The sequence below is a fragment of the Streptococcus sp. 1171_SSPC genome (genome assembly GCF_001069335.1).
In the GTDB taxonomy this organism is placed as follows: domain Bacteria; phylum Bacillota; class Bacilli; order Lactobacillales; family Streptococcaceae; genus Streptococcus; species Streptococcus xiaochunlingii.
In genome coordinates this window covers 60,852-148,538 of record NZ_JWAK01000032.1, presented here as the reverse complement: position 1 = coordinate 148,538, position 87,687 = coordinate 60,852, and the positions used below count along the sequence as shown (strand labels likewise).

The window sequence follows — 87,687 nt, the reverse complement described above, 5'->3', positions numbered from 1 at the left end:
GGTTTAGCTATTTTTGATACGCGTTTAATCAAGCAATCTCTAGAGGTTTTATTGACTCAAGTGTTGGTCAGTTTGCTTGTCTCGACTCTGTATTTCTGGATTTCTCCCTTGTCTTATGCAAGTAGCGAGTTGATTGCACGAACCTCTCCAACCATTTGGGATGTCCTCATTGCTATTGCTGGTGGGATTGCTGGTGTGATCGGTTCAAGGAAAAAAGAAGCAAACAATATCGTGCCAGGAGTAGCCATTGCTACAGCTCTGATGCCGCCTATCTGTACTGCTGGCTATGGTTTAGCTAATGGGAATGTACGATTTTTATTGGGGGCTCTCTATCTTTTCTTGATCAACTGTGTCTTTATCATGCTAGCCAACATTGTTGGAACAAGAATTTTGATGAGAAAATCTCCTTTAACTTCATTTAAAGAGCTGAGCATTAAAATGAGAATTGGCTTGATATCTTTGATTGTATTGTTGATTCTTCCAGCTAGCTATTCGGCAGTTACTCTGACAATAGAACAAGCGCGCAAAGAAGGGATCAAACAGTTTGTAGGAAAAGAGTTCGCCAATTATACGGTTATTAATCAAGTCTACAAGTCAAGTAACAATGAATTGGTCTTGACGGTTGTTGGAGATCCGATTTCAGAAGAAGAATTAGAAACACTCCACCAAAAACAAGCCTCTTACGGTATTCAATCTGTTCAATTGAAAGTGAATCAAGTTCAGAACTCGCCAACATTAGATAGTGAAGCGACCAAGGAATTTTATGAAAACATTGACAAGTATATTGATCAAAAACTCTCTGAAAAAGATTCACAAAACGATCTCGTAAAAGAAAATGAAGCAGACAAGGATTGAGGATAATCAACTCATCTAACTCATGGAAGCAAATCTTGGGAGGATATCCTATATCCAAAAGTTAATGGATAGAAAGGATTATTGATGAGGATACTATTTGTGGTGGTTTGACCAATCACTACTAGCTCAGGTTAAACAAAATATAAAAATGCGGTGGGACAGAAATCGATAGACAAAGTCTCGATTTCGTAGTCCCAGCCCCGCGAGGATGATTAGGAGCTTTTTGGAGTCTAAAAGACGAACAAAAAGTTCAATCAGCTACCTCGTCAAACTTTGATTGCTAATAAAAAGTGAGGTCGGGATCTTTTGTCCCAACCTCTTTTTTAGGTAGCTGGAATTTTTATCCCAGGTTTTATCGTTTTATTTCTCAACACGAGATTTGTTGGCGATATCAGCTAGGATAGTTGCTACAAACTCATCTACTGACACAGTGTTTGTTTCTTTTTGTCCATAGCGACGAACGTTGACAGTTCCATCTTCCATTTCCTTGTCACCAACGATCAATTGGTAAGGAATCTTGCTAGTTTGTGATGCACGGATCTTGAATTGCATTTTTTCATTACGTTCATCCACATCAGCACGGACACCACGGTCACGGAGTTTCTTAGCTACTTCCCAAGCGTAGTCCACGTGTTTTTCGTTAGATACTGGGATGAGGGTTACTTGATGTGGTGCAAGCCATGTTGGGAAGGCACCCTTGTAGTTTTCAATCAAGATAGCTGTGAAGCGTTCCATTGTTGAGATAACCCCACGGTGGATCATAACTGGGCGATGTTCTTCACCATCAGCTCCGATGTATTTAAGGTCGAAGCGTTCTGGAAGCAAGAAGTCAAGCTGGATAGTGGAGAGGGTTTCTTCTTTTCCAAGGGCAGTCTTCACCTGGATATCCAATTTTGGTCCGTAGAAGGCAGCTTCACCTTCAGCTTCAAAGTAGTCAACGCCCATTTCATCAAGGGCAGCACGAAGCATGGTTTGGGCATTTTCCCACATTTCATCGTTATCAAAGTACTTGTGAGTATCTTGAGGGTCACGAAGAGAGAGGCGGAAACGGTATTCATTCAAGTTGAAGTCTTCATAAACATCGATAATCAACTGAAGAGCACGTTGGAATTCTTCTTGAATTTGTTCTGGAGTCACAAAGAGGTGACCGTCGTTGAGAGACATTTCACGCACCCGTTGAAGACCAGTCAAAGCACCTGATTTCTCATAGCGGTGCATCATTCCGATTTCAGCGATACGGATTGGCAATTCACGGTATGAGTGAACATGGTGTTTGAAGACTTGAATGTGGTGTGGGCAGTTCATTGGACGAAGGACAAATTCTTCACCGTCTCCCATATCCATAGTTGGGAACATATCTTCTTGGTAATGATCCCAGTGACCAGAAGTCTTGTAAAGTTCTACAGAAGCAAGTGGTGGAGTGTAAACGTGTTGGTAGCCAGAAGCCAACTCCTTGTCGACGATGTAGCGTTCCAATTCACGACGGATAGTAGCACCGTTTGGCAACCAGAATGGCAAACCTTGTCCAACCTCTTGAGAAATCATGAAGAGGTCAAGCTCTTTACCAAGTTTACGGTGGTCACGTTCTTTAGCTTCTTCACGCATTTGAAGGTAGTTCTTCAAGTCTTTCTTGTCAAACCAAGCTGTACCGTAGATCCGTTGCATCATAGCATTGTCGCTATTTCCACGCCAGTAAGCACCTGCTACATTGAGAAGGTGGAAGATTTGGATACGGCCTGTTGATGGGACGTGAGGGCCACGACAGAGGTCTACATACTCACCTTGACGGTAGATGGTTAAGCCACCCTCGTCTTCTGAGTGCTCTTCGATCAATTCCAATTTATATGGGTCGTTCTTAAAGATTTCACGCGCCTCGTCTTTTGTCACTTCCTCACGAATAGATGGGAAGTTTTCTTTAACGATTTTTTGCATTTCTTCTTCGATACGAGGAAGGTCTTCGTTAGAGATTTGACCGGCTTGGTTGTCTGTATCGTAGTAGAAACCATCTTCGATAGCTGGACCGACACCCAAGTGAATATCTGGGAAGAGACGACGAGCGGCTTGGGCAAACAAGTGTGCTGCTGAGTGGCGCAAGATTGGAAGAGCATCTTCGTGATCAGGTGTCACGATTTCGATGCTTCCATCTTCAGTGATAGCACGAGTGGTGTCAATCAATTTGCCGTTAAATTTACCAGCAAGGGCTTTCTTAGCCAAAGAGTTGCTGATAGATTGGGCAATTTCAAAAGTTGTAACGCCAGATTCGAATTCACGAACAGCGCCATCTGGGAAAGTAATCTTAATCATGATCTTCTCCTTATAAATATTTAAAAATCTTAGTTATGGTAAAACTCTTTTTGATTTCTTCATCAAAAAAACAAAAAAGCGACCTCCTCGAAAGGACGTCGCAACGTGGTTCCACCTTCATTTATGTTCCTCAAAAAAGAGGAACACCTCTGATTGGCTCTAACGTGGCCACCGTTTTATGTTTGCATAAAAAGTTCACCGAGTAGTCCCAAACCTATCCTCTACGCGATTTCCAGCTCCACGCGCTCTCTATCAGATTTCCTAGATTTGATATGTCTCTGACTAGTATTATAGCACGATTGAAATATTTTGCAAGAGGAAAAAGCTTCCTATCCCCTATGCCAGGAGCATTTCTTTAGGACCCCTAGCTTTTGAGATGAACTCTAATCCAATAGCTTGGTAATGTTGCGTATCTTTTTCACCTGTTTAAAGGAGCCCTTCATGATTCTCACAGACCCATTCACAGGCATAGCGATAACCTTTTGCGGAATTTTCACAATAGACTTGGTCACCCGTTTGGTACGGCTTTCCTCAGGATGACGTTCATTGTAAAAATCTTTCGATATAATAGCGTCTAGATAGAACTCATAGACCCTGCGACCAAAATTTGTCGAAGAAATTTCATAAAGCTTCTCCTCCCACTTAGCCTCATCCTTCTCTGGTGTGGCTAAGGTCGCTTCTAAAATAGCTGCTGCCAAATCTTCTTCCTGGTCATACAAGATTCCGAACATCCGATCATTGATCACATTATCTAAGTAAGGATTACTCTGAGCAATTAGGGGTGTCCCACTAGCGATACTCTCTAAATAGGTCAAGCCTTGCGTCTCACTAGTCGAAGCTGAAATGAAGAAATCTGCTGCTTTATAGTACAGAGCTGTTTCGTTTGGTGGAATCATCCCTGTGAAGACAACCGTATCTGATACACCAAGCTTGGCCGCTTGTTTTTTTAAATCATCCAGATAAGGCCCATCTCCAGCCACAATCAATTTAATATGCGTATTTTCTTCTAGCACTTTAGGCAAAGCCGCAATAACGGCTTGGATATTTTTCTCGTAAGAAACCCGTGACAAGCTCAAGAGCATAATTTCACCCTCTTGAATCCCTAATTTTTCACGAAGGGCTTGCGTCTCCACTTGTGTGATTTCAGGTCGTTCAAACTTCGCCAGCTCGATTCCTGTTGGAATAATCCGTTTTTCAGCCTTGACCTTGTATTTCAGCAAGAGATCATAGACAATCTCACTCGGACAGATGACCCCATCCAAGTCATTCATATAACCACGAACAATGTATTTGACCATACTTGGTCGGATAACCATCCCCTTGGCAATATAACGCACATAATCTTCATACTGGGTATGATAGGTATGAATTACTGGAATCCGAAGCTCCTTAGCAATCCAAACCCCGAGTAGTCCTAAAGAAAACTCCGTCTGTGTATGGATCATATCCAGTTTGTATTGTTTGGCAATGGCCAAAGCCTTGGTAAAGCCGCGATAAGCAATCCGCCGATCCTTAAAAGCAAAGAAAGGGATACTTGGAATGCGGATAATTTGCCAGTCTTCATAGCGGTTGACATCCTTATCCGTCGTCGTAAAGATAAAAACAGTATGTCCCAATTTCTCCAATTCTGTTTTAAGGGTTCGAATACTGGTCGCAACCCCCGATACCTGTGGAAAATAAGTATCTGTAAATAATCCAATACGCATATTACATCTCCAATACTTGCTGATAGGCTTTCACTAGTTGATCCGCTACCAAATCAATTGAGCGGCTTTGAGCGACTCGATCCCCTGCATCGCGCTTGTCCACTTGACCAGACAAGACTTTTTCAAGAGAGTCCACAAACTCATCCACTGAATGACACAATTCTGCCGACTCTTGGTCCACCCAACCATGATAAACTGGAATATCCCGGAGGACGACATGCTGGTGACCCGCTAAGGCCTCTAGGACAACAATCCCTTCCGTTTCCTCGTAAGACGGGAAGAAGAAGGCATCCGCACCTGTCATGGCCCCTTGGAATACAGCTCCCTTAAAATAGCCAGGGAATTCAACATTGCTCGGATGATCTTTCTCGACCAGACGACGAATAGCCCGAGGAATCAACCATTTATTAATCGACCCCAACCAAATAAAGCGGACATCTGGCATCCGCCGAGCCACTTCTACAAAGTCTTCAATCCCTTTTCGTCTAAAGTAGAGACCCGCACATAAAACGACCTTCTCTCCTTCTTGGATATTAAAGTGCTTCCGAAAAACCTCTTCTTTTTTGGGATCTTTTTTATATTTTGACAAATCAATCCCATTGGAAACAGCGACTATTGGAGTCTTGACCCCATAGGACTGAATCAGCTGCTTAGAATATTCTGAAGGGGTGATAATAAAATCGGCTTTTTTATACATATGAGCCAAATATTTGCCAAATAAGGGAGCAAATAAATTGGACCCGATAAATGAATTTTGGAAATCTTCCCGTGTGGAATGCCCATGCATGATGACCTTTTTCCCCCGACGTTTGGCAGCATGTAAAAGCAACAAACTCCGAGGACCATAGGTATTAATATGGACCACATCGTAATCTCCTAAAATATCCGTAGTATAGGGGATTCCAGCCAAATCCAAGGCATGCATCTGGTGTTGGAGGGCACGACCAATCCCTGATTTTTGTAAAACGGATTTTCCTTCAAGATACAGTAAAACTTTCATACCCTCTATTATACCTGATTTAGCAGACCCCTTCAAGTTTTACCGGAGATTCATACAGAGATAAGAAAAAAGGAAGCCTTGGCTTCCTTTTGTTTTTACTTCTTCGTAGTCCCACGATGATTGATGGTATGGGCAAGAAGAACTTCTCTTTCTTCCAATTCTTCCTTATGCATAATTTTTGTCAACATCCGCATACTGATAGCCCCCAAATCATAAAGTGGTTGGCCTACAGTTGAAAGATTTGGACGAGTGTAGCGTGTAATTTGTGAATCATCACTGGTAATCAACTCAAAATCTTCCGGTACGTTCACACCTTGATCAGCTAGACCATTAAGCAAACCTGCTGCCAATTCATCCCCAGTTACAAAGGCTGCTGTCGCTTTAGATGCAATGATGCGTTCAGCCAAGTTATAGCCTTCTTCATAGCGGTACTTAGACTCAAAGACCAAGCCTTCACTGTAAGACAATTTTTTTGCTTTCAAAGCATCTTTGTAGCCAGCCAAGCGAATCTTACCGTTGATATCATCTACTAATGGTCCACTTACAAAAGCAATCTTTTTATTTCGTTTAGCCAATAGTGTAACCGCGTCTACTGTCGCTTGCTTGTAATCAATATTGACACTTGGCAATTGATGTTCGACATCAACTGTCCCAGCAAGGACCACCGGTGTCCGAGAACGAGAGAATTCTGAACGAATCTTTTCTGTCAAGTGATAACCCATGAAGATAATCCCATCGACCTGTTTTGAGAAAAGAGTATTGACAACAGAAACTTCTTTATCATCGTCTTCATCGCTGTTGGCAAGGACGATGTTGTACTTATACATTTCAGCAATGTCATCGATCCCCTTTGCCAGAGTAGAGAAATAACTATTGGTAATATTTGGAATCACAACACCTACGGTTGTGGTTTTCTTACTCGCAAGTCCACGAGCTACTGCATTCGGAAGATAGTCCAAACGTTCAATGACTTCCAATACTTTTTTACGAGTATTTTCCTTAACGTTCTTATTTCCGTTCACGACACGGCTAACAGTCGCCATTGAGACACCCGCCTCTCGGGCAACGTCGTAAATGGTTACAGTATCGTCTGTATTCATAATACTTCCTTTCTTTATTGAAAATTTCGTTTTCAGTCTTCTATAACAACTATTCTATCACTTATTGTAAACACTTTCAAGCATTTTAACATCTTTTTGCAAACTCTTGATTTTTTAGGGAAAATCTGACAAAATATTATCAATAGAAAGAAGGTAGCTTATGTCTAAATTAGATCAAATTGTAGCATTTCTTGAAACTGAAAAAACAGAGGTTGCTGTTGTATCCGATCCTGTCACTATCAATTACCTAACTGGATTTTACAGTGATCCCCACGAACGTCAGCTCTTCTTGTTCGTTTATCCAGACCATGAACCGCTTCTTTTTGTCCCTGCTCTTGAGGTAGAACGGGCGACTGAAGTTGTGGATTTCCAAGTGGTAGGGTATGTGGATTCTGAAAACCCTTGGGAAAAAATCAAAAGGGCTAGCGCTAATCCAGAAGCCAAAAAGGTCGCTTTGGAATTTGATAATTTGATTTTGACCAAGTACCATGGGCTTCGTTCAGTCTTTGAACAAGCAACATTTACCAATCTCAGCCCTCGAATTAACCGCATGCGCTTGATCAAATCTGCTGATGAAATTCAAAAAATGTTGGTTGCAGGTCAATATGCGGATAAGGCTGTCAATATGGGATTTGACGCTATCTCACTGGGTAAAACAGAAACTGACATCGTCGCAGAAATCGACTTTGGCATCAAACGCTTGGGCTATGAAATGAGCTTTGAAACTATGGTCTTGACTGGTAACAATGCAGCCAACCCTCACGGCATTCCTGGTAGCAACAAAATTGAAAAGGATGCTCTTCTTCTCTTCGACTTGGGCTGTATGGTGAATGGCTATGCTTCAGATATGACGCGAACAGTCGCTGTTGGAAAACCAGATGATTTCAAAAAAGAAATCTACCACTTGACTTTAGAAGCTCAACAGGCTGCCCTAGATATGATCAAACCAGGTGTAACAGCACATGACGTAGACCGTGCTGCCCGGAGCGTCATTGAAAAAGCAGGATACGGCGAATACTTCAACCACCGCCTCGGACACGGTATCGGAATGGATGTGCATGAATTCCCTTCTATCATGGAAGGAAATGACATGGTCATCGAAGAAGGAATGTGCTTCTCTGTCGAACCAGGCATCTACATCCCTGGAAAAGTCGGAGTTCGGATTGAAGACTGTGGCTATGTCACAAAAGATGGCTTTGGCCTCTTTACCGAAACCAGCAAAGACTTGCTTTATTTTGATTAAGATAGGAAATAAGGAAATTATTTAATTATTGTTTGGCGTGGTAAAGGCTTGCTCGTTCCCCATGCTCTTATGATTGGAGGAGTTTTGGCGAATATGATTTATTCCTTCCTGCATCTTAATGTAAATAAGAGTACAGATAGTATCATCTTAGGATGTATGTTGGGAATTCTTACTGCAGCAGTCAATTATTTGCTAACAAAAAAAAAATTGTTTCCGATCAGGTTCGGTATATGATTGATGAGGAAACAGGGCGACGCATTGCTTTGCGCGATCGTTCTTCCTTTATGTTCATTCCTAATCGTTACTGGACATGGATTTATGTAATTGGATTTATTCTAGTTAGTGTCTTATTTATTAAAAAATAAAAATTAGATAAACTTTAAATCATTTCATTCAACAAAAAAAAGCCTTTCAGTATATACTGAAAGGCTTTTTTACATCAAGTTTCTTACAGACTCAAATCAAGAAACGGTTGCTAGTTCCATTTGTTTCTTGGTTTGCTCCACCACTTCTTTGAGGCTGGTCTGAGACATTTCCTTTTCCATAGCTAACTGAATCTCTTCCAGCTTCCCATCTAGGACACCATGGATGCTATTTCCAATCGGACAAGCTGGATTTGGGTGCTCGTGGAAACCAAATAATTGACCAGTCTTCCCAAGGCACTCAACCGCCTGGTAGATATCTAACAAACTAATGGCTTCCAATTCTTTGGCCATCTCGGCCCCACCTGTTCCACGCGCTACATGGATCAAGCCTGCCTTTTTTAATTGAGACAAGGTTTTCCGAATAATGACCGGGTTCACCCCAACACTGCCAGCAATCATATCACTGGTCACCTTGGTGCAATCTCCTTTTAAAGCAATCATGACTAATACATGGGTTCCAATGGTGAAACGACTTGAAATTTGCATGGATACTCCTCTCTTCCATCTAGATAGGGATGTCTTAAACTGGATCTAAGGCCATCAGTAACTAGATACATTTACTCTTCCGACGTTAAAGTTCTTTCTTTTAGTCTATTATACCCTTATTTGTTGTAATGTCAACTGTTACACTAGTTGAAAAAATCTCTCAACCATGCGTCTACTTCTACATTGTGTCCCTCTCGCTGGGCTATTTCATGTAGAAGCTCATGATTATGGGTATGGTGGATCCCATTGACTAAACTTTCATAGTAAACTTGGAAGTAAGGGAGTTTCAGATCCTTAGCGAGTTGGAGTTCTTTCTCAATGTCATAGGACACCCGCCGAAAGGCAACATCTTTCAAACCCGATTCATCAAACTCTAGAATAGCATACATGGCCCGGAGATCCTTTCGAAGATTGGCTTGCAAAAAGAAGGGTTGACCGATGGAACCCGGGTTCAAGATGAGCTCTCCACCACTTCCATATCGGAAAAATTGTTGGTGGATATGACCATAGACTGCTAGATCACAAGGGGGATTGGTTACGAGGCGATCAAAATCTTTCTGGTCTCCTATATGGATCAATTCGCGTCCCCAGTTTTTGTCTGGCAGATGATGGGTGATGCCCACTCTTAAGCCGGAAATTTCCCGATGCACTTGCATGGGCAGACTTTGCATGGCCTCTATTTCTTCTGGACGAATTTCTTCTAAGATATACTGACAATGGCGCATCAAATAACGGTGACTAGCCCTTGATGGATCCAGCATCCCCTTCATCGCTCGCCACAAGCTATCTTCCCAATTTCCTAAAATCTGTACGGTGATAGGCAATTCTTCAAGTAGGTTCAAAAGATGTCGTCTACCAGTCCCCGGCATAAGGACATCCCCTAATAACCAGTATTCTTCTACACCTGCCCGCTTGGCATCTTCAAGCACAGCCTCTAAAGCAGTTGTATTCCCATGTATATCCGAAAGCAAAGCAATTTTTGTCATGTCTCTTCTCCTTCTCTCATTATACCAAAGCTCTAAAAAACTTCCACCCTAGGGTAGAAGTTTCTTTTTTTATTCAACAGATTTCAAAGCCTCCAGCATGTCTACCTTACGAAGATGATGATTAACCAAGATTCCTAAGCTAGCTAGGATCAGAATGACGCCAGCGATAGGATAAAGATAGACACCAAGGGCTACCCGCGGATAGAAGAGAATGGCATCTGGGGCGATCATGGCAATCAAGAAGCGATGGAGATAAAAACCTCCTAGCAAACCCAATCCTATCCCTACAAGAGACAAGAGGATGGTTTCTCGATAAATATAAAGGGTGACTTCTTGATGATGAAAACCTAATACCTTAATGGTGGATAACTCACGGATTCGTTCTGCCACATTGATATTGGTCAAATTATACAAAATAACCATCGCTAGCAAAATAGATACCAGAACTAAAATCATCATGGTCTTATTCAATGATTGTGCCACAGAACTGAAGAGAGAAATCAAGGAAGTATTTTGCGTAACAGCAAGCACCGCCCCTTCTTCCATCATGTCCCGACTGACCTTCTGGACGAACTGCTGAGAAGAAGACTGTAATCGGACCAAATAGGCATTCATATTAGCGCTTTTTCCATAGGTTTTCTGATAGGTCGCTTGATTCATATAGACAAAATGGCCTACATAATTTTCGGTAATCGCAGCCACTCTAATCTTATGGCCATCTATCCACAAATCATCCCCAACTCCCACCTTGGCCAGCTGCGCTAATTTACTGGTAATCACCGCCCCATTGGATAGGTAGATTCTTCCCTCTTCTGAGCGAAGACTGATAAAGGGTTCCAAGCTGTCTTTAGAGGACACCATCAAGGTCATGCTTTGTTTTCCACGTCCTGATGGATAAGAAGCCTCCACTTGTTTTGTAAAAATGGCTTCTGTCTCTTTAATATCTGCTTGCTTCAAGCGCTTCTTCAAGGATTCTTCCTCTTCGTCTGTCAGACTGGATTTGGTCGAGAGAATCATATCATACTTGAGGATTTCCCCAAACTGACGTTGGGGCACACCACCGACTGAGGATTGAATACCAAGACCCGCAAAGAGAAGAGCAACCGAACCAGCAACACCAAATATGGTCATCACCATCCGCTGTTTGTAGCGAAAAATATTTCTAGCAGTCACCTTTTGGGTGAAACTCAAACGTTTCCACAAAAACGGAAGGCGTTCGAGCAAAATACTGGATCCGGAAACTGGCGGTTTTGGAAGAAGGAGGTGACTGGCTTCTTCCTTCAACTCTCTCTTAGCGACTAGATAAGCTGGAAAGACGCTAGAAAGAAGGGAGAGCCCCAAGGCTAATAAGCTATAGGACCCATAAAAATACTGTTGACTAGTACCCACGACCATCCCCTGAGTGATAATTTGTGAAATGGTTCCTGATAAAACATAATGACCGAGAAGAGTTCCGATGCCTGTCCCAACAGTTCCAGCAACCAAGCCATACAAGAGAAACTTTGCTAAGATATCTTTCGTTCGATAGCCCAAGGCTTTGAACAAGCCCGCATGGCTCCGTTCTTCATCAACAAAACGAGTCATGGTCGTGAACGTGACCATGGCAGCGACTGCGTAGAGTACCACAGGAAATAGATTGCCTACGGCGGAGATACTGGCACTGGCATTACTATACATGAGGTAACCCTGGCCACCTGGAATGGTTTTTCGATCATAGACATGATAGTTTGGTTGCTCTAGATTTTTCAGATCTTCCTTGGCCTTTTCCAGGTCCTTCTGTTTAGTTGCTAGTTCCGATTCACCTGTCTGAATGTTGACCAATTGATAATCTAGTTGCTTTTGAGCTTCTGCCAACTCGAGTCGTCTTGCTTCTAATTCTTCCTTGGGCAAGAGTGTAGATAGTTGATTCAGATTATTGGATTGCTCCGTCAATTGTGTCTGTGCTTGACCTGCCTTTTCGCGTGCGTCTGCTAACTGTTTATTTGCAGCATCAAGTTCTTCTCGCCCTTTTTGGATCTTTTGTTTCCCATCAGCCTGTAGCTTTCGATAGCGCTCCTGACCATTTCCAGCTAAGAGTTTTTTCAGGTCCTTTTGATGGGAGGCCAGACGATCTTGATAGCTGGTTGAGAATGGATTGAACCCCCTCAAATCATCAAACCGAATCCGAGCAAGGCTATAAACAGGACTAGTAAAGGCTTCTTTTGAGAGGACGCCATAGGCATCCAAGGAACCACTCCCACTCCTAGCTTGTCCCAAGTCTTTTTCGGACCACATCTCAGCAGACTTTACAAAGCCAACAATTCGATAGTTTTTTGTCTTTAAAACAGATGGACTTCCAGCTTTTTCATGTATCCTTAGCTGATCCCCAATCTGGTAACGATCTTTCCAAAACGCTGCTAGAGCGACCTCATCTTCCTTCTGCGGAAGCCGTCCTGAAGCCAGCTGAAAGCGTGAGATGGTTTCTGGAATGGAAAACAGTCGAACAGCTTCGTCCTTTCCGTCAAGCGTCACATCTGTCAGGTAGGAAAACTCCAAGCTGGCCCCCGTCAATCCTTGTAGCTCTTCTTGGTCAGTCTTATCCAAACCAAGATCTCCCATGACAGCTAGGTCCAACATTTCTTGTTTGTCTATAAAGCGCTGGGCAGTCCGATGCATATTTGGAGTCGTTACTTTTAAACCGACCAGGGCTAAGCTACCCAGCATCATCAGCGTTAAAATGGACAAAAAGCGCCCTTTGGAACTGGTAAAGGAATGACATAGATCTTTCCAATATACTTTTCGCTTCATGAACAACCTCCCTAATACTCTAGGCTATCAATATCTAGTGGAGTGTTATGGATGGTCACCGATTTTACTTGGGCATCATGCATCTGAATGACACGATCGGCTATTGGCGCTAAAGAAGCATTATGGGTGACGATAATCACTGTTGCCCCTTTTTTACGAGACATGTCCTGAAGAATCTTTAAAACCTGTTTACCGGTTTGGTAGTCTAAAGCCCCTGTTGGTTCATCACAAAGGAGAATCTTAGGGTTCTTCGCCACTGCGCGCGCAATGGCTACCCGTTGTTGTTCCCCACCAGATAGCTGGGCTGGGAAGTTGTTCAAACGCTCACCCAATCCAACCTCTCTCAAGACTTGTTCAGGGTCTAAGGCATCAGAAACAATTTCAGAAGCCAGCTCAACATTTTCCTTGGCTGTCAAATTAGGGATGAGATTATAAAACTGGAAGACAAAGCCAACATCATTTCTGCGATAATCCGTTCGTTGGTGCGAGGAGAAGCTTGAGATGGCTTTCCCATCCACTAGTACCTCCCCTTCATCATTGCTATCCATACCTCCCAAAATATTGAGGACTGTTGATTTTCCTGCGCCTGATGCCCCCAAAATGATGACCAATTCGCCTTTCTCAATTTCAAAAGTAACATCTTTATTGGCAATGATGTCAGTTTCTCCTGACGGATAGCGCTTGTAACTATGTTTCATCTCAATATAAGCCATATCTTATCTCCCACTTAAACACAAGTTCCTATCTTTATTATAGTCCTTTTTTACCGGAAGACCAAGTACAATCAATCCCTTAAAACGACTAAAAAACAAGAAATTTGTGAGGGATGCATTTCCTCTATTTTATGAATAAAGCCATCCAACAAACTAATACTTTTCTATGCAAAAATAGACAAGGAAAAAGCTTGATCTTATCTAGTTCCTGATATAGAAATCTCCAAGCATCATCTGCCCTCCTCTCCTTAGTTTGTGATATAATAACAAATAAGTATGAATTGTAATGATCGTTTAAATAACTGATATTTCAAGTTTTTCTTTCATTTTTATATAATAGCCCCTTTGAAAGTAGATCTGGGAAAAAATTTTATAATCCTTCCAAAATGGCTTTTATAGTATAAGAATAAGACCTGATTTCAAGCCATTTAGACTTATAGAATGATACTAAAATTTTATTCTGTTGATGAATAAATTTGATTTCTGTATAATATGATGATTAGTGAACAATCATTTATACCAAATACATGATAAAGGAGGAACTATGACCCGAAAAAAGAGAAAAACGAATTCTAAAAATGCTATCCGAAGCGCCCTATCACGCCTGCTTCTTGAACAATCACTTGAAAGCCTTACAATTAGCCAACTAACAAAGGAAGCCGGCATTAATCGAGGTACCTTTTACCTTCATTATGTAGACAAACAAGATATGTTCAACCAGCTTAAATCTGAACTCTTAGGCGAGTTGGGAGAACTTTTCGCTACAAGCACCGTCAATCGAGCAAATTTTCTTGCCTCACTTCAATATATTCAAGATAATTATGACTTTATCTATGCCTTGATGCAGATGGATTACCAAGAATTTCATTTTCTAATGAAAAATTTCACCCTGCAACTTCTTGACGATACTCCACACGCCAAAGACCACTTGGTTAATAAATTCCAAGTTCCTTATAAGTATGCTGTTGAGATTTTTGCAGCTACGATTGAAGCCGTAATCACAAAATGGTTGTCAACTGGTGCAAAAGAAGAGCCGATCGAAATCGCGACAGTCGTGTTAAGTGTGACTGACTTTACCACTTGGAACCAACCCATAACAGAATAAGAAAATGAGAAAACGAAAGTTTTCTTTTTTTATGGATAAGAGCAACTAGCTGGAACCTCAACGCACTCACAAGATTATTTGCCCAACTATCAGAAAACGTTTTCCTTTTCTTTCCTTTTTAGCTATAATATTTAGTATGCAATAAAATAGAAATGAGGACCGTTTATGAAAAAGAAGAAACTTCTTTTGCCGATCTTATTGCTTGCTCCTGCCTTCCTAGCTTCTCAGGTAGTTGCAGATGAGCAAACAGCTCCAGAAACTAACCTTGAAGTAGCTGCTGCTTCCACAAATGCTACAGATGCTGCTACTCCTGCTTCAACAGAAGCTAATACAGCTACTTCAGAAGGCGCTACAGAGAGCTCAGCTGACTTGCCTGAAGCAAATATCCTTCATACCAACGATGTCCATGGTCGGATCGTCGAAGAAAAGGGTGTGATTGGTGATGCTAAATTAGCCGCAGTCATCGATGAAGAACGTGCGAAAAATCCATCTACTTTGGTCGTAGATGCTGGAGATGCCTTCCAAGGACTACCGATTTCAAATAGTTCAAAAGGGGAAGAACGAGCTAAAATTTTGAACGAAATTGGCTACGATGCTATGGCAGTCGGAAACCATGAGTTCGATTTTGGTTTGGATGAGGCTAAGAAATACAAAGAAATCTTGAACTTCCCACTTCTCAGCTCCAACACCTACATCAACGGTGCTCGCTTATTTGAGGCTTCCACCATCGTCGATAAAGATAAGAATGTCGTTGGGGATGAGTTTGTCGTCATCGGGGTGACAACGCCTGAAACAGCCACTAAAACTCACCCTAAGAATGTCCAAGGTGTAACCTTTACAGATCCTATTTCAGAAGTAAACAAGGTCATCGATGAAATTGAGGCACGCGCGACTGCTGAAGGCAAGACTTATAAAAACTATGTTGTCCTTGCTCACTTGGGAGTAGATACTACTACACCAATCGAATGGCGAGGATCTACCTTAGCTGAAGAACTTTCTAAAAACTCAAAACTGAAAGGAAAACGCGTCACCGTTATTGATGGGCATTCCCATACTGTTCAATCAACCACTTACGGAGACAATGTCACCTATAACCAAACCGGTAGCTACCTGAACAATATCGGTAAAATCACCTACCAAGCCAACCAATTGCTTGGTAACCCTCAACAAATTTCAGCTGCTTCAACAAAAAATGTCGTGCCAAATGCCAAAGTAGCTGCCATGGTCCAAAAAATCAAGGAACAGTACGATGCTGAGAATGCAAAAATCGTTCGTGACAATAGTCCGGTAGAACTAAACGGTCAACGGGAAAATGTCCGTGTCCGTGAAACTAACCTAGGAAATGTCGTGGCAGATGCCCTCTATGAATATGGACAAACTGGTTTTAGCCATAAGACAGACCTTGCTGTAACCAACGGTGGCGGCTTACGCGAAACCATCGCCAAAGACAAGCCAATCACCAAAGGAAGCGTCATTGCTGTTCTTCCATTTGGGAATACCATCTCTCAAATTAAAGTAACTGGTCAGAATATTGCTGATATGTTTGCTAAATCTCTTGGATCCATTTTACAAGAAAAAGATGGCAAAACGGTTCTTGACGAAAACGGTCAACCCCTTCTTGAACCAAGCGGTGGCTTCCTCCAAGTCTCTGGAGCAAAAGTTTATTACGATACAACCCTACCAGCTGAAAAACGCGTCCTCTATATCGAAATTAAAAACCCAGAAACTGGTCAATATGAACCGCTCAACCTTGCTAAAGATTATTACTTGACTACTAATGACTTCTTAGCAGCAGGTGGGGATGGCTACACCATGTTAGGTGGAGCTCGTGAGGAAGGTCCTTCCATGGACGTTGCCTTTGCAGATTACCTTGCTAAGTCAGATCTCACAGCCTATGCAACCATCAATCCAAATTCTCGTACCATTTCTATTTCTGCTAGCAAAGATACAGATGGAGATGGTGTGGCAGATATTGAGGAAATCAAACAAGGAACAGATCCTGCTAATCCAAAGTCCTACCCAGGAAGCAATAACCAACCAGTTATCCCATCTACCGGTAAAATGGATCAAACATATATTCCAGCTCTAGTTGGTACGAATTCTCCTAATCAACTAGCTAGCCAAACAAAGAATACTTTTACATCTGCTAAGGACGATACACAGATCAAAGCCAACAACCATCACCTGTCCTTCACCTCAGCAAAAACATTTAAACCAGCAGCTACAAGCCTACCAGAAACAGGAACAGCCGACTCTCCTGCTATCTATATGCTCGCTCTGTTGACATCCATCCTAGCCTTCTTTGGTCTTAAGAAAAAAGAAGAAAACGAATAGTCACTGTAAAAAATAGTCTGGAACAACATTGTTCTCAGCCACAAAAAAGCTAGAGATTTCCAATTATGGACCTCTAGCTTTTTAATTTTGAGTAGTTTTCTTATTGTATTTGAGGAGATTATTGGCCATGAGTACTAATCCCATGTCATTTTTTACCTGACGCTTGGATTTCTTTTACTTTTAAGAGCTGATACCTCTCATTCACATAGAGCCCCTTTTATAGAGCCAAGTCAGCTTGTTCTGCCTTATAAACCATATTTTCCTGTCTAAAACCTGTTGTGCTATGCCTATGTTTGAGGTGATCAAACTGGTATACCCAACTCTCTGGATGGGTGTAGGTATCAGTTGTTTCATCGTAAGTCCAATTATCCAAATTCCTATCAGATTCTTTGTATTTTTCTTCTGTTCCTTGTCAAAAAGACTATATTTAATCAAATGCTCAATACCCATCCTATCCAAGGTAAGAAGAATCTCCACGCTACCGTATCCCGCATCGGCGACAGCTCTTTTTAACTCATGTGGATAGGTTTCTAAAAAAGGCAACAGCGTTCTGGTATCTGTTGGATTTTGATAGATGTCATCGTGAAGGACGAACTGATTTTCAGTAGCGATTTGTAGGTTGTAAGCAGGTTTGAGTCCTACGCTTAAATAAGCTTCAATTTCCCTCGTTCAGCTTCAGATAAGTGCTTGTAGGATTGATTTGTAGTAGGATAATTAGCAGACATGTTCATCTTCCTTTATACTGTTTTTCGCAACTCTAGTATATCAGATGAACATGTCTTTTGTGTTGCACTTCATTTTACAACAGGGCATGTGGTCTGTTTTCAGAAAAGGTAATTTTCTAGACAAGTAGTTGTTGAATAAATAAGACAGGTTCTATTCATTAACCTATCAACCAACTCTTTAGTTTGTAAGTTGGCATCTTGTATACTGAAAAAGAAACAATACTAATCAATTCAACTTACTTGACAAAAGCGTTGCTTAGTGGTTTAATATACCCCGTAAGGGTATATCGGAGGTGCCTATGTTTCACTTATTTACAAAAATTGATAGTATTTCTACCAGCGAATTAGAAGCTAAACTCAAGGAACCAATTCAGCTACTGGATGTGCGGACGCCTACGGAATTCCGTAGAGGCCATATCAAAAACGCCAAGAATGTTCCTCTAACCGAAATCGGAGCTTACACACCTGCGACAAATGAAACACTTTATGTCATTTGTCATTCCGGTGTTCGAAGCAAGATCGCTGCTAAAAAGCTCAAGAAAAAAGGCTATGATGTTATCAACGTCCGAGGTGGTATGAGCGCTTGGCCTGGTGATGTTGAATAAATAAAAATCAAAAAGAGCAATTGGTCTTATTTCAAGAAAACCAACTGCTCTTTTAATCATTTGTTCACTATTTAAGAGAAACGTATGTTTTTTATTACTTGCGTTTAATCAAGTATTTAACCGCCTTTTCCAATCTTTCCTTCTGTGCTTGAGGATCCTCTAAAGGGTCGTTAATACAAGTTGTTAAATTCTCCGTTATCATCAGTTCAATAATACGATCAACACTGGACCGCACTGCTGTTAATTGAGTAATGATATCAATACAATCACGCTCTTCCTCCATCATTTTTTGAATACCTCGCAATTGACCTTCTGAGCGTTTGAGGCGTGTAATGTACTTTGATCTTGTCATATCTTTATCCTAAAACGATTTTTCTACATTATATCTCTAATACAGTCCTTTGTCAAAAGGAGCACTTATCTTAAAGACAAAGACTTCTAGTTCTCCACTCTGACTCTCGTAACAATACCGTCTTTATCTGTAACGGAGAATTCAGAAGAGGAAATCCATTGAAGTTGCCCTTGCCTATCCTGAGCTTGCGTAAGCAAATTGACCAAAAACTCTTTATTCTCAACTTCAACCAAATAGTAGGCAAGACCTACCATTCCATTCTCACGAGGAGCTAAGTTTTTACCACCCCATTCATTTACTGCTAGATGATGGTGATAATTCCCTGATGCTATCCAACTGACATGTGGAATCGTGAATTTATCCTCAAGACCTAGAGACTCTTGATAAAATGCACATGCCTCTCTGCTATTTTTAACAGATAGGTAAACATGGCCCATGCGAGTGCCTTCTGCGATCACAAAAGGATCAAGTTCTTTGCCTAATTCATAGATATCTTGCGCAGACAGCTCTTCTGTGATCCCAGTAATTCGACCATCCTCACGAATATCCCACTCGTTCACAGGCTTGTCTCTGTTGAGTTCAATGCCATTGCCCTCTAAATCTTCTAGATAGACAGCTTCACTATAGCCATGATCAGCTCCGCCAACTAGTGGAACCTTTAGGTCTAACAAGCATTTAAAAATATTTGCCAGATCTTATCAACTTGGATAGGATGGGTATTGAGCATTTGATTAAATATAATCTTTTTGACAAGGAACAGAAGAAAAAATACAAAGAATCTGATAGGAATTTGAATAATTAGACTTACGATGAAACAACAGATACCTACACCCATCCAGAGAGTTGGGTATAGCAGTTTGATCCCCTCAAACACTACCATACCTCAACAGATTTTAGACAGGAAATTAGGGTTTATAAGGCAGAACAAGCTGACTTGGCTTCACAAAAGGGGCTCTATGTGAATGAGAGGTATCAGCTCCTAAAAGTAAAAGAAAGCCAAGCGCTTTTATCTGTCGAAGGCAGTCACATCTTTGCCCAACGCAAGGTTGATGTGGAACCTGTCTTTGGGCAGACAAAGGCTTGTTTGGGTTACAAGAGATGTAATCTAAGAGGCAAATGACAGGTTAAAATTGACATGGGATTGGTTCTCATGGCCAATAACCTCCTCAAATACAATAAGAGAATGGCTCAAAATTAAAAAGCTAGAGTTCCACAATTGGAAATCTCTAGCTTTTTTGTGACTGAGAACAATGTTGTCCCAGACTATTTTTTATTTCCTGACTACCAAATCCATCTCTTACTGTTTCTTTAAAAGGTTTAGATTCGGATTTTTATGAGCAAAGAGCACGACCTCAATAAAGGTTCCCACTTGGAAGGCAAAGAGCAAGCCTACCAAAATATTGACCCGATGGTCTGTTTCATAGAATGGGGAATTCCATAAGAAGTGATTGGTCACCGTGGAAACTACACACCAGAGACCAAAGAGCTTTTCTTTTTGCTTGGTGCACTGAGACAGGATGAGAAAGGCTCCAACAGATACAACAGCTGTGTAGACTGCATGAGATGCTAAACCACCAGAAATGCGGTTCACTGCCTCTGTTACTGCTGAGAGGTCTCCAGTTCGCGTTTGACGCGCCACATAACCTAGATCTTCAATGATTTGGAAACCAAGACCAGATCCAAAGCCGGCAATTAAAATCGATTTCAAATCCTTACGACCCAAAATCAAGAGGATCCAGAAGGCCACCAGAGCTTTGAAAAATTCTTCAGAAAAAGGTGCTGTCAAAGCATCTGTCCATTTATTAAAGGTACTAACATCCTGAATGAGATGACTATTGAAATGGTCAATGAGGCTGTTCCCTGAAAAACTGAGCCAGCCAGCAACAAAAGCACCTCCAAACATGGTTGCCCACAAAACAAGAAGAGGAACCTCAAATCTTCTTGCAAGTCGCTTAATAAAGAGATAAAGAGGGACGACAATCACCGCTAAAACGAGCAGATTTAATACCAAATCTCTTCCTGCTACTTGGCTAAACTCTTGTTGGGAGAGAGAGCCTAGCTCAAACTCCATCCCAATCCCTGCTAAGACCAGAAATAGGAAGAGCAATATTCGTTGAAACTTATTCATCCTTCTTACCTCCCTTTGCTTTCTTTGATTTGATGAAGAAAATTCCTACTCCTATCACTGTCACAAGGGCTAAGCCAATCGTAATGACGAAGTCATAATCAAATGGTACCAAATTGATTTCTTCTTCTTGGTTTGCATCTTCTTCATCTGTTAAATCGTCAATAGCACCTTGTCCATATTGAGCAATCACCTTTTCTTCTGCTTCTTGACGAATTTCTTGCAGACGATCGAAGGTCTTTTGAGCTCGAGTCATGCTCGTTTCTGTCGCTTTTAGGCTCGCCTGCTCTGGCTGTGAAGCGAGGGCGATTTGTTCTTGATCACTGATTTCTTGCTCAGCCATCCATTGAGATTCTAGGCGTTCCATTTCAGTACGGATGGCCCCATCTCCGAACAAATCAGGATATTTGGCAACTAAGTCATTAATGCGAGACATGGTCCAATACCAAGATTGGGGATTATAGGCTGTTCCTAATTCTTGATAGGCTTGGTAGGTATTGGTGATATTGCCATAATAAGGCAGGTAAGGAGCATTTCGTGGGCTTCCCATCGCTAACCACATGGTTCCCCCACCTGCACTATCAGGAACATTATCCTTTAATTGGAAAATATGGGCTTCCATAACATTCGGGTTCGAAATCGGGTATTTATAGACTTCATCAAACTTCCCTTTTTCTGGAATCCCTTTTCCATCTAACTCCATTTGATCTTGTGGTTTGAAGTCTGTTCCTTCCAACCGATTGCGTTGGAGATTCATCGCATCTCGTAGCGTCAATTTCCGATCCGTTGTATGCATCAAGTCAAAATACTCGTCATCGTAGTTCACATCTGCATCTGGATCCAGTGACTTAATACCAGACCAAACACGAGAACGATCTGCCTCATGCAAAGGAGGATTATAGGATTGGGAAACATGGAATTGGCCATCGATTTCTTTATAGGTTCCTGCATCACGGGCGACTTTTTCAACATCCTTAGAGGCAATAGTCCGTTCCTTATCTGAAAAATCGACATGTCCTAAGAAGAAGGTATTTGGAAAGACTGCATAACGATCTTCTGGGAAGAGAATGGCTACATATTGGTGACCAGAAAGGATCTCCATGTACCAGATACCTTCCTTGTCCGCGATCGTCACAATATTTCCTTCTGCTGCCCCTTTTTCTTCCACAATTTTAGCAATGAGCTCAACTCCTTCACGAGCCGTTTTGACACTTGGAAGAACGACAGTGGTGAGGGCAGATTCAGCCAAGCCGTCCTCTACATAAGGATCGACCTTTTTAATATTGTCATTTGCTGAAGCTGAGACGGTCGCCGAGATGGACACACCATGCTCATTAAAACCAGCTTCATCAAATACACCCTGTTCTGGTGTAACATCTGGGACAGCTGTATATTTATAACTTACTTCTGGGAGCTCATACTTAAAGCCATTGGTGGCATCTTCAAAGACCTCCCCTTTCTTGTTATAAGTTCGTTCTCTGACCACAAAGTTCTTATTGTGGTTTGGTTCTAAGTCCTCCGTACGTCCGTACAAAGCATTCCCATCTGCTGTTAACTTTTTACCGATGATAAAACCTGTACAGGCCTCTACCGGTTGGGCAAAGAGGAAGAGAGCAGTGATCAAACCCAAGGCTGATCGAGCATAACGTTTCTTCATATTGAACTCCTTTAACTAGATATTAACCGTATAACCTCTTTTAGTATACCTTTTGAACCAAACTTTAGCAAGCGCTTACAACGACTGTAATCAAATAGTAATCTATCTGAAAATTATTTGATCTTCAAATTATCAAACAACCTTCTCTATCTAAGTGTACACTAAAAAGCTCGGAACTTCTTCCAAGCTTTTTCTGAATACTATCTACCTTTTTAGGAAAGAATCAGGCTCGCGACAAGGGGACTTATAAAGACGTAGAAAACGCCAGTTATCCCAATTGCTAAGCCTCCCATAGCTCCGGCTACTTGACCATACTGAAAGGCTGTACCAGTCCCTACCGCATGACCTGTACCCCCAAGAGCCAAACCAATGGCAACAGGATCCTCTACTTTTAGGCATTTAAGAATCGTTGGTCCTAGCACACTGGTTAGGATACCTGTCGCTACAACGACAACTAGGGTAATGGTAGTAATTCCCTGCATTTTTTCAGCAATCCCCACTGCCATGGCTGTTGTCACAGACTTAGGAAAGAGGGAAATAGCTAGAAAGTACTTCATCCCAAAAAGCTTAGCCAAGACAGCTGTAAAAAGCGTGTTGACTACTACTGCTAGAAAACTACTAAGAAGAATACTCTTGGCATGGTGTTTCATCAGATGGAAACTCTTATACAAGGGGATTCCCAGGACAACCGTTGAAGGCACAATCAAATTACTGAGGTAGGTCCCGCCAATATTATAGGCCTTATAGGAAATCCCTGTCAGCTTTAGAAATCCAATGATTAAGACCGTAGCAACTAAGAGGGGGGTCGTGATCGGATGGGGAAAGCGACGAAAAATCATCATCCCAATCAGATAGGCAAAGACTGATAAAGAAATCCCAAAGAGAGGATTTGACCACAAACTTTCCATTATTTCTTCCCTCCTTCATAATCCCCCTCATACCTTGTCTTGATTAAGCCAACAACAAGCGCAATGAGGGTTACATTGATGATGATAGCCCCTAAAATAATCAATACGATGGGCAATAAATAGGGCTGGATGACATCAAACTTATCCATAATCCCAACCGCTGGAGGTAAAAATAAAATCGTCATATTGGCTAAGAGAAAAGATCCGACCAGATTCACATGGCGGATACGAAGCCATTTCAACTGCAAGCAAAGAAATAGAATCAGTAGACCAATAATACTACCTGGAATTGGCAAATGAAAGAGGGTCGATATCCCTTCCCCAATCAAAGAGATGGTAAAGATAATCATCAGTTGAACATAGAGTTTCACGCGCTTCTCCTCAAAATTCTTGAAAGATACACTAACAGTCTACTCCTTTTCTGTAAAAAATCAAGTATTTTCAGAATGTTTTCAGATATAAAAGACAAGGACGACTGCAAGGGTGTCCTTGTCTAGAGAGCTATTTATATTTTCTTGGCTAGCATGGTCGCAAAGCGTAAGGCAATTCGATTGCCATTTTCATCACGTCGGTGCAGATGCCCTGGATTTTCATTGTATTTAACGAGTTCCCAATCCTTGTAGTAGTCTGCTAGCTCGCCTTCCTTAAAGGTAAAGGAAAAAGGAACCTGGCAAGGATAGTCCTCTGTATCCATGGCACAAACGATCAAGTTATAGCCTCCCGGATTGGTCTGGTCTTGCATATTTCGAATAATCGCTGGAATGCGATCCGCTTGCAAGAACATGAGGACAACCGTTGAGACAATCAAATCATAACTTTGTTTTAGGTTCGCTGAGTTGATATCATAGAGTCCCACAGTCATTTCCAAATCTTCTTGTTCTACAATACTTTGGAGGATCTCTAGGGCTAATTCATTTTGATCGACTGCTGTCACTTCAAAGCCATGCTGGGCCAAAAAGAGAGCATTTCGTCCTTGTCCACACCCCAAATCCAAGGCCTTGCCTGGAGAAAGGGACTCCATGGCTTCTAGCACTTCCGAATGGACGGGATTGCTATTATATTTTTTGGGGAAATAATCTTTGGGCTCACAGTAGAATTCCAAAAACCATTCCACATCATCTGTAAGGGCCTCTACACGATGCCAAGCTTGCGGCTGTGCCATCGGGTTATCCGCACCTGCCTCAAAAACATGGCTAGCTACTTCTTCCCCATCTTCCGTCAGCTCAACAAACTTGAGTTTTCCTTTTAGGACTGTAATCTTTCCCCAAGTACCTACTTTGGTATTGTGTTTTCTTTGGACTGCTTCAGGCATGGTATCCTTGGTCCACAAAGGCATCCGTTTATAGGCAATTAATTTTTCAGGCATCCGTTTCTTCTCCTTCTTTCTATCTATCCCTATCATACAAAAATTGCATGCAAATAACAATAAAAAGAGTGGAATTACAAGCTCCTTTTCTGAAGACTTCTATTCCACTCTCTTAGAATCCAGTTGAGGCAGGATGCTGATTTAACAGTCTCTGTCTACTTATTCTTCATTTTCATTCTTTTTTGATTTTTTAAAGTAGAAACCTGCCAAGCCAAATCCTGCAATAGCCAAAACTCCTAAGACGGTAGATAAACTGCTGTTTGAATCACTTGCCTTGCTAGATGATTGACTAGAAGCTGTTTCTTCCTTCTTATCAGTTTCTTTCGATGCATCTTTTTCAGCTTGAGCTGCTGCTACCAGATTGGCCTTGTTATAGCCGTCATATACAAAGTCTGCTTCCAAACCTTTTTCTGTACGAATCTTATCTTCCATCTCGCTTTCAACTTGCTTGATTTGTTTGAAGATGGTTTCCGCACGTTTAAGTGAGTCACTTGTTACTTCGTCTGCAGTAGCTTTCGCTTGGTCATCAGTAAGTCCACTGTATTTTTGATCCAAAGCTGCTTGTTCTTTGATCCATCCTTTTTCCAATTCTTTCCACTTCTCTTGGATGCTGTTGCCAAAGAGGTCTGGGTATTTCATGACCATTTGGTCAATATGCCAAACAGCCCAATACCAAGAAGTTGGATCGTATTTGGCAGAACGAACTTTGAATGGTGCATAGGTATCGTTGACAATACCATAGAATGGCACATAAGGCGTGTTCCGGCTTTGAGCGAGACCTAACCAAACGACACCACCAAATGGAGTTGGCAAGTCCTTCTTAATTTGGTATACGTGGGCGTTAATGACGTTTTCATTTCCCAAAGCATATTTGTATTTATTGGTATCGACTTCTTTACCTGGTTCCACCAAGTCATCTGGTGTGTATTGTTTGAGGTGTTCGAACCGGTTCCGTTGTTCAGCGAAAACATCTTCTAGACTATACTTTTTAGAAGGATCCGTTGGTTTGCGCAAAAGGTCAAAGTGCTTATCATCATATTTGATGTCCGCTTTAGGATCCATCAAGGTAATCCCTGCATAGGTCCGTGAGCGGTTGCGTTCGGTATATTCATCTGGACCATAAGAGTCTGCAATATGGAAGTTACCATCTTTATCAGTCTTGTAGTGGTCTGCCTTTTTAGCAACTGCTTCCACATCTTTCGAAGCAATGACATTGTCCTTGTCCTTGAAATCCACATGTCCTAGATAGTAGGTATTGGCAAAGATGGCATAGCGGTCTTGAGGGAATTTAATGGCTACATATTGGTGACCAGAGAGGATTTCCATGTACCAGAGTTCATTCTTATCTGCTACGACAATGATGTTTCCTTCGGCAGATCCTTTTTCATCAAGTACCTTGGCAACCAACTCAATTCCTTCACGAGCTGTTTTGACACGTGGAAGAACCAAGTCCACCATAGCAGCTTCAGCCAAGCCATTTTTCACCAGTGGGTCTGCTTTCAAAATCTTATCGTGTGGGGTTGCAGATACGGTAGAAGTCATGGAAACGCCTGCTTCGTTAAAGCCGTGTGCTCCGAAGTTCCCGTTGGAACCATCTCCATGGGCTGCATCATAAGTTGCGGTATATTTCATTTCATGACTCAAGTGGGGATAAGCAAAGCCGTTGGATTCGTCCTCCAACATATCTCCATCCTTATAGTCTTTGGCAGGTACCACCTCGTAAGTTTTATTGTGGCGACCACCATCGGGAGCATAAGGATAGTCTTCAGTCCGCCCAAAGAGCATGGAACCATCTGTCGTGAGTTCCTTCCCAACAATGAAGGCTGAGCAGGCCTGCGCAACTTGAACTGGAATCAAGGCAAAGGCCATCAAAGCAATCATCAGTTTGACCAGTAGTTTTCTCATAGTCGATCTCCTTTATGACTACAAAAGAGGCTAGAAAATCATTTTCAAGCCGACGAAAAACAACTATACCAACGCTACCTTCAGTATACTCTTATCCAGAAAATAATGCAAGCGGTTTCAAGAAAGGGAATTTAAAAATAGGAACAGTTTTCAGCCCTTGCTTCAGCTGTTCCTATTTCTTACTTTAACGCGTATTGTATTGCTTCATGACACGAGCAATGTCACGATTTTGCTCCCGCCGTTTGATGGATTCACGTTTGTCATAATCGTGCTTCCCTTTGGCTAAGCCCAGCAAGAGCTTGGCGTAGCCATCCTTAAGGTAAACCTTAAGGGGAACTAGAGTCATCCCTGTTCCTTTAGTCTCCTGCTCCAACTTTTGAATTTGCTTCTTATGCAGCAAGAGTTTGCGACGACGCTCTGGGTCTTGGTTCCAGATATTGCCTTCCTCATAGGGAGCAATATGAACATTGCTGAGCCAGACTTCCCCATTTTTGACTTGGGCAAATCCATCCTTGAGGTTGATACGAGCTGCTCGAACACTCTTGATTTCTGTACCAGTCAGGACCATTCCTGCTTCAATGGTTTCAACAATTGTATAATCGTGGCTTGCTTTCTTATTTTGTGCGACGACCTTTCCCTCGCCCTTTGCCATGCTTAGCTCCTTTCTTAGCTACTTCCTTGTAAAAAGGTTTCTTACTCTTTTTCTTCTTGTCTTTTGAAGAATGCTTGCACTTGTTCTCTCTAAAGCCCCCTTGCTTTCGTTCTTCTTTCTTAGAAGAAGGGCGCTTAGAGTGTCCATTTCGATCTTTACGATCCGATGCTGTAGTGACTTTTTCAATCAAATCCAGCTCACTTGGGATATAAGAAAAATCAATCTCGCCAGTCATCTTATCCGCTCTTTCGACCCTGATTCGGATCTCCTGACCGACACGGAAGGTCACGCCTGATTTTTCCCCACGCAAGGTCAAATCGCGCTCGTTAAAATGATAAAAACCAGGTAAGGTGGTGATGTGGATCAAACCTTCTACGGTATTTGGCAATTCAACAAAGAGACCAAACTTGACGACACTGGACACCAAAGCATCGTACTCTTCGCCAACATAGTCCTCCATGTACTCTGCCTTCTTCATGGCTTCTACTTCCCGTTCAGCATCAATGGCGCGACGTTCCCGACTAGAGGATTGGCTAGCAATATCTGGAATGACCTGTTCAAAATGACTAGCTACTTCAGAATCTTTTCCATACTCTCGCACCATGCGGTGGACTAATAAGTCTGGATACCGGCGAATCGGACTGGTGAAGTGAGTATAGAACTCAGCTGCTAGCCCATAGTGGCCGTGGTTGTGCTCGGAATAACGCGCTTGCTGCATGGAACGAAGCAACATCATAGACAAGACATCAGCATAGGGTTCCCCTTCTACCTTCTTCATGATGTCCTGCAAGGTTTCCTGACTCATGGAACTAGCTGTCCCATAAATTGGAAGGCCAAAACTAGAGGCATAATCGATAAACTTTTGCACCTTCTCTGCTTTGGGTTCTTCGTGAATCCGGTAAATAAAGGGAAGTTTTCGTTTGGCAAAATGCTCTGCTACTGTCTCATTGGCGATCAGCATGAAGGATTCAATCATCCGTTCTGCAACCCCACGTTGGCGCAAGACGATGTCTACTGGTTTTCCTTGAGGATTGACCAGGATTTTAGCTTCGCTGGTATCAAAGTTCAGGGCTCCTCGTTTTTCCCGCATTCCTTCTAAGATTTGATGAAGACCAACCATGGCTTCGATACTTGGCACAATGGCTTGGTATTCCTCACGCTTCTCCTGGTCTCCAGCAATGATCTCATTGACATCGCTATAGGTCATCCGGAAAGTCGTTTTAATGACCGTTTGGGTGATCTGGTAGCGAAGTACCCGACCACGCTGGTCGATCTCCATAATGGCTGACTGGGTCAAGCGATCCACTTGAGGGTTTAAGGAACAAATCCCGTTTGATAGACGCTCAGGTAACATGGGCACGACCCGGTCTGTCACATAGACAGAGGTCGCGCGGTTGAGGGCTTCCTTGTCCAAGGCAGAACCTTCGGTTACATAATAAGAGACATCGGCTATGTGAACGCCAAGCTCAAAATTCCCACCTTCCAAGCGCTTGATGTGAACCGCATCATCCAAGTCCTTGGCATCGGCACCATCAATGGTAAAGATGATTTCATCTCGAAGGTCCAAACGTCCCTCCATATCCTTCTCACCAGGCTGGTCTGGGATACTTTCTGCTTCTTTGAGGACTGCTTCTGGAAATTCTGAGACGATATCCATAGATTCTAAAACTTCCAAGACATCAATCCCAGGATCTGTCACATGCCCAACCACATCTTGTACTGAGGCTACAAAGTAGTTGTGTTTTCGACTCGGATACTGTTCAATAGCTACCTTGAGAACTTCCGTTCCCTCTAATTGTAGGGCAGGTTTTTTCACGTAGATGTGTTGGCTAATCTTTTGATTCTTTGAAAGGATGTAGCCTGCATATTTGGGTTTTTCCTCATCCAAAACGATTTGGCCGACGACTGTTTGGAGGCTATGCTCCAAGACATCAATGATTTTCCCCTCTGCCGCTGTCCCCTTTTGCCGATCGGCGACCTTGGTGATTACAACCTCAACTGTATCCCCATCAATGGCATGGTTGACATCATTTCGTCCAATAAAAAGGTCCTCTTCTTCCCCCTCTAAGCTGACAAATCCAAAGCCACTCTTATGAGCATGGAAAATCCCTTTCACAGTAATGACGCCTTTTGGCTTGGCATCAAGGAGACTTAAAAAACCATTTTCTTCAAAGGTTAGTTGACGACGTCGCTCCATCAGCGAAATGGTCTTAATCAGTTCACGAAAACCTTTGGCGTCAGTACTCCCAATGGCTTGAGCCAATTGATCAACCTGAGCTTTTCCCTCCTGTTTTAAATAATCAATAATTTTACTTTTCATATCTTGTGCTGGTCACCCAGCCTCCTTTATTTTCTTTCTTTCAGAGAGATTTCTTTACAAGTGACAAACTCCCTATCAAACGACCCATAGATGAAAAAATAGGCAAAGACAATGTCTAAGCCTATCTTATTTACTGGATAATACCATTAGAATCATCGCAATCAGTAACCAAAGGAAAATCATGACTCCTGTTAAACGTTGCATGACTGCTTCGAATCCACGAGCTTTTGAACGTTCGAATAAGTCATTTGAGCTTGCATCGAATACGTTGCTAGATTGATTTTTAGTTGGTTGCATGAAGATAGCAATAACAATTAATACAGATAGTACCAATAAAATAGTAATCAACGGTTTAGTCATAATTAAAAAACTCCTTAAAATCTTATCTATTTTACCATAAAAATCATTTTGTTTCAAGATGTAATGTCACTTTTCTCTCTTTGGGACAATACTTCAAAACTTCAATTTTTTCAGGGTGTGTCTTCATATTTTTACTTGTCAAATAATTCTGACTACCACAGCTCGTGCAGGTTAGTTGTACTTTAATGCGCACTGATTTCTCTCACTTTCAAATACTTTCTAAAGATGAATAAAAGGAAGGCCAAATCTATAAAGGCTAGGATAGCAGTCCCATAGAATACCCAATGGTAATTGACATGCATGGCAATACTAGAGCCCATCATGGGACCAAGAACTCCCCCAACATAAAAGAAGAGCTGATTGTAACTAAAAATCCGAGAAATTCCTTCCTTGGGAGTCATGCGGTTTAAGAGAGCCGTCACTCCGGGCATTAAGGCTCCTGTCCCAATTCCAAATAGGAAGCGAAGAAGGCCTAATTGAAAAGGGGTCTGAGCAAGGGCACAGAAGATATAGAGGATGCCACTATAGAGAAGAGCTAAAAGTAAGAGGCGATGGTTGCCAATTTTATCTCCGAGCTTTCCCATCCATCCCGATGTCAGGATACTGGAAATCCCCATCGCTGATACGATCAGTCCAGATACAAAAATAACATTGTCGCTCTGGCCAAGTTCTCTCACATAGAGTGGAAGAATGGGAGAAATGGACTGCCCTATCATCTGAATGGTCATACTGGTCAAAAAGAGGCCCAGTAAAATGTCCTTATGCTGGATAGAAGTCAATAAATCCCAGCTTGAAAGGTGCTCCTCCTTCGATATTTGTTGGTAGTCTTCCTCAATGCCCCACCAAGTCAGGACAGAGACGAGAAAGAGGAAAAAACCAACGAGGAGAAAGACATTCCGCATACCAAATTGCTCTGCAATCAATCCTCCCAACAAGGGGCCCATCAAGGTACCGGCAACAGTTCCCGTCGATAAGGTTCCTAGAGCGTATCCAGATTGATTCTTTGGCACCTGACTAGCAATGAGAGCCGTGCTGTTAGGGACAAAGCCTGAGAAGACACCATTTAATAAGCGTAGGAGCAACAACCAAAAGACGGAGGGGACAAAAGCAATTCCTCCCATGGTCAAGGTCATGGCAATCGAGGCTCTCAACATCATGGGTTTCCGACCATAACGGTCTGCCAGACTCCCCCAGATTGGGGCCATTAGAGCAGAAGTCAAAGAGGAGGAGGCGACTGCAATCCCAGCATAAAAAGGAACTGCCGGACCTTTTACCCCCAACTCCTCCACAAAAAGAGCCATAAAAGGGACCACCAATGAAAGACTGGCACCTACGAAAAAGCAGCCAATCCAGGCAATAAAAAGATTTTTACGCCAATTGATTTCCAGTGAAATAGGATCATCTTCTTTCTATTTGTTCTATAGCCCGATAGATTTCCTGATAGAGGTGATCACGCTGGCTATTGTTATCGATCACGAGATCGACAAGAGCTTTTTTCTCATCTAGAGGCATCTGGGCTACCAAACGATCGCGCGCCTGGACCTCTGTTAAGGCATTGCGCTCCATCAAACGTTCTAACTGAGTATCTTCCGTCACATATACCAGCCAGACTTGGTCAAACCAGTCCAGATATCCCTGCTCGATTAACAAGGGGATATCCATGAAAAAGATGTCTTCTGTTGCAGCTAGTCGGTCCCTTTCTCGCGCCAGAGCTTTGCGGATGATCTCCCCTTGTACTTGGTTGGACCAGGCAATCTCTTTCTGGCTTGAAAAGATTCGTTGAGCCAGAGCAGGACGATTCAAGTCCCCAGTATCTAGGAGGATGTCCCTTCCAAAATGATCTACCAAAGCTTGATAGAGTTCTCCACCTGGTGCCTGCAAGTCATGGACCACTCGATCAGCATCAATGACAGGATAGCCTTTTTCTTTCAAATAAGAGGTAACAGTGGACTTTCCTGAAGCAATCCCTCCTGTTAATCCGATGATTCTTGCCATCTAGTTCTCCTTTTGGCAGTGAGGGCAAAAATGGGTTCCACGTCCCCCCAGCTGAATTTTTTCAATCGGTGTTCCGCAGCGCAAACAAGGTTGACCTGTTTTCCCATAGACCTGGTGTTCTTCCTGCATGGTGCCATCCTCGCCAAAAGCATTGCTGTAGGAGCGAATGGTGGAGCCCCCCTTTTCAACAGCCTGAGCAAGTACAGCAATCGTTTCTTTGCGGATGGCTTTGGCTTCTGTAGCAGTCAAGCTTTGCCCCAAGCGGGCTGGATGAACCTTGGCTCGATAAAGGACCTCATCTACATAAATATTGCCCAGACCAGCCACTAATTTTTGGTCCAAAAGGGCTGACTTAATGGGTTTCTTTGATTTTTTAAGAGCTGCTTGGAAGGCTGGGGCTTTAAAATCCGCTTCTGTCGGCTCAGGACCAATTTTTTTCGCCAAAAAATAGCTATCGACAAGCTCAGGCACTAGGACTTCCATGGTCCCAAACTTGCGAACATCTTCATAGACCAGGGTGCTGCCATCCGTAAAACAAAAGAAGACATGGGCGTGCTTGCGAGGAGGGACCTCGTCTGGATAAAAGAAATACTTACCTTCCATCCGCAAATGCGAGATGAGAACCAGATCCGTCAGATAAAACAAGAGGTATTTCCCACGACGCCCCAGGGCCCGAATTTCTTGACCTGGGAGATCTTGACGAAAAGCATCCAGATCCGTCTGAATCATCTTTGGATACTTTACTTCCACTGACTGGATGGTCTTCCCAAGAATTAATTTCTCAAGACCTCGTCGAACGGTCTCTACTTCTGGTAATTCAGGCATAGTACTCCTTTCAAAAACAAGAAGCAGGCCATCTGCCCACCTCTTCTTAATATTCTTTTTCGTTGTATCCGAAATCAGCAAGATCCAATTTCTTATCCCGCCAATTTTTCTTGACTTTAACCCAGGTTTCTAGGAAGACCTTGTCCCCTAGCATGAGCTCAATATCCTTACGCGCAAGGGTTCCGATCTTCTTGAGCATGGCACCGCCTTTTCCGATGACAATGCCTTTTTGGCTATCGCGCTCGACCATGATGGTTGCTCGGATATGGACCTTATCTGTCTCTTCATCCCGCTTCATAGAATCCACCACTACGGCAACAGAGTGGGGAATTTCTTCTCGCGTCAAGTGCAAGACCTTCTCGCGGATCATTTCAGAGACCAAGAAGCGCTCTGGGTGATCCGTAATTTGATCAGCAGGGAAATATTGGAAACCTTCTTCTAAGTTTTCGCTCAAAATATCAATCAAACGCGAAACATTGTTTCCTTGAAGGGCTGAAATCGGCACGATTTCCTTGAACTCCATCTGACTACGGAAGTCATCGATTTGCGCCAAGAGTTGATCTGGGTGAACCTTGTCAATTTTATTCACCACCAAAATCACAGGCACCTTAGCAGCCTTGAGGCGTTCGATGATCATGTCATCACCTTTCCCACGTGGCTCGTCTGCTGGCACCATAAAGAGAACGGTATCCACTTCTCGAAGGGTGCTATAGGCCGACTCTACCATGAAGTCTCCAAGCGCTGTCTTGGGTTTGTGAATCCCTGGGGTATCGATAAAGACGATCTGTTCCTTATCGGTCGTGTAGATTCCCATAATCTTGTTGCGCGTTGTCTGCGCTTTATCACTCATGATGGCAATTTTTTGCCCCATGACGTGGTTCAAAAAAGTTGACTTCCCGACATTGGGACGTCCTAAAATGGCTACAAAGCCTGATTTAAATGTCATAGTTTCCTTTCATGAGGGAAGTCTCCCTCTTATCCAAATACTAGAGCCCACAACTTGGGCACAAATATAATAAGACCTGTCACCAAGGCAAAGCCCGAAATAACGAGAACCGCTCCTGCCGCCATATCTTTGGCATTCTTTGCCAGCATGGAGAAATGGTAATCGCTCGCCAAATCCACTACATTTTCAAGAGCAGAATTCATGATTTCAAAGGCAATGACCAAAGAAACACTTAAGAGTAGAAAGAGCCACTCTGTTGCTGAAATGCCAAAAAGGAAGCCTGCAACAATCGCTAAGATAGCTGAAAGTGCATGCTTACGCATATTTCGTTCCTCTTTAAAGGCTGTGAAAATCCCTGTTAAAGCAAATTCAAGACTGGCAATCAGTTCTCGATTTTTCCATTTTCGTTTATTGTCTTGTGAGTCCATAGGCTGTCAAAATCTCTTCCTGTAAGCCAAACATTTCCTTCTCTTCTTCCGGAGTATAGTGATCATAACCGTTGATATGAAGGAAGCCATGCACTGCTAAAAAGCCCATCTCGCGCTCAAAGCTATGACCATACTCAGCCGCTTGCTCACGCGCCTTGTCTACAGAAATAAAGAGCTCTCCAATATAGGTATCAAACTCTGCCATCATTTCTGCCAATTCTGGATGGTCTTCTAAATCTTCTTCTGAAAAAGCAATATCCATCTCTGGTTTGTATTCCAGACTGATCACATCCGTTGGGCGATCCGTATCCCGGTATTCCAAGTTCAATTCATGGCTACGTTCGTTGGTTACAAAGGTCACTGCCATTTCCTTGTCTTCTTTGCCCAATTTTTTTGCAGCAAATTCTAAAATTTCCTGGGTTTGTTTGATCATTTCTTCAGAGACTTGACCGGTCTCATCAACCATTTCAATATACATCTTGGATCACCTCACTATCATTTCAATTATAGCATAAAAATAGCGTATATACTAGAATACACGCTACTTTTACTATTTGAAGAATGCCCTTTTATTCAACCGTCTGTTGGATAGCTTGCATCTGGGCATAAATGCCACCATGGGCAATCAAGTCTGCATGTTGGCCCCGTTCGACAATGCGTCCTTCTGATAGAACCAAGATCTGATCCGCATCTTGAATGGTCGATAAGCGGTGGGCAATGATAAAGGTCGTCCGGCCCTTTTGCAGGACTGCCATAGCCTTCTGAATAATCTCCTCTGTCTCCGTATCAATGTGAGAGGTCGCTTCATCCAGAATCAAAATTTTCGGATTCATGTAAAGGGTCCGCGCAAAGGAAATCAATTGACGCTCCCCACTTGAGAAGGCAGATCCCTTTTCAACCACTGGATGGTCAATTCCCTTTTCTAATCTCTGGATCATAGGCAGGGCACCGACCTGTTTTAGAGCATCCAAGACGCGATCAAGGTCGATATCTGTTTGACTCATGGCCACATTGCTAGCAATGGTCCCTGAGAACAGATAGGGATCCTGTAAGACAATTCCCATATGGGAGCGAAGACTCTCTCTAGAGAAATGGCGAATATTCTGGCCGTCGATCCGGATTTCCCCCTCCTGCGGATCATAGAAACGATAGAGCAAGTTCATAATGGAGGATTTACCCGAACCGGTATGGCCAACCAAGGCAAGGGTTTGACCCGGATGAGCTTGGATGGAAATGTCCTTCAGAACTGGCTTGCCTTCTTCATAGGCAAAAGTGACCTGATCAAACTCCACAGCCGCCCGATCTATTTGGATCTCTTCGGTTGCATCTGCCTCTTCCTTTTCATCTAGGAAAGTCAAGACCCGCTCCCCTGTTTCCAGAGAGCGCCGGATATCTGGAAGACGGCGGATCAAATTGGCCATGAGATCAAAAAGCTGAATAACATAATTGAGATTGATAAATAAGAAACCTGCAGTCATCCCCAAATCTCCCCCAAGATAGGATAGGCCTGCAATAGTTAAAATTCCTGCAATGACGATGTATTTCAAGAATTCTGTCAGGCTCCAAGAGGCAATGGAGTCTGCTAGAACCAAACGATCATAGGCCACAGTCATCTTGTCTGTCGTCTGATCAAACTCATCAATCACGCGCTGTTCTTGTCCGTAAAGTTGGATCATACTCGCTCCATGAAGCAGTTCATTAACCTGGGTATTGATCTCACTTCTGGAATCAAAGAAGTCCTTCATGGGCTTGTCCGTCATACGCTTATACAAGGCCTGAATCCCGTAAAAGATAGGGAACATCAAACATAAGAGGAGACCCATCATGGGATTGATAGTAAAGAGAACTCCCATGATAAAGAAGAAACGCATCAAATGAATCACCAAATACATGCAGGAATTGTAAAATTGAGTCCGTAAGGTCTCTGTATCATTAACAATTCGTGTAGCAATTTTCCCTGCTGGCTTGTCATCAAAGTAGGAAATCGGTAGTTGTTGCATCACAAGGAAGGCTTGATCGCGTAGCTGTGCAGTTACCTTATTGCCTCCATGGATCAAAACCCGATTGCCTATATAACTGACAATCTGACCCACAGCCAAAACAATCAGATAGAGGACACCCATAGGATAGAGTGCTCCTAACTCTCCTCCCTGACTCAAGGCTGTCAAGGGACCATCAATCATTTTTTGCAGAATAAACGGCGATAGATCTGACAAAATCGTTGCCAGCAAAAGACAGATGAAACCTAGCCCAAAAATACCAGGAAAAAGGGATAGTTTTTGTAAGAGTCGTTTTAAAATACCCATCTTATTCTCCTTCCTGTCTTTGTTGCCGTTGGTATTGTTCGTAATACCAACCCTCTTGAGCTAGTAAATCACTAGCTGTTCCTTCTTCTACAATCCGTCCTTGATCTAACACAAGGATCCAATCTGCCTGATGGACAGCTGAGAGACGGTGAGAGACTATCAAGGTTGTCTTTCCTTGTCGCTCTCTTTGAATGGTCTCAATAATGGCCTGTTCCGTCTTGGCATCCACTGCGGATAAAGAATCATCCAAGAGGAGCAACTGGGCATCACGTAAAAAGGCGCGTGCCAAGGAAATCCGCTGCTTCTGTCCTCCCGATACAGATACTCCCTTTTCTCCGATCAAAGTGTCCAGACCATCCGACATCCGTTCCAAATCATCTGCGAAGGCTGCCTGAGCGATAGCATCCATGATTTCCTCTTGACTAGCTCCCTTCTTACCAAGGGAAATATTTTCTAAAATAGACTTCGAAAATAAGATGTGTTCCTGAGAGACGTAACCGATTTTTTCCTCAATAGAGCGTCTCACATAGTGTGTAACGGACTCCCCATTAATGGTAAACGTCCCTTGCCCAAGTGGGTATTGACGTAAAAATTGACGGACCAAACTTGTCTTTCCTGCTCCTGTTCGACCCACAATCCCAATGGTTTGCCCTTTATTGAACTGCAAAGAAATCTGCGAAAGACTCTCCTTCTCCGCCATCGGATAGGTAAAAGAATAGTTTTCGAAAACTACCTCATTCAGTTCCTCTAGCCAATCATCTCCATCTCTTTCCAAGTCATCATCCTCTTCGACCAATTCTGACAACTTTTTGTGGGATGTCTTGGCTGTTTGATAGACAAGGATGAAGTCTGCTAGCATCCACATCGGCTCAATCAAGGCCACTAGATACAATTCTAGACCTAGCAGTTGACCCAAGCTAATCTGTCCAGTCTTCAAGAAGTGACCCCCACAGACCAAAAGCAGGACGGTTGAAACCCCGATAAAGCAGAGGGCAAAAGGACCAAAGGCATTTTGAATAGAGGCAATCTTATCCCCCGTCTTGGCCAAACTTTCTGTCCGCTCTTGAAATTGTCGCACCTGACGCTCCTTGCGGCTATAGGCCCGCATGACCCGAATCCCTTCGATGGATTCTAGGACCTCATCATTCAAGTTAGCCACGGCATCACGGTTTTCATCCACATAGATCTCTTCCTTTTTCCCCAGGAGATAGGTTGATAAAACCAGAAAACTCATAGGAATAAAGGAAATTAAACTCAACTGCCAGGAAATCAAGAACATGGCTGGAATGATAAAAAGGAACAAGCCTCCCCCGTAAAGGACAATCAGCATCCCATAGCCGACCATCCCCATCATCCCGTCTACATCCGTGGTAAAACGAGTCAGGAGATCCCCTGAGCGAAACTTTTCATAAAATGGCCGTCTCATAACTACGAGCTTACGAAAAGCTTGCCCCTGTAGCCTAGCCTTGTAATGGACCGAAGCTTGAAACAACTTCAGATGCCAGTAGTAAGCAGAAATGTAATTTAAAAAAGTAGCTCCCAACAAGAGAGCAATATCTCTCGTAAAACTTGCCTGAGTCAAGGTCTGCTTGCTCAGCTGGTCGACTAGTCGTTGAATGACCTGTGTCGGTATTAAAATTGTATAATCATAAATTACTAGGACCACAGCAATGCTGAGATACAGCCACTTATGCTCCCAGATGTACTTCCATAAAGCTCCTATCATCTTCTCCCCTTTCAATTTGGCACAGAAAAAACCCAAGTAGGAGCTGAGTACGTGCTCAGTCCACACTTGGGCCTTCTGATGCCTGTCACCAATTCAGTTAAGGCAGGCAAAAATGCATACAAAAAACCCAAGACAGACTCCTCCATCTTGGGTTTCATTCAATTTTTTACATAGAACTCAACTGAGATTGGAGAAGTTGTGTATTCAATTGTGTCATCAAGAATGTTACTTTGTTCATGATGGTTTTCTCCTTTCTCTTTGTTGTTCTAACTTTACCACGGATTTCTGTGCTTGTCAACGTTTTTTTGAAAATTGTTGAAAAAAGATCCATAAATAGGCACTCAATTAGAAATTAAAGCACAAAAAAGAAGCCTAGATCCTCTCTAAGCTTCTCTCTTCTTATATGCTAGTTGCCGGGATTGAACCGGCGACCTCATCCTTACCATGGATGCGCTCTACCGACTGAGCTAAACCAGCAGTACCTATCTACTATATCATGGAGATAGGCCTTTTGTCAATATCCTGACTCATTTTTCTGCCAAATATTCTTCCTTCGTGAGGACATAATGAACTCGCGTCACCATTCGCCCTTCTTCATGCAGGTCTAGCATCGCGTAGGGCTCCTCGTGAGAATATTTCATACCTGATTTGGCCATCACCCGTCCAGAAGCTGGGTTGTTCTGATCATGAACAGCAATGAGCTTGTTCATCCCTAACTGTTCAAAAGCCAAGGCAATGACTGCCTTGGTAGCCTCTGTCGCAAGACCTTGGTTCCAATAGTCTTTATTCAGAACATAGCCGATACTCCCCTTCTTCAGAGAAAGATCCAAATCCAGTAAATCAATCGTCCCGATAAATTTTCCATTTTCTTTGAGATCGATCCCCCATCTGCCAAGTGGGCTCGCTAGGTAAAAGAGGGCAATATTATTACGCGTCTCTTCTAGACTATGATTGGTTGGAAAGGTATAGCGCGTAACTGTTTCATCAGAAGCATACTCAAACATAGCCGGTGCGTCTTCAAGAGTGACCGGACGCAAGTGCAAACGCTCTGTCTCCACTTCACGATAAGCCGCTAACTTCACATATAAATTTTCCATTTGACACTCCTTCTTTAGGGATTAGTTTAGCAAATAACATAAAGGAAGGCAAGCTCAATTTTTTCTTGCTTTTTAACCCACTTTTCTATAAAATAAAAACAATCAATTAAAAGAGTTGGATAAGGAGTGAAAAGGTCATTGAGTTAGGAGAGGAATCTCACACCAATGGCCTTTTTACACCCATATCTAAGTAAGGAGAAATAATCATGTTAATCGGTATCCCAAAAGAAATTAAAAACAATGAAAATCGTGTTGGTTTGACACCTGCAGGTGTACAAAGCTTGGTGAAGAAAGGCCATCAAGTTTTGGTAGAAACAAATGCTGGACTTGGTTCTGGCTTTGGCGATGAAGATTACGCCAAACAAGGAGCGACTATCGTTGCAACTGCTGCAGAAGCTTGGGCAGCTGAATTGGTGGTCAAGGTCAAAGAACCCCTCGCTGAAGAATACGACTTCCTTCGCGAAGACCTCTTGCTCTTCACCTACTTGCACATGGCTGCCGCTCCTGAATTAGCTGATGCCATGGTGACTGCCAAGACAACTGGGGTAGCTTACGAGACTGTACGAGACCTTGAAGGACAATTGCCTCTCTTGGTGCCAATGAGTGAGGTTGCTGGACGAATGGCGGTGCAAATCGGGGCTCACTTCCTCACTAAACAAGAAGGTGGATCTGGCGTCCTCCTAGGTGGGGTACCTGGTGTTCCTAAAGGGAAAGTTACCATCATCGGTGGTGGGGTCGTTGGAACCCACGCAGCTCGGATCGCACTTGGACTCGGCGCCCAAGTGACTATCTTGGATATCAGTGCCAAACGTTTGGCTGTTCTGGAAGATGTCTTTGGTCACCAAATCCAAACCCTTATGTCCAATCCATTTAACATTGAAGCCAGTGTCCGTGATGCCGATGTTGTTATCGGGGCTGTCTTGATCCCTGGAGCTAAAGCTCCTAAATTAGTGACAGACGATATGGTCAAACAAATGCGTCCCGGTTCTGTCATCGTGGACGTAGCTGTGGACCAAGGTGGGGTTATTGAAACAGCAGACCGTGTGACAACACATACGGAGCCTGTTTACGAAAAACACGGCGTGCTCCACTATGCCGTTGCCAATATTCCAGGTGCTGTCGCTCGTACTTCTACCATCGCCCTTACCAATGTAACCCTTCCTTATGTAGAAGCTTTAGCTGACAATGGCTTCCATAAGGCCATCGCCCTCGACGAAGGCTTGCGCCAAGGTGTTACTACTTACCAAGGCCATATCACAAGCCAACCAGTTGCAGAAGGTCTAGAACGCAACTTCACACCAATTGATGAATTGGTTTAATTTCTAATATTTAAAAGGCTGGGCAAAAAGTGTCCAGCCTTCGTTGTATGATAGTAATAACTACATGACGCAGTGGTTGATTGGCATCTTTGTTCGCTTTTAAAGCTCCAAAGACGACCTAATCAACTGTGCGGGGGTGGGAAAACGAACTCTTTTTAATTAGTCTGAGTTCTTTCCCACTCCCTTTTTTATTCTGCTTCTTCTTCCACATCCAGTTTTTCTTTGAGGACTGGATTCTGAATGGGCTCATAGGCCCGGATAATTTCGGCAACTACCGGATGGCGAACGACATCCTTGGCAGAGAAATGCACAAAGTCAATTTGAGAAATATTTTTTAATTTCTCCTGAGCATCAATCAAACCGGATTTGACATTTCGAGGGAGGTCAATCTGGCTGGTATCTCCATTGACAATCATCTTAGAGTTAAAACCAAGACGGGTCAAAAACATCTTCATCTGCATGATAGTTGTATTTTGCGCTTCATCGAGAATGACGAAAGCATCGTCCAAGGTCCGCCCCCGCATATAAGCCAAGGGAGCAATCTCAATAATTTCTCGCTCCATCATCCTAGTGGTTTGGTCTTTCCCTAAAATCTGGTAAAGAGCATCGTAGACTGGTCGTAGATAAGGGTCTACTTTTTCCTTGAGATCTCCTGGAAGGAAACCAAGGCTCTCTCCTGCTTCTACAGCTGGACGGGTCAAAATGATTCGCTTGACTTGACCACGCTTGAGGGCAGTCACAGCCAAGGTCACCGCTAAGAAGGTTTTCCCTGTCCCGGCTGGTCCAATCCCGAAGGTCACATCATGGTGCTTGACACTATCGACATAAATCTTTTGCCCCAGCGTTTTGACCCGAATGGGCTTGCCGTAGCTATCCTTGATGATTTCTTCTTCATACAAGGCGACGAACTTATCCAACTCATCATTACGAACCATTTGAATAGCTGTTACGACATCCGGCGTCCCGATGGTCATACCACGATTCACCAAGATCAGCAAAGCCTCAATGACTTGTCTAGCTTTCTCACAATCTTCTTCTTGCCCAATGACCTGGACAATTTCTGTTCGTGCATGGATGATCACATCCAACTCTTGCTCCATCAAACGCAAATGACGCTCATTGGATCCAAACAGATGGAAGAGATCATCTGGATGACTTAATTGAATATCAATTGAATGTTCTTTCAAATAAAGAACCTCTCTATTTCTGTAAGTTTTCTCTATTATAACAAAGTGACCGAGAATTGACCATCCCCGGCTCACCACTATCTCCTGTTACTAATGACTGAGGTATTCTTCCCAGATTGCATCAAAATCTCCTAGATTAAAGGAGAAACTGGCATGTTCTTCCAGAAAGCGGCTAACCTCATCAAAATCATCTGTATGTTTTGGAAAGGCAGACTCATGAAAAGCTAGATCAGCTAGCAAGGCTTTCGGAGCATTGCTTTTGGGATTGCGCTCTGTCATCAGCCAAGTGTAAAATGATTTTCGCATAAGGCTCCTCTTAGATTAGTTCCGTTCCAAACTGGTCTTGCTTGATTTTTTTCGCTTTCATCAAGCCACCCAGAGCCTTTTTGAACTGCCCCTTGGAAATTCCAAAGGTTGCCTTAATCTCTTCTGGGGAGGACTTGTCATTCAAGGTCATAAAGCCACCATTCCCCTCCAAGTAGGCCAAAATCATCTGCGCATCGTTTTCAAGCATTTCAAACGAGCGTGGTTTCAAGGACAAATTCAAGGTCCGATCCACCTCTCGGAAACCGATGACCCGAGCATCTAAGACTTGTCCCAAACGGGGTTCGGCATAGCGCTCACTTGGATGGATAAAGCCCAGCATATTATTCTCAGGCAGGTAAACAAAGGTCCCTGAAAGTTTTAAGCGATAGACGATGGCCGGCCAGTTCTGGTTTTGCATATTGTTGTAGGCTGGACGAGCAATTCGTTGGAAGTCTTCTTGGTAGGCCAAGACACCCCAGATCCGATCTTTTTTATCAACTTCTAGGCGAACAAAGAGTTTATCGCCTTTTTTCGGCCACAGATCCTTGATTTCTGGCAAAATATCCAGAGAGACGACAATCTCCTTATCGGGTAGACCCGTATCGACAAATACACCCAGGTCCTTGCGAACTTCAGTCACTGTCCCCCAGCCAAATTGGTCCTGACGGGCTGTGACTTCTAGGGTGGTCAGACGCAAACGTTGCTTCATATCCGTATAGGCAAAGCCCTTGACGGATTCTCCAAGTGCATGCTCTCCTTCAGACTTGTCCAAAGCATAAGTCTGCCCATCCTTCTGGACAAAGTAAAAACGATCATTCTCATCCGTTACAAGGCCCACGATATCATGTGCGAGGTTGGTATTCATTTTTTCCTTCTTTCTGGCTAAAGCTCATCAATAGCCCCTTAATGGAAATAAAACTCAGCCAGCAGTGCCAACTGAGTTCATTTCCTCTGTAAACTGCTGGAAATGATTAAACTTCAAGCAATTCTTTTTCTTTGTGTGCTGTCATTTCATCAACATGTTTCACAGCATCATCGGTTACTTTTTGGATCTCTTTCTCAAGATTCTTCAATTCATCTTCAGTGATTTCTTTAGCTTTTTCTTGCTTCTTGGCTTCATCCATCGCATCACGGCGGATGTTACGGATCGCTACTTTAGCATTTTCACCGACTTTTTTCACTTCTTTGGCCAAGTCACGACGAGTTTCTTCTGTCAAAGCTGGGATAACCAAGCGGATAACCGAACCATCGTTGGCTGGAGTAATGCCAAGATCAGAAGCATTAAAAGCGTGCTCGATATCTTTCAATGAAGACTTGTCAAAAGGTGTGATCAACATCACACGAGCTTCTGGAATGGTGATCGATGCGATTTGATTCAATGGAGTATCAACTCCGTAATATTGAACATAGATCCGATCCAAGAGACTTGCATTCGCACGGCCTGCACGGATACTTCCAAATTCACGTCCCAAACTTTGGTGAGACTGAGTCATTCTTTCTTTAGCTTTTTCTACGATTGGATTTGCCATTTTATTCCTCTAACTTCCTTATTTTTCTACATTATTAGAAACGGTAGTACCGATATTTTCTCCAAAGACAACGCGTTTGATGTTCCCTGGCTCATTCATGTTGAAAACGACTAAGTCAATATCATTGTCCATTGAGATGGTCGATGCTGTCGAATCCATGATACGAAGGCCTTTATTGATGACATCACGGTGAGTTAATTCTTCAAACTTCACAGCTGTCTTGTCTTTCTTTGGATCAGCATTATAAACGCCGTCAACACCATTCTTAGCCATCAAGATTGCGTCTGCTTCAATTTCGGCGGCACGAAGAGCAGCCGTTGTATCCGTTGAGAAGTATGGAGAACCAATGCCTGCACCAAAGATAACAATACGCTCTTTTTCCAAGTGACGAAGGGCACGGCCACGGATATAAGGCTCAGCGACTTGTTGCATGGCAATCGCTGTTTGGACACGAGTATCTACTCCAACCTGTTGAAGAGAATCCGCCATCACCAAGGCATTCATAACTGTTCCAAGCATTCCAGTGTAGTCTGCTTGAACGCGATCCATACCTGCTTCCGCCGCAGGTTCTCCACGCCAGAGATTTCCTCCACCGATAACGAGAGCAATTTCAATTCCAAGGTCATGAACTTCTTTAATTTCAAGGGCCATCTTTTGAACCGTTTTGATATCAATTCCGACACCCCGTTCACCGGCTAACGCTTCACCTGATAACTTAATTAAAATACGTTTATACTTAGGTTCTACCATTTTGTCACTCCTTTTATGATCTGTATTATTTTACCACAAAAAGCGTTATTTATATAGTGATATCTATCAAAAAAATTTTAAACCTTCCAACTTCAATTCCCTGCCAGAAGTTAGATATATTTTTAGAATTAAGTGAAAGAATTGTCAAAAAAGCTACCCGAAGGTAGCTTTGATTTCTAATTAAAGTGAGTTAACATCCACTTTGATACCAGGACCTTGAGTTGTAGTCAAAGTCAAGCTAGTTACGTAAGTACCTTTAGCTGTAGCTGGTTTTGCTTTTTGGATAACATCGTTGAAAGCTTTGAAGTTTTCAACCAATTTGTCAGAGTCAAATGACACTTTACCGATGATCGCTTGTACGATACCTGCACGGTCTGCACGGTAAGTGATTTTACCACCTTTAGACTCTTCAACTGCTTTAGCAACATCCATTGTTACAGTACCAGTTTTAGGGTTTGGCATCAAGTTACGTGGTCCAAGGACACGTCCAAGACGTCCAACAAGAGCCATCATGTCAGGTGTAGCGATAACAACGTCGAAGTCCAACCAACCATCGTTGATTTTCGCAACAAGGTCATCTTCACCAACGAAGTCTGCACCAGCAGCTTTTGCTTCTTCAGCTTTTGCACCACGTGCAAATACAAGAACGCGAGCAGTTTTACCAGTTCCGTTTGGCAATACCATTGCACCACGGATTTGTTGGTCAGCTTTTTTCACGTCGATGTTCAAGTTGTAAGCAACTTCTACAGTTGCGTCAAATTTTGCAAAGTTAGTTTCTTTTGCAAGAGCTACAGCTTCTTCTACGCTGTATGCTTTTGTGCTGTCGATTTTTTCAAGTGCAGCACGAAGTTGTTTGCTTTTTTTAGCCATTTTATCTTTCTCCTTGTAATGTGGTCATATCGATTTTCATCTCCCACGTCACTCGTCTCATGATCAAGTGTATTGCGGGCAAATAGGATTGCTACAATTAGTCAGTAACAGTGAATCCCATAGAACGAGCAGTACCTTCGATCATACGCATTGCAGACTCAATGTTTGCAGCGTTCAAATCTGGCATCTTAGTTTCAGCAATTTCTTGTACTTGCGCACGAGTAACTGTTGCAACTTTCGTTTTGTTAGGTGTACCTGATCCTTTTTCAACACCTGCAGCTTTTTTCAAAAGAACAGCAGCTGGTGGTGTTTTTGTAACGAAATCAAATGATTTATCTTCATAAACAGTGATCACAACTGGGATAATCATTCCAGCTTGGTCAGCTGTACGAGCGTTAAACTCTTTAGTGAATCCCATGATGTTGATACCTGCTTGACCAAGTGCTGGTCCAACCGGTGGAGCTGGAGTAGCTTTACCAGCAGGGATTTGCAATTTTACAAGTTTTTCGACTTTTTTAGCCATTTCTTAAATCCTCCTTTGTGGTTTTGGCGGTAATTACAGATTTTTACCTCCCACAAGTATGCTCTGCGCATACCTTTCTATTATACACTATTTTCTTCCGAATGCAAGAAAAAATTTCATTTCCATCACACTTTTTTTACTTTTGTGATAAAATGGAGGTATGTTAATAAAAGTTGCTTCCCTTGTATTTATTTTTTTGACCCTGATTCTCAGTGGGATTATTATTCGAGTCTTTAAACTGCGTCGATATGGTTGGAATTTTGCCGATCTGGCTTTTCCTCTGTTCGCGCTTGAATACTATTTAATTTCAGATGCGGCTTACTATCATAATTTGTTGCCGCAACTGTTATTGGCCTTGTCCCTCTTAGCTATCGGCTTGACTATCTATTTCTTGAAAAAGAAACGTAGCTTTTACTATCCGAAATTTTTCAAGTACTTTTGGCGCGCAGGCTTTCTCATTACCTTCTTCCTTTACCTCATTATGACGATTAGCCTCTTTATCTGATTTTAATAATAAAATAACGGTATTAACTAGATCCAAGATGATTTAGCTAATACCGTTTTTTTTATTTGTTTCTGGACTTATGCAGATGGGTCACCAAGGTATAGACAAGACGATTCATCACCCATAAGACTCCTTCCATGACTAGTCCTAGGACAAGGGTCAAGATCCAGCCAGTCAGATGAAGGTGGCTGAGATTAAAAATGGAAGAAAATACAAAGACCGACAGACAAAATCCTGTTACATTAAGAAGGATGATGCTCAATTTTACATGATTGAAGGGAAGGCTGAGTTGGTATACTTTTGTAAAGCCAATCAAAGCCAGCAGGTAAATCGAGATGGTCGAAATATCTCCCTGACTTAATCCAAGGAAAGGACCCAGAACCACAAGAAAAAGTACCGATATGAGATTGGTCAAGGCGGCTGGAAGAGCTTGCTCTATCACGGTTTCAATAAAGTCTCCTTCTATCCGGGCACGATTCTTCTCCAAGGCCAGTAAGAAACCGGGGATTCCGATGGTAAATCCACTGATCAAGGACATCTGAGAAGCCTGGATAGGATAAGTGAAAGCAAAGAGAATGGCCAAAATAGCCAATAATATTGAAAAGATATTCTTGACCAAAAAGAGACTCGCCGAACGCTGAATATTGTTGACCACTCGGCGGCCTTCATCTACAATCGAAGGCATGTGAGAGAAGTCCGAATCTAAAAGCACAACCTGGGCCACCTTTTTGGTCGCATCATGGCCCGTATTCATGGCAATACTACAATCTGCCTTTTTCATAGCAAGAATGTCATTGACCCCATCCCCTGTCATCCCAACCTTATGACCATCCGCCTGCAAGCTCTCTACGAGGATTTGTTTTTGTTCTGGACTAACCCGTCCAAAGACTGTGTAGGTCCGGGCTGCATCTACTACCTCCTCATATGTCTTAAGCTGACTCGCATCGACCACTTGATCCGCATCAGGAATACCTGCTTTCTGAGCAACGGCAGCAACTGTCACAGGATGATCCCCTGAGATAACCTTGATGGTCACCCCTTGTTTTTGGAAATAGGCGAAAGTTTCAGGGGCAGTCGACCGTACGGGATTCTCCAAGACCAAAGCTAGGAGGGGAAGGACTGGAGCTTCTAATACTTCCGTCAATTGCTCCCCCTGGTAATGCCCCAAAATAAGGACACGAGCCCCTCGTTCAATCTCTCGCTGCCAGACTTCTTGGTAAGCATCAAGATCATCTCGAAGCAAAACATCCGGTGCCCCTAATAGGTAAATACCTTGTTGGAATTGAAGGCCCCCAAATTTCTTCTTGGATGAAAAAGGAAGCCGGTCTTGAACGGTCCAAACTTCACTTATTTGGACTGAGTGATACTGCCGAATGGCCGTGATGGTATCATTCCGATCTTCACTTGCTTGGAGATAGTGACTTAATATTTCTTTGCCTTCTTTTTCATCTAGTGCCAAGGGGAGCAGTTCACTCACCTGCATCCTGTGTTCGGTAATGGTTCCCGTCTTGTCTAGACAAAGGACGTCGATACGAGATAGGGTTTCAATCCCCTTCATACTGTTGAGTAGGACCTTTTGAAGGGCTAAACGGGTTGCTCCAAGCACCAAGGCCAGGGTCATTAAGAGGTAGAGCCCTTCTGGAATCATCCCAATGATGGCACCGACCATGGAGGTAATGCTAACTTTGAGGGAGTCTTGATTTCCTAGATAGCTCTGCAAGAACAGAAGCAAGCCAATCGGGATGAGAATCATTCCAATCATTCGGACAAGACCATCCACAGCATGAACCATTTCGGATTCTTCGTGTCCCTTGACTTTCTTAGCAGATAGACTCAGCTGATTAATATAAGACGCATCTCCTACTTGTTCCAAGACGGCAACTGCTTGACCTGAGATAACAAAACTTCCTGACATGAGTTTCTGATTCTCACCTTTAGGGATTTCATCTGCTTCACCTGTTAATTGAGACTCATCGACCATGATCGAGCCATCCAGAACCTTGGCATCCGCATAGATCTGATCCCCTGCTTGGAACAAGACGACATCCCCCTCTACCACCTGGTCGACAGGAAGATCCAGCCGTTCTCCTTCACGAATCACTCGAGCTTTCTCCACTTGAAGGAGGCGCATCTTATTCAAAATCCGCCGAGACCGCAATTCTTGAACAATCCCAATCAAGGAGTTAACGACCACAATGGGAACAAATAACATATTGTTCCAAGACCGTACTAGTATCAATAAGATAGCTAGAATACCAAAAACCAGGTTAAAATAGGTAAAGACATTTGAATAAATAATCTCTCTGGTCGACTTTTCAGCCGTGATGGTTACTCGATTTTGTTTGCCTTCTCTAATTCTGCTTTGGACTTGCTCATTCGTTAGCCCGCTATATCGCTTCTCTTCCATATTTTCTTCTTTCTTTTTTCTGTATCTAGTTTAGCAAAAAGAATGTCTTCTGGCTTGAGACTAGAGACCGAAGATTGTGTAGACCTATTCGTGAAGTTCAAGAGGCAAGCCATCGGGATCAAAGAAGAAGGCCATTTTGCGCCCATCAAAATCATCCACCCGTAGCTCTGTATGAGGGATTCCTAATTGGTCAAACTCTGCTAGACAGGCTTGAACATCTTCCACTTTAAAAGCCAGATGACGGAGTCCGGTATGTTCTGGATGAGGGAGAAAGGGTCTCTTGGGGGCATCTGGTTTGATAAATATTTCCAAGGTCAGGTTTCCCTTTCGAATATTAAAGAGAATATCCTGCTTTTCTGGTCGATGGTGTTCGTCTAAAGGTTCAAAGCCTAACTTGTCTACATAGAATTCTCTGGTTTTATCATAATCGTGGCCAATAATGGCAATGTGGTGAATGGTATCGAGATGCATCTGCTGTCCTTTTCTTTTTTATCGTAAACAAAACCTGCCCCTTGTACAGGCAGGTTTTTGCTATTGTCAAATATCTCATTCCTTCTTCATTTAAAGAAAGATTAATTGGTCTGTAAGACCTTTCTTGGCTTGGTTCCTTCAGCTGGCCCAATGACACCTGCCGCTTCCAAGTCTTCCATGAGGCGAGTGGCTCGGTTAAAACCAACTGATAAGCGACGCTGGATCATCGAAGCACTGGCTTTTTGAGTTTCAATCACGAGCGCCTTTGCCTCTTCAAAGAGAGGATCGCCTTCGTCTGAGCTACCCATACCTCCATCAAAATCTGACTCAGATACTTCACCTGGATCGAAGGCATCATCATAATCCGCTTCAGCTTGTTCTTTGACAAAGTTGACAATCCGCTCCACATCGTCATCTGAGATAAAGGAGCCTTGCAGACGGATTGGATGATTTTCATCGATCGGTTTAAAGAGCATGTCTCCACGACCAAGCAGTTTCTCCGCTCCATTTTCATCCAAGATGGTCCGTGAGTCGGTCCCGGATGATACCGCAAAAGCGACACGAGAAGGCACATTGGCCTTGATCAAACCTGAGATAACGTCAACCGATGGCCGTTGGGTTGCCAAGATCATGTGGATCCCTGCTGCACGCGCCTTCTGTCCCAGACGAATAATGGCATCTTCCACTTCTTTACTTGCGACCATCATCAAGTCTGCCAACTCATCGACAATGACCACGATCAAAGGAAGGGGCACTTGCTTCATCTCAGACTGAGCATTGTACTCAGCCACCTTGGCATTAAAGCCAGCAATATTTCGAGCGCCTACTTTCGAGAAGAGCTCGTAGCGATTTTCCATCTCATCAACGACCTTCTGCAGGGCCCGACTGGCCTTGCGTGGGTTGGTCACCACTGGAATCAACAGGTGAGGAATATCATTGTAGACAGAAAGCTCCACCATCTTTGGATCGACCATCATAAACTTGACTTCGTCCGGACGAGCCTTCATCAAGATACTCGAAATGATCCCATTGACCGCTACTGACTTACCAGATCCGGTAGACCCCGCTACCAAGAGATGGGGCATTCGAGCCAAATCAAAAGTCCGAGCTGAACCATCTACAGCCTTCCCAAGAGGAATCTCAAGGAGTTTAGCTGGGTCTGTTTTGGACTGCTCCCACAATTCACGGAAGGAGACCGTCGCAATCTCTGAGTTGGGCACCTCAATCCCGACCAGAGACTTCCCTGGAATCGGCGCTTCAATCCGCACATCCTTGGCTGCTAGGGCCAAGGCCAAATCATCTGCTAGGTTGGAGATGCGGTTGACCCGCACACCGACAGCCGGCTTGACTTCATATTTGGTGACAGAGGGGCCGATTTCCGCCCGTTCCACTGTCGCCTTGATGTTAAAGCTTGCAAAGGTCTCTTCCAAAATGCGGATATTCTGACGAACGATGTTTTTCTCTTTGGATTGATTTTTGGGCTTGTCAGGTGCGAAGAGATCAATGGTTGGAAGTTTGTATTGAAGGAGTTCCTTAGGCGTGAAGTCTACAGTGACTTCTTCATCCATATCCTCCTCTTCTGCGACTTCCTCCATCTCCTCTGGGGAGTCGTCCGACCATTCTTCCGAATAGCTTTCCTCTTCATTTGGTAGATAAATTTGAGGGTAGGCCTCCTCTGCAGGTGCTTCTACTTCGATTACAGGTTCTATGACCTCACCTGTCTCAAGATCTACAGGATAGCCTTCTGTACTCATGGGACTAGCTTCTGCAAGTTGCTCGATGCGGGCAGCCTCCTCTGCTTCTGCTTGAAGGGTCTTCTTCTCTTCACGCTCGACAAAGCGCTCTTGGCGACGAATTTCTCGTTTTTCCATAAAGGAGTGAAAAGATGCGACAGCCTGCTCATACAAGTCATAAACCGAATAAGAACTCATCAAGAGAAGTCCTAACACAATTAAGAGTCCTCCAATGAAATAAGTCCCGATGTTTGAGAGCAAGAAGGCAATTGGCGTGTACAAGATAGCACCCAGTAAACCACCTCCTGCAAAAGAAGAGACGCGAAGGTGCACGAGGTCCCCTAAGATACGTGAGAAGGTTGGCCCGAAAGAAGAGCCTTCAAGTTTCAAGAGGGAGACAAAGTAAGCTTGATAGATAAGTAACAAGCCTGCAAAAAGACTTAAAAAGCCAGACAAGGTTCCCTCATGCTTCTCAATCCATTTGAAAAAGAAGAGGTAGACAATAACAGCCGTCATCGCTACGTAAGCCAGACTACCTACCAAGAGACGGATAAGGTTGTAGGTCACTAAGCCTAAGGCCCCTAATCGTAAAAAGGCGAAAATGAAGACGAGAGTTAAGACAATCGTCATGATCATTCGGCGAATTGCTTTTTTTCTTTCTATTTCTGCTTTAGACAGTCGTCTTGTCGACCGTGTTTTTTTTGATTGATTATTGTTTGCCATAACCTTTATTATACCACATTTCTAGACTAGTTCTCTAGTAAAATCCTTTTCTCTCATCTGCGACATAAACAACAAAAAACAGTACCTCACAGGTACTGTTACTTATAGATTTTTCTTTGGGTGGCGGTCGATGATGGCTTGATGCTCTTTCAACGCTTGTTTTCCTTTTTCCGTCAACTGATAGCCCCGAACTGTGAACTCTTGTGCCAACTCTTCTTCGGTAAAGTGATTCGCTAAAGCTTGGTTCAAATCGGCTGCTTTCATTTTGGACAAGCCCGCGACTCCCTTCTTTTTAAGAATGGCTTTTTTCATGGTCGCATTGATATGGTCCAGCGAATCAAAAGCGGATTCGATAACAGCATACCCCTTATCTACCAAAACCTTCAAATGTTCCGGCGCATGAATCCCATAAGTGTATTCGAAGTACTTAGGAAACCAAGTCTCCGTCGTAAATGTTCCAAAATGGATCCGCCACAAGAGAATGATATCCCCCGCAAGCAAGCCATCTTGGAGCAACTCCATGTTTCGTTTAGAAACAGGCTTTGGATCCAACAACCAAGCTTCCAAGTCTCTCTCAAGCGAAATATAAGGTTTCACCTCGTGATCTGCATAAAATTTTTCTAGTATATCTGAAATAGTTGTCATCTGTTTCTCCATTTTAATCCTATCTCTCTTTACCTATTTATACCTTCATTTGGAAAAATTCTGTTTTGATTGGAGGATTTATAGATAATTCCCCTCATCCTTCAAGTATTGTTGCGCCTTTCGAACGATATAGAGCGACTCATCTTCTGAAACCAACTTGCGAAAGAGCTCTTCCGCTCTAGACTTATCGCCTTTAAAAGTAGCATTCAAGGCTTGGTAGTAGATCATTTCCAACTGCTGGTACTTGAAGTCATTGCTTAAACCTTCAAAATAATCATTGCTTTGGTGGGCAATGGTTAAATCATAAAGGGCAAGACAGACCTTTTTAGTTTTCTCAGCTAGTGTAGGGTCTGTAATGGTCAATTCATTTAATCGAGCCTCCAGCTCTTCCCTGGATAAATCAGGATCTGTCAGGACGATCGAACGAATAAGATAACTCTCAAAAAAGTTCTTATATTTCTGTGGTAGTTCCTTCTGGCTGAGTGCTTCTCTAGCTTCCTTTATGACAATATCAAAATCTCCCATCATAAAAGAATAGGCAACCGATGTCAGCTTCATATCGATCTGTAAAATGGGCTTTTTCACATTCTTGTTCAACTGAAGGTATTGCTGCCAAAAAGCTAAATCTAAGTCTACATGAAGCAAGGTGTTGCACTTGTTGGTGTAGCTTTTCTTGAGCAAGTGGAGAAATAAAAACAAGCCTGCAAGGACCAATAAGAGGCCAGCAGTCTGAAGAAGAGTATCTCTGACCACGAACCCAATGCAAATAATCAGAAGCATTGCCAACAAGCCAGCAGATCTAATATAGAGTCTATAGTTTTTACGTAGAGTTTTATAATCCATCTTGTAGCCTCCTATCCATGATTTGTTTTATTTTAGGAATTCGTTCATTTTCCAACAAAACGACTTACCTCTCATCATACCTTATTTTTCATAGGCCCGCAAGCTGAATATCGCCTCATCCAAAGGATAGATTTGAATCAAATGGAAAATTAAGGTACAATAGAGGATAGACTAATGTGTTGAAAGGATTAATATGAAAAAATTAATTGCCCTACTTGTATTTTCCGGTTTAGCTTTGACAGGATGTGCCTCTAATCAATCAGATACAAAGACATCCTCTAGCTCGGCTTCAGAAACTAAGCAATCAACTACTTCTAGCGTAGATGCTAGTGAACAAAAGAAATTAGATCAGCTTCGTAAGGATATCCAAGATGCGATGACCAATGAAAATGCAGTCTTTCCTCAGCTCTCAAACGAAGTTGCTGAAGATGAAGCTGTCGTGAAAATCACGACCAACAAAGGGGACATTACCGTTAAGCTCTTTCCGAAATACGCACCTTTAGCCGTTGAGAATTTCTTAACCCACGCTAAGGAAGGTTATTATGACGGCCTCCTCTTCCACCGCGTGATTAATAACTTTATGATCCAAACAGGAGATCCTAAAGGAGATGGTACAGGTGGTGAGTCCATTTGGAAAGGAAAAGATACCTCTAAAGATTCGGGAGCAGGCTTTGAAAACGAATACTCCCCTTACCTCTACAATCTTCGTGGTGCTCTAGCCATGGCCAATTCCGGTCCAAATACAAATGGTAGCCAATTCTATATTAACCAAAATAAAGAAGACTGGTCTAGCAAGCTTCCAACTGAGCGCTTCCCTGCTAAAATCATCGAAGCCTATAAGAATGGTGGAAACCCTACCCTTGATGGTGGGAACTACACTGTCTTTGGACAAGTCATCGACGGCATGGATGTTGTCGACAAAATCGCCGAAGTTGAAACGGACGACAAAGACAAACCAAAAGAAGATGTCAAAATTGAAAAAATGGAAATCGTAAAAGACTACGATTTCAAGAAGTAAGCAAAAGAGAACCGCACGGTTCTCTTTTTGTGTTTACGTCAATTCATTAAAGTCCCAGATTTTGTCCATCCAGCCTTCATAGAAATCTGGCTCGTGGCAAACCATGAGGATCGATCCCTTGTACTCTTTCAGGGCTCGCTTCAACTCTTCTTTGGCATCCACATCCAAGTGGTTGGTCGGCTCGTCTAGTACCAAGACATTGTTTTCACGGTTCATCAAGAGACAGAAGCGTACCTTGGCTTGCTCCCCACCGGATAGCACCTGAATTTGGCTCTCGATATGCTTGGTCGTCAAGCCACAGCGAGCAAGGGCAGCACGAACCTCTGCTTGATTGAGAGCTGGAAAGGCATTCCAGACTGCTTCAAGCGGGGTCTGACGATTGCCTCCTTCGACCTCTTGCTCAAAATAGCCTAGTTCTAGGTAATCTCCACGTTCTACTTCTCCAGCAATAGGTGGGATGATTCCTAGCAAGCTCTTCAAGAGAGTGGTCTTCCCGATCCCGTTAGCTCCGATAATGGCTACCTTTTGATTTCGTTCAAAGGTTAGGTTCAAAGGCTTGGTTAAAGGACGATCATACCCGATTTGAAGGTCCTTGGCTTGGAAAATGAAGCGTCCAGGAGTTCGGGCATTTTTAAATTCAAAGGATGGTTTTGGTTTCTCACTTTGCAACTCAATGAGTTCCATCTTGTCAAGCTTCTTCTGACGAGACATAGCCATATTCCGTGTAGCCACACGCGCCTTATTACGGGCCACGAAATCTTTGAGGTCAGCAATCTCTTTTTGTTGGCGCTCATAAGCCGCTTCCAATTGCGATTTCTTCATTTCATAGACTTCGAGGAATTGGTAATAGTCCCCAGAATAGCGGGTCAACTGTTGATTTTCCACATGGTAGACGATGTTGATCACATCGTTCAAGAAAGGAATATCGTGGGAAATAAGGACAAAGGCATTTTCATAGTTCTGCAAATAGCGTTTGAGCCAATCGATGTGCTCTGCATCCAAGTAGTTGGTTGGCTCGTCCAAGAGAAGGATATCTGGTTTTTCAAGGAGCAATTTAGCCAAAAGGACCTTGGTCCGCTGCCCACCTGACAGGGCCGTCACATCCGTCTCCATACCAAAGTCCATGACCCCAAGAGCACGCGCCACTTCATCTATCTTGGCATCCAAGGTATAGAAATCCCGGCTCTCTAACCGATCCTGGAGCTCTCCGACTTCTTCCATGAGAGCATCCATATCCGCTCCATCTTCAGCCATTTCCATATAGAGGTCATTGATGCGAGCCTCTGCTTTAAAGAGCTCGTCGAAAGCTGTCCGCAAGACATCGCGCACCGTTTGCCCTTCTTTTAGGACAGCATGCTGGTCAAGATAGCCAGCGGTCACATACTTAGACCACTCGACCTTCCCTTCGTCGGGTTGCATCTTGCCCGTCACGATGCTCATGAAGGTGGATTTTCCTTCACCATTGGCCCCTACCAATCCGATATGCTCTCCCTTTAACAAGCGGAAGGACACATCCTCAAAAATAGCCCGGTCTCCAAAGCCGTGGCTTAAATTTTTCACCTCTAAAATACTCATGATTGACTCTCTTTCATTGATTTCACTCGTATGATTATATCATCTTCAAGACAGAATTAAAAGGGAGTCCAACTCCCTTTTTTCTTACAAACCTAAGTCCGCATATGGTTTCCGGTAGCCCACTTGAACAACTTTTCCGTCCTTCACTAAGAGAGGGCGTTTGATCAGCATGCCATCGCTAGCTAAAAGGTCTGCCGCTTCTTCTATCGAAAGCTGATCCACCTTGTCTTTCAAGCCTAACTCCCGATACTTCATCCCACTGGTATTAAAGAAGGATTTGATTGGTAGGGAAGACTCCTTGATCCAAGTTTGTAGTTGCTCACTGGTCGGGGTGTCTACCACGATATCTTGACTATCAAACTCACAGCCTAAGCTCGTTAACTCCGATTTCGCCTTGCGGCAGGTCGAACATTTTGGGTATTCAATAAATGATAACATCTTTTCTCCTTATTCTTTCCAAGATATGGCCTCATGTTGCAACAGCCAACGCTTGCGATCTAGTCCAGCAGCATAGCCTGTCAACTTTTTCTCCGTACCCAGCACCCGGTGACATGGGATAAGGAGGAGCAAGGGATTCCGACCTACTGCTTGACCGATGGCTTGGGCAGATTTGCAAGACAAGGCCCGGGCAATCTCTCCATAAGTCCGACTTTCCCCATAGGGAATCTGAGCTAGACAGGCCCAAACTCTTTGTTGAAAGTCTGTCCCTTGAGGAGATAGGGGAAAGGGCATGGAAGGATTTTCCCCTATAAAGTATCGATCCAGCCATTCAAAGACAGCTTCATGAAGTGGCTGACAAGCTTCTTCGATATGCTCAAGCCCCTGCTCACAATTGGCTTGGTCACAAAACCAGATCCCAACTAGGCTTTCCTCATCCACCACAACAGATAGAGGCCCCAAGGGACTCTGATAGAGTTGGCGATAAAACCTAGTCATTTTGAGACTGTTCTGCACGGTAGTCCCAACGATCATCTTCGCTAATCACTTGGAAGAGGCTGGTTTCTGCCTTTCGTTTGATCTTCTGATAAGCGAGACGCACCCCATCAATTGGTACCTTCCCACAGTAATGGAAACCTAACTTCTCTAAAAGGTGTTGCATGACCTTGTTGTCAGGATGGGTATCACAGCGAAAATCCGGGCCTTTCTCTCCTTCGATCAAGCCTTGAAGGAAGGTTTGGGCTACGCCTCGTCCAGCAGCTTCTTTGGCAACAGCGATCCGGTGAAAACTGATATAGAGATAGTTATCATGTTCCCATTTTCCATCATAAATGTCATTATAAGCTGCTTCATTTCCCTTGTAGAGAGCGGCATAAGCTACGACTTCTTGATTCTCTACAGCTACATAACCACGGCTTTCTAGGATATCCTCAAAAATGATTTCTTGATCCGGATAACCATCCTGCCATTGGTCCACGCCAGCTGCAGCTAAGCTATCCTTGCCATCTTGGATGATTTCCATAATCCGATTGATTTCATTGGGATAGGCCATTCTAATTTCCATCAGACTCTCCTTTTTCTTCCTCTTGGTGGTAACGGGCATAAAGTTCACTCTTTTGTAGCCCGAATTGTTTGGCAACCTGTTTAATCGCTTGGTTCTTTTTCATACCAGACTGGACCAGTAGATCAATCTCTTGGATCAGATCCACTTCTTCTAGATCTGGCTCCTGCTCACTGGCTCCCTCTACAATCAGAAGGCACTCCCCTTTGAGGGTATTTTCCTCTAGGTAAGCCACTAACTCTGTGATGGTCCCTCTCGTGTACTCTTCATAGATCTTGGTCAGTTCTCGGACCAGGACAACTGGACGATTCCCATAAACTGCCAGCATATTTTGAAGCGTCGCACGAACTCGGTGCGGAGACTCATAAAAGATCTGGGTCTCAGGATAGGCCAATTTCTCTTGGAAAAAGGCCTTTTGCTGCCCTTCCTTGCGTGGAAGAAAACCATAAAAAATATGGGGCTGGGGTGCCAGACCACTGGCAATTAGGGCAGTAATGCCGGCACTCGGACCAGGAACTGCCACAACAGGGATTTCTCGCTCAATCGCTGCCTTGACCAGGTCGTGACCTGGATCCGAAATACTAGGCAGTCCTGCATCCGAAACCTGGGCCAGGTCCTTTCCAGACTCTAAATGAGCAATCAAATCAGGGATTTTCTCCATAGCATTGTGCTCGTGAAAGCTGGTTTGTGGTGTCGCAATCTCAAAATGCTTGAGCAAGAGTCCTGTATTGCGTGTATCTTCCGCCGCTATCAGATCCACCTCTTTTAGAGTTTGGATCATGCGGTAGCTCATGTCATCCCGATTGCCAATTGGGGTTGGCACTAAAAAGAGAGTCCCTGTCGCTCTATCCCCTTTAAAACTTCGTTGAATCTGCATGTTTACTCCCTAAATAACAATTCATCACAGAAAATACACTCTTCATCATTTTCACGACGTTGACCATAGGAGTCTGTACAAACATGAAATCCATCATTGTAAATTCTTTGTAAATTTTCACGACCATTGCGATGGAATTTAGGGGAGCTGGTTTTCTCCACTTCTCCTAAGCGCTCTCTCAATTTATCATTTTCAAGACGCAGAGCTGTATTTTCCTCGACAATGAGTTTGAGATTTTTCTTAATAGCTTCAACCTCTGCTAATGTAACCAGCAATTCCTGGGAGAAGCCATCCAAAGCATCAAATAATTCTTTTTTATTCATCTCTTTACCTTCTATTTTTCAACTGTAGGACCATATACTCGAGAGCATTTTGAAAACTCACATTCCGTTCCCACATCAGTTTGGCCAAGACCAATTTTTCTAGATAGTCTCTTCCTAAGGACTGACTGATGGAGCGTGCAAAGAGCAATTCCAACAAGCGAAAAGCTTGGGCCTGCTTTTCTTTATCATCCGTCTCTTGAACCAAGCGAGAGACCAGTAAGTAGATATGCGGATCTGCTTTTAGACAAGCTGCAACGAAACGCTCACACTCCCTCGCCAGATCGAAAAAGGAGGTATTCTGAGCGAGAATTTGAGCCTCTTGGAAACCTTGACTAAAGTTGGCTAACAGATCTGCTTGTTGAAGCAAGAGACCTTCCTGAAGGAGATACTCTTTTAGGAAATCTTGGTTTTTTGGAAAATGGACCTGCTGCGCCCGACTTTTTATGGTCGGGAGAACCAGTTGCTCATCTGCTGTCAGCAGAAAAATATGAACTTCACTCTGAGGTTCTTCAATCACCTTGAGGAGGGAATTGGCCGCATTGACATGCATCCGGTCTGCATCGCAGATGATAAAGACTTGCTTGGATCCTTCGTAGCCTGACTGAGAAAAATGCTGGATCAAATCCCGGATCCGATCCGTTTTGATGATTTGATTGACCGGTCGGACAACCGTTACATCTGAGAATTCATCCTCTTCAATCAAGCGACAAGCCCGACAAGTCCCACAGGGCCAAACACCCTTCTTGTCCGTACAAAAGAGACTTTGGGACAAGAGCTGGGCCATCTCAAAACTGCCAAAATCTCCTGTAAAGAGATAGGCGTGGCTCAAGCGGTCCTGTTCTAAAATAGCTTGGAAGCGATCGACTAACTGAGGTTGAAGTTTTTGCACTTGTTCTAACTTCATTCACTAATCTCCAAGACTTCTTTCAATAATAGCCAAGTATCCTCGACCACCTGGTCAAAAGGTTGACTGGCATCAATTTTCACCACACGTTGTGGTTCTTTTTCGAGGATGGCCAGATAGCCTTGACGGACTTTCTGATGGAGACTGAGTCCTTCTAGATCCAAGCGATTGACTTCACGGCTAGCACTCTTAGCAATTCGCGCCAACCCTTCTTCTACATCAATGTCAAAGTAGAAGGTCCGATTGGGTTTCAGACCATCAGTCGCAAATTGGTTCAACCATTCAATATCTGCTACTGCTAATCCACGCCCAAAGCCTTGGTATGCTACCGAACTGTCGATAAAACGATCCATGATAACTAGCTTCCCTGCTTTCAAAGCTGGAAGGACACGTTCTGCCAAGTGTTGGCGACGACTGGCGATATAAAGAAGCAATTCTGTCTTGGGATCCATTTCCGTATGGGATGGATCTAGAATGACCTCGCGTATTTTTTCTGCTATTTCGACACCCCCTGGCTCCCGCGTGGTAATATAGGCAATCCCTGCCTTTTCCAAGCGTGGTAGCAAGGCTTCTAAAACGGAGGATTTCCCTGCACCTTCTGGGCCTTCAATTGAAATTAATGTTCCCTGTTTCATTCTCTTATCTTAACTTTCTATACTCATTTCTCTAGCATGCATCACTTCTTTTTATTTTACCAAAAATAGGGGTAAAAATCCTGTCCGAATTCGTGAAAATTGATGAAAATTATTTCCTATTTTTCATTTTTTTTGGTAAAATGTATGGTGAAAAATGAATAGGAGAACGAGCATGTTTAAGGCAAAAAATATTCTGGCCATTATTTTGGGGGCTGGCATTTTTTCTTTTGGAATCTTCTTTTTAGTCATTCCATTTCACTTTTATGAGGGAGGAGCTACAGGGATTACCCTGATTACCTACTACCTCTTTAAAATTCCCGTTTCGGTCATGAACTTGGCCATCAATATTCCCCTCTTTTTCCTAGCCTGGAAATTACTGGGGCTCCGATCCCTCTATCTCAGTTTGATTGGAACTTTTTCGGTCTCTATTTGGATGGCCATCTTCGAGCTGATCCCTGGAAGTCATCATCTTCAAACTGCAGTCTTTACGGCTCTTGATGGAGATATCCTTCTGGCCTGTATCGGATCAGGGGTTATCCTTGGAACTGGACTGGGGATTATCTTCAACGCTGGAGGAACAACAGGTGGAACCGATATTGTCGCACGTATCTTTAACAAGTACACGACGCTTTCCATGGGACGCCTCATGTTGATTGTGGATGCCATCGTCTTGACAACTGTTTTGATCGTCTTTAAGGACTTCCGAATTGCAGCCTACACCCTCCTCTTTATCCTGATTGACACCGTCGTCATTGATATCGTCGGTGAAGGAGGTTTTGCAGGAAAAGGATTCCTCGTGGTTACATCTAAACCGGATGAAATTGCCAAACAAATCACGACTGATTTGGGCCGAGGAGTCACCTTCGTAAACGGCATGGGCTATTATAGCCAACAAGAAATGAAGATTGTCTACTGCGTGGTCTCACGGAATGAAATGAAACAAATGAAAGATATCATCAATAAGATCGATCCATTTGCCTTCATTACCATTACAGAAGCCCACGAAATCCTAGGAGAAGGATTTACCTTGGATACCAACAAGCAACCCATTGCTCGCTAAAACAAAGAGCCTGAGAATATCTCAGGCTCTTTCTTTATTTAAAAGGCTTTTGCAGATGTGCGACTAATTTCATCCACACGAATACCATTTTCTTCAAATTTCTTCTTGATAACTTCCGTATCGGTAATGCCATCAATCTGAACTTCGATAACGACATGATCATCTTTGGTTGGGATATTGACTGTATTGGCGATATTGTATCCTTCTTCTACAATCAAATGAATGATTTGTTCTAGAACACCAACCTTATCTTCTGTCACAAAGCGAACACGAACTCCTTCTTCTCCATAACCGGATACTTCGAGGAAGGCACGGAAAATATCACGGTCTGTGATGACACCGGATACTTGGTCATTGTCTACAACCGGAAGAATTCCCACCTTGTTCTTATACATGAGATAGGTCGCATCTTCGAGGCTGGCAAATTTAGAGACAGTAATGACATCACGAAGCATGACATCTTTGACCTTGGTCTTGTTCAACAGATAGTTCATCTCAAAAATAGACAAGCTTGTTGCTTTAGATGGACTTGCTTCTGCAATCGTGCCCTCTGTCACCAAGCCGACCAATTTGTCATTTTCAATGACTGGCAAGCGGTGCAAGCCTTGTTCCCGCATCAAATCTGCCGCATGAGCAATTGTTGTATCTGGACTAATATACACTACTTTACGGGTCATAAAATCTTTAACAGCCATAATCATTCTCCTATGCTTTTCTTAGTTTTATTATACTTGATTTTTAGAATGATTTCAAACGCTTTCAGCAGTTTTCTCTTGTTTTCAAAATTTAGAAAAATCAAACAAGAGAGATGAAAAAAGAAAGGCCTTTAGGACCTTTCCTTTCAAACAAACTTTAAAAATCTTATCCACCAAGGTAGGCCTTGCGGACTTCTTCTGAGGCTAAGAGTTCTTTTCCTGTTCCGGTAAGAACGACTTTCCCTGTTTCGAGAACATAACCGCGGTCTGCGATGGCAAGGGCCTTGTTGGCATTTTGTTCAATCAAGAGAACAGTTGTTCCTTGTTTTTGGATATCTTGGATGATATCAAAGATTTCTTGGATAAAGATTGGGGCCAATCCCATAGAAGGTTCATCCAGGAGCAAAAGTTTTGGCGTCGACATGAGGGCACGACCCATTGCAAGCATTTGTTGCTCCCCACCAGATAGGGTGGCTGCATCTTGGTTCTTCCGTTCTTCCAAACGTGGGAAACGGGAGAAGACCTTCTTCAAGTTAGCTTGGTTTTCTTCTCGGTCTTTCTTCAAGAAAGCTCCCATTTCCAAGTTTTCCATAACGGTCAAGCCTGGAAAGACGTGGCGACCTTCTGGAACTTGAGAGAGTCCTGCTGCTACAATCTTTTGAGCTGGAACCTTTTGAATCTCCTGACCCAAAAACTCAATTTTCCCAGCACTTGGACGCACCAAACCTGAAATGGTACGAAGAATAGATGTTTTCCCAGCACCGTTAGCACCGATAAGAGAAACAACTTCTCCTTCATTTACCTCGAAACTGACATCACGGACAGCCTGGATCATGCCATAGTGTACAGAAAGATTTTCAACTTTTAACATAGACATTAGGCTTCACCTCCTAGATATGCTTCGATTACACGTTTGTTGTTCTTGATTTCATCTGGCGTTCCATGGGCAATCAAGCGGCCATATTCTAATACATAAATCCGTTCTGTTACTTCCATGACCAAGCTCATATCGTGCTCAATCAGCATGATCGTAATATTAAATTCTTTTTGAATGCGACGGATCAATTGGGTCAATTCTGCTGTTTCTTGAGGGTTCATCCCTGCAGCAGGTTCATCCAAGAAGAGGATTTTTGGCTCTGTAGCAAGGGCACGAACGATCTCCAAGTGACGTTGTTGTCCGTAAGCCAAGTTTTTAGCCAAAGTATCTGCTTCTTTTTCCAAACCGAAAATGGCTAACAATTCAAGGGCTTTTGCTTTCAAAGCTTCTTCATTCTTGTAATAGCTTGGCAAGCGGAAAAGACTCGCAAAGACATGTGGTTTGTGGTGGTTGGCAAAGGCAATCAAGACATTGTCCAAAACGCTCAAATCTTTAAAGAGACGAATATTTTGGAAAGTCCGTCCCAGACCACCTGCAGCGATTTTATAAGGTGCTTTACCATTTAATAGGTGACCATCTAAGGTAATGGTCCCTTCACTTGGTTCATATACTCCTGTTAGGAGGTTGAAGAGGGTTGTTTTACCGGCACCGTTGGGCCCGATCAACCCAACCAATTCCCCTTCATTGAGTTCCATGGTTACATCCCCAACGGCTGTCAAACCACCAAAGTTTTTTGTTAAATTTTTTACTTCAAGAAGTGCCATTAGTTAGCCTCCTTTTTTGAGAGTAGTTTTTTCAAGCTGAATTCCCATGTTCCAAGAAGACCACCTGGACGGAAGATCATCACGAGAATCAAAGCCAAGGAGTAAATGATCATACGAACGCTTGAGAAGTCTTGAAGCACCATGTTCAAGATCCCCAAGACGATGGCCGCCACAACTGTTCCTGACATCGATCCCAAACCACCGAAAACGACAATGATCAAGACATTAATGGTATTAGTAAAGGAATAATCTTTCGGAACGACAGATCCAATGAAACCGGCTTGGAGAGATCCTGCAATCGCTGCTGTAATCGCACCGAAAACAAAGGCAATAACTTTAACTTTGGTCGTATTGATCCCAACAGATTCTGCTGCAATTTCATCTTCACGAACAGAAAGGGTGGAACGCCCAATTGGACTGCGTAAGAAGTTGATGGTAAAGATGGTTGTAATCACGACAAAAAGGTAAACCAATTGCCAGGTTGTAAAGGCTGGCAAACCAAGGATCCCAGCGGCACCATTTGTCAGAGTACCCCCATTGACGATCAAAATCCGGATGATTTCAGAAACCCCCAGTGTCGCAATCGCGAGGTAGTCCCCTTTCAAACGAAGGGTTGGAACCCCAACGATCAAGGCAACGAGACCTGCGATCAAAGCACCTAAAACCATCGCACCAAAGAAAGCCCCGTAGGTTGGTGATTTGGAACCGAGAATGGCTGCAGAATAGGCACCAATCGCCATAAATCCAGCATGTCCGAGTGAGAATTGACCTGAAAAACCAACGATGAGGTTCAAACCAACAGCAAGGATGATATTAATCCCAATTTGTTCCAAAATTTGGATATAAAAGAGGTTGAGCACACCCGCTGCTACTAAGACTTGGATCAAGGCAAAACCTGCGACCAAAAGACCAAGCCAGACTAAATTCACTTTTAAATTTTGTTTCATGGCTTACACCTTCTCTTTCACATTTTTACCGAGGATACCTGCTGGACGGATGAGCAAGATCACAATCAAGATAGCATACACAATGGCATCACGGAAGTCTGAAAGACCGATCGCTGTAGCGAAGGTTTCCAACAAACCGATGACAAATCCACCTAGGGCAGCACCTGGAATGATTCCGATTCCTCCAAGAACGGCTGCGACAAAGGCTTTGATTCCTGGTGTCATCCCCATCAAAGGCTCGATCGAGTTGTAATACAAACCGATCAAAACCCCACCAGCACCTGCCAAAGCTGATCCCAAGGCAAAGGTAAAGCTGATGGTCCGGTTTACGTTAATCCCCATCAATTGAGCGGCATCGCTGTCGACAGAAACGGCACGCATGGCTTTCCCCATCTTTGTCTTTTGGATAATAAATTGAAGAGCGACCATCAAGAAAATAGACACTCCCAAGATCATCAACTGAATGTTAGAGATCGAAATAGGACCAAAGTTGTAACGAACAGTTTCAATGACTTGCGGGAAGGAACGGGTATTGGCCCCTACAAAGAAGACCATCCCATATTCAAGCAAGAAGGAAACCCCGATGGCTGTGATCAAGGCTGCAATCCGAGTCGAATGACGAAGCGGACGATAAGCCAGATATTCAATCACAACCCCTAAAATAGCTGTCCCGACCATAGCTAGAAGCAAGGCTACAAAGAAGTTAACTTTCAATGAGTTCAATAAGAAATACCCCATAAAGGCACCTACCATGTAGATATCCCCATGGGCAAAGTTGATCAATTTGATAATTCCATACACCATAGTATAACCAAGGGCCAAGAGTGCATAGACACTTCCCAAGATTAGACCGTTCACTAATTGCTGGAGCATTTGAACCATCCTTTCTAATAATAAAGAGCGAGGCCAGGAATTTTCATTCTCCCAGCCTCTTGTACAAACAACAAATGATAATTAAGGTTTAACCGACTCAACTGACTCAACTTTACCATCTTTTAAGCCAATCATAAGTGCAGATTTAACCGGATTATGGTCTTTGTCAATAGACATTGTACCAGTAACACCTTCCAAGTCTTTCAACTTCGCAAGGTTGTCTTTCAATTCGACAGAGTTCTTAGCACCTTTAGATGCTTCTGCAACCATGTAAACTGAATCATACGCCAAAGCTGCAAACATTGAAGGTTCTTCGTTGTATTTTGCTTTATAAGCTTCTACGAATTTTTTGGCTTTATCAGTCATTTCACCTTCAGTAGAGAATCCAGCTACGTAGTAGATGTCTGTAGCTGCAGCAGGTGTTGCTTGTTCAACGAATTTAGCATCGCTAAATCCATCACCACCAATGATTGGTTGTTTGATTCCCATACCACGTGCTTGGTTTACGATTTTACCAGTTTCAGTGTAGTACCCTGGAAGGACAATCGCATCGAAGTCTTTGTCTTTGATTTTTGTAAGAGCAGCTTGGAAGTCTGTATCCTTAGATTGGAAAGTTTCTGTTGCTACGATTTCACCTTTATAAGATTTCTTAAAGGCTTCAGCAATCCCTTTAGCATAGTCAGATGAATTATCGTAGTAAAGAACAACTTTCTTCGCTTTCAAGTTATCCGTTGTATATTTAGCAATGATTTGTCCTTGGAAGCTATCGATGAAGGTTGCACGGAAAAGGTAATCTTGACCTTTTGTCAAATTATCTTGTGTTGCTGATGGTGTTACCAATGGAACACCTGCTTTACCAGCATTCGCAACAGCTGCGGCAGTGGCACCTGAAGTAGCAGGCCCTACAAGAGCGTTCACTTTTGATTGAGTGACAAGGTTTGTAGTGATTGTAGCTGCTTCAGCTGTTTCAGATTTGTTATCTTTGTCTGTGACAACAATCTTCTTACCATCAGCTCCACCATTAGCATTGATTTCATCAACGGCTAATTGAGCACCTTTTTGTTCAGCACTACCATATGCTGCTACTTCACCAGTTTTTTCAAAGTTAAAACCGATTTTTAGTTCTTTGCCGATTTCGTTACCAGTTGTGTTTGAACCTGAAGTTGAAACTTCACCACAGGCCGCAAGAAGAGCGACACTTGCAATTGTTAAAAATGAAAGAGCAAATTTTTTCTTCATTTGTAATAATCTCCTTAAATAATCTTAAAATAAATACATATTAAGAATATACCGAATTATCTGACAATTGTCAATATAAAAAACGCAATCCTTTAAATGATTGCGTTTTCTACTTGTGTTTCATCCTGTTGACGATGCAAACTTCCTACAAAATCACGATCCAATTCTTGAATATGGCAAATTTGAACCTTCTTTACAAAGCGTTCTTTTTTTAATTGTTGCATAATTTCAAGAACTTGAGGACTATCGACATAGACCTGGACATAGCGCATTTTTTTGGAATGATAGATCACATCCCCAATTTCCTGTAATTTCTTTGCATCTCGATTATAATACAATTTTACAATTAAGCCTGTTCTAGCTTGCTTCTCAAACATACACAATCCCTTTCTGCTTCTGTTACAAGTATAGCAAATTTCAGGTAAAAATACTATCTTTTTCTAGAAAGTAAAGAATGTCCTAAAAAACCTCTCCTGTCAAAGGAGAGGGCTGGATGGTTAAGATTTCTTATCCGAGATTGTTGTTAGCCATGATTTCATCGATGAAACCATAAGCTAAGGTTTCTTCTGCAGTCATCCAATTATCCCGTTCTGCATCAGCGTGGATTTTCTTGATGGTTTGACCTGAATTTTCTGCCAAGATTTTTTCCAATCTGTGACGTGTTTTCAAGAGGTGTTCTGCTGCAATGGCCATATCCGTTTGTTGAGTACCGCCACCAGTACCACCCATTGGTTGGTGGATCATGTACTCAGCATTTGGCAACATGAAGCGTTTGCCTTTGGCACCACTTGATGCAATCACAGTCCCCATTGAAGCTGCCATCCCCATGACGATGGTTTGGACGTCTGATTTGATAAAGTTCATGGTATCGACGATTGCCAAACCTGCAGAGACAGAGCCTCCTGGCGTATTGATATACATATAGATATCTTTGGTATTATCTTGGGCATCCAAGAAGAGCAATTGGGCAATAATCGAATTGGCCATTTGGTCTTCTACCGGTCCTGTCACCATGATAATACGGTCTTTTAAGAGGCGTGAGTAAATGTCGTATGAGCGTTCGCCACGACTAGTTTGTTCAATTACTACTGGAATCATTCATTCATCTCCTTTTATCCATTATAACCGGCACCATCTCACGAGTTTCATCCGGTTGATTCGAGAGGCTAGCTCTCCTTCCATTCTTTATAAAAGCTATTATATCCCATTGGTCAACAAAGGTCAAATTTTTACTTTCCTAAAGATGGATTGGAAATGTGCTTATTTGGTACCAAACAAACGGTCCCCAGCATCACCCAAACCTGGAACGATATAGCCGTTTTCGTTGAGGCGTTCATCCAAGGCTGCAGCAAAGATTTCGACATCCGGATGAGCTGTTTGAAGTGCTTCCACTCCTTCTGGTGCTGCAACTAAGCAGACAAATTTAATATGGCTTGCACCACGTTTCTTTAATGAATCTACCGCTAAGATTGCAGATCCCCCAGTCGCCAACATTGGGTCTACGATAAAGATTTGACGTTGGTCGATATCTTCTGGCAATTTCACCAAGTATTCAACTGGTTTCAAGGTTTCTTCATCACGGTACATTCCGATGTGACCAACTTTAGCAGCGGGTACCAAACTCAAGAGTCCGTCTACCATCCCGATCCCTGCACGAAGGATTGGAACAATCGCTAGTTTTTTACCAGCAATCTGTTTTTGAACTGTCTTTGTGATGGGTGTTTCGATTTCTACATCTTCAAGAGGAAGTTCGCGCAAAACTTCGTATCCCATCAACATAGCAATTTCATCTACTAATTCACGAAAAGCCTTTGTAGAGGTATCAGTCCGACGCAAAATAGACAATTTATGCTGAATCAGTGGATGTTTAATAACTTCAAGTTTTCCCATTGTGGTTCCTTCTTTCTCTATATTCATCTTATTATATCAAAAAGGAAGAAAAAGGCCTACAAATATGCAAACCTTTTCTTTTCTTATTTTAATGACTATCTTATAGCCACTCTTTGTACTTGCCAATATAATAGTGTTTGACCAGGGTGACACTTGCCATATAAAGGAAAAGGATTCCCGCTAGTAATAGGAAGTAAAGACTATTTAGTGGCGCTACTTTCAACAAGGAAGCCAGTGGGCCATATGGTAGGAAGGTCACAAAGAGGGCGCCCAATAGGGTCGTTGCCATGACTGCAAGGGCTGGCCGACTTTGAACAAAAGGCAATTTTGGAGAGCGGAGCATATAGATGACCATAGTTTGGGACCACATGGACTCGATAAACCAGCCGGTTTGAAAGAGCATGATGAAGAGTCCCGCACTGTCTGCTCCATGGACATAGCCATAGCCTGTAATCATAGGTACGATGATAAAGTAGAGAGCGATAAAGGTCAAGATGTCAAAGACAGAGGAAATAGGACCAAACCAGGCCATAAAGCGGGTAATGGATTTTGCTTCCCAAATCCGAGGTTTCTTCAAGAAGTCCTTATCCACTCGGTCAAAAGGCAAGGCGATACAGGAAAGGTCATAAACCAAGTTCAAAACGATGAGATGGATAGGGGCCATTGGAAGGAAAGGAAGGAAAATACTAGCAAAGAGAAGGGAGAAGATATTCCCGAAATTAGAAGAAACGGTCATCTTGATGTACTTGGTCATATTGGCATAAACCTTGCGGCCCTCTACCAAGCCTTTTTCGAGGACCATCAAGTCCTTATCCAGTAGGATAACATCTGCTGTTTCTTTGGCAATATCGACAGCTGTATCAACCGAAATCCCCACATCTGCCACTTTCATAGAAGGAGCATCGTTGATCCCATCTCCCATATAGCCGACCTTGTGGCCATTTGCTTTGAGTTGCAAGATAATGCGTGCTTTTTGATCTGGAGATAATTTTGCAAAAACGGTGGTGGTTTCTACCGCTTGAGCCAAGTCTGAATCAGAGAGACTGTCGATATCGCTACCCAGCAAAATGCGGTCAACATCCAGTCCCACCTTTTCACAAACCGCTTGGGTCACTTTCTCATTATCACCCGTAAGGATTTTAGTAGCAACTCCATATTCCGCAAGGGTATTGATGGCTGGTGCTGCAGATGGTTTTGGTGGATCTAAGAAGGCTAGGTAGCCTGTCAAGATCATGTCTGCTTCATCTGCCACTTCAAAGGCATAGCCTTCCTCAAGATTTGATTTGTAACTAACCCCTAGCACGCGCAAACCTTGTTCATTCAGCTGAGCCACCTCTGCCAAGACGTCTTCCCGCACTTGATCTGTTAGGGGGATAATCTCATCCTTGTATTCTACATAGTTAGAGACTGCTAGCATTTCTTCCAAGGCTCCCTTGGTGACCATGCTCACGATTCCCCCCTCATCTTTGACAATGACACTCATCCGCCGGCGTTCAAAGTCAAAAGGCAATTCATCAATTTTTTGGAAGCTTTGGTCCAAGCCTCTGACAATCTCATGTTTCTTAGCTTCTCTTTCTGTCCGACTGATAATAGCGCGGTCCATCAAGTTTTTGAGGCCGGTTTGGAAGTAAGAGTTGAGGTAGGCCCGACGAAGGACGGACAAATCCAAGTCTCCACGAATGTCGAGTGGGTATTCGAGTACAATCTCATCTTGGGTCAAGGTTCCTGTCTTGTCGGTACAGAGGATATCAATAGCGCCTAGATCTTGAATAGCATTGAGCTTTTTGATGACCACCTTTTCTTTGGCCATGATAATGGAACCCTTGGCCAAGCTAGCGGTGATAATCATTGGGAGCATTTCTGGAGTCAAGCCCACCCCTACACTAAGGGCAAAGACCCCTGCTTCCAGCCAGTCCCCATCTGTCAAACCATTGATAAAGAAGACGATGGGTACCATGACCATCATGAGTCGGATCAACAACCAAGAGATGGTGTTCATTTCTCGTTCAAAAGAGGTTGGTTCATCATAAGTATTGATGGTTTGCTCAATCGCTCCCATCATGGTTTCATCCCCAACGACCAAGACCAAGGCTGTTGCTCGACCTGAGATGACGTTGGTCCCCATGAAAGCTAGACTTTCACTCTCCAAAAGACTGTCCAGATTTTGGCCAGTCGCTTTTTTCAAGCAGACTTTTTCGACAGCATCGCTCTCTCCAGTCAAACCAGACTGTTGAACGAAGAAGTCTCGAGAATCTAACAAGACCACATCCGCTGGGATCATGTCGCCTGCACTCAATTTGATCAAGTCTCCCACAACGATCTCATCAATGGGAATTTCTTCTTCTTTGCCTTCTCGAATCACCGTTGCAGTATTGACAATCATACGAGAAAGGTTGCTAGCAGCCTTGTCACTTCGCAATTCTTGGATAAAGCGAATCCCTCCAGAGAGAAGGACGAGAACGACGATGATGAGAGAGGTCGTTGGATCTTCCTCTCCTGGTTTGGCTAACCAAACATTGGTCACCAGAGAAACAAGGGCAATGAGCAGTAAGATGACCGTGAAGGGATTGATGATGGATTCAACAATCCGTTTCCAGATAGAATTATCTTGCCCCTTTGTGAGGACATTTTCTCCATAGCTATCCCGGTTCTCCTCTACTTGGTCTTCCGTCAAACCAGACCAGCTAGATTGATAGGTTGCTAAGGTTCTTGCTTCTGCATCTTGTAATGCAGCAATGAGTCTTTCTTTTGTTGTTTGCATTGGAATCTCCTTTTAAATCAGGAGCCAAACGCTTATAGAGTCCCGATGACACAAATCAGCGATTGGCTGGCTATGTGCGGTTCGGGATGATCGTCGATTTGTATCATAGTGCTCTCCTTTTCTACTTGATAGGTTGAGAGGCTTCTTAAGCATAAGAAAAGAGCCCTCCCCTTTTACAGGTAGGACTCATTAAACTCGTCGTTTATTTTTTAATGAAAATTCTCAAAAAATAGACCGTCCAAGCTTTAGCTCCGCAAGGCAATGAAATGAGCTTAGTCTTGACCTTTGCGATCAGGACTGTTGACCAACGAGTAGTGTCTCCACTGCTTTGCGGTAGTCATCCGTATCCTTGTGGTAGCCTCACCTACCGTTATTCCCCTTGAGTATACTCCTCCCCTATAGAAAAGTCAACCCTTAAAATCAACCTTTTTTAGGAAAATTTGTTACAATCCGATCGACAATCTCTTTGACTAGGGTTTTCGGAGCTGCCACATTCAAACGGGCATGTTGCTTCCCTTCTACTCCAAAGTCTGTCCCTTTATTGAGGATGACCTTAGCCTGGTCATGAAGTCGATCATGGAGTTCTTCTTCTGACAAACCGTAGGCAGAAAAATCAAGCCAGAGTAGATAAGTTCCTTGCGGTTTCATCACACCAATGTCTGTCTGCTCACGCAAAACTTCTACAGTGTAGTTGATATTTTCTTCCAAGACTTCCTTTAAGTCCTCTAACCAAGCCTTTCCATTCTGATAGGCTACTTCGGTGGCGATAAAGCCAAGGGCAGAAATCTCATGTTGATTGTTTCGCAACTGCCGAGCTTGGAAGGATTTCCTTAGTGCATCATTTTCGATGATGGCATAGGAATTTTTTGTCCCTGCGATGTTGAAGGTTTTGGTCGCACTCGATAAGACAAGGGTGAAATCCTTAAAGCTTGGATCTACCGTATTAAAACATACGTGTCGATTTCCAAATAGCGCCAAGTCTTGGTGAATTTCATCTGAAACAAGTAAGATCCCATATTTTTGACAAAGGCGACCAATCTTTTCTAGGACTTCTCGTTCCCAGACGCGACCGCCTGGGTTATGAGGATTGCACAGGATGTAGAGCTTGACTTGGTGCTCCACAAAGTCTTTTTCCAATTGCTCAAAATCAATTTGGAAGAGTCCATCCACTTCTACTAAGGAATTAGTCACTAATTTGCGTTGATTGAGGCGGACGCTACGGGCAAAGGGTGGATAAACTGGCGTATTGATGAGAACAGCCTCGCCTTCCTTAGTGAAAGCCTGAATAGCCGTTGAAATAGACGGAACCACACCTTCCATAAAGACAATGGCTTCCTTCTCAAACACATATCCATGCTCTGACTTTTCCCACTCCTGAACAGCTCGGTAAAGCTCTTCACTAGGATAAGTGTAGCCGTAGACTAATTGATCTGCGTAATCTCGAATGGCTTGGCGAACCGCAGGCAAGGATTCAAAATCCATATCTGCAATCCAAGCAGGAAGAAGTTCTGGATCTTGCTCTGACTCCTTCCATTTGCTAGTGTGGTGCCCCAAACGATTAGGGACAGTCAAAAATTGTTCTTTTCCCATGATGGACTCCTATCTAGCCAATGCTTGTTCTAAATCCTCAATCAAATCCCGTGCATCTTCAATTCCGATGGAAAGGCGAAGCAAGTCATCCGTTAACCCATAGGAATGACGAACCTCTGCAGGAATATCTGCGTGGGTCTGTGTAGTTGGGTAGGTAATCAAACTCTCCACTCCACCTAAGCTCTCTGCAAAGGTAAAGACTTGCAAGTGGTTCAAAATGGTTGGAATCTTTTCTTGGTGGCTTACTTTAAAGGAAACCATGCCTCCCTTGCCGGTATACAAGACTTCCTTAACAGCTGGATGCCCCTTCAAGAATTCCACTACCTTCTTCGCATTTTCTGTGGAGCGCTCCATACGAAGGGCTAAGGTTTTTAAACCACGGATTAATTGATAGCTGTCAAACGGGGAAAGAACAGCACCTGTCGTGTTCAAATTGTAAAAGAGTTTGTCATACAAGTCTGCATCATTTGTCACGACAACACCAGCCAAAACGTCATTATGACCCGCTAGATATTTGGTCGCTGAGTGAAGGACGATATCTGCTCCTTCTTCAATTGGACGTTGGTAGATAGGGCTATAGAAGGTATTGTCTACAATCACTTTTGCCCCTTTTTCATGAGCGAGTTTAGCTAATTTCTGGATGTCAAACTCCAGCATGAGTGGGTTAGTAGGCGTTTCAATATAGAGAATATCCACCTCTCCCTTCAATCCTTCTACCAATTCTTCTTCAGAATTTGCATAGGTAAAGAAAAAGCGTCCTTCTTGTTCCATTTGGTTGAACCAGCGGAAAGACCCTCCATAAAGATCTCTTACTGCCAAGACCTTACTGCCAACTGGAAAAATACTAAAGGCTAAGACAATGGCAGACATACCTGAGCTCGTCACCAAGGCATGCTCTGCACTCTCAATAGCTGCCAAGGTCTTTTCAGCGTTTACCCGCGTCGGATTCTTGGTACGGATATAGTCAAAACCAGTAGATTGACCAAACTCTGGATGCTGGTAAGTGGTTGAAAAATGAAGCGGAGTAATCAAAGCCCCTGTTGCTGGATCCGACTTGATTCCCGCTTGAGCTAGGATGGTGTTAATATTCTTTTTGTGACTCATACAAACCTCCAATGGACGTAAATTCAATTGTCTCTATTGTATCACTTCTTTAGATGATTCGGTTTTTCCTTTTTCAAGAGCTAGATATAGCTTCAAACTATAATGAAAAAAGAGGTGGGATAGCCCCAACCTCTACTGATTATGAAATATGAAATTTATTTCGAAGACTAGCTGCCTTACTACCAATGAAGCGATCTAAGAAACGAAGACGAAGACCGAGGCCACCGTATACCACGATTCCCACACCACCAATCAGAGCTACATAAATCATGCTTGTCACTCGACCATTTGGTTTGATGACCAAGCCAAGGATAAAGCCTGCAATTAGGACCACCAAGAGCATGATCAAGGTGAGAATGGCTGTCAATAAGCTCCGTTTGAAGACTGTCTTGCGATTGAAATGAGTCACCTGATGAATTTCCTTGTACATAAGAACAATCGGAATCATGAGACCAATCGTAGTAGAAAGAAGAGGACCATAGGCTTTAAAGAGATAAATGAACGGTACTTGGAGAATCAATTTTACCAATACTCCATAACCAAAGTAAAGAATTGCCTTACGATTTTGGAAAAGAGCCTGGATCATTGGAGAGAGAACCGTATACAAACCTAGGATGACCGTTTGTAACATGGCTAGGATAAAGAGTCCCAAAGCAAGGGAATCTGGTTTCCCGTAAAAGACCGTATAGAGAGGCTCAGCAATGGCTACTGCTCCAATCGTCGCCGGAAGCAAGAAGGCTACTAGCATGGTCAAATTATCTTGAACCAGCTTACCTGCAGCCCGGAAATCCCCCTTGACATAGTTCTCTGTAAGGAGAGGGATTCCCACCCCACCGATCGATGTCGCAACTGCAATTAAAATCATGGTAATCTTGTTCGGATTCGCTGAGAAGTAGCTGAACTGAACCAAAAGCTCTGAACGAGTGAAGTTGGTGAACCAAGACATGACATTGCTATAGGTCATCTGGTCGATAATTTGGAAGAGTTGAATGGCTGATCCTGTCACAATGAACGGAATCGCTTCACGAATGGTATCCCACAAGAGAGCCTTGGTATCAATCTGGCTATCAGACTCCGGGCGATGAATAATGTGCTGTAGAAGCCCTGTTTTCCAGAGGTAATAGACGAGGACTAGAAGACTCGCTCCCATCCCAATAAAGGCTGCAAAAGTGGACTGGGTCACAGCTTCAACGTAATCACCTGAGCCAACCTTCATAATGAAGTAGGCTGTCAAGAGCATCCAGATAACCCGAATCACTTGCTCAGCAATTTGACTGATAGCATAAGGTTTCAGATTGTTATGCCCTTGGAAGAAGCCACGAATGACACTCATGGAAGGGAAAATCAAGACTGCCCAAGACAAGCTCTGCATGACAGGGATTAGGTCTTTCCCACCTCCAGACAGATTTGCAAAGACTGGGGAAAGCACATACATGATAATAGCAAAAACCAAGCCCAATAAAGACATGAACTTAAGGAAGCCACGAATCATGGCAAAACTGTGCTCTTCTTGCCCCTTGGTATTGTACTTGGCCACCTGCTTAGCGACTGCTACTGGGACGCCTGCTGTTGAAATCAGCAAAAACCAAGCGTAGATATTGTAGCCCATAGTGAAGAGACCGTTTGCCTCTGCTCCATGTTTACCCATCCAGATATACCAAGGGATGATATAGGCCGCACCTAAGAGACGACTAATGAAATTGCTGGCTGTTAACCAGACTGTTCCTCGAAGCATCTGGGCCTGTTGATTACTTGTTTCGTTACTCATATGTTTCCTCTGCTTTATAGTCTTCTTTCATTATAAACTTTTCCTTTACACTTGTAAAATAAGGTCTTTCAGTTTAAAATAGGATTATGATAAAGATAGAAACTGTACTAAACATTTTAAAAGAGGATCACAACTTTCGTGAGATCCTACAAGACGGAGAATACCACTATTCAGCAAGTGGTGTTTCTTTTAATCAAATTAGCTACGATAGTCGAAAGGTCAACTCCGAGACCCTCTTTTTTGTCAAGGGGGCAAATTTCAAGAAGGAATTTTTGGAGCAAGCGATCGAGCAAGATCTCCAGTGGTATGTCGCTGAGCAAGACTTTGAGGTCAGCATCCCAGCCATTATCGTTACGGATATCAAACAGGCTATGAGCTTGATTGCCATGGAATTCTATGACCACCCTGAGCGCCAGCTAAAACTCTTAGCTTTTACAGGGACCAAGGGAAAAACGACTTCTGCTTACTATGCCTACAAGATTCTTGAACAAGGCCACCGTCCAGCCATGCTATCCACTATGAATACAACCTTGGATGGCAAGACCTTCTTCAAGTCAACCTTGACGACTCCAGAAAGCATTGATCTTTTTGAAATGATGGCCCAGGCAGTTGCCAACGATCGGACCCACCTGATTATGGAGGTTTCTAGCCAAGCTTATTTGGTGAAACGAGTTTACGGTCTGACCTTTGATGTCGGTGTCTTCCTCAATATCAGCCCTGACCATATTGGACCAATTGAACATCCAACCTTTGAAGACTATTTCTACCACAAACGTCTCTTGATGGAAAATAGCCGTGCTGTTGTCGTCAATAGCGATATGGATCATTTTGAGATTCTTGCGGAACAAGTCGCTGAGCAAGACCACGACTTCTACGGTAGTCAATCAAGCAACCAAGTCCAGAACTCAAAAGCCTTTAGCTTTTCTGTCACTGGCAAGCTGGCGGGAGATTATGATACCCAGCTCATTGGCCACTTCAACCAAGAAAATGCTGTAGCTGCAGGTCTTGCCTGCCTTCGCCTAGGAGCGAGTCTCGAGGATATCCAAAAAGGGATTGCTAAGACGCGAGTTCCTGGCCGAATGGAAGTCTTGACTCAGAAAAATGGAGCCAAGGTCTTCATCGACTACGCCCATAATGGAGATAGCTTGAAAAAACTGCTCTCAGTTGTCGAAACCCATCAAACGGGGACCATTTCACTAGTCCTTGGATCAACCGGTAATAAGGGAGAGAGCCGCCGTAAGGACTTTGGCATACTCTTAGAAGACCATCCTGAGATCCAAGTTTTCCTCACAGCGGATGATCCTAACTACGAAGATCCTTTGGCTATCGCTGAAGAGATTAGCAGTTATATCACGCGACCTGTCGAGAAAATCGCAGATCGCGAACAAGCCATTCAAGTAGCTATGGCAACGACCGGCAAGCCTGAAGATGCTGTTATTATCGCTGGAAAAGGAGCTGACTGCTACCAAATCGTCAATGGCGTAAAAGAAGAATATCCAGGTGATGCTGCCATCGCTGAACGTTATCTATAATCAAACAAAACAAGGCTAGGAAAATTCCTAGCCTTTTTTATTGTTTGATAAACATCAGTCTTTCCTTGTCCAAGTCCACTGCTAATTCATATTTGCCTTCATCATTTTTGCGGATATAGCCTAAGACTTCTAAGCTATCAACAAAGATGTCTCTGCGCTTTTGCTGGACTTCTTCTTTTTTGAGGAACTTGAGCAAAAAGCTGGTCATATACTTGAGAGCATACTCGGGATTCACATCGCCCAAAATAGCATAGAGTTTCTCTTGCTCCTCCGTCAAAGGGTATTGGTGTTGCACCTTGTAGAAGTAATTGGAAAGTGTCTGTGCATGTCGTTCGAAGTCAGTCTCCTCTATGAGAATTGCTGCATTAGTCGTGTTGCGGAGTTCTGTTTGGAAGACCTTGGCTTTTAATTCTTGATAAACTGCACTGTCCTCTCGAACAAAGACCTCTTGATCCAGTTCAACTCGATCAGCTGACTCTAAGAAAGGCAAATTGAGAGTGTAGCGTTTATTTTCTCGTAGGATGAAGCCCGCTTTGATAAACTCCTCCATCAGCTTATCCACTGGTTGATCTGGAAATTGGGCCTTGATTTGCCGCAGGATCACATCATCCTGCTGGTCCAGATAGTTGATCAAGTCCTTGAAAAATGGCTGACGTGTCAAACGTGTGGGATTAATGATTGTAATCATAAATAGATCTCGTTTACTGTTTTATCGGTTAGCTCTTATTGTAACATAAAAGTTATCTTAAGCGAAATCAATTCAAAAGAACGAAATCTCCAATTGATCGACAGCCATGTAAGAGGTGAAAATAAGGAAAAAAAAGTACAAGATAAAAAGAACTTAGTCTTTTCAATCCAAGTTTACTGTAGAAGCCCCATAAGTTATTCCAACTCATTTCATTTCTATTATTTTAAAAGAAATAAAATCAGTCAGTAGTTGCTTAATGCGTTCTGGACATTCTTCATTGTCCCTACTGTAGATACTCACTAAGCCATGTAAAAAAATAAAGATTCCACTACGAATATTTAGCGCTTCTGCATCAGATAAGTCTTTCGGTAAAAAGACATCAATAGCTTCTTCCAATAAACGATAACTTTTCATTCTCAATTGCATCAACGGTTGCGAACAATCGCCTGAATCTTCATGCTCTCCACGGTAAAAAATCAATAATTCATAAAAACTTCGTTCTCTAAACCCAAAATCCACATATGTTTGACAGATTTGGAGCAGACGTTCTTTATCAGTCTGCTTGGAATGGCTGATTTCTAAGCAAGTATGATAGAGATGAGTTAACGGTTTTTCCGCTACTGCATATAAAATATCCTCTTTCTTTTTAAAATACTGATAAATAGCTGTATGTGAACATCCTGCAGCTTGAGCAATCTGCCTAATTCCCACCTTCTGGTAAGGTTCTTTTCGGAAAATTTCCTCTGCTACTCTGATAATTCTGGACCTTGTATCCTTTGCCATTACAAACTCCCTTTAAACCCATTCAATGCCTCAAAATCTCGTACTGCATCTTTTACCTCACTACCATGACAAACACTAACAAGTGCCTGCGGATAACTCTTGAGAATTCTTTCACCACTAGCTAAAGCTTGTCTCATATCTGCTGTATATCCTTTCATTGGTGGACGCAACTTTCCACCTCTCGTAGCTGTGAAAAGATCTCCAGCGATTAAAACTTGATCCTCTTCATGGTAATAAACAACATGACCAGGGGAATGCCCAGGAGAAAATAGGGGTTTTAGTCTTGCACTACTTATCAAGTCTTGACCTTCTTGACTTTCAACAGTTATAAAAGTAGCCGGATCAAAAATCACTTTTTCCGTCTCTTTTCTATTAGGAAAAGGTTCTTTGCCTGAAATATAGGGGAATTCCTTCTCACTGATTAAAGTCGGGATGTTCCCAAAGTGCTGTCTAAGATAGGGCAAACCTTTGATATGATCTGGATGTCCATGGGTCAGAAAAATTGCTTCAATTTTTTGTGGGAGTAAAAACTGGGCAGCGTACTTCTCCATTCCTCGCATTCCCGTATCAATCACATAAAAGCGACCAGATGATTCAACTAGCCATATGCTGACAACAAAAATGCCCAATTCGAATTCAAACTTTTTTATATGTGGACTGATTTGTTTTGTACGTGTTAATAAACGATACAAGAAAGACACTTTTTATACCTCCTTTGACTTCCATAAAAACTAACCAGTGGTTAGTTTTTATGAAGTATATCATATTTCATCCGGCTACACAAGAAACATCCAGAGGATATTAAAATAAAAAATACAACTTTTACAAGTTGTATTCGAACGTAAAATATATTTTTAAAGAAAAAAAATGATATATCGAGACTTTCCGCTGTGAGAAAAGTCCTTGAAACAATTAGGTTTCAAGGACTCGGTAGTTTTGAGACCTTAGGCTCAAAACTAAGTCATGGAACTTCGGAGAAGTTCGCTGACGTCCGCACTCACCAAAGGAAAGGATTGAAAAATTATTTTTCTTTAGTTTGATGTAACTCTTATAAACTATATCAAAGATTCAGATTGTTGTTTCATGAATCCGAATCATCCAAATACCTTTCTTTAAACTGTAGCTGTGGTGATTGGGCTAACTGACTCGGGTTGGTCCCGGGCTGATCTAAAGGAACAGCTAGACCAAGCTCCTTGTAGTAATCCAGCCAGAACGGACTAATCTCCTCTTCCCCATCTCCAAACTTCATGGGAATGGTTTCAAAGATAGGAAGTAGTTCAGCGATGAATTGGGAACAATAGAAACCATCTCCATCTGGATAAAAGGACGCATTGTAGGGAGCTCCTAAAAGGCTCTCTGCTCGCTTTTTGACTTCTTCGTGATCAATCGCCGTATAGCGATAAAGGTCATAGACTTTTCCAGCTTCAAAGAAATCTTCGGGTGACTGGGAAAGAACACCACCTTCCACCGTAGCATGATAGATCTGTCCGTCCAAAAAGATAGCCACGTGACTGTAGTTACCTGTCGAAGCCTGGATGGCCTGCCCCATTTCCGTATTTTCTCTCACAAAAATCAAATCGCCAGATTCTAACATGGTCTCCTCCTAGCAAAAAAGGAGTCGAAACTCCTTTTTAACGATGGGTTTCCCCATCAATCCTTATGCATTAAAGCTTTCAGTCAATTGAGGAACCACTTGTTTCTTACGTGAAACGGCACCTGGAAGGAAGGCATGGTTGTTTTCAAGTTTGAAGTTGAAGGCTGCTTCAACTTTGTCCATGTTAGCACCAAGAGCCAAAATTTCTGAGTTTGAGTTGACGATATCTGTAATCATCAAGACAAAGTCAGAGTATCCGTTAGCTGCATTTGCTTCTTGGATAGCTGCTTCGATTTCAGCTTGGCGTTCCAAGACTTCTGCAATATCAACTGTGTTCACTTGAGCCACACGAACGTTGTTTCCGTTCAATTCAAAAGTCTTAGCATCAATGTCAATCAACTCTTCTGCTGATTTGCTTGCCAAGTTGGTACCAGCCTTGAGCATGGCAAGACCGTATTCTTCCAAGTTCACACCAGCCAATTCAGCCAATTCAGGTGCAATCACCTTATCAGATGGGTGAGTTGTTGGAGATTTCAAAAGAAGAGTATCTGAAATCAAACCTGAAAGCATCAAACCTGCGATTTCTTTTGGCACTGCTACACCGTGTTCTTTGAACATACGGTACACGATAGAAGATGCTGATCCAACTGGCTCCAAACGCATGTAAAGTGGGCTAGCAGTTTCAAAGTTAGCCACACGGTGGTGGTCCACTACACCGTAAACTTCTACTTCAGCGATATCTGAAACAGATTGTTGGAATTCATTGTGGTCCGTCAAGATGACTTGCTCTGCACCTTCTGCTTTAGCTGATGTGATCACGCGTGGTGCTTCCACACCAAAATAGTCCAATACGAAAGCAGTTTCTTCATTTGGAGTTCCAAGAGCTACTGCTTCTGTATCCAAACCATAAGCTTCTTTTGCAAGATAAGCAAAGGCTACAGATGAACCGATAGCATCTGAGTCCGGATTTTGGTGACCAAAAACGAGAATTTTTGACATGTTTCTACCTCTTCATTTTCATTTGTATATTCACTCTATTTTAGCACGTTTTTCCGTTTAAAGAAAGGGAATAGTTGTTCATTTCATCAGAAAAAGACAGCTGGAAGGACCAACTGTCTCGATTTATTTTATCCTTTAACCCGTTTCAGGTAATCTTGGTAACTTTCCGTTTCCATCAAATCTTTTGCATTTTGAACCCGTTCTTTTGTCGGTGGTTTCACACCCTCCAACTTGTACGGAATACCCAATTCCCGCCATTTGAATTCCCCCATAGTATGGTAGGGCAGAATTTCAAATTTATCAACATTTTTAAGGGTTTTAACAAATTTCCCAAGTTCGATCAGGTCATCATCTCGGTCTGTAAGCCCAGGCACCAAGACGTGGCGAATCCAGACGGGCTTGCCAATATCAGACAAGTACTTGGCACAGGCTAAAATATTTTTGTTTGTCTGACTGGTTACAAATCTGTGCCGTTCATCGTTAATTTCCTTGATATCCAGAAGCACCAAGTCTGTCACTGCCATTAATTTATCAAATTTTTCCAGGTAACGAGGGGTATTGCGGAAAGGCAGAGCACAGGTATCGAGCGTGCAGTGAATGCCCAACTCTTGAGCCTTGGTGAATAGGGCAATCAAAAAGTCTATCTGCAAGAGGGCTTCTCCGCCACTGACAGTGATCCCACCTTTTTGACCCCAAAAACCACGATAGCGGAGGGCTTCTTCCAATACATCATCTACTGTTCGTTCTCTAGACATGTTGGTTTCCATAGCCCAAGTATCCGGGTTATGGCAATACTGACACCGCATTTGACAGCCTTGAAGAAAGACAATAAAACGGATCCCTGGTCCATCTACAGCACCGAAGCTTTCCGTAGAGTGTACCATTCCTGTTACTTTTCCATAGTCAACTGTTTCATTTTCCATGTCTTGTCCTTCTCTCTTGAAAACGTTTTATGACTTTATTATAACACGATTCCTTGTGAATAAAAGGATTTTAATGATTTTTTAGAAAATAAACTGTTTTTCAGTTTCATTCCATTGTATTAGTACAGGCCATTCCAGTAGCTGTTACTCTTACCTATTCTCTATGGCAAAAAAAGAAAACGAAGAGCCGTTTTCTTTTTTTAATATCTTAAGAAATCTTGATTTCACCAATCGATAATCGCGATAAAATCTTACTGGATCTTGGAAAAGACCAACACGTGGTGACGGTACGCTCCCAGGTCTTCCTTGCAGATGGGCGGCAATTCCAGTTCACCGAAAGCCGTCACAAATTAGACAAGTTCCATTTTGTCGACTATGCAAAAAGAAATCAAAAATAAAGTACTCCGCTGACAGTTGAGAATGGACTCAACTGTTTTTTTACGATATCCGAAAATAAAAACTATTTTTAGCCCAAAATAATAGCTAATTTATCTCTTATTTCTCTACTTTTTCAAGAAATAACACTCTCAAATATGCATCTTACCTAAAAGCTATTGACATTTTCCTGTTTCCCTATTAAATTGGATATGATAGAAATAAATATGAAGGAACTTGTCTTTAACTAAAAATGTAGGCGGTCTCAAAAAAATGCTTGAATTTCTAATACAAGCCGTAGATGATGTCACAATGGACCAAAGATTTTTGGAAAAATCCTGTCGTTATAGTATCCGCAAACTAACTGTCGGAACGGCTTCTGTTTTATTAGGAGCCATTTTTCTCACCTCACACCAGGTAGGTGCTGATAGTATTGTTGGAAGTCAAAATGAAAGCAACCACCTTGAAGCTGCCCCAGCCATAGAGAGCCCGACTGACGGAACTGGAGAAACCAAACCAGAAAATCCGAATATCGCTCCTATTTCTAAAGAAAAAAGCTCGTCTCCTGACACAGAAGTTCAAAGCAAGCATACAGCCACTTCGACTACTTCGATTGAGCCAAATGAAGAAAGGGAAACTATGAAAGTTGAGACTCCCGTGGTCAAACAAACAGATTATCATTTAAGCTACAATCAACCTGCTGCTGCTACCTATGATGCGTGGGAAAAACAAGCCCTCCCAGTCGGAAATGGAGAAATGGGGGCAAAAGTTTTTGGGCTCATCGGTGAAGAAAGAATCCAATACAATGAAAAAACTCTCTGGTCTGGTGGACCGCAACCGGATAGCACCGATTACAATGGGGGGAACTATCAAGACCGCTATAAGGTCTTAGCAGAAATTCGTAAGGCATTAGAAGAAGGAAACCGCCAAAAAGCAAAACAATTAGCGGAGCGCAACCTAGTCGGACCAAACAATGCTCAGTATGGTCGTTACTTATCTTTTAGTGATATCTTTATGGTCTTTAACAATCAAAAGAAAGGCCTGGAGAATGTTACCGACTATCATCGTGGCTTAGATATTTCTGAGGCCATCTCGACCACTTCTTATACCCAAGACGGTACAAACTTTAAACGCGAAACCTTCTCTAGCTATCCTGACGATGTTACTGTGACCCACTTGAGTAAAAAAGGTGATAAAACCCTTGATTTTACACTCTGGAATAGTTTGACTGAAGATTTGATTGCGAATGGTGACTACTCCTGGGAATATTCGAATTATAAACAAGGAGCAGTTACGACTGATTCTAATGGTATTTTGCTCAAAGGAACTGTCAAAGACAATGGTCTGAAATTTGCTTCCTATCTCGGAATCAAGACAGACGGACAAGTCACTGCACAAGATGGCTATTTGACTGTCACTGGAGCTAGCTATGCGACCCTTTTACTCAGTGCCAAGACCAATTATGCTCAAAATCCGAAAACTAATTATCGGAAAGAGATTAATTTAGAAAAAACGGTCAAATCTATCGTCGAAGCTGCCAAGGCCAAAGACTATGAAACTCTAAAACAGGATCACATCGAGGACTATCAAAGTCTCTTCAACCGAGTTCAATTAAATATTAGGGGTAACAAGTCTAGCCAAACTACCAAAGAAGCCCTCCAAAACTATGATCCAACAAAAGGACAAAAACTAGAAGAACTCTTCTTCCAATACGGACGTTACCTCCTCATCAGTTCGTCTCGTGATCGGACGGATGCCCTTCCTGCCAACTTGCAAGGAGTCTGGAATGCTGTAGACAATCCACCTTGGAACTCAGATTACCACCTCAATGTCAACCTACAAATGAACTATTGGCCTGCCTACATAAGTAATCTTGCAGAAACGGCTAAGCCAATGGTCAATTATATTGATGACATGCGCTACTATGGTCGTATCGCTGCTAAAGAATATGCAGGTATCGAATCCAAAGAAGGTCAAGAAAACGGTTGGTTGGTTCATACTCAGGCAACACCATTTGGCTGGACAACTCCAGGTTGGAATTATTACTGGGGGTGGTCTCCTGCTGCCAATGCTTGGATGATGCAGAACGTCTATGACTACTACAAATTCACCAAGGATGAAACCTATCTCAAAGAAAAGATTTATCCAATGCTCAAGGAAACAGCCAAGTTCTGGAATTCCTTCTTGCACTACGACAAATCTAGTGATCGTTGGGTTTCTTCTCCATCCTACTCACCAGAGCATGGAACTATCACGATTGGAAATACCTTTGACCAATCTCTAGTTTGGCAACTCTTCCACGACTATATGGAAGCAGCCAATCACCTGAAGGTCGACCAAGACTTAGTGACAGAAGTGAAGGCAAAATTTGACAAGCTCAAACCACTTCATATCAACCAAGATGGCCGTATCAAGGAATGGTATGAGGAAGACAGTCCTCAATTCACTAATGAAGGAATTGAAAACCATCACCGTCACGTTTCTCATCTAGTTGGGCTCTTCCCAGGAACCTTATTTGGCAAAGATCAGCCTGAATATCTGGAAGCAGCACGCGCAACCCTAAACCATCGTGGAGATGGTGGTACCGGTTGGTCTAAGGCTAATAAAATCAACCTCTGGGCTCGTCTCCTAGATGGAAATCGTGCCCATCGTTTGCTGGCAGAACAACTCAAATCCTCAACTCTAGAAAACCTCTGGGATACGCACGCGCCTTTCCAAATCGATGGGAACTTTGGTGCAACCAGCGGTATGGCAGAAATGCTCCTTCAGTCTCACACCGGCTACATTGCCCCATTACCAGCCCTTCCAGATGCATGGAAAGATGGTCAAGTCTCAGGTCTAGTAGCTCGTGGTAACTTTGAAGTCAGCATGAAATGGAAAGAAAAGAATCTTGAAACATTAGCTTTTCATTCCCATGCAGGCGGAGATTTAGTTGTCGATTATCCAGACATCGAATCGAGTATTGTCAAGATTAACGGGAAAGAAATCAAGCCAACTCTTCTGAAAGGCAACCGAATTCAGATTGCCACTCAAAAAGGGGATCAGATTAGCTTTGAAAAGTTACCAGAACGTGTCACTCGCCTATCTGCCGTGAGAAAAGATGCTGTAACTGCTGAACTTGATTTCAATCCGGTTACGGATGCGACCCACTATGTCATCCGTCGAGAAAGCAAAGATGAAAGCAGTGATGCTTCTTCTATCAAGGAATTCCTAACCAATGTCACTCATTTCATCGATCGCTCCATTGATTCTCACCATAGCTATAGCTATACTGTTAGAGCCATGAATGGGGAGCACTCAAGACAAGTATCCGAATCTGCGTCAATCCAACCAGTTGTCGAATTGATGGACGACAGAGATCCTCGTGTTCAATACGGTCCTGCCTTCCATAACTGGGAGGATGCTGACCTATTTGCAGGAACTGAAAAATATGCTGACCTAACTGTCGATAGCTACTCTGACAACGATGCCACTGCTAGGATTTCTTTTAATGGACGAGGAATTGAAATCTATGGTCTCAAATCATCTGAATTAGGCCTAGCGGAAGTTCAAATCGATGGCAAGAAAGTAGGAGACCTAGATTTCCACGCATCGGGAGAGACGGAAAAAAGTGCTCTAATCGGTCGTTTCACAGGACTTCCTGATGGAGAGCACCTCCTGACTCTAACCGTGAAGAAGGAACACTTGAACCGAGGGAATGAACGCTCAAAAATTTCCTTGGATTACTTTAAAATCTATCCAGGTCAAGGGGCGACTGTTGAAAAGATGGATGACAGAAATTCTCGTATCCACTATGGATCCTTGTTCAAGGACTGGAGCGAATCAGGCTTATATCAAACGACAGAAAAATACGCGACTCTCCAAAACGTGGATCCATCTCAGTATTCAGAGGCCAAGGCAACCATTCCTTTCACTGGTACAGGTATTCGCATTTACGGCTTAAAATCTTCTGACTATGGAAAAGCCTTAGTCACCATAGATGGAAAAGAAATGCCAAGTTTGGACTTCTACTCAAGTGCTGACTATGAAAAGAATGTGTTGATTGGCGAGTATTCAAACTTAAGCAATGGAGATCATATCCTCACCTTGACAGTCGATCCTAACTCTCCTGATGACAGAAAGATGATTTCTCTGGATTCATTTGACATCCTGAAGCCGTCAACAGTATCCCTCGATACTCCAAGCCTGGCCCCAATAAAAGCAGGCGATCAGACGATTACCCTCACACTTCCGTCTGGGGAGTGGGATGCTATTGCCCTTCATTTCCCTGGGGAAAAAGATCCTGTTTTCCTCAAAAAAAACGGAGGAGCAACACGTCATCCTATCAGATGGAAATCGAGTGTTAGCGATTAAGGACCAGCAAGTTGAATTGCCGATCCCAGAAACTGCTTATCAAAAACAAACTCAGATCATCTCAGCCTATGCCATCCGAGGAAAGACCATCACTAGTCCAGTCGTCTCTCTCTTACCTGCTATTGTGACAAGTTTGGGAGACCAAGAACCTCCTGTAGTGACCCTTCCTGAGTATACAGATCCAATCGGCACTGCTGGACAGGAGGCAGCTATCCACTCTCTACCTGAATATGTCCTTCGAGTACTGAAAGACCAAGCAAGCCATGTAGAGGTCATTAGTGGAGAAAATGAGATTGGTAGTGACAGTCATTTAGAGATTCAAAAGGTCCTTGACCAAGGACTCTTTGGCAAAACCTACGATGCTTTCAACCTTTAACTCAAGGATAAAGAAGGGAATCCAGCTCCAGTCAAAGGAAGTGTATTGGTTCGACTTCCACTATCAAAAGAAGTGAAGCAACTCTATGTCTTGACTCCTAATCAAGAACTCCAAGCAGTAGCATTTACACTACGAGAGGGCATGATTGAATTCATGGCACAAGAGTTAGGAACCTATGCCATTGTCTACCAGTCAGGCTCCGGTGAACAAGTGGAGCCGACTGTATCAGAGAGAAGGGAGCCAAACAAGCCAGTTTCAGAGAGCACGAGTCCAAGGAAGGCCGGTGATACTTTAATGAGTGTTCCCAACTCTAAACAAGACCAGGCTTCGCAAAGACAACTTCCAAAAACCAATCAGGAACAACGTCCATACCTCCTCTTCTTAGCAGGACTTAGCCTTGTCCTCACAGCTAGCTTCGTTGGGAAAAAGGAACAGGTTTAGCTTGATGTGGCTGACAAGATCAATAAAAAGAGAGTGGGACAGAAATCGGTAATTCGTTAGAATTCGATTTCG

78 protein-coding genes, 1 tRNA gene, 6 pseudogenes and 1 riboswitch are annotated in these 87,687 nt (G+C 43.0%); of the genes and pseudogenes, 14 read left to right on the top strand and 71 right to left on the bottom strand.

The window, feature by feature from the left end:
• The coding region (locus tag ADF75_RS06880; RefSeq protein ID WP_048789603.1) for a DUF389 domain-containing protein at positions 1-855 on the top strand (855 nt) is incomplete at its 5' end.
• Between the two features lie 360 nt (positions 856-1,215).
• On the opposite strand, the gene thrS is transcribed toward ADF75_RS06880, so the two are convergent.
• From thrS to ccpA, 4 genes are all read right to left on the bottom strand, one after another.
• Complete coding sequence (gene thrS, locus ADF75_RS06875; protein WP_048789602.1) at positions 1,216-3,159, bottom strand: threonine--tRNA ligase; 1,944 nt, start codon at positions 3,157-3,159, stop codon at positions 1,216-1,218.
• Positions 3,160-3,542: 383 nt separating this feature from the next.
• Positions 3,543-4,865, bottom strand: a complete 1,323-nt coding sequence (locus tag ADF75_RS06870; RefSeq protein ID WP_048789601.1) for a glycosyltransferase family 4 protein — start codon at positions 4,863-4,865, stop codon at positions 3,543-3,545.
• A gap of 1 nt (position 4,866) precedes the next feature.
• The gene (locus tag ADF75_RS06865; RefSeq protein WP_006597024.1) at positions 4,867-5,865 is read right to left on the bottom strand and encodes a glycosyltransferase family 4 protein; all 999 of its coding nucleotides are present in this window, start codon (positions 5,863-5,865) and stop codon (positions 4,867-4,869) included.
• 95 nt (positions 5,866-5,960) lie between these two features.
• Positions 5,961-6,965: a catabolite control protein A gene (gene ccpA / locus ADF75_RS06860; RefSeq protein ID WP_048789600.1), complete on the bottom strand. Its 1,005-nt coding sequence runs from the start codon at positions 6,963-6,965 to the stop codon at positions 5,961-5,963.
• Between the two features lie 160 nt (positions 6,966-7,125).
• On the opposite strand from ccpA, the gene ADF75_RS06855 reads away from it, so the two are divergent.
• Positions 7,126-8,208, top strand: coding sequence for a M24 family metallopeptidase (locus ADF75_RS06855; RefSeq protein WP_048789599.1), 1,083 nt, complete (start codon positions 7,126-7,128; stop codon positions 8,206-8,208).
• 461 nt (positions 8,209-8,669) lie between these two features.
• Here ADF75_RS06855 and ADF75_RS06845 read toward each other — a convergent pair whose 3' ends face one another.
• The 4 genes from ADF75_RS06845 to ADF75_RS06830 all read right to left on the bottom strand — a co-directional run bounded on the left by ADF75_RS06845 (position 8,670) and on the right by ADF75_RS06830 (position 13,605).
• Positions 8,670-9,119, bottom strand: coding sequence for an Rrf2 family transcriptional regulator (locus ADF75_RS06845; RefSeq protein WP_048789598.1), 450 nt, complete (start codon positions 9,117-9,119; stop codon positions 8,670-8,672).
• 143 nt (positions 9,120-9,262) lie between these two features.
• Positions 9,263-10,105 (bottom strand): metallophosphoesterase family protein, encoded by an 843-nt coding sequence (locus ADF75_RS06840; RefSeq protein WP_048789597.1) that lies wholly within the window; start codon positions 10,103-10,105, stop codon positions 9,263-9,265.
• A gap of 69 nt (positions 10,106-10,174) precedes the next feature.
• On the bottom strand, positions 10,175-12,892 hold the full coding sequence (locus ADF75_RS06835) for an FtsX-like permease family protein (protein WP_048789596.1): 2,718 nt from the start codon (positions 12,890-12,892) through the stop codon (positions 10,175-10,177).
• Between the two features lie 11 nt (positions 12,893-12,903).
• Positions 12,904-13,605 carry an ABC transporter ATP-binding protein gene (locus ADF75_RS06830; protein ID WP_048789595.1) on the bottom strand — a complete coding sequence of 234 codons (702 nt, stop codon included), beginning with the start codon at positions 13,603-13,605 and terminating at the stop codon, positions 12,904-12,906.
• Positions 13,606-14,149: 544 nt separating this feature from the next.
• Between ADF75_RS06830 and ADF75_RS06825 the strand changes: the two genes are divergently transcribed.
• Together ADF75_RS06825 and nt5e are read left to right on the top strand one after the other, a co-directional pair.
• Positions 14,150-14,710: a TetR/AcrR family transcriptional regulator gene (locus tag ADF75_RS06825; protein WP_048789594.1), complete on the top strand. Its 561-nt coding sequence runs from the start codon at positions 14,150-14,152 to the stop codon at positions 14,708-14,710.
• A 165-nt stretch (positions 14,711-14,875) separates the two neighbouring features.
• A complete protein-coding gene (gene nt5e, locus ADF75_RS06820) occupies positions 14,876-17,044 on the top strand; it encodes a cell surface ecto-5'-nucleotidase Nt5e (protein WP_048789593.1) in 2,169 nt (722 codons plus the stop codon).
• A gap of 81 nt (positions 17,045-17,125) precedes the next feature.
• Here the strand turns inward: nt5e and ADF75_RS10955 are convergent.
• Positions 17,126-17,680 (bottom strand): annotated as a pseudogene (locus tag ADF75_RS10955) (transposase); the annotation flags it as partial.
• Positions 17,669-17,775, bottom strand: a pseudogene (locus ADF75_RS10825) (IS30 family transposase); the annotation flags it as partial. The pseudogenes ADF75_RS10955 and ADF75_RS10825, both read right to left, overlap by 12 nt.
• A 293-nt stretch (positions 17,776-18,068) precedes the next feature.
• On the opposite strand from ADF75_RS10825, the gene ADF75_RS06810 reads away from it, so the two are divergent.
• Positions 18,069-18,374: a rhodanese-like domain-containing protein gene (locus ADF75_RS06810; RefSeq protein ID WP_048789591.1), complete on the top strand. Its 306-nt coding sequence runs from the start codon at positions 18,069-18,071 to the stop codon at positions 18,372-18,374.
• 94 nt (positions 18,375-18,468) lie between these two features.
• Here ADF75_RS06810 and ADF75_RS06805 read toward each other — a convergent pair whose 3' ends face one another.
• Together ADF75_RS06805 and ADF75_RS06800 are read right to left on the bottom strand one after the other, a co-directional pair.
• Positions 18,469-18,726 (bottom strand): metal-sensitive transcriptional regulator, encoded by a 258-nt coding sequence (locus ADF75_RS06805; RefSeq protein ID WP_048689573.1) that lies wholly within the window; start codon positions 18,724-18,726, stop codon positions 18,469-18,471.
• Between the two features lie 86 nt (positions 18,727-18,812).
• A pseudogene (locus ADF75_RS06800) lies at positions 18,813-19,418 on the bottom strand (VOC family protein); the annotation flags it as partial.
• Here ADF75_RS06800 and ADF75_RS10950 point away from each other — a divergent pair.
• Positions 19,418-19,924, top strand: a pseudogene (locus ADF75_RS10950) (transposase); the annotation flags it as partial. The pseudogenes ADF75_RS06800 and ADF75_RS10950 overlap by 1 nt on opposite strands.
• 99 nt (positions 19,925-20,023) lie before the next feature.
• Here ADF75_RS10950 and ADF75_RS06790 read toward each other — a convergent pair.
• From ADF75_RS06790 to ADF75_RS06700, 20 genes are all read right to left on the bottom strand, one after another.
• Positions 20,024-20,854, bottom strand: coding sequence for a PrsW family glutamic-type intramembrane protease (locus ADF75_RS06790; RefSeq protein ID WP_048789589.1), 831 nt, complete (start codon positions 20,852-20,854; stop codon positions 20,024-20,026).
• On the bottom strand, positions 20,847-22,508 hold the full coding sequence (locus tag ADF75_RS06785) for a C69 family dipeptidase (RefSeq protein ID WP_048689579.1): 1,662 nt from the start codon (positions 22,506-22,508) through the stop codon (positions 20,847-20,849). Before ADF75_RS06785 ends, ADF75_RS06790 begins: the two co-directional genes overlap by 8 nt.
• A gap of 212 nt (positions 22,509-22,720) precedes the next feature.
• The gene (locus ADF75_RS06780) at positions 22,721-23,416 is read right to left on the bottom strand and encodes an LrgB family protein (protein ID WP_048789588.1); all 696 of its coding nucleotides are present in this window, start codon (positions 23,414-23,416) and stop codon (positions 22,721-22,723) included.
• Complete coding sequence (locus ADF75_RS06775; protein WP_048789587.1) at positions 23,416-23,787, bottom strand: CidA/LrgA family protein; 372 nt, start codon at positions 23,785-23,787, stop codon at positions 23,416-23,418. The genes ADF75_RS06780 and ADF75_RS06775 overlap by 1 nt, the downstream gene beginning before the upstream one ends.
• Positions 23,788-23,921: 134 nt before the next feature.
• A complete protein-coding gene (tehB, locus tag ADF75_RS06770; RefSeq protein WP_048689588.1) occupies positions 23,922-24,782 on the bottom strand; it encodes an SAM-dependent methyltransferase TehB in 861 nt (286 codons plus the stop codon).
• Positions 24,783-24,941: 159 nt separating this feature from the next.
• Positions 24,942-26,687: a C69 family dipeptidase gene (locus ADF75_RS06765; RefSeq protein ID WP_048789586.1), complete on the bottom strand. Its 1,746-nt coding sequence runs from the start codon at positions 26,685-26,687 to the stop codon at positions 24,942-24,944.
• Positions 26,688-26,871: 184 nt separating this feature from the next.
• Positions 26,872-27,339 carry an SsrA-binding protein SmpB gene (gene smpB / locus ADF75_RS06760; protein WP_048689598.1) on the bottom strand — a complete coding sequence of 156 codons (468 nt, stop codon included), beginning with the start codon at positions 27,337-27,339 and terminating at the stop codon, positions 26,872-26,874.
• The gene (gene rnr / locus ADF75_RS06755) at positions 27,302-29,659 is read right to left on the bottom strand and encodes a ribonuclease R (protein WP_048789585.1); all 2,358 of its coding nucleotides are present in this window, start codon (positions 29,657-29,659) and stop codon (positions 27,302-27,304) included. Before rnr ends, smpB begins: the two co-directional genes overlap by 38 nt.
• Positions 29,660-29,785: 126 nt before the next feature.
• Positions 29,786-30,019 carry a preprotein translocase subunit SecG gene (gene secG, locus ADF75_RS06750; RefSeq protein ID WP_048689602.1) on the bottom strand — a complete coding sequence of 78 codons (234 nt, stop codon included), beginning with the start codon at positions 30,017-30,019 and terminating at the stop codon, positions 29,786-29,788.
• A gap of 43 nt (positions 30,020-30,062) precedes the next feature.
• Entirely contained in the window at positions 30,063-30,212 is a 150-nt protein-coding gene (rpmG, locus tag ADF75_RS10285) for a 50S ribosomal protein L33 (protein ID WP_081453577.1), read from the bottom strand.
• Entirely contained in the window at positions 30,202-31,401 is a 1,200-nt protein-coding gene (locus ADF75_RS06745) for a multidrug efflux MFS transporter (RefSeq protein WP_342666692.1), read from the bottom strand. The genes rpmG and ADF75_RS06745 overlap by 11 nt, the downstream gene beginning before the upstream one ends.
• Positions 31,402-31,417: 16 nt before the next feature.
• Entirely contained in the window at positions 31,418-32,014 is a 597-nt protein-coding gene (gene coaE, locus ADF75_RS06740) for a dephospho-CoA kinase (RefSeq protein WP_048789583.1), read from the bottom strand.
• Complete coding sequence (gene mutM, locus ADF75_RS06735; RefSeq protein WP_048789582.1) at positions 32,015-32,839, bottom strand: DNA-formamidopyrimidine glycosylase; 825 nt, start codon at positions 32,837-32,839, stop codon at positions 32,015-32,017.
• Positions 32,840-32,885: 46 nt separating this feature from the next.
• Positions 32,886-33,785 (bottom strand): GTPase Era, encoded by a 900-nt coding sequence (era, locus tag ADF75_RS06730; RefSeq protein WP_048789581.1) that lies wholly within the window; start codon positions 33,783-33,785, stop codon positions 32,886-32,888.
• A gap of 29 nt (positions 33,786-33,814) precedes the next feature.
• The gene (locus tag ADF75_RS06725) at positions 33,815-34,213 is read right to left on the bottom strand and encodes a diacylglycerol kinase family protein (RefSeq protein WP_048789580.1); all 399 of its coding nucleotides are present in this window, start codon (positions 34,211-34,213) and stop codon (positions 33,815-33,817) included.
• A complete protein-coding gene (gene ybeY, locus ADF75_RS06720; protein WP_048689623.1) occupies positions 34,194-34,691 on the bottom strand; it encodes an rRNA maturation RNase YbeY in 498 nt (165 codons plus the stop codon). Before ybeY ends, ADF75_RS06725 begins: the two co-directional genes overlap by 20 nt.
• A 91-nt stretch (positions 34,692-34,782) precedes the next feature.
• Positions 34,783-36,519, bottom strand: coding sequence for an ABC transporter ATP-binding protein (locus ADF75_RS06715; protein ID WP_048789579.1), 1,737 nt, complete (start codon positions 36,517-36,519; stop codon positions 34,783-34,785).
• Between the two features lies 1 nt (position 36,520).
• On the bottom strand, positions 36,521-38,245 hold the full coding sequence (locus ADF75_RS06710; RefSeq protein WP_048789578.1) for an ABC transporter ATP-binding protein: 1,725 nt from the start codon (positions 38,243-38,245) through the stop codon (positions 36,521-36,523).
• A gap of 404 nt (positions 38,246-38,649) precedes the next feature.
• Positions 38,650-38,722 (bottom strand) — tRNA-Thr (locus tag ADF75_RS06705).
• 50 nt (positions 38,723-38,772) lie between these two features.
• Entirely contained in the window at positions 38,773-39,342 is a 570-nt protein-coding gene (locus ADF75_RS06700; RefSeq protein WP_048789577.1) for a GNAT family N-acetyltransferase, read from the bottom strand.
• Between the two features lie 206 nt (positions 39,343-39,548).
• Between ADF75_RS06700 and ald the strand changes: the two genes are divergently transcribed.
• Positions 39,549-40,661 (top strand): alanine dehydrogenase, encoded by a 1,113-nt coding sequence (ald, locus tag ADF75_RS06695; RefSeq protein WP_048789576.1) that lies wholly within the window; start codon positions 39,549-39,551, stop codon positions 40,659-40,661.
• Positions 40,662-40,849: 188 nt separating this feature from the next.
• On the opposite strand, the gene ADF75_RS06690 is transcribed toward ald, so the two are convergent.
• From ADF75_RS06690 to rplK, 7 genes are all read right to left on the bottom strand, one after another.
• Positions 40,850-41,848, bottom strand: coding sequence for a PhoH family protein (locus ADF75_RS06690; RefSeq protein WP_185761500.1), 999 nt, complete (start codon positions 41,846-41,848; stop codon positions 40,850-40,852).
• Between the two features lie 90 nt (positions 41,849-41,938).
• Positions 41,939-42,154: a YozE family protein gene (locus ADF75_RS06685; protein WP_048717450.1), complete on the bottom strand. Its 216-nt coding sequence runs from the start codon at positions 42,152-42,154 to the stop codon at positions 41,939-41,941.
• Positions 42,155-42,164: 10 nt separating this feature from the next.
• On the bottom strand, positions 42,165-43,019 hold the full coding sequence (cvfB, locus tag ADF75_RS06680; RefSeq protein WP_048717452.1) for an RNA-binding virulence regulatory protein CvfB: 855 nt from the start codon (positions 43,017-43,019) through the stop codon (positions 42,165-42,167).
• 106 nt (positions 43,020-43,125) lie between these two features.
• Positions 43,126-43,683 (bottom strand): ribosome recycling factor, encoded by a 558-nt coding sequence (gene frr / locus ADF75_RS06675; RefSeq protein WP_048789574.1) that lies wholly within the window; start codon positions 43,681-43,683, stop codon positions 43,126-43,128.
• An 18-nt stretch (positions 43,684-43,701) separates the two neighbouring features.
• Complete coding sequence (gene pyrH / locus ADF75_RS06670; protein WP_006595852.1) at positions 43,702-44,433, bottom strand: UMP kinase; 732 nt, start codon at positions 44,431-44,433, stop codon at positions 43,702-43,704.
• Positions 44,434-44,613: 180 nt separating this feature from the next.
• Positions 44,614-45,303, bottom strand: coding sequence for a 50S ribosomal protein L1 (gene rplA / locus ADF75_RS06665; protein ID WP_048789573.1), 690 nt, complete (start codon positions 45,301-45,303; stop codon positions 44,614-44,616).
• 97 nt (positions 45,304-45,400) lie between these two features.
• The gene (rplK, locus tag ADF75_RS06660; protein ID WP_006595850.1) at positions 45,401-45,826 is read right to left on the bottom strand and encodes a 50S ribosomal protein L11; all 426 of its coding nucleotides are present in this window, start codon (positions 45,824-45,826) and stop codon (positions 45,401-45,403) included.
• Between the two features lie 160 nt (positions 45,827-45,986).
• Here rplK and ADF75_RS06655 point away from each other — a divergent pair, with 160 nt between their 5' ends.
• Positions 45,987-46,331 carry a DUF3397 family protein gene (locus ADF75_RS06655; protein WP_048789572.1) on the top strand — a complete coding sequence of 115 codons (345 nt, stop codon included), beginning with the start codon at positions 45,987-45,989 and terminating at the stop codon, positions 46,329-46,331.
• 61 nt (positions 46,332-46,392) lie between these two features.
• Here ADF75_RS06655 and ADF75_RS06650 read toward each other — a convergent pair whose 3' ends face one another.
• From ADF75_RS06650 to ADF75_RS06630, 5 genes are all read right to left on the bottom strand, one after another.
• A complete protein-coding gene (locus ADF75_RS06650; RefSeq protein WP_048789571.1) occupies positions 46,393-48,738 on the bottom strand; it encodes an HAD-IC family P-type ATPase in 2,346 nt (781 codons plus the stop codon).
• A gap of 84 nt (positions 48,739-48,822) precedes the next feature.
• Positions 48,823-49,209: a VOC family protein gene (locus tag ADF75_RS06645; RefSeq protein ID WP_048689655.1), complete on the bottom strand. Its 387-nt coding sequence runs from the start codon at positions 49,207-49,209 to the stop codon at positions 48,823-48,825.
• A 101-nt stretch (positions 49,210-49,310) separates the two neighbouring features.
• Positions 49,311-51,665 carry a DNA translocase FtsK gene (locus ADF75_RS06640; protein WP_048789570.1) on the bottom strand — a complete coding sequence of 785 codons (2,355 nt, stop codon included), beginning with the start codon at positions 51,663-51,665 and terminating at the stop codon, positions 49,311-49,313.
• Positions 51,666-51,767: 102 nt separating this feature from the next.
• A complete protein-coding gene (locus ADF75_RS06635; protein WP_048789606.1) occupies positions 51,768-52,310 on the bottom strand; it encodes a hypothetical protein in 543 nt (180 codons plus the stop codon).
• 78 nt (positions 52,311-52,388) lie between these two features.
• Complete coding sequence (locus tag ADF75_RS06630; RefSeq protein ID WP_048789569.1) at positions 52,389-53,153, bottom strand: hypothetical protein; 765 nt, start codon at positions 53,151-53,153, stop codon at positions 52,389-52,391.
• Between the two features lie 193 nt (positions 53,154-53,346).
• On the opposite strand from ADF75_RS06630, the gene ADF75_RS06625 reads away from it, so the two are divergent.
• On the top strand, positions 53,347-54,171 hold the full coding sequence (locus ADF75_RS06625; RefSeq protein ID WP_048789568.1) for a peptidylprolyl isomerase: 825 nt from the start codon (positions 53,347-53,349) through the stop codon (positions 54,169-54,171).
• Positions 54,172-54,204: 33 nt separating this feature from the next.
• Here the strand turns inward: ADF75_RS06625 and ADF75_RS06620 are convergent, their stop codons facing one another.
• The 8 genes from ADF75_RS06620 to tmk all read right to left on the bottom strand — a co-directional run bounded on the left by ADF75_RS06620 (position 54,205) and on the right by tmk (position 59,983).
• A complete protein-coding gene (locus ADF75_RS06620; RefSeq protein WP_048789567.1) occupies positions 54,205-55,746 on the bottom strand; it encodes an ABC-F family ATP-binding cassette domain-containing protein in 1,542 nt (513 codons plus the stop codon).
• An 84-nt stretch (positions 55,747-55,830) separates the two neighbouring features.
• Positions 55,831-56,184: an arsenate reductase family protein gene (locus ADF75_RS06615; protein ID WP_048789566.1), complete on the bottom strand. Its 354-nt coding sequence runs from the start codon at positions 56,182-56,184 to the stop codon at positions 55,831-55,833.
• A 9-nt stretch (positions 56,185-56,193) separates the two neighbouring features.
• The gene (locus ADF75_RS06610; protein ID WP_048789565.1) at positions 56,194-56,682 is read right to left on the bottom strand and encodes a methylated-DNA--[protein]-cysteine S-methyltransferase; all 489 of its coding nucleotides are present in this window, start codon (positions 56,680-56,682) and stop codon (positions 56,194-56,196) included.
• Positions 56,675-57,247 (bottom strand): GNAT family N-acetyltransferase, encoded by a 573-nt coding sequence (locus ADF75_RS06605; protein ID WP_048689681.1) that lies wholly within the window; start codon positions 57,245-57,247, stop codon positions 56,675-56,677. The genes ADF75_RS06610 and ADF75_RS06605 overlap by 8 nt, the downstream gene beginning before the upstream one ends.
• On the bottom strand, positions 57,237-58,121 hold the full coding sequence (gene rsmI, locus ADF75_RS06600) for a 16S rRNA (cytidine(1402)-2'-O)-methyltransferase (RefSeq protein WP_048789564.1): 885 nt from the start codon (positions 58,119-58,121) through the stop codon (positions 57,237-57,239). Before rsmI ends, ADF75_RS06605 begins: the two co-directional genes overlap by 11 nt.
• 2 nt (positions 58,122-58,123) lie before the next feature.
• The gene (yabA, locus tag ADF75_RS06595; RefSeq protein WP_023024026.1) at positions 58,124-58,444 is read right to left on the bottom strand and encodes a DNA replication initiation control protein YabA; all 321 of its coding nucleotides are present in this window, start codon (positions 58,442-58,444) and stop codon (positions 58,124-58,126) included.
• A gap of 4 nt (positions 58,445-58,448) precedes the next feature.
• Positions 58,449-59,348 (bottom strand): DNA polymerase III subunit delta', encoded by a 900-nt coding sequence (locus ADF75_RS06590; protein WP_048789563.1) that lies wholly within the window; start codon positions 59,346-59,348, stop codon positions 58,449-58,451.
• Positions 59,345-59,983 (bottom strand): dTMP kinase, encoded by a 639-nt coding sequence (tmk, locus tag ADF75_RS06585; protein WP_048715350.1) that lies wholly within the window; start codon positions 59,981-59,983, stop codon positions 59,345-59,347. Before tmk ends, ADF75_RS06590 begins: the two co-directional genes overlap by 4 nt.
• Positions 59,984-60,155: 172 nt before the next feature.
• Between tmk and ADF75_RS06580 the strand changes: the two genes are divergently transcribed.
• Complete coding sequence (locus ADF75_RS06580; RefSeq protein ID WP_048689693.1) at positions 60,156-61,043, top strand: YitT family protein; 888 nt, start codon at positions 60,156-60,158, stop codon at positions 61,041-61,043.
• A 38-nt stretch (positions 61,044-61,081) separates the two neighbouring features.
• Here ADF75_RS06580 and ADF75_RS06575 read toward each other — a convergent pair whose 3' ends face one another.
• The 13 genes from ADF75_RS06575 to ADF75_RS06515 form a co-directional block, all read right to left on the bottom strand.
• Positions 61,082-61,738 carry a CBS and ACT domain-containing protein gene (locus ADF75_RS06575; protein ID WP_048789562.1) on the bottom strand — a complete coding sequence of 219 codons (657 nt, stop codon included), beginning with the start codon at positions 61,736-61,738 and terminating at the stop codon, positions 61,082-61,084.
• A 166-nt stretch (positions 61,739-61,904) separates the two neighbouring features.
• Entirely contained in the window at positions 61,905-62,615 is a 711-nt protein-coding gene (locus tag ADF75_RS06570; protein WP_003005434.1) for an ABC transporter ATP-binding protein, read from the bottom strand.
• Positions 62,615-63,379, bottom strand: coding sequence for an ABC transporter ATP-binding protein (locus ADF75_RS06565; RefSeq protein WP_048689704.1), 765 nt, complete (start codon positions 63,377-63,379; stop codon positions 62,615-62,617). Before ADF75_RS06565 ends, ADF75_RS06570 begins: the two co-directional genes overlap by 1 nt.
• On the bottom strand, positions 63,379-64,326 hold the full coding sequence (locus tag ADF75_RS06560) for a branched-chain amino acid ABC transporter permease (RefSeq protein WP_048689708.1): 948 nt from the start codon (positions 64,324-64,326) through the stop codon (positions 63,379-63,381). The genes ADF75_RS06565 and ADF75_RS06560 overlap by 1 nt, the downstream gene beginning before the upstream one ends.
• 3 nt (positions 64,327-64,329) lie before the next feature.
• Entirely contained in the window at positions 64,330-65,199 is an 870-nt protein-coding gene (locus tag ADF75_RS06555) for a branched-chain amino acid ABC transporter permease (protein ID WP_009731472.1), read from the bottom strand.
• 81 nt (positions 65,200-65,280) lie between these two features.
• Positions 65,281-66,438, bottom strand: coding sequence for an ABC transporter substrate-binding protein (locus ADF75_RS06550; protein ID WP_006595827.1), 1,158 nt, complete (start codon positions 66,436-66,438; stop codon positions 65,281-65,283).
• Between the two features lie 92 nt (positions 66,439-66,530).
• Positions 66,531-66,815: a DUF2129 domain-containing protein gene (locus ADF75_RS06545; protein WP_048689712.1), complete on the bottom strand. Its 285-nt coding sequence runs from the start codon at positions 66,813-66,815 to the stop codon at positions 66,531-66,533.
• A gap of 130 nt (positions 66,816-66,945) precedes the next feature.
• Positions 66,946-67,536, bottom strand: coding sequence for an ATP-dependent Clp protease proteolytic subunit (locus ADF75_RS06540; RefSeq protein WP_023024046.1), 591 nt, complete (start codon positions 67,534-67,536; stop codon positions 66,946-66,948).
• Positions 67,537-67,698: 162 nt separating this feature from the next.
• Entirely contained in the window at positions 67,699-68,328 is a 630-nt protein-coding gene (gene upp / locus ADF75_RS06535) for a uracil phosphoribosyltransferase (RefSeq protein ID WP_048789561.1), read from the bottom strand.
• A 100-nt stretch (positions 68,329-68,428) separates the two neighbouring features.
• The gene (mgtA, locus tag ADF75_RS06530) at positions 68,429-71,089 is read right to left on the bottom strand and encodes a magnesium-translocating P-type ATPase (protein ID WP_048789560.1); all 2,661 of its coding nucleotides are present in this window, start codon (positions 71,087-71,089) and stop codon (positions 68,429-68,431) included.
• 224 nt (positions 71,090-71,313) lie between these two features.
• Positions 71,314-71,468: riboswitch (M-box (ykoK) riboswitch) on the bottom strand.
• 41 nt (positions 71,469-71,509) lie between these two features.
• Positions 71,510-72,679 carry a MalY/PatB family protein gene (locus ADF75_RS06525; protein WP_048789559.1) on the bottom strand — a complete coding sequence of 390 codons (1,170 nt, stop codon included), beginning with the start codon at positions 72,677-72,679 and terminating at the stop codon, positions 71,510-71,512.
• Positions 72,680-72,688: 9 nt separating this feature from the next.
• The gene (locus ADF75_RS06520) at positions 72,689-73,783 is read right to left on the bottom strand and encodes a cystathionine gamma-synthase (protein ID WP_048789558.1); all 1,095 of its coding nucleotides are present in this window, start codon (positions 73,781-73,783) and stop codon (positions 72,689-72,691) included.
• Positions 73,784-73,922: 139 nt separating this feature from the next.
• Positions 73,923-75,551: a putative polysaccharide biosynthesis protein gene (locus ADF75_RS06515; protein WP_048789557.1), complete on the bottom strand. Its 1,629-nt coding sequence runs from the start codon at positions 75,549-75,551 to the stop codon at positions 73,923-73,925.
• Positions 75,552-75,637: 86 nt separating this feature from the next.
• Here ADF75_RS06515 and ADF75_RS06510 point away from each other — a divergent pair, with 86 nt between their 5' ends.
• On the top strand, positions 75,638-77,083 hold the full coding sequence (locus ADF75_RS06510; protein WP_048789556.1) for a UDP-N-acetylmuramoyl-L-alanyl-D-glutamate--L-lysine ligase: 1,446 nt from the start codon (positions 75,638-75,640) through the stop codon (positions 77,081-77,083).
• Between the two features lie 37 nt (positions 77,084-77,120).
• Here the strand turns inward: ADF75_RS06510 and ADF75_RS06505 are convergent, their stop codons facing one another.
• The 6 genes from ADF75_RS06505 to pflA all read right to left on the bottom strand — a co-directional run bounded on the left by ADF75_RS06505 (position 77,121) and on the right by pflA (position 82,070).
• A complete protein-coding gene (locus tag ADF75_RS06505; RefSeq protein WP_048789555.1) occupies positions 77,121-77,771 on the bottom strand; it encodes a DUF1803 domain-containing protein in 651 nt (216 codons plus the stop codon).
• Between the two features lie 204 nt (positions 77,772-77,975).
• Positions 77,976-78,554, bottom strand: coding sequence for a TetR/AcrR family transcriptional regulator (locus ADF75_RS06500; RefSeq protein ID WP_048789554.1), 579 nt, complete (start codon positions 78,552-78,554; stop codon positions 77,976-77,978).
• Positions 78,554-79,255: an MBL fold metallo-hydrolase gene (locus ADF75_RS06495; RefSeq protein WP_048789553.1), complete on the bottom strand. Its 702-nt coding sequence runs from the start codon at positions 79,253-79,255 to the stop codon at positions 78,554-78,556. Before ADF75_RS06495 ends, ADF75_RS06500 begins: the two co-directional genes overlap by 1 nt.
• Before the next feature lie 380 nt (positions 79,256-79,635).
• Positions 79,636-80,148: a YiiX/YebB-like N1pC/P60 family cysteine hydrolase gene (locus ADF75_RS06490; protein ID WP_048789552.1), complete on the bottom strand. Its 513-nt coding sequence runs from the start codon at positions 80,146-80,148 to the stop codon at positions 79,636-79,638.
• A gap of 63 nt (positions 80,149-80,211) precedes the next feature.
• Positions 80,212-81,147, bottom strand: coding sequence for a manganese-dependent inorganic pyrophosphatase (locus tag ADF75_RS06485; RefSeq protein WP_048789551.1), 936 nt, complete (start codon positions 81,145-81,147; stop codon positions 80,212-80,214).
• 128 nt (positions 81,148-81,275) lie between these two features.
• Entirely contained in the window at positions 81,276-82,070 is a 795-nt protein-coding gene (gene pflA, locus ADF75_RS06480; protein ID WP_048689741.1) for a pyruvate formate-lyase-activating protein, read from the bottom strand.
• 212 nt (positions 82,071-82,282) lie between these two features.
• Here pflA and ADF75_RS06475 point away from each other — a divergent pair.
• The 3 genes and pseudogenes from ADF75_RS06475 to ADF75_RS10930 all read left to right on the top strand — a co-directional run.
• Positions 82,283-82,468: pseudogene (locus ADF75_RS06475) on the top strand (UTRA domain-containing protein); the annotation flags it as partial.
• Positions 82,469-82,757: 289 nt separating this feature from the next.
• Positions 82,758-87,393: pseudogene (locus tag ADF75_RS10280) on the top strand (glycosyl hydrolase family 95 catalytic domain-containing protein); the annotation flags it as partial.
• A gap of 75 nt (positions 87,394-87,468) precedes the next feature.
• Positions 87,469-87,615 (top strand): LPXTG cell wall anchor domain-containing protein, encoded by a 147-nt coding sequence (locus tag ADF75_RS10930; RefSeq protein WP_414716341.1) that lies wholly within the window; start codon positions 87,469-87,471, stop codon positions 87,613-87,615.
• Positions 87,616-87,687 lie beyond the last annotated feature (72 nt).

Bases quoted from the DNA above. Each gene is read 5' to 3' on its own strand.
- thrS (WP_048789602.1), bottom strand. From the start codon at position 3,159: ATGATTAAGATTACTTTCCCAGATGGCGCTGTTCGTGAATTCGAATCT.
- ADF75_RS06870 (WP_048789601.1), bottom strand. From the start codon at position 4,865: ATGCGTATTGGATTATTTACAGATACTTATTTTCCACAGGTATCGGGG.
- ADF75_RS06865 (WP_006597024.1), bottom strand. From the start codon at position 5,865: ATGAAAGTTTTACTGTATCTTGAAGGAAAATCCGTTTTACAAAAATCA.
- ccpA (WP_048789600.1), bottom strand. From the start codon at position 6,965: ATGAATACAGACGATACTGTAACCATTTACGACGTTGCCCGAGAGGCG.
- ADF75_RS06855 (WP_048789599.1), top strand. From the start codon at position 7,126: ATGTCTAAATTAGATCAAATTGTAGCATTTCTTGAAACTGAAAAAACA.
- ADF75_RS06845 (WP_048789598.1), bottom strand. From the start codon at position 9,119: ATGCAAATTTCAAGTCGTTTCACCATTGGAACCCATGTATTAGTCATG.
- ADF75_RS06840 (WP_048789597.1), bottom strand. From the start codon at position 10,105: ATGACAAAAATTGCTTTGCTTTCGGATATACATGGGAATACAACTGCT.
- ADF75_RS06835 (WP_048789596.1), bottom strand. From the start codon at position 12,892: ATGAAGCGAAAAGTATATTGGAAAGATCTATGTCATTCCTTTACCAGT.
- ADF75_RS06830 (WP_048789595.1), bottom strand. From the start codon at position 13,605: ATGGCTTATATTGAGATGAAACATAGTTACAAGCGCTATCCGTCAGGA.
- ADF75_RS06825 (WP_048789594.1), top strand. From the start codon at position 14,150: ATGACCCGAAAAAAGAGAAAAACGAATTCTAAAAATGCTATCCGAAGC.
- nt5e (WP_048789593.1), top strand. From the start codon at position 14,876: ATGAAAAAGAAGAAACTTCTTTTGCCGATCTTATTGCTTGCTCCTGCC.
- ADF75_RS06810 (WP_048789591.1), top strand. From the start codon at position 18,069: ATGTTTCACTTATTTACAAAAATTGATAGTATTTCTACCAGCGAATTA.
- ADF75_RS06805 (WP_048689573.1), bottom strand. From the start codon at position 18,726: ATGACAAGATCAAAGTACATTACACGCCTCAAACGCTCAGAAGGTCAA.
- ADF75_RS06790 (WP_048789589.1), bottom strand. From the start codon at position 20,854: ATGAATAAGTTTCAACGAATATTGCTCTTCCTATTTCTGGTCTTAGCA.
- ADF75_RS06785 (WP_048689579.1), bottom strand. From the start codon at position 22,508: ATGAAGAAACGTTATGCTCGATCAGCCTTGGGTTTGATCACTGCTCTC.
- ADF75_RS06780 (WP_048789588.1), bottom strand. From the start codon at position 23,416: ATGGAAAGTTTGTGGTCAAATCCTCTCTTTGGGATTTCTTTATCAGTC.
- tehB (WP_048689588.1), bottom strand. From the start codon at position 24,782: ATGCCTGAAAAATTAATTGCCTATAAACGGATGCCTTTGTGGACCAAG.
- ADF75_RS06765 (WP_048789586.1), bottom strand. From the start codon at position 26,687: ATGAGAAAACTACTGGTCAAACTGATGATTGCTTTGATGGCCTTTGCC.
- smpB (WP_048689598.1), bottom strand. From the start codon at position 27,339: ATGGCAAAGGGCGAGGGAAAGGTCGTCGCACAAAATAAGAAAGCAAGC.
- rnr (WP_048789585.1), bottom strand. From the start codon at position 29,659: ATGAAAAGTAAAATTATTGATTATTTAAAACAGGAGGGAAAAGCTCAG.
- secG (WP_048689602.1), bottom strand. From the start codon at position 30,019: ATGACTAAACCGTTGATTACTATTTTATTGGTACTATCTGTATTAATT.
- coaE (WP_048789583.1), bottom strand. From the start codon at position 32,014: ATGGCAAGAATCATCGGATTAACAGGAGGGATTGCTTCAGGAAAGTCC.
- mutM (WP_048789582.1), bottom strand. From the start codon at position 32,839: ATGCCTGAATTACCAGAAGTAGAGACCGTTCGACGAGGTCTTGAGAAA.
- era (WP_048789581.1), bottom strand. From the start codon at position 33,785: ATGACATTTAAATCAGGCTTTGTAGCCATTTTAGGACGTCCCAATGTC.
- ADF75_RS06725 (WP_048789580.1), bottom strand. From the start codon at position 34,213: ATGGACTCACAAGACAATAAACGAAAATGGAAAAATCGAGAACTGATT.
- ybeY (WP_048689623.1), bottom strand. From the start codon at position 34,691: ATGTATATTGAAATGGTTGATGAGACCGGTCAAGTCTCTGAAGAAATG.
- ADF75_RS06715 (WP_048789579.1), bottom strand. From the start codon at position 36,519: ATGGGTATTTTAAAACGACTCTTACAAAAACTATCCCTTTTTCCTGGT.
- ADF75_RS06710 (WP_048789578.1), bottom strand. From the start codon at position 38,245: ATGATAGGAGCTTTATGGAAGTACATCTGGGAGCATAAGTGGCTGTAT.
- ADF75_RS06700 (WP_048789577.1), bottom strand. From the start codon at position 39,342: ATGGAAAATTTATATGTGAAGTTAGCGGCTTATCGTGAAGTGGAGACA.
- ald (WP_048789576.1), top strand. From the start codon at position 39,549: ATGTTAATCGGTATCCCAAAAGAAATTAAAAACAATGAAAATCGTGTT.
- ADF75_RS06685 (WP_048717450.1), bottom strand. From the start codon at position 42,154: ATGCGAAAATCATTTTACACTTGGCTGATGACAGAGCGCAATCCCAAA.
- cvfB (WP_048717452.1), bottom strand. From the start codon at position 43,019: ATGAATACCAACCTCGCACATGATATCGTGGGCCTTGTAACGGATGAG.
- frr (WP_048789574.1), bottom strand. From the start codon at position 43,683: ATGGCAAATCCAATCGTAGAAAAAGCTAAAGAAAGAATGACTCAGTCT.
- pyrH (WP_006595852.1), bottom strand. From the start codon at position 44,433: ATGGTAGAACCTAAGTATAAACGTATTTTAATTAAGTTATCAGGTGAA.
- rplA (WP_048789573.1), bottom strand. From the start codon at position 45,303: ATGGCTAAAAAAAGCAAACAACTTCGTGCTGCACTTGAAAAAATCGAC.
- rplK (WP_006595850.1), bottom strand. From the start codon at position 45,826: ATGGCTAAAAAAGTCGAAAAACTTGTAAAATTGCAAATCCCTGCTGGT.
- ADF75_RS06655 (WP_048789572.1), top strand. From the start codon at position 45,987: ATGTTAATAAAAGTTGCTTCCCTTGTATTTATTTTTTTGACCCTGATT.
- ADF75_RS06650 (WP_048789571.1), bottom strand. From the start codon at position 48,738: ATGGAAGAGAAGCGATATAGCGGGCTAACGAATGAGCAAGTCCAAAGC.
- ADF75_RS06645 (WP_048689655.1), bottom strand. From the start codon at position 49,209: ATGCATCTCGATACCATTCACCACATTGCCATTATTGGCCACGATTAT.
- ADF75_RS06640 (WP_048789570.1), bottom strand. From the start codon at position 51,665: ATGGCAAACAATAATCAATCAAAAAAAACACGGTCGACAAGACGACTG.
- ADF75_RS06635 (WP_048789606.1), bottom strand. From the start codon at position 52,310: ATGACAACTATTTCAGATATACTAGAAAAATTTTATGCAGATCACGAG.
- ADF75_RS06630 (WP_048789569.1), bottom strand. From the start codon at position 53,153: ATGGATTATAAAACTCTACGTAAAAACTATAGACTCTATATTAGATCT.
- ADF75_RS06625 (WP_048789568.1), top strand. From the start codon at position 53,347: ATGAAAAAATTAATTGCCCTACTTGTATTTTCCGGTTTAGCTTTGACA.
- ADF75_RS06620 (WP_048789567.1), bottom strand. From the start codon at position 55,746: ATGAGTATTTTAGAGGTGAAAAATTTAAGCCACGGCTTTGGAGACCGG.
- ADF75_RS06615 (WP_048789566.1), bottom strand. From the start codon at position 56,184: ATGTTATCATTTATTGAATACCCAAAATGTTCGACCTGCCGCAAGGCG.
- ADF75_RS06610 (WP_048789565.1), bottom strand. From the start codon at position 56,682: ATGACTAGGTTTTATCGCCAACTCTATCAGAGTCCCTTGGGGCCTCTA.
- ADF75_RS06605 (WP_048689681.1), bottom strand. From the start codon at position 57,247: ATGGAAATTAGAATGGCCTATCCCAATGAAATCAATCGGATTATGGAA.
- rsmI (WP_048789564.1), bottom strand. From the start codon at position 58,121: ATGCAGATTCAACGAAGTTTTAAAGGGGATAGAGCGACAGGGACTCTC.
- yabA (WP_023024026.1), bottom strand. From the start codon at position 58,444: ATGAATAAAAAAGAATTATTTGATGCTTTGGATGGCTTCTCCCAGGAA.
- ADF75_RS06590 (WP_048789563.1), bottom strand. From the start codon at position 59,348: ATGAAGTTAGAACAAGTGCAAAAACTTCAACCTCAGTTAGTCGATCGC.
- tmk (WP_048715350.1), bottom strand. From the start codon at position 59,983: ATGAAACAGGGAACATTAATTTCAATTGAAGGCCCAGAAGGTGCAGGG.
- ADF75_RS06580 (WP_048689693.1), top strand. From the start codon at position 60,156: ATGTTTAAGGCAAAAAATATTCTGGCCATTATTTTGGGGGCTGGCATT.
- ADF75_RS06575 (WP_048789562.1), bottom strand. From the start codon at position 61,738: ATGGCTGTTAAAGATTTTATGACCCGTAAAGTAGTGTATATTAGTCCA.
- ADF75_RS06570 (WP_003005434.1), bottom strand. From the start codon at position 62,615: ATGTCTATGTTAAAAGTTGAAAATCTTTCTGTACACTATGGCATGATC.
- ADF75_RS06565 (WP_048689704.1), bottom strand. From the start codon at position 63,379: ATGGCACTTCTTGAAGTAAAAAATTTAACAAAAAACTTTGGTGGTTTG.
- ADF75_RS06560 (WP_048689708.1), bottom strand. From the start codon at position 64,326: ATGAAACAAAATTTAAAAGTGAATTTAGTCTGGCTTGGTCTTTTGGTC.
- ADF75_RS06555 (WP_009731472.1), bottom strand. From the start codon at position 65,199: ATGCTCCAGCAATTAGTGAACGGTCTAATCTTGGGAAGTGTCTATGCA.
- ADF75_RS06550 (WP_006595827.1), bottom strand. From the start codon at position 66,438: ATGAAGAAAAAATTTGCTCTTTCATTTTTAACAATTGCAAGTGTCGCT.
- ADF75_RS06545 (WP_048689712.1), bottom strand. From the start codon at position 66,815: ATGTTTGAGAAGCAAGCTAGAACAGGCTTAATTGTAAAATTGTATTAT.
- ADF75_RS06540 (WP_023024046.1), bottom strand. From the start codon at position 67,536: ATGATTCCAGTAGTAATTGAACAAACTAGTCGTGGCGAACGCTCATAC.
- upp (WP_048789561.1), bottom strand. From the start codon at position 68,328: ATGGGAAAACTTGAAGTTATTAAACATCCACTGATTCAGCATAAATTG.
- mgtA (WP_048789560.1), bottom strand. From the start codon at position 71,089: ATGCAAACAACAAAAGAAAGACTCATTGCTGCATTACAAGATGCAGAA.
- ADF75_RS06525 (WP_048789559.1), bottom strand. From the start codon at position 72,679: ATGGGAAAAGAACAATTTTTGACTGTCCCTAATCGTTTGGGGCACCAC.
- ADF75_RS06520 (WP_048789558.1), bottom strand. From the start codon at position 73,783: ATGAGTCACAAAAAGAATATTAACACCATCCTAGCTCAAGCGGGAATC.
- ADF75_RS06515 (WP_048789557.1), bottom strand. From the start codon at position 75,551: ATGAGTAACGAAACAAGTAATCAACAGGCCCAGATGCTTCGAGGAACA.
- ADF75_RS06510 (WP_048789556.1), top strand. From the start codon at position 75,638: ATGATAAAGATAGAAACTGTACTAAACATTTTAAAAGAGGATCACAAC.
- ADF75_RS06505 (WP_048789555.1), bottom strand. From the start codon at position 77,771: ATGATTACAATCATTAATCCCACACGTTTGACACGTCAGCCATTTTTC.
- ADF75_RS06500 (WP_048789554.1), bottom strand. From the start codon at position 78,554: ATGGCAAAGGATACAAGGTCCAGAATTATCAGAGTAGCAGAGGAAATT.
- ADF75_RS06490 (WP_048789552.1), bottom strand. From the start codon at position 80,148: ATGTTAGAATCTGGCGATTTGATTTTTGTGAGAGAAAATACGGAAATG.
- ADF75_RS06485 (WP_048789551.1), bottom strand. From the start codon at position 81,147: ATGTCAAAAATTCTCGTTTTTGGTCACCAAAATCCGGACTCAGATGCT.
- pflA (WP_048689741.1), bottom strand. From the start codon at position 82,070: ATGGAAAATGAAACAGTTGACTATGGAAAAGTAACAGGAATGGTACAC.
- ADF75_RS10930 (WP_414716341.1), top strand. From the start codon at position 87,469: ATGAGTGTTCCCAACTCTAAACAAGACCAGGCTTCGCAAAGACAACTT.